The sequence below is a fragment of the Pseudomonas sp. Leaf129 genome (genome assembly GCF_001423465.1).
Classification (GTDB): Bacteria; Pseudomonadota; Gammaproteobacteria; order Pseudomonadales; family Pseudomonadaceae; genus Aquipseudomonas; species Aquipseudomonas coleopterorum.
In genome coordinates, this window is sequence record NZ_LMOC01000010.1 from 113,738 (window position 1) to 229,080 (window position 115,343).

Here is a 115,343-nt window from a genome sequence, read left to right on the forward strand (position 1 = left end):
CCGCAACGCGTTCCATCGCCACGATGATTCGCCGTTGGACCCTACCTGTGATTGCTACACCTGCCGCAACTTCTCGCGCGCTTATCTGCACCACTTGGACAAGTGTGGGGAAATGCTGGGTAGCATGTTGAATACCATCCACAATTTGCGTCATTACCAGCGGCTGATGGCTGGTTTGCGCGAGGCTATTCAACAGGGTACATTGGCCGCCTTTGTCGATGCCTTCTATGCCAAGCGCGGGCTGCCTGTGCCGCCCTTGGACTGACCGTTTTATAAAGACTTTCAAGTCAATAACTTCTAAGTAACTGGAGCGTTGAATGAGCTTTTTGATCCCCGCCGCTTTCGCGGACGCCGCTGCACCGGCTGCTGGCCCTGCCGGCACTGGCTTCGAGTGGATTTTCCTGGTCGGTTTCCTGGTCATCTTCTACATGATGATCTGGCGCCCGCAGGCCAAGCGTGCCAAGGAACAGAAAAACCTGTTGGGCAACCTGCAGAAAGGTGACGAAGTCGTTACCAACGGCGGCATTGCCGGCAAGATCAACAAGGTCACCGACGACTTCGTGGTCATCGAAGTGTCCGACACTGTCGAGCTGAAAATCCAGAAGGGCGCCATCGCCGCGACCCTGCCCAAAGGCACGCTCAAAGCGATCTAAGCTGCAGACTTTTACCCATGTCGGGGCGCGCAAGGCGCCCCGCGTCTTGAACGGGCGGCGTGATGCTGAACAAATACCCTCTGTGGAAATATGTACTGATCCTGGCGGTGCTGGCGATCGGTTTTATTTATTCCGCACCTAATCTCTATCCTGATGACGCGGCCATCCAGGTCAGCGGCGCGAGCACTGCGCTGCAGGTCAATCAGGCCGATCTGGATCGCGTCGGCACGGCGCTCAACGCCGCCGGCATCCAGGTCAAATCCGCAAGCTTGGCCGAAAACGGCAAGGGCGGTCTGCTGCGCCTGACCAAGGCCGAAGACCAACTGCCGGCCAAGGATGTCGTGCGCAAGGCGCTGGGCGACGACTACGTGGTGGCCCTGAACCTGGCCCCGACCACGCCGCCGTGGTTGCGTAGCCTGGGCGCCAGCCCGATGAAGCTGGGCCTCGACCTGTCCGGTGGTGTGCACTTCCTGCTCGAAGTGGACATGGACAAGGCGCTCGACGCCCGCATGAAAGTCTACGAGGGCGAAGTCAAGACGCTGCTGCGCAAGGAACGTGTGCGCTATCGCAGCCTGCCGCAGCAGGATGGTGCCATCCAGCTGGGCTTCAACGACACCGCGACCCGTGACCAGGCCCAGGCCCTGATCCGCAAGAATTTCACCGATTTCGACCTGACCGCCAGCGAGCGCAACGAGTTGTCGGTGCTGCGCCTGTCCATGACTCAGGCCAAGGTTGCGGAAATCCGCGAATACTCGATCAAGCAGAACCTGACCACGGTGCGTAACCGGGTCAACGAACTGGGTGTGGCCGAGCCGCTGGTACAGCGTCAGGGTGCCAACCGCATCGTGGTCGAGCTGCCGGGCGTGCAGGACACCGCCGAAGCCAAGCGTATCCTGGGCAAGACCGCCAACCTGGAATTCCGCCTCGGCGCAGGCCCGGACGATTCCAAGGCCACCACCGAGACCTTCGAATTCCGCGAGGGCAACCGTGCCCCGGCGGCGGTCGAGCGTGGCCTGATCATCACCGGTGACCAGGTCACCGACGCCCAGGCCAGCTTCGACGAACATGGCCAGCCACAGGTGAACATCAAGCTCGATGGCCACGGCGGCGACCTGATGAGCCGCGCCACGCGCAGCAACGTCGGCCGCAGCATGGCGGTGATCTTCATCGAACAGCGCCCGACCACCCGCTACGTCAAGCAGACGGTCAATGGCGTGGAGAAGGACGTCGCGGTACAGACCTTCACCGAAGAGAAGAAGATCATCAGCCTGGCGACCATCCAGTCGCCGCTGGGCAGCCAGTTCCGCATCACCGGCCTCAACGGCCAGGGTGAATCCTCCGAACTGGCCCTGCTGCTGCGCGCCGGTGGTCTGGCCGCACCGATGTACTTCGCCGAAGAACGCACCATCGGCCCGAGCCTGGGCGCCGACAACATCACCAAGGGTATCGATGCGTCGCTGTGGGGCATGCTGTTCGTCTCGCTGTTCATCATCGCCATCTACCGCTTCTTCGGTGTGATCGCCACCGTGGCATTGGCCTTGAACATGGTCATGCTGCTGGCGCTGATGTCGTTGCTGGGCGCGACCCTGACGTTGCCGGGTATCGCCGGTATCGTATTGACGATGGGCATGGCGGTGGACGCCAACGTGCTGATCTTCTCGCGCATACGTGAAGAGATCGCCAATGGCATGAGCATCCAGCGCGCCATTCACGAAGGTTTCGACCGCGCCTACACCGCGATCATCGACGCCAACCTGACGACGCTGCTGGTCGGCGGGATTCTCTTCGCCATGGGCACCGGCCCGGTGAAGGGCTTCGCCGTTACCATGTCCCTCGGGATCTTTACCTCGATGTTCACGGCCATCATGGTGACCCGCGCAATGGTCAACCTGATCTACGGCGGTCGGGACTTCAAGAAGTTGTGGATTTAAGGGGCTGCCATGTTACGTACCATCAACTTCATGGGCGTGCGCAATATTGCGTTCGCCATCACCGTGCTCCTTACCGTGCTGGCGTTGTTCAGCATGTTCCACAAGGGCATGAACTACGGGCTGGACTTCACCGGCGGTACGCTCATCGAGCTGACCTACGAGAAGCCGGCCGACCTGGGCCTGGTCCGTGACGAGCTGGTGAAAGCCGGCTATCACGACGCCGTGGTGCAGAACTTCGGTGCGACCACCGACCTGCTGGTGCGCATGCCGGGTGAAGACCCGCAACTGGGCAACCAGGTCGCGGCGGCGCTGCAGACGGTCGGTGGCGACAACCCGGCCACGGTCAAGCGCGTCGAGTTCGTCGGCCCGCAGGTGGGCGAAGAACTGCGCGACCAGGGCGGCCTCGGCATGCTGCTGGCGCTTGGCGGCGTACTCGTCTACCTGGCGTTCCGCTTCCAGTGGAAATTCGCGGTCGGCGCCATCCTGTCGCTGATTCACGACGTGATCGTCACCGTGGGCCTGTTGTCGTTCTTCCAGATCACTTTCGACCTGACAGTGCTGGCGGCGGTACTGGCCATCATCGGCTACTCGCTCAACGACACCATCGTGGTATTCGACCGGGTTCGCGAGAACTTCCGGGTGATGCGCAAGGCGTCCCTGATCGAGAACATCAACGTTTCCACGACCCAGACGCTGCTGCGTACCGTGGCGACCTCGGTGTCGACCCTGCTGGCCATCGCCGCCCTGATGTTCTTCGGTGGCGATAACTTGTGGGGCTTCTCGCTGGCACTGTTCATCGGCGTCATGGCCGGTACCTACTCGTCGATCTACATCGCCAACGTGGTACTGATCTGGCTGAACCTGAGCAGCGAGGATCTGATTCCTCCCGTGGCCAAGGACCAGGTCGACGACCGTCCATAAGACGTTCCACGTCAACTGCGACAAGGCCTGAAAGGCGCGAGTATTGAACTCGCGCCTTTTTTCATGCTCCAAGGCTGGGAAACGTGGCCTGGCGCCATGACCGTAGTCAGGAGGTTCAAAGTGAATAAGTCGTTGCTGATTGGTGCAGTGCTGGGTGCTGTCGGTGTTACCGCCGGAGGCGCCGTTGCAACCTACAGCCTCGTGAACAAAGGCCCCGAGTACGCCGACGTATTGGCCGCAGAGCCGATCAAACAGCAGATCAAGACGCCGCGCGAAGTGTGCAAGGACGTCACTGTGACTCGGCAGAAGCCGGTGCAGGATCAGCATCAGATCGTGGGCAGTGTATTGGGCGCAGTGGCGGGCGGCTTGCTCGGCAATCAGGTCGGTGGTGGCAACGGCAAGAAGATCGCCACCGTGGCCGGTGCCGTTGGCGGTGGCTACGCCGGCAACAAGGTCCAGGAGGGCATGCAGGGTCGTGACACCTACACCACGACTCAGACCCGCTGCAATACCGTCAACGACATCAGCGACAAGGTCGTGGGCTACAACGTGAAGTACCAGCTCGACGGCAAGGTCGGCCAAGTGCGCATGGACCGCGACCCAGGCTCGCAGATCCCGGTGAACAAGCAGGGTCAATTGATCCTTGGTGAGAATCAGGCCGGGCAATAAGCTCCAGCTTCCTCCTCGCTCACACGCGCCGCCGGTCCCGGCGGCGTCAGCTCCACACTCCGGCAATACTCCATGAACAGCCGAGTCGCTCGACCCGGCTGGTTGTTGCGCAGGTGCGCCATCACCAGCGTTGAGGCCGGCATGTCGTCTTCGATCTCCAGATGCGCCAGCAGCTTGCCGTCATAGGTCATATGGCTGCACGGCCGCGTGACCAACACCGAAAATCCCAATCCTTGCCCTACCATGCAGCGCACCATCTCGATGGAGGGGGAGCTGTAGGCAACGACCGGGGCATAGCCCTTCTCCGTGAAGATATCCATGAAGTAACTGCGGCTGGGAACGGCATCGAGCAGGATCATCGGCTCCTCGCTCAGGGCCTGCAAAGTGACCGAGGTTCGTTGCGCCAGAGGGTGATCGAGCGGTAGCAGGGCATAGGGCTTGTGGGGTGCGTTGAGGGCCTGTTTGTGAATGGTGTTGCCCAGTTCCAGGTCGTAGAGAAAGGCCAGGTCGAAGCGACCACGGTGCAGGCCGTGCATCAGTTCATGCTGTTCGCCGTCATAAAGTTGAATGGCAACTTCCGGATACAGGCTTTTGAATCCGGCCACCAACTTGGGCATGTACAACGGCGCGGCCGATTCGAAACAGCCAATGGCAATGGTGCCCGAAACATTGCCATTCTCGGCGCGCGAATCCTGTTCCAATTCCTGGGACAGCCTCAATAACTCCTTGGCCTTTTCATAGATCCTGCCGCCGCCGGCCGTGAGTGAAACACCTTGGGCATGATGGCGGACGAACAAGGGTTGATTGAAGGCTTCTTCGAGATTCTTGATCGCGACGGAGATGGACGGCTGGGATATGTGCAACTGCCTGGAGGCTTCGGCAATGCTGTCCTGTTCGACGGCCGCCACGAAGTATTTGAGTTGCCGAAGGGTGAAGTGCATCAAGTTCAGCTCCTCGCCAGCGCCGTTCAGCCCTGCGCCGCCTGAATAGGTTTTACCTATGCCTGCGAAGACCATGCCAGTGCCCGGGCCACCCTGAACTACCGGGACTGTCGGAACCCTGATCGCACTTCACGCCCAGCAATAGCGGCGCTCTGCAAACGAGCTTCTGAAGTGCGGCATTCCGGCACACCCAATGAATCAAGGCGCAAAACCCATTTCGCACCAAAAAGTCTCGTCTGCCATAAGACCGGAAACAGGCTGCGCTAAAACCGTGCAGTTGTTCTTGAGCTTTGCATCTAACCAAGTAGACATAGGGAGTGCGAAGTTCGCCTCAGGAACTTCTGCTTAGGTTTTTCCTATGCAAGGGGCCCGAATTTACTAATTTCGGCGGAACCTGGCATCAATCATGATGGGTTCAAGACGGGCAGAACGGGCAACGTTCGAAGTTCATAGTCGACAGGAAGTCACCCATCACCCTTGACCTTGCCAAGCGAGCCGACGATGACGTTTGATTGGAAATACATGTTTGGTCTGCTCGGCGATACCGAGTTCTGGATGGCGGCCTGGACCGTGATTCAACTCAGTGTATTGACCTGGGTCATCAGTATTGTGCTGGGCTTCGTACTGGCGCTGGCGAAGCAATCTTCTCGTCCATTGCTGAACTTGCCGGCGCGCGGTTACATCTGGCTGTTTCGCAGTCTGCCGCTGCTGGTCCTGCTGATATTCGTCTACAACCTGCCACAGGCGATGCCGTCTACGTCGGCTTTGCTGGCCAATCCGTTCTGGGCCGGACTGATCGCGCTGGTGTTGAGTGAAACCGCCTACGTCGCAGAGATCCATCGTGGCGGGCTGCTGTCCATCGCCAAGGGGCAAAGCGAGGCTGCACGAGCACTGGGCCTGCGCTTTGCCGGCACCCAGTGGCGCATCGTCATCCCCCAGGCCTTGCGGGTGGCCCTGCCGTCGCTCACCAACGAATTCATTTCCATCGTCAAGCTCAGCTCGCTGGTGTCGGTGATCTCGTTGACCGAGATCCTCATGGTGGGTCAGCGCCTGTATTCGCAGAACTTTCTGGTCATGGAAACCATGGCAGGGGTGGCGTTCTTCTATGTGCTGATCGTGACCGTGTTCGATTTCCTGCTCAAACGCCTGGAGCGTTATCTGGACGTGACCCAGACCAAGGCCGCGCGTCAGCCGGATGCCGAAGTGCTGCGCCTGGCCACCGAGCACAAGGCCACCGTGACGCGAACCGATAGCGCCGCGACCGGTCCTGCGTTGCAGGCGACCAAGCTGCACAAGGCCTATAACGACGTCGAAGTGCTCGGTGCGGTAAGCCTGCAGATCGAGCCGGGTGAAGTGGTGTCGGTGATCGGTCCTTCGGGTTCGGGCAAGACCACACTGATTCGTTTGCTCAATGGCCTGGAGCAGATCGACAACGGCGACATCAAGATCAACGGCAAGCCGTTCATTCATCTGAACCGGCAGGGTGCGCAACCGCCGCGTTATGTGGAGCACGCCGAGCACCGCATGAACATCGGCATGGTGTTCCAGAGCTTCAATCTGTTCCCGCACATGACCGTGCTGAACAACCTGCTGATGGCGCCGCGTTATCACCGTCTGGCGCCCCTGGCCGAACTCAAGCAACAGGCCTACGCCCTGCTGCACAAGGTCGGCATGCTCGACCACGCCTGGAAATACCCGCATCAGTTGTCCGGCGGCCAGCAGCAGCGCGTGGCGATCGCCCGGGCACTGATGATGCGCCCGCAGATCATGCTGTTCGACGAGCCCACCTCGGCGCTCGATCCGGAGAAGGTCAACGAGGTGCTGCAGGTCATCGAGGCCCTGGCCAGCGAGGGCATCACCATGGTCATCGTGACTCACGAAATGAATTTTGCCTTCAAGGTTTCCGATCGCATCGTCTTCATGGAGAAGGGGCGAGTGGTCTGCGACGACAGCCCGCAGGCGCTGCGTGGCGGTCACAACCCGCGAGTGGAAGCGTTCCTGAAAGATGTCTCGTTGGCCTGAAGCCAACCCTACCGGTGCGAGGAGAGAACATGATCGAGCAATGGCAGATAGACCAGTTTCACCAGGATGGCTTTCTGGTGGTCGAGGATGTGCTGGCGGCGCCTGAAGTGGCGGCGCTGCAGCATGATTTCGATCAATGGGTGCAGGACAGCCGCAGCCAGGCTCAGGCCTGGGGTGAAACCCTGGATGGTCGCGCACGTTTCGATGTGGAAAGCGATCACCGTGCCGACCATCCTTCCCTGCGCCGGGTAGCGTCGCCCACCGAGATTTCGCTAGCGTATCGCCAGACGGCGTTCGAATCGCGTATGGCCGAAATCGCCGGCCAGTTGATCGGCGGGAGCGGCACTCGTTTTCATCACAGCAAGATCAACTCCAAGCTGCCGCACACCGCGACCCAGGTGAAATGGCATCAGGATTTCCTCTTCACTCCGCACAGCAACGACGACCTGGTAACGGCGCTGTTGATGGTCAGCGAAGTGACCGCCCAGAACGGTCCGCTCAAGGTGATACCCGGTAGCCACAAAGGCCCGCTGTGGTCGCACTGGCACGACGAGCGTTTCACCGGCGCGGTGGCCGATGCCGTGGTCGAGGAGCACTGCCAGGCGCCGGTGGCCTGCTTCGGCCCGCCGGGCTCGGTGTGCTTCATGCACACCCGCCTGCTGCATGCTTCGAGCCCCAACCACACCGAAGATCCGCGGACGTTGTTCATCAGCGTGTACGCCGCCGAGGACGCTCTGCCACTGGCCGACAACCCGCTGCCCAGTGAGCACGCCGGACGCTTGGTGGCCGGGTGCGAAAGCGGCTTGATCCGCAGCACCGAGAACCATGTTCGCCTGCCGCAGAAACCCAAGGGTGCATCGTTTTTCGTCCAGCAAGCCGGTACCGACCTGGCAACAGCCTGAATCCATTGACTGCGAGGAATACCCCATGAAGTTGCCAAGCCTGAAAGCCCGCCCCGTCGCCATGGCCGTGTTCGGCGCCATCCTGGCTGCCAGTTCGTTGAGCGCTTCGGCGTTCCAGCAGCCCGGCAAGATCGTCGCCGGGTCCGACATGACGTTCTTCCCTTACGAATACATGGAGAAGAACAAGCCCGCCGGCTTCGATATCGAGTTCCTCGACGGTCTCGCCAAGGTCATGGGCATGACTGCGGAAAACATCGACACCCGCTTTCCCAACCTGATCAGCGGGCTTCAGGCCGGACGGTTCGATATCACCAACTCGTCGATGTACATCACCGCCGACCGCATGAAGGTGATCGACATGGTCCCTTACCTGAAAAGCGGTGAGTCGATCCTCGCGGTCAAGGGCAGCGCCTATCAGCCCAAGACGCCGGAAGAGTTCTGCGGGCACAAGATCGGCTCCATGGGCGCCACCTCCTGGTTGCAGCAGTTGCAGAAGCTGTCCGCCGAGTACTGCGTGAAGAACGGTCTGCAGCCGATCGCCATCAGTGAGTACGGCACCGACCCGCAAACCACCCAGGCTATGCTCGCCCACGCGGTAGAAGCGCAGATCACCGACGCGGCGGTCGCTCGCGGGGTGGTCGACAAGCTGGGCGATCGCGTGGTGATTTCCTCGCAGACCTTGATCTACCCAGTGCTCAACGGCTTCGGTGTGAAGAAAGGCAACGACGAGGTCCGCAACGCGCTGATCCAGGGCCTGGAGAAGTACAGCAAGACCCCTGAATACGCGGCGCTGCTGGACAAGTACAAGTTCCAGGCGCCGACCGCCGATGACATCGCCGCCTTGATGCCCAAGCCCTGATATCGCGCCTCGACATCAGCCGACAGTACCCGTCGATCCTGGCGGGTACGTTTCAATGGAGTGCCCAGAGCATGGCCCTGAGTTTCGAAGAACAGACGCGCATCGACCTGGCCGCAACGTTCCGCATCATCGCCCACCTGGGCATGCACGAGGCGGTCGCCAACCATTTCAGCGCTGCCATCAGCGCCGACGGCAAGCAGTTTCTGCTCAACCCCAAGTGGGTGCATTTCTCGCGGCTGCGGGCCAGTGATCTGTTGCTGCTCGATGCCGACGACACCGACGCCGCGCACCGCCCGGACGTGGACGCCACGGCGTGGTCGATCCACGGCCAGGTTCACCAGCGCCTGCCCGATGCCCGTGTGGTGCTGCACCTGCACCCGGTCTACACCACGGCCGTGGCCTGCCTTGCGCAACCGAAGATTCTGCCGGTCGACCAGAACACGGCGCGTTATTTCAACCGTGTGGCGGTGGACGAACTCTATGGTGGCATGGCTGATACCAGCGCCGAGGGTGCCCGCCTGGCCAACCTGCTGCAGGACAAGCGCCGGCTGCTGATGGGCAACCACGGCGTCATCGTCACCGCCGCCACGGTGGGCGAAGCCTTCGATGACATCTGGACCTTGGAGCGGGCCTGCCAGATTCTGGTGACGGCCTGGTCGACCGGCCAGCCGCTCAAGCTGCTCGCCGATGACGTGGCGGAAAAGACCGCACGGGACTGGGAGAAGATCACCGATTTTTCCCAGCGCCATTTCGAAGAAATGAAGCACCTGATGATCCAGGCGGACCCTTCGCTGGTGGACTGAGCGCAACCGAGCGCCCGACGGATTGAAGCTTTGCACACAGCCTCGCGGGCGCCGCAGGACGCCGTGCGCCCGGCTTTCGAATTTTCATGAAGACAGCGACTGGCCACCGACGGCCTGTCGAAGGATGCCAAGATGAACCAACAGATCACCGAAATAGACACTCTGGTCGTAGGCGCCGGCCAGGCCGGCGTGGCCATGAGCGAGCACCTGAGCCGTCTGGGTATCCCTCATCTAGTGCTGGAGCGGCATCGTATCGCCGAAGCCTGGCGCTCGGGCCGCTGGGACTCGCTGGTGGCCAACGGCCCGGCCTGGCACGATCGGTTCCCGGGTCTGGAATTCGACATGGACCCCGATGGTTTTGCCGGCAAGGAGCAGGTGGCCGACTATTTCGAGGCCTATGCCCGCAAGTTCGACGCGCCGATCAAGACCGGGGTCGAGGTCAGGCGTGTCACGCGCAATGTCGGCCGCGCCGGCTTCACCGTGGAAACCAGCGACGGCACCTATTGCGTCAACCACTTGGTATCGGCCACCGGGCCGTTTCAGAAGCCGGTGATCCCGGCCATCGCGCCCACGGATTCGACCCTCCACCAGATTCACTCGGCGCACTATTTCAATCCTGAACAATTGCCCGAAGGCGCGGTACTGGTGGTTGGGGCCGGTTCCTCCGGGGTGCAGATCGCCGAGGAGTTGCTGCGTGCCGGGCGTAAGGTCTACCTCTCGGTGGGTCCCCACGATCGGCCGCCGCGCGCCTACCGTGGGCGCGACTTCTGCTGGTGGCTGGGCGTGCTCGGGCTGTGGGACAGTGAAACGGTGCAGGCGGGTCGGGAGCACGTCACCATCGCCGTCAGCGGTGCCCGCGGCGGACATACCGTGGACTTTCGGCGACTGGCTCAGGCGGGCATGGTGCTGGTGGGTCTGACAGAGCGCTTTGCCGACGGCAAGGTCAGCTTCGCCCAGGATCTGAACGACAATCTGGACCGAGGCGACGAGAACTACCTGGCGCTGCTCGATGCTGCCGACGCCTACGCCGAGCGCAACGGCCTGGACCTGCCCCTGGAGCCGACCGCCCGCGAACGCGTGGCCGACGCGGCGTGCATTGCCCAACCTCTGCAAGCGCTGGACCTGACCGAGGCGGGGGTGTCCACGATCATCTGGGCCACTGGCTATTCGCAGGACTACAGCTGGCTGCAGGTCGACGCCTTCCACACCAACGGCAAGCCACGCCATCAGCGCGGCGTGAGCAGCGAGCAGGGTGTCTACTTCGTCGGCCTGCCGTGGTTGTCCCGGCGCGGTTCGGCCTTTATCTGGGGCGTCTGGCACGACGCCAAGCATGTCGCCGATCAGATCGCCACGCAGCGCAAGTACCGCGCCTATGACGAGTCCCGGACCGCTGCCCGGACACCCGCGCCGTTGCGCGCCAACGCTTGATCATCACTGTGTCGCGTCACCTCGACGCGCACGCCAAGGAGCTTCGTTCATGGTCACCCATACCCGCATCCGCATGTTCAACACCAAGGACACCTACCCCAATCAGAGCCTGGACAATGATTTGTGCCAGGCGGTGCGCGCCGGCAATACCGTTTACGTGCGCGGTCAGGTGGGCACCGATTTCGACGGCAACCTGGTCGGCCTGGGCGACCCTGCGGCGCAGGCCGAGCAGGCCATGAAAAACGTCAAGCAGTTGCTGGAAGAGGCGGGCAGTGACCTGTCGCACATCGTCAAGACCACCACCTACATCATCGATCCGCGTTATCGCGAGCCGGTCTATCACGTCGTTGGCCGTTGGCTCAAAGGTGTCTTTCCGATCTCCACGGGGCTGGTGGTCTCGGCCCTGGGCCAGCCGCAGTGGCTGATGGAAATCGACGTGATCGCCGTCATTCCGGACTGAGGAGTTCTCTGCCATGACCTTTTCCATCGCAGCGCGCTGCGCCAAAACCGGCCAGTTGGGCATCGCCATCAGTTCGTCGAGCATCGCCGTGGGTGCTCGCTGCCCGTGGCTTGTGGCCGGTGTGGGCGCGGTGTCGTCGCAGAACATCACGCTGCCAGCCCTCGGCCCGCAGACACTGGCGCAACTGGAACGGCAGGTGTCGCCTGACCAGGCGTTGCAAGAGGTGCTGGACCGCGACGGCTTCGGTGCGTATCGCCAGATCATCGCCATCGATGCGCAAGGCCGCAGCGCCCACGCCAGTGGGAGCCAGACCTTGGGTATTCATCACGCGCGCAGCGGTGAGCAGTGCGTGGCCGCCGGCAACATGCTGGCCGACATTGCGGTGGTCGACGCCGTGGTCGAGGCGTTCGAAAACGCCTCCGGGCATCTTGCCGAGCGTCTGCTGCACGCCCTGCTCGCCGGCCTGGCCGCGGGCGGCGAAGCCGGGCCGGTGCACTCGGCGGCGCTGAAGGTCGTGGGCGAGCTACCGTGGCCTATCGTCGATCTGCGCGTTGACTGGGCCGAGCATGACCCCGTGGGCGAGTTGCAGGGATTGTGGCAGGCCTATCGACCGCAGATGCAAGACTACATCGACCGTGCCCTGAATCCGGCGGTAGCACCGGGCTATGGCGTGCCCGGAGACGAGCGATGAGCGCCAGCCGTGAGCTGCTGGCGCACTTGGTGGCCTTCGATACCACCAGCCGCGAATCCAACCTTGCCCTGATCGAGTTCGTTCGCGACTACCTGACCGGGCATGGCGTGAGCAGCGAGCTGATCTACAACGAGGACGGCAGCAAGGCCAATCTGTTCGCCAGCATCGGCCCGGCCGATGTGCCGGGCATCGTCCTGTCGGGTCATACCGACGTGGTGCCGGTGGACGGCCAGGCCTGGACGTATCCTGCGTTTCAGTTGAGCGAAGCGGACGGCAAGCTGTACGGCCGCGGCACGGCAGACATGAAAGGCTACATCGCCTGCGTACTGGCACAGGTGCCCGCCCTGGTGCAGGCGCCCCTGCGTCGGCCGGTGCACATTGCCTTGTCCTACGATGAAGAGGTCGGTTGCCTGGGCGTGCGCTCGCTGCTCGAGGCCCTGCGGGGCAAGCCGGTGCAGCCGATGTTGTGCGTGATCGGCGAGCCGACCGAGTTGGCGCCGGTGCTCGGCCACAAAGGCAAACTGGCGATGCGCTGCGAGGTGCAGGGCCTGGCCTGCCATTCGGCCCACGCGCCGAGCGGGGTCAATGCCATCGAATATGCCGCGCGGCTGATTGCCGAGCTGGGTCGGCTGGGCGATGCGCTGCAGGCACCGGCTGCCCGCAACGAGCGCTTCGATCCGCCGTTTTCCACGGTGCAGGTGGGAGTGATCGCTGGCGGTACCGCGCTCAACATCGTTGCGCAGCACTGCCGTTTCGATTTCGAAGTGCGCTCGCTGCCTGCCGAAGACCCGCGACAGCTGACCCAGGCCCTGCAACGCTACGCCGAGCACACGCTGCTGCCGGCCATGCAGGCGATCAGTGGTCAGAGTGCAATTCGGTTCAGCGAGCTGTCCAGCTACCCGGGCCTGGACGTCAGCCATGCCAGCGAGGCCGCCCGCTTGATCGCGCGGTTCAGCGGTTCCCAGGCGTTTTCCACGGTGGCCTTCGGTACCGAAGGCGGGCTGTTCGATCAGGCAGGCATCGCCACCGTGGTGTGCGGGCCCGGCAGCATGGCGCAGGGGCACAAGCCCGATGAGTTCATCAGTGTCGCGCAGTTGGCCGGATGCGACGAAATGCTGGGGCGGATACTGGCTTTCGCCTGCGAAGGTTGACTGGGCGGGGGCTGAATTGCGCCCATGAAAAAAGCACCCCGTGGGGTGCTTTTCTTGTCGTGCCAGGTCTCAGCGTTTGAGCGAGGCCGGCAGGTGCGGCTGGATGGCAGTCAGGACTGCCTTGAAGCACTTGGTGTTACCGGCAACGATGTGGCCGTTTTCCAGGAAGTTGTGACCTCCGGTGAAATCGCTCACCAGACCGCCCGCTTCCTGAATCAGCAGGACGCCTGCGGCCATGTCCCATTCCGACAGGCCCGACTCCCAGAACGCATCGAAGCGGCCAGCGGCAACGTAGGCCAGATCCAGGCTGGCGGCGCCGGCGCGGCGAATGCCGGCGGTCTGGCCGACCAGGCTGCGGAACATGCCCAGGTAGTTGTCCAGGTTGTCCATCTGGTTGTCGCGGAACGGGAAGCCGGTGCCCAGCAGGGCGCCGTCCAGGCTGGTGCGACCGCTGACGCGCAGGCGGCGGCCATTGAGCTGGGCGCCACGGCCACGGCTGGCGGTAAATTCTTCCTGGCGGACAGGATCAAGCACGACGGCGTGTTCCAGGCGACCACGGTACTTGCACGCGATGCTGACGGCGAAGTGCGGTACGCCGCGCAGGAAGTTGGTGGTGCCGTCCAGTGGGTCGATGATCCAGAGGTAGTCTTCGCCTTCACCGCTGCCGGCATGGAAACCGGTCTCTTCGCCACGGATGCCGTGGGTCGGGTAGGCCTTGCGCAGGGCGTCGATGATTTTCTGTTCGGCAGCGCGATCGACTTCGGACACGTAGTCCTTGGCATCTTTCTCGTCGACCTTGATGGTATCCAGGCGCTCGATGGAGCGGAAGATCAATTCACTGGCGCTGCGGGCGGCGCGCAGCGCGATATTCAGCATGGGCTGCATGGACGTTTCACCTAAGGTCGTTAAAGAAAGCCGCGCATTCTAGCAGAAAAGTCGTGGACAAGAAGAGGGACATAGCCTTAGTTATAGGCCTTCTGTAATATTTGCCGCCCTTTCCCCGACACAGAGCCCTAGCCGTGCTGGATAACATCCGAGTCGTCCTGGTCAACACCAGCCATCCCGGCAACATCGGTGGCGCGGCGCGCGCCATGAAAAACATGGGGTTGTCGCGGCTGGTCCTGGTTGAGCCCCGCGAGTTCCCGTCGCCCGAAGCCGACGCCCGCGCATCGGGCGCCAGCGACGTGCTGGAGAACGCCCAGGTGGTCGCCACCCTGGAAGAGGCGCTGGTGGGCTGCACCGTGGTGCTGGGCACCAGCGCCCGCGACCGCAGCCTGCCGTGGCCGCTGGTGGATCCCCGAGAGTGTGGCGAGAAGGTCATCGAGGAGGCCGGGCAGGGCAAGGAGATCGCGCTGGTGTTCGGTCGCGAGCACGCGGGCTTGACCAACGATGAGCTGCAGCGCTGTCATTTCCATGTGCACATCCCGTCCAATCCGGATTTCAGTTCGTTGAATCTGGCGGCGGCGGTGCAGGTGCTCGGGTATGAAGTGCGCATGGCCTGGCTGGCGGGCAAGCGTCCGGCGCCAACGCTGGACAAGACCGAGGAGCTGGCCACCAGCGACGAGATGGAGCGCTTCTATGGCCATCTGCAGGACACCCTGGTCGACATCGCCTTTCTCGACCCGGAAAAGCCACGGCACCTGATGGCTCGCCTGCGCCGCCTGTTCGGGCGCAGCGCCGTGAACAAGTCGGAAATGAGTATTTTGCGCGGCATTCTCACCGAGACCCAAAAGGTCGCTCGGGGCGAGCCGCATAAGCGCAAGGATCAATAAATGTTCGAACGTCTGCGGGAAGATATCCAGAGTGTTTTTCATCGCGATCCGGCCGCGCGCAATGCGTTCGAGGTGTTGACCTGCTACCCGGGCATGCACGCCATCTGGCTGCATCGGGCCGCCCATGCCTTGTGGAAGCGCGACCTGAAGTGGCTGGCGCGGGTGGTGTCCAACTTCGGTCGCTGGATGACGGGCATCGAGATCCATCCCGGTGCGACGGTGGGGCGACGGTTCTTCATCGACCACGGCATGGGCATCGTGATCGGCGAGACGGCCGAGATCGGTGACGACGTGACGATCTACCAGGGCGTGACCTTGGGTGGTACCAGCTGGAACAAGGGCAAGCGCCATCCGACCCTGGCCGATGGCGTGGTGGTGGGGGCGGGCGCCAAGGTGCTCGGGCCGTTCACGGTGGGTGCCGGGGCCAAGGTCGGCTCCAACGCGGTGGTGACCAAGGAAGTGCCGCCCGGCGCGACCGTGGTCGGGATACCCGGCAAGATCATCGTCAAAAGCGATGACCAGCTGGACGCGCGGCGCAAGGCCATGGCCGAGAAGATCGGTTTCGATGCCTATGGCGTCGGCGGCGAGGACATGCCCGACCCGGTGGCGCGGGCCATTGGCCAACTGCTTGATCATCTGCATGCGGTGGACGGGCGTCTGGAAGGGATGTGTGGCGCGCTGAACCGCCTGGGCAGCGACTACTGCGCCAAGGACCTGCCGCCCTTGCGCGACGAAGACTTCGAATGCGTGCAAGGCGCGGAGCGCAAGGCGCAGTCCTGATCCGCGCCGTCACACAGGCCCCAATCGGCATCATTAGTCTGCTACCATTGCGCCGCCGTTTTTGCGCTCAAGTCCTAGTAAATCAGTAGGACTTATAGTTGACAAATTTACTCGGAAATAGGATGATCGAACCTATTCCGAGAACCCGTGGTACTAGCCATGCGACTGACAACGAAAGGCCGATACGCCGTCACTGCCATGCTCGACCTGGCATTGCACGCGCAGCGTGGCCCGGTCTCATTGGCCGACATCTCCGAGCGCCAGGGCATATCCCTGTCCTACCTGGAGCAACTGTTCGCCAAGCTGCGCCGGGGCAACCTGGTGTCCAGCGTGCGTGGTCCCGGCGGTGGTTATCAGCTGTCCCGTGAAATGGAAGGCATCCAGGTTGCACAGGTCATCGACGCGGTCAACGAATCGGTCGATGCCACCAAGTGCCAGGGCCTGGGTGATTGCCACGCCGGTGACACCTGCCTGACCCACCACCTGTGGTGTGACCTCAGCCAGCAGATTCACGAATTTTTGAGCGGTATCAGTCTGTCCGACCTTGTCACTCGCCGTGAGGTGCAAGAAGTCGCTCAGCGCCAGGATCTGCGTCGTTGCAATAGCAACGGCCGCATGCAGCGCCTGGACAAGATCGAAACGTCTGCCGTCGAATGAGAAAGCCAGGTTAGCCGCCTGATAGGAGATACCAATGAAGTTGCCGATTTACCTCGATTACTCCGCGACCACGCCAGTGGATCCTCGTGTTGCACAGAAGATGATCGAATGCCTGCAGATGGACGGGAACTTCGGTAACCCGGCTTCCCGTTCGCACGTGTTCGGCTGGAAAGCTGAAGAAGCTGTCGAGAACGCCCGTCGCCAAGTGGCCGACCTGGTCGGTGCCGACCCGCGCGAGATCGTCTGGACCAGCGGTGCCACCGAGTCCGACAACCTGGCGATCAAGGGTGTGGCGCACTTCTACCAGACCAAGGGCAAGCACATCATCACCACCAAGATCGAGCACAAGGCGGTCCTGGATACCACCCGCCAGCTCGAGCGTGAAGGTTTCGACGTCACCTATCTGGAGCCCGGCACCGACGGTCTGGTCACTCCGGCCATGATCGAAGCGGCCATGCGTGACGACACCATCCTGGTCTCGGTCATCCATGTGAACAACGAAATCGGCGTGATCAACGACATCGCTGCCATCGGCGAGCTGACTCGCTCGCGCGGCGTGCTGTTCCACGTCGATGCCGCCCAGTCCACCGGCAAGGTCGAGATCGACCTGTCGGCACTAAAGGTCGACCTGATGTCGTTCTCGGCGCACAAGACCTACGGTCCCAAGGGTATCGGCGCGCTGTACGTCAGCCGCAAGCCGCGTGTTCGCCTCGAAGCGGCCATGCACGGCGGCGGTCACGAGCGCGGCATGCGTTCGGGCACCCTGGCCACGCACCAGATCGTCGGCATGGGCGAAGCCTTCCGCATCGCCAAGGAAACCATGGCCAGCGAAAACCTGCGCATCAAGGCGCTGAGCGATCGCTTCTACCAGCAGGTCGAGAACCTCGAAGAGCTGTACGTCAACGGCAGTCTGACGGCCCGTGTACCGCACAACCTGAACCTGTCCTTCAACTATGTCGAAGGCGAGTCGCTGATCATGGCCCTCAAGGACCTTGCAGTGTCTTCCGGTTCGGCGTGCACCTCGGCCTCGCTCGAGCCCTCGTATGTACTGCGCGCCTTGGGCCGCAACGACGAGTTGGCCCACAGCTCCATTCGTTTCACCTTCGGTCGCTTCACCACCGAAGAGGAAGTCGATTACGCCGCGCAGAAAGTCTGCGAGGCCGTCACCAAGCTGCGCGCTCTGTCGCCGCTGTGGGACATGTACAAAGACGGTGTCGATATCTCGAAGATCGAGTGGGCGGCGCACTAAGTAGCTGCCGACAAGAGCGGCTTACCTGATGAGTTTCAGTAAGGATCAATACCATGGCTTACAGTGAAAAGGTCATCGACCACTACGAAAACCCACGTAACGTGGGCAAGATGGACGCCGAAGATGCCGACGTCGGCACCGGCATGGTCGGCGCTCCGGCGTGCGGCGATGTGATGCGTCTGCAGATCCGTGTCAACGAGCAGGGCATCATCGAAGATGCCAAGTTCAAGACCTACGGCTGCGGTTCGGCCATCGCTTCCAGCTCCCTCGCCACCGAGTGGATGAAGGGCAAGACCCTGGACGAAGCCGAAACCATCAAGAATACCCAGCTGGCCGAAGAACTGGCGTTGCCGCCGGTGAAGATTCACTGCTCGGTGCTCGCCGAGGACGCCATCAAGGCGGCCGTGCGCGACTACAAGCAGAAGAAAGGTCTGCTCTGAGTCAGAGCGAAGCTGGACACAGTCGAAGGTTCGATACAGCGCGGTGCGGGTGACCGCTCGCGCGAAACCGTTTGCAGGTAAGGAGTCACGATGGCTATCAGCATGACAGAAGCCGCCGCCAACCATGTTCGTCGTTCCCTCCAGGGGCGTGGCAAGGGTGACGGCATTCGCTTGGGCGTACGCACCACCGGTTGCTCGGGCCTGGCCTACGTGCTGGAGTTCGTCGATGAAGCCGGTAGCGAAGACAAGGTCTTCGAGAACCATGGCGTCAAGGTGATCATCGATCCCAAGAGCCTGGTCTACCTGGACGGCACCGAACTCGATTTTGTCAAGGAAGGGTTGAACGAAGGCTTCAAGTTCAACAACCCCAACGTGCGCGGCGAATGTGGCTGCGGCGAAAGCTTCAATATCTGAGGCACATCCGTGGGTACTCCTTGTCATTTCGCCCTGTTCGACCTCAAGCCCGGCTTTCGCCTGGACCTCGATCAACTGGCCACGCGCTATCGCGAGTTGGCCCGTGAGGTCCATCCCGATCGCTTTGCCGATGCCTCCGAGCGTGAGCAGCGCCAGGCCCTCGAAAAGTCTGCGGGCCTGAACGACGCCTACCAGACCTTGAAGGCCGCGCCCAAGCGTGCGCGCTATTTGCTGTCCATCAGTGGCCAGGAAGTACCGCAGGAAGTCACGGTTCACGATCCGGACTTTCTTCTGCAGCAGATGCAGTGGCGCGAAGAGCTCGAAGACCTGCAGGACAGCGCCGACCTGGCGGGCGTGGCAACGTTCAAGCGGCGGGTCAAGACCGCGCAGGCTGAACTCGAAGACAGCTTCGCTGCCTGTTGGGATGACGCTGCACAACGCGAACAGGCCGAACGCCTGATGCGGCGCATGCAGTTCCTCGACAAGCTTTCCTATGAAGTGCGCCAGCTCGAAGAGCGCCTCGACGATTAACCCAGTGTCGCTACGGCCGCACGCCTGAATTCCTGACCTGATAAGCATGGCCCTACTGCAGATCGCCGAACCTGGCCAGAGTCCTCAACCACACCAGCGTCGTCTGGCCGTGGGGATCGACCTGGGCACTACCAATTCGCTGGTCGCTGCGCTGCGCAGCGGTCTCTCCGAACCCCTGGCGGACGCAGACGGGCAGGTCATCCTGCCGTCCGCCGTGCGCTATCATGCCGACCGCATCGAAGTGGGAGCGGCTGCCAAGGCCGCTGCTGCCAGCGATCCGCTCAACACCGTGCTCTCGGTCAAGCGCCTGATGGGCCGCGGCCTGACCGACGTCAAGCAACTGGGCGAGCAATTGCCCTACCGCTTCGTCGGTGGCGAGTCGCACATGCCGTTCATCGAAACCGCACAAGGTCCGAAGAGTCCGGTGGAAGTGTCCGCCGACATCCTCAAGGCCCTGCGTCAGCGAGCCGAAGACACCCTGGGTGGCGAGCTGGTGGGGGCGGTGATCACCGTGCCTGCCTATTTCGACGATGCCCAGCGCCAGGCCACCAAGGACGCTGCGCGTCTGGCCGGTCTGAACGTCTTGCGCCTGCTCAACGAGCCCACCGCCGCGGCCGTGGCCTATGGCCTGGATCAACACGCCGAAGGATTGGTGGCGATCTACGACCTGGGTGGCGGGACATTCGACATTTCCATCCTGCGCCTCACCGGTGGTGTGTTCGAAGTACTGGCCACCGGCGGCGACAGCGCGCTGGGCGGTGATGACTTCGACCATGCCATCGCCGGCTGGATCGTCGAGCAGGCCGGTGTATCCGCCAACCTCGACCCAGGTGCGCAACGCCAATTGCTCCAGGCGGCCTGCGCTGCCAAGGAAGCATTGAGCCAGGCGCACAGCACCACCATCACGTACGGCAGTTGGACTGCGGAACTCACCCGTGATGCTTTCCAGACCCTGATCGAGCCCATGGTCGCGCGCAGCCTCAAGGCGTGCCGGCGCGCCGTGCGTGACGCGAACATCGAGATCGACGAGATTCTCGCCGTGGTCATGGTCGGCGGTTCCACTCGCGTTCCGCGTGTGCGTGAAGCGGTGGGCGAGCTGTTCGGGCGCCAGCCCCTGACCGACATCGACCCGGATCAGGTAGTGGCTATCGGTGCCGCCATCCAGGCCGATACCCTGGCCGGCAACAAGCGTGACGGCGGGGAACTGCTACTGCTCGACGTCATTCCCTTGTCCCTGGGGCTGGAAACCATGGGCGGGCTGATGGAGAAGGTGATTCCGCGCAACACCACCATTCCCGTCGCCCGTGCCCAGGATTTCACCACTTATAAAGACGGCCAGTCGGCCCTGCTGGTGCATGTGCTGCAGGGTGAGCGCGAGCTGATCAGCGACTGCCGTTCCCTGGCCCGTTTCGAACTGCGCGGCATTCCTGCCATGGTGGCTGGTGCGGCGAAGATCCGCGTCACCTTCCAGGTCGATGCCGATGGCCTGCTCAGCGTGTCCGCCCGCGAGCTGGGTTCGGGCGTCGAGGCGAGCATTCAGGTCAAGCCGTCCTACGGTCTGACCGACGGCGAGATCGCCCGGATGCTCACCGATTCCTTCCAGTACGCCGGCGATGACAAGGTCGCTCGCCAGTTGCGTGAACACCAGGTCGACGGTGAGCGTCTGATCGAGGCCGTACAGGCCGCGCTGGACGCCGACGGCGAGCGTCTGCTCGACGACGAGGAGCGCATGGTGATCGGCCTGCAGATGGACGAGTTGCGCGCGCGGGTCAAAGGCAGTGACGGTCCGGCCATCGAACAGCAGACCAAGCTGCTGTCGCAGGTGACCGATGCGTTCGCCGCGCGTCGCATGAACAATGCCGTGAAAGACGCCCTGTCAGGGCGCAACCTGAATGAAATTGAGGAATAACTGATGCCGAAGGTGACATTTCTGCCCCACGCCGAGCATTGCCCGGACGGTATGGTGGTCGAGGCTGAAACCGGCAGGTCGCTGCTCGACGTCGCCCACGATCATCACATCGAGATCGAGAGTGCCTGCGGCGGCGTTTGCGCCTGCACCACCTGCCACTGCGTGATCCGCGCCGGTTTCAACACGCTGGAAGAAGCCGACGAGCTGGAAGAAGACTTCCTCGATCGCGCCTGGGGGCTGGAGCCGACTTCGCGTCTGAGCTGCCAGGCCAAGGTCGGCACCGAGGACATCACCGTCGAGATTCCCAAGTACTCGCTCAATCACGCTGCCGAAGCGCCGCACTGACCGAGGGGTTGTCATGAGCTATGGTTGGAATGATGTACAGCGCATCGCCGAGGAGCTGGAAGAGCAGCACCCGGATCTGGACCCGTATTCGATCGGCTTCACCCGCCTGCAGCAGATGATCAAGGCGCTGCCGGATTTCGACGACACCTCCGGTCGCGTCGGCGAGAAGGTGCTCGAAGCGGTGCAGACCCTCTGGGCCGCCGAAAAAGACTGATCGATTTGCAGGTTAGGCAATACCCCGGAACCCGCGTATAATTCGCGGGTTTAATTTTTCGCTTCAATCACCGTTTCTGGAGTTTCACATGGCTGTTCAACGTACTTTCTCCATCATCAAGCCCGACGCTGTCGCCAAGAACGTCATCGGCGAGATCACCACCCGTTTCGAAAAAGCCGGTCTGCGCGTCGTTGCCTCGAAACTCAAGCAACTGTCCAAGGCCGAGGCCGAAGGCTTCTACGCCGAGCACAGCGCTCGTGGCTTCTTCGGTGAACTGGTTGCCTTCATGACTTCCGGCCCGGTTGTCGTTCAGGTTCTGGAAGGCGAAAACGCCATCGCCCTGAACCGCGAGCTGATGGGTGCCACCAACCCTAAAGAAGCCGCTGCCGGTACCATCCGCGCCGACTTCGCCGAGTCGATCGACGCCAACGCCGTTCATGGTTCGGACTCCGAAGCCGCTGCTGCTCGCGAAATCGCATACTTCTTCGCTACTACCGAAGTAACCACTCGCTAAGCTACGGCTCACGAGTGAAGGTGAATCCATGACTGATATGACTGGCAAGACGAACCTGTTGGGGCTGACTCAACCGGAAATGGAACAGTTCTTCGACTCGATCGGGGAGAAGCGCTTTCGTGCCGGTCAGGTCATGAAGTGGATTCACCATTTTGGCGTGGACGATTTCGATGCCATGACCAACGTCGGCAAGGCCCTGCGCGAAAAGCTCAAGGCCTGTGCCGAGATCCGCGGCCCCGAAGTGGTCAGCGAGGACATCTCCACCGACGGCACCCGCAAATGGGTGGTGCGCGTGGCGTCCGGCAGCTGCGTCGAGACCGTCTACATCCCCCAGGGCAAGCGCGGCACCTTGTGTGTTTCGTCCCAGGCGGGCTGTGCCCTGGACTGCAGTTTCTGCTCCACCGGCAAACAAGGCTTCAACAGCAACCTCACCGCCGCCGAAGTCATCGGTCAGGTGTGGATTGCCAACAAATCCTTCGGCAGCGTCCCGGCGACCGTCGACCGTGCCATCACCAACGTGGTGATGATGGGCATGGGCGAGCCGCTGCTGAACTTCGACAACGTCATCTCGGCCATGCGCCTGATGATGGATGACCTGGGCTATGGCATCTCCAAACGCCGTGTCACCCTGTCGACCTCGGGTGTCGTGCCGATGATCGACGTGCTCGCCGATCACATCGACGTGTCCCTGGCCCTGTCGCTGCATGCGCCCAACGACGCACTGCGCAACCAGCTGGTACCGATCAACAAGAAGTACCCGCTCAAGATGCTGCTCGAGTCGTGCCAGCGCTACATGTCGCAATTGGGCGAAAAGCGTGTGCTGACCATCGAGTACACCTTGCTCAAGGACGTCAACGATCAGCTCGACCATGCCATCGAAATGGTCGAGCTGCTCAAGAACGTACCGTGCAAGATCAACCTGATTCCGTTCAACCCGTTCCCTCATTCCGGTTACGAGCGGCCGAGCAACAACGCCATCCGTCGTTTCCAGGATCACCTGCACCAGGCCGGCTTCAACGTGACCGTGCGCACTACCCGTGGCGAGGATATCGACGCCGCCTGTGGTCAGTTGGTGGGGCAGGTCATGGACCGCACGCGTCGCAGTGAACGCTACATCGCCGTACGCCAATTAGGCGCTGAGGCCGATATGCCGCAAACTGCCGCAAATCGGAACTGAACGAGAGGAACTCCATGACCCTGCGCGCCGCGCTGCTGATCGTCTTCGCCTTGCTGACCGGCTGCGTCACCACGGGCAAGGTCAATCCGATGGACACCAGCAAGGGTCGGGACGAGGCGCGTCAGGCCTACGTGCAACTGGGTTTGGGGTACCTGCAGGAAGGCAGTACCGAGCGGGCCAAGATTCCCTTGAAGAAGGCCCTGGAGCTCAACGGTTCCGACGCCGACGCCAATGCGGCATTGGCCTTGGTGTTCCAGGCGGAAATGGAACCCGAGCTTGCCGAACAGCACTTTCGCAAGGCTTTGAACGCACGCAGCGATGCCCGTATCCTGAACAACTACGGCAGCTTCCTGTATGAACAGAAACGCTACCAGGAAGCCTACGAACTGTTCGAGAAGGCCGCCGCTGACACGCTCTACCCAGAGCGCTCGCGGGTCTTCGAAAACCTTGGCATGACAGCGGCGGCCCTGGGCCAGCGTGAGGTGGCACGGCAGAACCTGGAGAAAGCGCTGCGGCTCAACCGCCAGCAGCCGCGGGCGCTGCTGGAAATGGCTGAAATGTCGTACCAGGACATGCAGTATGTGCCGGCCAAGGAGTATTTCGACCGGTTCACCCAGTTGAGCGAGCAAACCGCGCGCAGCCTGCTGCTCGGCACGCGTCTGGCGAAAGTCTACGAAGACAAGAACAAGGCCGCCAGTTATGGCCTGCAACTCAAACGGCTTTATCCCGGTACGCCGGAATATCAGCAATACCTGTCGGAGCAAAGATGAAAGCGGCGCATCCCGAAGTAGCAGCAGGCTCTCGTGTAAACCCCGGCGATACCTTGCGTCAGACCCGTGAAGGCAAAGCGTGGTCGTTGCCCGAGGTGGCCGCGCGGCTGAACCTCACCCCGGCCTCTTTGGCCAACCTGGAAGCGGGCGCGTTCGACAAGCTGCCCGGCCACACTTTTTCCCGTGGCTACATTCGCGCCTATGCCAAATTGCTTGGCCTGGATCAGGCCGTGCTGGTGCAGGCGTTCGATCAGTACACCGGCACCAATGCGCAGGGCAGCAACGTTCATGGCCTGGGCCGCATCGAAGAACCTTCGCGCCTGGCCCACAACCTGCTGCGCATCGTCAGCCTGATGCTGGTGCTGGCCCTGGTGGGTGGCGGCTTCCTCTGGTGGCAGGACAAGACCACGGCCCGTGGCACCGATCCAACCAACGTTGCGCTGGAGCACGTCGAAGTCGAAAGCGCCGACGGCACGACCCAGATTCATCCATTGGACGAGCCTGAAGACCAGGCCGTGGTGGCTGCGCGCGAAGGCGAACCCACCGCGTTGAGCCTGGGGCAGGGCCAAACCCCGGTTGACCCGGCCACTACCGGCACACCGGCGACCACGACTACCCAGCCATCTGCGACCGTTGCGCAGACGCCTGCAACTGTTGCCACACCTGTACCTAATGCAGCGACAACACCTGCCGCGCCGGCCCCTGCCGCCGCGTCTGCGCCAGCCGAGGCGCCCGTGGCCGGGCAGGGCCAGGTCGGCATGAATTTCGTCGCCGACTGCTGGACCCAGGTCACCGATGCCACCGGCAAGGTGCTGTACAGCGGTCTCAAGCGCAGTGGCGAAAATCTTCAGGTCAGCGGCAAGCCGCCGCTTTCCATACGCCTGGGCGTGGCCAATGCCGCCCAGGTGACTTACAACGGTCAAGCGGTGGATGTCGCACCCTTTACCAAGGGCAATACTGCTCGCATGAAGCTGGGGCAATAACATGCACGGTGAGTCTCCGATCAAGCGCCGCGAATCGCGCAAAATATGGGTCGGCTCGGTACCGGTGGGGGGCGACGCGCCCATCGCCGTGCAGAGCATGACCAACACCGACACCAATGATGTCGATGCCACCGTCGGGCAGATCCAGCGCCTGGTCGATGCAGGCGCCGACATCGTGCGCGTGTCCGTGCCCGACATGGACGCCGCCGAAGCCTTCGGGCGCATCAAGCAGCGCGTCAGCGTGCCGCTGGTGGCCGACATCCACTTCGACTACAAGATTGCCCTGCGCGTAGCCGAGCTGGGTGTGGACTGCCTGCGCATCAACCCCGGCAACATCGGTCGCGAAGACCGCGTGCGCGCCGTGGTCGATGCCGCGCGCGATCGTGGCATCCCGATCCGTATCGGCGTCAACGCAGGCTCCCTGGAAAAGGACCTGCAGAAGAAGTACGGCGAACCGACCCCGGAAGCGCTGGTCGAGTCCGCGCTGCGTCACGTCGAGCATCTGGTGCGCCTGGATTTCCACGACTTCAAGGTCAGCGTTAAGGCTTCCGACGTGTTCATGGCTGTCGACGCCTATCGTCTGCTGGCCAAGCAGATCATTCAGCCGCTGCACCTGGGGATCACCGAAGCCGGAGGCCTGCGTTCGGGTACGGTCAAGTCGGCGGTCGGCCTGGGCATGCTGCTGGCCGACGGCATCGGCGACACCATTCGCATCTCGCTGGCGGCCGATCCGGTGGAAGAGGTCAAGGTCGGCTACGACATTCTCAAGTCGTTGCGCCTGCGTTCGCGCGGCATCAACTTCATTGCCTGCCCCAGCTGCTCGCGACAGAACTTCGACGTGGTCAAGACCATGAACGAGCTCGAAGGCCGTCTCGAAGACCTGCTGGTGCCGCTGGACGTCGCGGTCATCGGTTGCGTGGTCAACGGTCCGGGCGAAGCCAAGGAAGCCCATGTCGGCCTCACTGGTGGCACGCCGAACCTGATCTACATCGACGGCAAGCCGTCGCAGAAACTGACCAATGACAACCTGGTGGATGAGCTCGAGAAGCTGATCCGGCAGAAGGCTGCGGAAAAGGTCGAAGCCGATGCGGCGTTGATCGTCCGCGGCTAACAGGGATTTCTAAGGATATTTTGTGAGCAAGACTCTGCAAGCCATTCGTGGCATGAACGACATCCTGCCTGAGCAGACGCCGCTGTGGCGTTACTTCGAAGGCACCGTGGCCGGTTTGCTGGACGGTTACGGCTACCGCCAGATCCGCATGCCCATCGTCGAGTTCACCGACCTGTTCAAGCGCTCCATCGGCGAAGTCACCGATATCGTCGAAAAGGAGATGTACACCTTCGAGGATCGCAACGGTGATTCCCTCACGCTGCGTCCTGAAGGCACGGCAGCCTGTGTCCGCGCGGTGCTCGAACATGGCCTGAGCGGTGGTGGCCAGGTGCAGAAGCTCTGGTACATGGGCCCGATGTTTCGCCATGAACGGCCGCAGAAGGGGCGCTATCGCCAGTTCCACCAGATCGGCCTGGAAGTGTTCAACCTCGACGGTCCGGACATCGACGCCGAGCTGATCGTGCTGACCTGGCGCCTGTGGAAACTGCTGGGCATTCGCGACGCGGTCACCTTGGAACTCAACAGCCTGGGCACCAGCGAAGCCCGCGGTCGCTACCGCGAGGCGTTGGTGGAATTTCTCACCGCGCACCTGGACCAGATCGACGAAGACAGCCAGCGCCGCCTGAAGACCAACCCACTGCGCGTGCTCGATACCAAGCACCCGGAAACCCAGGCGGTATTGGTCAACGCGCCGAAGCTGGCCGATTATCTCGACGAAGAGTCGCGCGTGCATTTCGAGGGCTTGAAGGCGCGTCTGGATGCCGCTGGCATTCCCTACGTGATCAACCCCAAGCTGGTGCGGGGCCTGGACTACTACAGCAAGACCGTTTTCGAGTGGGTCACCGACAAGCTGGGCGCTCAGGGCACCGTCTGTGCCGGCGGCCGCTATGACGGCCTGGTCGAGCAGATGGGTGGCAAACCGACGCCGGGCGTGGGGTTTGCCATGGGCATCGAACGTCTGATCCTGTTGCTCGAAACCCTGGAACAGGTGCCCGAATCCATTGCCCGGCAGGTCGACGTCTACCTCTGCGCCTTCGGCGAACAGGCCGAGTTGGCAGGTCTGACCCTCGCCGAGCGGCTGCGCGACCAGGTACCGGGTCTGCGCCTGATGGTCAACGCCGGTGCCGGCAGTTTCAAGAGCCAGTTCAAGAAGGCCGACAAGAGCGGTGCCTTGTACGCCTTGATCCTGGGGGACGACGAACTGGCCCAACAAGTGGTAGGTTTCAAACCCCTGCGCGGCCAGGGCGAACAACAGAACATTGCCTGGTCGGCGTTGGCCGACCATCTGGCGACCTGCGTTGTGCAGGGCTGAATCAAGCAAGCATCAAGCATTTGCGCGAATAGGAGCATTGGGGTGTCGAGTACCGAAGACGAACAAATGGGCGAACTCAAGGACTGGTGGCAGCGTAACGGCAAGCCCCTGGTCACCGGTGGCCTGCTGGCCCTGGTGGTCGTGTTCGGCTGGCAAGCCTGGACCCGCTATCAGAGCAACCAGTCGCAGAGCGCTTCCAACCTGTACCAGCAGTTGCTGGAAGCCAGCCTGACCCCGACCGGCAAGCCCGATACCGCCCAGGTGGCAGACCTGGCCGGCAAGCTCAAGAACGAGTTCGGTGGTACTGCCTATGCGCAGTACGCCAGCCTGTTCCTGGCCAAGGCCGCCGTCGATGCCGGCAAGCTCGATGATGCCGCCGCCGAACTCAAGACGGTGGTCGACAAGCCGGTCGACACCACCCTGGGCGAAGTGGCGCGTCAGCGCCTGGCGCAGGTCCTGGCCGCGCAGAACAAGGCCGAAGACGCCTTGAAGCTGCTCGACGGCGATGCCGACAAGGCGTTCCTGGCAGCCCGCGAAGAACTCAAGGGTGACCTGCTGGTGCAACTGGGCCGCAGCGACGACGCCTATGCCGCCTATCAAAAAGCCAAGGCTGCGCTGTCCGATGAAGCGGCGGTGGGTGGCCTTCAAATCAAGCTCGACGACCTGGCCAAAGGGGATGCGTGACGTGATCCGTTGGAAACATGCAGCATTGCTGGCCCTGGCCTTGATGGCCGTGGGTTGCAGCAGCAACAGCAAGAAGGAACTGCCCCCGGCCGAACTCACCGACTTCAAGGAAGAAGTGTCCTTGCAGAAGGTCTGGAGCCGCGGTATCGGCGACGGCCAGGGCAAGACCTACAACATGCTCGTGCCGGCGATCGAGAACGATCGCATCTACGCCGCCGATGTAACGGGCGAGGTAGTCGCGATGAACCGCATGACGGGCGACGTCCTGTGGAAGAAAGACCTGGACCAGCCGGTTTCCGGTGCCGTGGGCGTAAGCTACGGCCTGGTGACCCTGGGCACCTTGCGCGGCGACGTGATCGCACTTGACGCCGACACCGGTGAGCAACGCTGGAAAAAACGCGTGAACAGCGAAGTGCTGGCGCCACCGGCCAACAACGGCAACGTCGTGGTGGTGCAGACCCAGGACGATCGCCTGATCGGTCTGGATGCCAGCACCGGTGATCAGCGCTGGATCTACGACAGCACTCCAGCGGTGTTGACCCTGCGCGGTACGGGCGCCCCCCTGGTGACCAATCAGCTGGCGATCGCCGGTCTGTCGACTGGCAAGGTCGTTGCGCTCGACATCTCAAACGGCGTGCCGGTCTGGGAAGCTCGGGTCGCCGTGCCTCAGGGCCGTTCCGAACTGGATCGTGTGGTCGACATTGACGGTGGCCTGCTGTTGTCCGGCGGCACGCTGTATGTGACCACCTACCAGGGTCGCATGGCCGGCCTGGACCTGGAAAGCGGGCGTGTACTGTGGCAGCGCGATGCGTCCAGTTACGCAGGTGTCGCGCAGGGCTTCGGCAACGTCTACACCAGCCTGGCCTCGGGCACTGTGGAGGGCGTCGACGAGCGTTCCACCACCGCCCTGTGGAGCAATGATCAACTGGCGCGTCGCCAGCTGTCGGCTCCCGAAGTGTTTTCCAGCTACATCGCGGTGGGCGACCTGGAAGGTTACGTCCACCTGCTGAGTCAGGTCGACGGTCGTTTCGTCAGCCGTACTCGGGTCGACAGTGACGGTGTACGGGCTCGCCCGCTGGTCGTTGGCGACATGCTTTATATTTACGGCAACAGTGGCAAGCTGGAAGCCCTGACCGTCAAGCAGTGATTGACTATGCTTCCAGACACCCACGGGTGCCTGGAAGCCGCTTCGTTTGAAGCGCCTCGAACTCCGGCCGCTGCCTGCAGCGGCCTTTGTATTTTCTGAATCAACGCAGTGGAGAGCCGCATGGTTCCCGTAATCGCCCTGGTGGGCCGACCCAACGTCGGTAAATCCACCATGTTCAACCGCCTGACCAAAAGCCGTGACGCCATCGTCGGCGACCTGTCTGGTCTTACCCGTGATCGCCAATACGGTGAGGCGCGCTGGCAAGGGCGTTCCTACATTCTGGTCGACACCGGTGGTATTTCCGGTGACGAACACGGCATGGACGAGAAGATGGCCGAGCAGTCGCTGCTCGCCATCGAAGAAGCCGATGTCGTGATGTTCCTGGTCGATGCGCGCGCGGGTTTCACCGCCGCCGACCAGATGATTGCCGAGCACCTGCGCAAGCGTAACAAGCGCTCGCTTTTGGTCGCCAACAAGGTCGACAACGTCGACCCCGAGATGGCCAAGGCCGAATTCGCCCCACTGGGCATGGGCGACGCCATCCCCGTGGCCGGTGCGCAGGGCCGCGGTGTCAACGCGCTGCTCGAAGCCGCCTTGAGCGAGTTCCCGCGCGACGAGGAAGAAGTCGACCTCAACGCCGAGGTCGCCGAGGGCGAGGAAGCCGTGCGCATTCCGGGCCCGAGCGAGAAAGATGGCATCAAGATCGCCATCATCGGTCGACCCAACGTCGGCAAGTCGACGCTGGTCAATCGCATGCTCGGCGAAGACCGGGTGATCGTCTATGACCAACCAGGTACGACTCGCGACAGTATCTACATTCCCTTCGAACGCAACGAAGAGAAGTACACGCTGATCGACACGGCCGGTGTGCGCAAGCGCGGCAAGATCCACGAGGAAGTGGAAAAATTCTCGGTGGTCAAGACGCTGCAGGCGATTAAAGACGCCAACGTGGTGATCTTCGTCATGGATGCACGCGAAGGCGTAGTCGACCATGACCTGAACCTGCTGGGCTTCGCCCTGGAAACCGGGCGCGCCATCGTTATCGCGCTGAACAAATGGGACGGCATGCAGCCCAGCGAGCGCGACTATGTGAAGGTTGAGCTGGAGCGGCGGTTGTTCTTCGTCGACTTCGCCGACATCCACTTCATTTCGGCGCTGCATGGCACCGGCGTGGGTAACTTGTATGCTTCGGTGCAGGCGTCGTTCAAGTCGGCGATCACCCGCTGGCCGACCAGCCGCCTGACCCAGATCCTCGAGGACGCGGTGCAGGAGCACCAGCCGCCGATGGTCAACAGCCGCCGGATCAAGCTGCGCTACGCTCACCTGGGTGGTGCCAACCCGCCGTTGATCGTGATCCACGGCAACCAGGTGGAGAAGGTACCGAAGTCGTACGTGCGCTATCTGGAAAACACGTATCGCCGCGTGCTCAAGCTGGTCGGTACGCCGATCCGTATCGAGTTCAAGGGTGGCGAGAACCCGTACGAAGGCAACAAGAACACGCTCACCGACCGCCAGGTCAACAAGAAGCGTCGCCTGATGTCGCACCACAAGAAAGCCGACAAAAAGCGCCGCGACAAGCGCTGATACACCGCGGTGGTGCCGGACGCGGCTCGCGCCGCTGCTACAGGGGAATGTGTAACCCGCATCAGCGGCGCACGCCGCGTCAACGCCCCATGCGTTCCATCAGGCCCCCCGCAATCCCTGTAGCAGCGGCGCAAGCCGCGTCGGCGGTGTATGCGGTCTGCCTGCTACACTGGGGAACGTTTTCCCAGGGAGCGGCCCATGATCAGCAGTAAGCTGCCGAATGTCGGCACCACCATCTTCACCACCATGTCCCAGCTCGCCGCACAAACCGGCGCTTTGAACCTGTCTCAAGGCTTTCCTGATTTCGACGGTCCGCCTGCCTTGCTCGAAGCCGTCGGGCGGCATGTGCTGGCCGGGCATAACCAATACTCGCCCATGACCGGGCTGCCCGCCCTGCGCGAACAGGTTGCGTCCAAGGTCGAGCGGTTGTATCGACGTCGTGTGGATGCCGAAAGCGAAATCACCATCACCCCCGGCGCCACACAGGCGATTTTCTGCGCGATTCAGGCCACCATTCGCCACGGCGATGAAGTGATCGTGTTCGATCCCTGCTACGACAGCTACGAGCCCGCGGTCGAATTGGCGGGCGGCACGTGCGTGCACGTGCAACTGAATGCTGCGGATTTCAGCATCGACTGGCAGCAACTGGGCCAAGCGATCAACGCGCGTACCCGAATGATCGTGATCAACACGCCGCACAACCCCAGCGGTGCCCTGATCACTGCCGCCGAACTCGACCGCCTGGCGACCTTGATCGCCGACCGCGACATCTACATCCTCAGCGACGAGGTCTACGAACACCTGGTGTTCGATGGCGTCGCCCATGCCAGCGTGCTGGCCTGCGAGCGGCTATACGAGCGGGCTTTCGTGGTCAGCTCGTTCGGCAAGACCTATCACGTCACCGGCTGGAAAACCGGCTACGTCATCGCACCGCCCGCGCTGACTCGGGAGCTGCGCAAGGTGCACCAGTACGTCAGTTTCTGTGGCGTCACGCCCTTGCAGCATGCCTTGGCCGAGTACATGGCTGAACACCCCGACCACGTGGATGCGTTGCCTGGGTTTTATCAGGGCAAGCGCGATCTGCTCTGCGATCTGCTGACCGATTCGCGGTTCACGTTTGTGCCCACGCCCGGCACCTATTTTCAACTGGTCGACTATTCGGCGATCCGCCCCGACCTCAACGACGTCGACATGGCGCTGTGGCTGACGCGTGAGCATGGCGTAGCCAGCATTCCGGTTTCGGTGTTCTATCGCACGCCGGTTCCGGACCAGCGCCTGGTTCGCTTGTGTTTCGCCAAACGTGAGGAGACGCTGCGCGAGGCAGCTCACAAACTATGCCGAATCTGACGGAAGCAACCCTGGCCGAGCAGGCCCCTGAGCTAAGAATCGCGCTGATCCAGACCCAATTGGCCTGGCACGACCGCGAGGCCAATCTCGAACACTTCGATACCTTGCTGGAACAAGCCCAGGGCGCCGATCTGGTGGTCTTGCCCGAGATGTTCACCACTGGCTTTTCGATGGAGTCCGAAAGCCTGTGCGAGCCGGAGAACGGGGTGACCCACGACTGGCTGCTGGCGTGGGCCAACAAGCTCGATGCGGTGGTCACCGGAAGCGTGATCGTCCAGGCTGCCGATGGCAGCTACCGCAATCGCCTGCTGTGGGCCTGCCCGGATGGGCGGATGCTGCACTACGACAAGCGTCATCTGTTTCGCATGGCGGGAGAGCACGAACACTACTGCCCCGGCGAGCGCCAAGCGGTGTTCGCCGTGAAGGGCTGGCGCGTGCGTCCGTTGATCTGTTACGACCTCCGTTTTCCGGTGTGGAGCCGAGATGGCGAGGGCACCGACCTGCTGCTGTACACGGCCAACTGGCCGGGCTCGCGGCGCATGCACTGGAACCGCCTGCTGCCGGCCCGTGCGATCGAGAACCTCTGCTACGTGGCGGCGGTGAATCGGGTGGGCACCGACGGCAAGGGCTTTGCCTACACGGGTGACAGCCAGTTATTGGACTTTCAGGGCGAAACCCTGTTGTGCGCGGGTGAGGCCGACGGCGTGTTTCATGCCAGCTTCGATGCCCAGGCCCTGCACGCCTATCGCAGCAAGTTCCCGGCCTACTTGGACGCTGACGAATACGAGTTGCGCTAGGAACGCTCATACCTGACACACCGCGGTGTGGTTTTCGCGGCCGATGACCGCTCCTACGGGGTAGCGCAGGCATAAAAAAACCGGCCCTGAAGGCCGGTTCCTGTGTGGCTGCCCGTATCAGGCAGCTTTCGCTTCCTGCTGGCTCAGCGAGCGATTCAGTGCGCTGAACAGCGCCTTGAAGCTGGCGGTGGTGATGTTTTCATCCACGCCAACACCATGCACCGGACGTCCACCGGCCACACGCAGCTCGATATAGGCCGCGGCCTTGGCGTTGGTGCCAGCGCCAATGGCGTGTTCGTTGTAGTCCATGATCTCGACCGCGACCGGCATGGAGGCCACCAGCGCTTCCAGGGCGCCGTTGCCCTTGCCGCGCCAGTGCTGGGTTTCACCGTCGCTGTGCACCTCCACGTCAACCGCACTGTTGCCGTTCTCTTCCTGCAACCGATGGCTGATCAACGCATAGGGCGTGTTGGCCTGCAGGTACTCCTTGCGCAACAGCGCATAGATCTGCTGAGCGGTCATTTCAAGGCCGAGGCGGTCGGTCTCGCCCTGTACTACCTGACTGAACTCGATCTGCATGCGACGCGGCAGGCTGATGCCGTATTCCTGTTCGAGCAGGTAGGTGATGCCACCCTTGCCCGACTGGCTGTTGACGCGGATGACTGCCTCGTAGCTGCGACCGATGTCGGCCGGGTCGATCGGCAGGTAGGGCACTTCCCACACCGTGCCTTCCTTCTGCTGGGTGAAACCCTTGCGAATGGCGTCCTGGTGCGAGCCGGAAAACGCGGTATGGACCAGATCGCCGACATACGGATGACGCGGATGCACCGGCAACTGGTTGCATTCCTCGACCACCTTGCGAATGCCGTCGATGTCGGAGAAGTCCAGCTCGGGATCGACGCCCTGGGTGTACAGGTTCAAGCCAAGGGTCACCAGATCGACGTTACCGGTCCGCTCGCCGTTGCCGAACAGGCAGCCTTCCACGCGATCTGCACCGGCCATCAGGCCCAGTTCGGTGGCGGCCACGCCGGTGCCACGGTCGTTGTGGGTGTGCAGGCTGAGCAGCACGCTGTCGCGACGATTGATGTGACGGCCGAACCATTCGATCTGATCGGCATAGATGTTCGGGGTGGACACTTCCACGGTCGCTGGCAGGTTGAGGATTACCTTGTTCTGCGGAGTGGGGTTCCACACTTCGATCACCGCATCGCAGACTTCCTTGGCGAACTCGAGCTCGGTGGCGCTGAACGTCTCCGGCGAGTACTGGAAGGTCCACTGGGTTTCCGGCTGCTGCGCTGCGTATTTGACGAACAGCTTGGCGGCATTGACCGCGATGTCCTTGACGCCCTGTTTGTCCTGGTTGAAGACGATCTTGCGGAAGGACGGCGAAGTGGCGTTGTACAGGTGAACGATGGCTTTCTTGGCGCCCTTGAGCGATTCGAAGGTGCGCGCGATGAGGTCTTCGCGGGCCTGGGTCAGGACCTGAATGGTCGTGTCGTCCGGGATGTGGCCATCTTCGATCAAGGTGCGCACGAAATCGAAATCGGTCTGCGAAGCGGAAGGGAAGGAGGCTTCGATTTCCTTCACGCCCACGGCGACCAGGGTTTTCCAGAAGCGCAGCTTCTTGACCGCATCCATGGGTTCGATCAGTGACTGGTTGCCGTCGCGCAGGTCGGAGCTGCACCAGATGGGCGCGGCGGTGATGGACTTCGACGGCCAGGTGCGATCGGGGAGGTCAATAGTCGGGAACGCGCGGTACTTCTGCGACGGGTCTTTGAGCATGGACATGGTGAAAATCCTTGGTGAGCAGCCTGGGGAAAGGGCCTGCCGGTCATTCGAAAAGGTGAGGGGCGAGGCGACGCGTTTCAGCCAGGCAGTCGTGCACTGACCAGGCAGAGGCTGCGGTGCTGGCGGAGCTGGATGAGGGTATGGGCGGTTTTCATGACCTCAACCCTAACCATTGGGGTGAAAAATGGCAAGGGTATTGAGGAAAATGGTAGGAGAGTTGGCTATCTTGGAGCAGGCGAGATTTTATTGCTGAATATTTGGAAAGGGGTGCCAGAGATTGCGTGGCTTCAAGGGGCGGCGCAATGCATTGGGTCGACGGTGCGGCCTTCGCGGGCAGAGCCCGCTCCCACAGGTCAAGCAGTGCTGAGAGGATTTCCGGTGGATCAAGGCTGGAAGGCGTTGATGAAGATTGCCGGATCGACCCGGGCATCGTTCAGGCTGACGTTCCAGTGCATGTGCGGCCCGGTGGCGCGGCCTGTGGAGCCTACGCGTCCGACCACGGCGCCGCGCACCAGGTCCTGGCCGACCTTCACGTCGATCTTTGACATGTGGCAGAACATGCTGATGAACCCCTGCCCATGGTCGACGAACACCGTGTTGCCATTGAAGAAGTAGTCGCCCACCAGGATCACCTTGCCATTGGCAGGCGTCTTGATCGGCGTGCCGGCGGGCACTGCGAAATCCAGGCCGGAGTGCGGATTGCGCTCCTCGCCATTGAAGAAACGGCGTACACCGAACTTGCTCGACAAGGGGCCGCTGACCGGCTTGTCCAGCAGCAGATTACTCGGTATGCCGGGGCTGAAGCTACGGTAGGCGCGCAGCTGTTCGGCGAGTTCGCCGTCGATGCGCTTGATGTCCGCCGGGTTGGGATTGACCTGGCGAGTGTTCTTCAAGGTGATCCGCTGTTCGGGGTACTTCTTGCTGCCAATCTCGAAACCGATTGCGCGACCGGCCACGCTGACCTGCGCCTGGCCAGGCTTGGCGGTCAAAGGGATGCCGACGATCGCGCGCCAGGTACCTTGCTCATTGACCACCAGCACGCGCTTGCCATCGTAGGTCGCCTTGGGCGCCTGGCTGGCGTTGCCCAGATCCACCACTGCCACGCCGCCGGGCACCGGCTTGTTCAACAGCCGGGTGATGTAGCTGTCCGCCTGAGCGAACGAGGACAGGCACAACAGCAGGGCGACAACGAGAAAACGCGGCATGGATCAATCCAGTAAAGAAAGGGTAACGGGCGTGAGGTGATTGTCTTCCACACGCACTTCAAGCTCGCCTTCGCCCAATCTTGCGATCAGGCGCTGACCGCGCTGGGTCTGCTCGGCGCTGCGGATGGCCTGACCCTGCTCGTCGAGCAGTATGCTGTAGCCGCGCCCGAGGGTGGCCAGCGGACTGACCACGTGCAGTGTCTGCACCTGGCTCTGCAACTGCTGGCGCCGGTCCTTGAGCGTGTCACGCATGGCGCGAGGCAAGCGCTCGGCCAGGCCATCCAGGCGCTGCTTGAGCAGGCGCAGCACACGGTCCGGATGCTGCCCGGCCAGGCGTGTCTGCAACTGCGCCAGGCGATGCGCACGCGCAGTCATCTGCCGCTCGAAGGCGCGGCGCATGCGCATGTCCAGATCATCCAGGCGTTGTGCCTGCTGGCGCAGGCGCTCGCCGGGGTGGCGCAGGCGTCGAGTCAGCCCCTCCACGCGCAGGCGTTCGTGGGCCAGGCGATTGTGCATGCGCAACACCAGGCGTCGCTGCAGGCTGTCGAGCCGCCGTTGCAGGTCGCCGGCATCGGGCGCCAGCAACTCGGCGGCCGCAGAAGGCGTCGGCGCACGCACATCGGCCACGAAGTCACTAATGGAAACGTCGGTCTCGTGACCCACGGCGCTGACGATGGGCGTGACGCACGCATCGACGGCGCGCGCCACGGCTTCCTCGTTGAAGCACCAGAGGTCCTCCAGCGAGCCGCCGCCACGGGCCAGGATGATCGCATCGAAGCCGCGCGCATCGGCCAGGCGCAGAGCGCGGACGATCTGTGCGGTGGCCTCGCGGCCCTGCACGGCGGTCGGGATCAGGGTCAGCTGGATCTGCGGGGCACGTCGACGGAACACGCTGATGATGTCGCGGATCACTGCGCCGGTCGGCGAACTGACGATACCGATGCGTTGCGGATGCGCCGGCAGGGCCACCTTGCGTTCGCTGCTGAACAGACCTTCGGCGTCGAGCTTTACCTTGAGCGCGTCGAACGCCATGCGCAGCGCGCCGTCGCCGGCAGGCTCCACGGTATCGAGAATCAGCTGATAGTCGCCACGGCCCTCGAACAGCGAGACCTTGCCGCGCACTTTCACCGCTGCGCCATCCTTGAGCACCTGGCGCACGCGTTGAGCGTTCTGCCTGAACAGGGCACAGCGCACCTGGGCGCCGCTGTCCTTGAGCGTGAAATAGACGTGCCCGGACGCCGGACGCGCCAGGTTGGAGATTTCACCTTCGACCCAGATATTGCTGAAGACATCTTCGAGCAACACACGGGCGCGGCCATTGAGCTGGCTGACGGTGATGACCTCGCGATCGAGGTTCAGGCGGGCAAAGGGGTCTTTGATCATGTTCGGCATCATAGAGACATTCGTCTGCGGATGCACTGGGGAGAAAGGGGAGCTGCAGGCCTCTTCACCGATTGGCGAAGAGGCCTGCAGGCGTTACAGGAACTGCTCGGCGTAGTGACACGCCACCTGCCGCGTATCCACCGGCCGGAACGCCGGTACTTCGGTGCTGCAGCGCTCGGTGGCGTACGGGCAACGCTTGTGGAACGCACAGCCCGACGGCGGATTCAGCGGGTTGGGCAACTCGCCGACGATCTTGATCTTGGGCTTGAGCGGGTCCGGTTTGATGGTCGGCGTGGCCGACAGCAGGGCCTGGGTATAGGGATGCAGAGGACGGGTGTAGATGTCTTCCTTGGGCCCCATTTCCGCCGGCCGGCCCAGGTACATCACCAGCACCTGGTCGGCTACATGACGCACCACGGCCAGGTTGTGGGAGATGAACACATAGGCCGTGTTGAACTCCTGCTGCAGGTCCATGAACAGGTTCAGCACCTGTGCCTGGATCGACACGTCGAGGGCCGAGGTGGGTTCGTCGGCGACCAGCACTTTGGGTTGCAGCATCATGGCGCGGGCCAGGGCGATGCGCTGGCGCTGGCCACCGGAGAACATGTGCGGGTAGCGCTGGTAGTGTTCGGGGCGCAGGCCGACCTGCTGCATCATCGCCTGGACCTTCTCGCGGCGCTCGGCCTTGCTCAGGGAGGTGTTGATCAGCAGCGGCTCGCCGAGTTGGTCGCCGATCTTCTGCCGAGGGTTGAGCGAAGCATAGGGGCTCTGGAACACCATCTGCACGTCCTTGCGCAGTTGCTTGCGCTCGGCCTTGCTGGCGCCTGCCACTTCCTGGCCGGCGATCTGCAGCGAACCGGAGGATGGTTCTTCGATCAGGGTCAGCGCGCGGGCCAGGGTCGACTTGCCGCAGCCCGACTCACCGACCACGGCGAGGGTCTTGCCGGCTTCCAGCTCGAAGGAGACGCCATTGAGGGCACGCACCACGGCATGGGGCTTGAAGAGCCCGCGCGAAACATCGTAATGACGGGTAAGGTCGCGGGCGGTCAGTACGACGCTCATCACGCCACCTCCTGATTGAGTGGGTAGAAACAACGCGCCAGGCTCTGGGCTTTGGGGTCCAGGGCCGGGCGTTCGGTGCGACAGTTGTCCCGCACGTACGGGCAGCGCGGCGACAGCAGGCAGCCCTGCGGACGGTCGTAGCGGCCGGGGACGATGCCGGGCAGAGTGGCCAGGCGCTCGGCGCCTTCGCTGTGCTCCGGGATGGCCATCAGCAACGCTTCGCTGTAGGGGTGCGCAGGAATGTCGAACAGTTGCGGCACATGGCCCACTTCCACTGCCTGACCGGCGTACATCACGCACACGCGCTGGGCGGTTTCAGCCACCACGGCCAGGTCGTGGGTGATCAGGATCAGACCCATGTTCTGCTCTTGTTGCAGGCTGAGCAGCAACTCCATGATCTGCGCCTGGATGGTCACGTCCAGTGCGGTGGTCGGTTCGTCGGCGATCAGCAGCTTGGGCTCACCGGCAATCGCCATGGCGATCGCGACGCGTTGGCTCATGCCCCCGGACAGCTGATGCGGATAGGCATCCAGGCGGCTTTCGGCTGCCGGGATTTCCACCTTCTTGAGCAATTCCAGAGCACGCTGGCGCGCGGCCTTGCCGGACATGCCCAGGTGCTGGCGCAAGACTTCCTCGATCTGGAAACCCACGGTGTAGCTGGGGTTAAGCGCAGTCATCGGGTCCTGGAAAATCATCGCCAGGTCCTTGCCGACCACCTTGCGCCGTTGCCGGGCGTTGAGCTTGAGCATGTCGTGGCCGTCGAAGACCAGCGAGTCGGCGGTGACGATGCCGGGTGCATCGATCAGGCCCATCAGGGCCATCATGGTCACCGATTTGCCCGAGCCCGATTCGCCGACGATGGCCAGCACTTCGCCCTTGTCCACGCTCAGGTCCAGCCCGTCCACGACCGGTACGGCCTTGGCATCGCCGAAACGTACGTTCAGGTTGTTGATATTCAAAAGTGACATGATCGGCTCCTCAGGCGGCGTTCTTGAGTTTGGGGTCCAGCGCATCGCGCAGCCCGTCGCCCATCAGGTTGATTGCCAGCACGCTGAGCAGAATGGTCAGGCCCGGCAGGCTCACCACCCACCAGGCGCGTTCGATGTAGTCACGCGCCGAAGCCAGCATGGTGCCCCATTCCGGCGTTGGCGGTTGTACGCCCAGGCCCAGGAAACCCAGGGCGGCAGCGTCGAGAATCGCCGAGGAAAAGCTCAAGGTGGCCTGCACGATCAGCGGCGCCATGCAGTTGGGCAGCACGGTGATGAACATCAGGCGCGGCAACGTAGCCCCGGCCAGGCGCGCGGCGGTCACGTAGTCGCGGTTCAGTTCGCCCATCACCGCAGCGCGGGTCAGGCGCACGTAGGAAGGCAGCGACACCACGGCAATGGCGATCACGGTGTTGATCAGGCCAGGGCCGAGGATGGCGACGATCGCCACGGCCAGCAGCAGCGATGGCAGCGCCAGCATGACGTCCATCAGGCGCATGATCGACGGCCCGAGAATGCGCGGGAAGAATCCGGCCAGCAGGCCCATCAGAATGCCGGGGATCAGCGACATCACCACCGACGACAGGCCGATCAGCAGCGACAGCCGCGAGCCCTGGATCAGGCGCGAAAGCAAATCACGGCCCAGCTCGTCGGTGCCCAAGATGAATTGCCACTGGCCGCCTTCCAGCCATACCGGCGGGGTGAGGAGGAAGTCACGGTACTGCTCGCTGGGGTTGTGCGGCGCCACCCACGGCGCGAACAGCGCGCAGAAGACGATGATCAGCATGAACACCAGGCCCGCCACGGCGCCCTTGTTCTTGGCGAATGCCTGCCAGAATTCCTTGTACGGGGAGGGGTAGAGCAGGCTCTGATCCACCGCGACCGTTTCGATTTTCGTAGTCATGGATAGGGTCTCAACGCTGATGACGGATGCGTGGGTTGGCCAGGCCGTAGAGGATATCCACCACGAAGTTGACCAGGATCACCAGGCAGGCGATCAACAGGATGCCGTTCTGCACGACAGGGTAGTCACGGGCGCCGATGGCCTCGATCAGCCACTTGCCGATGCCCGGCCACGAGAAGATGGTTTCGGTCAGTACCGCACCGGCCAGCAAGGTGCCGACCTGCAGGCCGAACACGGTCAGCACCGGAATCAGCGCGTTGCGCAGACCGTGCACGAACACCACGCGAGTCGGCGACAGGCCCTTGGCGCGGGCAGTGCGCACGTAGTCCTCGCGCAGCACTTCGAGCATCGAGGAGCGGGTCATGCGGGCGATCACCGCCAGCGGAATGGTGCCCAGCACGATGGCGGGCAGAATCAGGTGCTGCAGGGCGTCCAACCAGGCGCCTTCGTCTTCGCTGAACAACGTGTCGATGAGCATGAAGCCGGTTTTCGGCTGGATGTCATAGAGCAGGTCGATGCGCCCCGACACTGGCGTCCAGCCCAGGGTCACCGAAAAGAACATGATCAGGATCAGGCCCCACCAGAAGATGGGCATGGAATAGCCGGCCAGGGAAATACCCATGACCCCATGGTCGAACAGCGATCCTCGCTTGAGCGCGGCGATCACACCCGCCAGCAGGCCGAGCACGCCGGCGAAGATCAGCGCGGCGATGGACAGCTCCAGCGTGGCCGGAAACAGCGCGGTGAACTCGGTCCACACGCTCTCGCGCGTACGCAGCGACTCACCCAGGTTGCCCTGGGCGAGATTGCCGATGTAATCCAGGTACTGAGCATACAGGGGCTTGTTCAGACCCAGGCGTTCCATCGCCTGTGCGTGCATTTCGGGGTCGACCCGACGCTCGCCCATCATCACTTCGACAGGGTCACCGGGAATCAGGCGTATCAACGCGAAGGTCAATAGCGTGATGCCGAAGAAAGTGGGGATCAGCAATCCCACACGTCGGGCAATAAAACTAAACATCGTGCGTAGTACCTCATCAGCCGGTTAGGCAAGCCGCGCATCCGCCCGGGTGGGCGCCGATACGCGGCGTCTTTTTCTACTTCACCTGGGTGGTGGCGAAGTTGTTATTGGTCATCGGGCTTATGTGGAAGCCTTCGACGTTCTTGCGCATGGCCGAGAACAGACGTGGATACGCCAGGCTCAACCAGGGTTGCTCTTTGAGAAAAATGACCTGCGCCTGTTCGTAGAACGCCGCGCGTGCTGCCGGTTCAGTGGTTTCGCGGGCCTGGCTGACCAGGGCGTCGAATTCCTTGTTGCACCAGCGCGCGGCGTTTTCGCCGTTCTTCGCTGCTTCGCAGGTAAGGTTCGGGCTGAGGAAGTTGTCCGGGTCGCCGTTGTCGCCGGCCCAACCGTAGAAAGCCAGGTCATGTTCGCCCAGTTTCAGGCGCTTGATCAACTCGCCCCATTCCAGCACGCGGATGTCCAGCTTGATGCCAACCTTGGCCAGGTCGGCCTGCAACAATTGCGCTGCGAGGCTGGAGTTGGGGTTGGTCGGGCTGCTGCCGTTGCGCGCGAAGATGGTGAACGAGGTGCCTTCCGGAACGCCGGCTTCCTTGAGCAGCGCGCGGGCCTTGTCCGGATCGTAGGGCAGGTCTTTGAGGCTGTGGTTGTAGCCCAGCAGCGTGGTCGGGTAGGGCCCCACGCCCGGTGTCGCGTTGCCCTCGCCGAACAGGGTACGAACGAAGGTCTGCTTGTCGAAGGCCATCTGGATGGCCTGGCGCACGCGAACGTCGCTCAGGTATTTGTGAGTGGTGTTGATGGCCACATAGCTGGTCATCAAGGCATCCATCTCGGCGATCTTGAGCTGAGGATCGGCCTTGATGCCGGGTACGTCGTCTGGCTTGGGATAGACCGCCACCTGGCACTCGTTGGCCCGCAGCTTCTGCGCCCGCACGTTGTTGTCCACGGTGATGGCGAAAATCAGCGGGTCGGCCGGTGGCTTGCCCTTGTAGTAATCGGGGTTGGCCTTGAAGCGAACCTGGGCGTCCTTGCTGTAGCGCACGAACACGAACGGCCCGGTGCCGATCGGCTTGCTGTTCAAGTCGGCGGTCTTGCCGGCCTTGAGCAACTGGTCGGCGTATTCGGCTGAGTAGATCGAGGTGAAGGGCATCGCCATGTCGCGCAGGAACGGCGCTTCGGGGCGCTTGAGCACGAAACGCACGGTCATGTCGTCGAGCTTGTCGATGCTCTGGATCAGATCACCCATGGCCATCGATTCGAAATAGGGATAGCCCATGGTCGACTTGTCATGCCAGGGGTGCTTGGCGTCGAACTGGCGCATGAAGCTCCACAGCACATCGTCGGCATTCAGGGCGCGGGTCGGCTTGAAGTAGTCGGTGGTGTGGAACTTCACGCCTTCGCGCAGGTGGAACGTATAGGTCTTGCCGTCTTCACTGATGTCCCAACTCTTGGCCAGCCCCGGCTGGATGTCGGTGGTGCCCGGCGTGAAGTCGACCAGGCGGTTGAGCACCGTCTCGGCCGAGGCATCGCTCGTGACCGCGCCGGTGTATTGAACGATATCGAAACCTTCGGGGCTGGCTTCGGTGCAGACCACCAGCGGTTTGGCACTGGCGCCCAAGGTCAGGCCGAGCAGGGCGGCTGCCACGGCAGCCTTCAGAGATAGCGTTTTCATCATTGCCCTCGCAATCGCACGTAAGCGTAGCCGCTGCCCGGGATTCGTCGAACCCCGGGCAGCGGTTGCCGATCAAAGAATCTGGAACGGAATGGTGGTGACGATGCGCAGCTCGTTGAGGCTGCCATCGACCTGATTGGCGCTGGCGCGGTGGGCACTGTAGGTCGCGCGGATGGTGCTGGCCTTCAACGGCCCGCCCTGCACGGCATACGAGGTGCCGAAGCCGTACTCGTAATGCTTCTCGCCGTCCTGGGCCTGGATGCCATCATAGCCGCCGCCCTTGTAGTGTGTGCCATCGATACCCCAGCCGCGCGCGGTGTAGACGCTGAACTTGAGGCCGGGTACGCCATAGCCGGCCATGTCCAGCCCGTAACCGATCTGGAACGATTTTTCGTTCGGGCCGTTGTAGTCGGAAAACAGCGAGTTGGCCAGGAAAATGGCGTTGGTTTCGTGCAGGTAGTCGAAGTATTCGTTGCCGTTCACTTCCTGGAAGGCCAGGGTCAGGCTGTGCGCCTTGTGCGTGGCGGTCAACGACAGGCTGTAGGTGTCGTTGTCGATGGCGCCCATCTTCGAGCTGCCGGCATCCTTGGTCTTGTAGTAGTTGAAACCGGTGGTCAGGCCCAGCACCGAGGCATCGCCCAGTTCATGGGAGGCGCCGAAGTAGTACTGGTTCCACACATCCTTGACGTTGGACGCGTACAGGCTGGTGGTCAGGCTTTTCAGCGGCTGGTAGTTGAGGCCGAAGATGTTGACCTGATCGGTGGTGGTGCCGTCGCCGTATTCGGTCCTGAACTTGCTCAGGCTCTGTTCGGTTCGCGGCGAGACGCGGCTGAAGGTGCCCAGGTCGAAGTCGAGGTTGTCGAACTCGGCGCTGTGCAGGCTGACACCTTCGAAGCTGGAGGGCAGGGCACGGTTGCCGATGAAGGCCAGTACCGGCGTGTTCATCGATTGACGCCCGGCGGTCAGCACGGTGTTGGACACCCGCGCCTTGAGGTTGGCCAGGCCCGCTTTGGTCCACTGGTCGACCACGTCGCCATCGTGATCGGTCAGTGTGCGGTTCCCCCCGCCGGCCACGCGACCTTTGCCCTGCTCCAGCGCCACAGTGTTGTAGGCCGCCACTTCGGTGCTGAACCCCACGGTGCCCTGAGTGAAGCCCGAGGTGTAGTTGACGATGGTGCCCTGAACCCAGGTGTCGCGGCTACCGGTGCGTTCGGTTACGCCATCGCCCTTGTTGATGCCCCAGGTCAGGCCACGCTTGCCTTTCTCCTTGGCGAACCAGTTGCGGGTCGAGCCGGTCAGGCTCGAGTCCTCGATGAAGCCTTTGGCCTCATCCTGTGCGCTGCTGGTCTTGACGGTGAGCGGGATGAACGCCTGGCTGGCTTCATCGGCCAGGACCAGGGGCGCGAACCCGCTCAACGACAAGGTGAAGACTGCTCTCTTGGTAATTTTCAACTGAAGCTCCTTACTTTTTTAGTTTTATGGCCGCGTCTTCTAGTGCGGCTGATGGCCAGTCCATGGCCCGTGATGACAGTTGCAAACGTTTGCTTGCTCTTTTTTGCCAAAAGCTCCCCAAACCCATGGCACGGTCATGGGTGTGGGGAGGGCCTGGTTTATCTAGTCGCGCAGACTCACGCCGCCAAAGTCGTTGCGCCCGAACGGGCTGACCTTGAACCCTTCAACCTTGGCGCTGACCGGCTGGTTGACGGTGGAGTGGGCGATCGGGGTGATCGGCACCTGTTGCTTGAGCAACTGCTGGGCCTGACGATAGAGCACGCTGCGCTCTTCGCGGTCGGTGACCCGTTTGGCCTGCTGGACCAGCTTGTCGTAGTCCTGGTTGCACCACATCGAGTAGTTGTTGCTGCCGATGGCGTCGCAGCTGTACAGCGTGCCCAGCCAGTTGTCCGGGTCGCCGTTGTCGCCCGTCCAGCCAATCAGCGAGACGTCGTGTTCGCCGCGTTTGGTGCGGTCCAGGTACTCGCCCCATTCGTAGCTGACGATCTTGACCTTGAGGCCGATCTTGCCCCAGTCGGCCTGCAGCATTTCAGCCATCAGCTTGGCATTGGGGTTGTAGGGGCGCTGCACGGGCATGGCCCACAGAGTGATCTCGGTGCCTTCCTTGACGCCGGCGGCCTGCAGCATCTGCTTGGCTTTCTCCGGATCGAAAGGCGCGTCCTTGATGCTCTCGTCGTAGGACCACTGGGTCGGTGGCATGGCGTTGACGGCCTTCTGCCCGGCGCCCTGGTAGACGGCCTTGAGAATGGCGTCCTTGTTCACCGCCATGTCCATGGCCTGGCGCACTTCCAGCTGGTCGAACGGCTTGTGACGCACGTTGTAGGTGATGTAGCCCAGGTTGTAGCCGGCCTGCTCCATGACCTTGAGCTTGGGGTCGGCCTTGAGGCCCGCGAGGTCGGCAGGGCGTGGGTAGGCGGTGACCTGGCACTCGTTCTTCTTGAGCTTCTGCATGCGCACCGAAGCGTCGGTGTTTATGGCGAAGATCAACTGGTCGACCTTCACCTGGCTCATGTCCCAGTACTGCGGGTTGGCCTTGTAGCGGATCTGCGAGTCTTTCTGGTAACGCTGGAAGGCGAACGGACCGGTGCCGATCGGCTTCTGGTTGATGTCACGCATGTTGCCGCTCTTGAGCAGCTGCTCGGCGTACTCGGCGGACAGGATGGACGCGAAGTTCATGGCGATGTTCTGCACGAACGCGGCGTCTACGGCGTTGAGGGTGAACACCACGGTGTGGTCGTCGGTTTTCTCGACCTTGGCGATGTTCTTGTCCAGGCTCATGCTGACGAAGTACGGGAACTCGGTCGGGTACGCCTTGCGAAACGGCTGGTTGGGATCGAGCATGCGATTGAAGGTGAACAGCACGTCGTCGGCGTTGAAGTCACGGGTCGGCTTGAACGCTTCGTTGCTGTGGAACTTGACCCCTTCGCGCAGGTGGAAGGTGTAGGTCAGGCCGTCTTCGGAGATGTCCCACTTGGTGGCCAGCGCAGGAATGACACTGGTGCCGCCTTTTTCGAATTCGGTCAGGCGGTTGTAGATCGGTTGCGCAGCATCGTTGTCGGTGCCGCTCGTGTACTGGGCGATGTCGAAGCCGGCGGGGCTGCCTTCGGAGCAGTACACCAGGCTGTTGGCGGCGTGGCTGAGGCCAACCTGGCCGAGCAGGCCCAGAGCAAGCATGGCGGAGCAAAGCTGGGTATGTCGCATGATAGTCCCTGTCTTGTTGTTTTCCGATCGTGGGGCGCCAGTTCCCTGGCAGGAATACGGCGGCCGCCACCAAAGGAAGCTAGTCCCATTGGACGAGGGCGTATGTCGGCGTATTCCGGTAGAGCTGTGGGAAAAATCCTGGCGTTAATGCAAGCGAATGGGCGCTGGACCTGCCGGTCCATCGCCCGCTTCCATTAGGGGAGGTGCCTGGTTCAGTCCTTCACGCCCACGCCATAGAACGAGTTCAAGCCAAAGGGGCTGATCTTGAAGTCGGTGACCTTGGCGCTCATGGGCTGGTAGACCGTGGAGTGCGCGATCGGGGTGATCGGCACCTGTTGCTTGAGGCGCACCTGGGCCTGTTTGTACAGCTCGGTGCGCTTGGCCTGATCGGGCGTGGCCTTGGCGGTCTTGATCAACTGGTCGTAGTCCTTGTCGCACCACTTCGAGAAGTTGTTGCCGTTCACCGCATCGCAACCGTACAGGGTGCCCAGCCAGTTGTCCGGGTCACCGTTGTCGCCACTCCAGCCGATCAGCATGGCATCGGTCTCGCCGGCCTTGGCGCGCTTGAGGTATTCACCCCACTCGTAGCTGACGATCTTGGCCTTGATACCCACCTTGGCCCAGTCCGACTGCAGCATTTCGGCCATCAGCTTGGCGTTGGGGTTGTAGGGACGCTGCACCGGCATGGCCCACAGGGTAATCTCGGTGCCTTCCTTGACGCCGGCTTCCTTGAGCAGCTTCTTGGCCTCTTCCACGTTGTAGCCGGCGTCCTTGATGCTCTCGTCATAGGACCACTGGGTCGGCGGCATGGCATTGACCGCCAGTTGACCGGCGCCCTGGTACACGGCCTCGATGATGCTCTGCTTGTTCACCGCCATGTCCAGCGCCTGGCGAACCTTGAGGTTGCCCAGTGGTTCGTGGGTGACGTTGTAGGCGATGTAGCCCAGGTTGAAGCCAGCCTGGTCGGGCATCTGCAGGTTCTTGTCTTCCTTGAGCGGCTTGAGATCGGCCGGACGTGGATAGACGCTGACCTGGCATTCGTTCTTCTTGAGCTTCTGCATGCGCACGGATGCATCGGTGGTGATGGCGAAGATCAGGTTGTCGATCTTCACGTCAGCCGGGTTCCAGTAGTCCTTGTTGCCCTTGTAGCGAATCTGCGCGTCTTTCTGATAGCGGTTGAACACGAACGGGCCGGTGCCGATCGGCTTCTGGTTGATGTCGGCGGCCTTGCCCTGCTTGAGCAGCTGGGCGGCGTATTCGGCGGACTGGATCGAAGCGAAGCTCATGGCCATGTTCTGGATGAACGCGGCGTCGACCGTCTTCAAGGTGAAGCGGACGGTGTGATCGTCGAGCTTCTCGATGTTGGTGATGTTCTCGTCCATGCCCATGTCGGTGAAGTACGGGAACTCGGTCGGATAGGCTTTGCGGAACGGCATGTTCTTGTCGATCATGCGGTTGAAAGTGAACAGCACGTCGTCGGCGTTGAATTCACGGGACGGCTTGAAGTAGTCGGTGGTGTGGAACTTGACCCCTTCGCGCAGGTGGAAGGTGTAGGTCAGGGCGTCTTCGGAGATGTCCCAGCTGGTAGCCAGACCCGGGATGACTGCGGTGCCGCCACGCTCGAACTGGCTCAGACGGTTGAAGACGGTTTCTGCCGAAGCGTCGAAATCCGTACCACTGGTATACAGCGCCGGGTCAAAACCCGCCGGACTGCCTTCAGAGCAGAATACAAGGTTGCTCGCAGCATGGGCGAAAGGGGCGCTGGCGAGCAGGCCGGCCCCGACGATGAACGGAATGACCGCGGTTTTGAGCATGGTGGCCTCAGTTGTTGTCATTTTAAGAATGAGGGCGACCTTGTGAGTCGACCTGGCCGATACTTATGCAGGCGGCATACCCAAATCAACTGTTTGCGGTGTATCGCACCTGAAACGGTGGGACGGGCGTACACGAATGTCGCATCGATGTAAGTTTTTCGGTAGTTGAACGCATGTTCAACTACATTTGGCCACTCAATGCACACTTATCGACCCCATTGCACCACGATGACGCACTGCAATGGGGCGTTCGGTATCACTGCGAAAGGCTGACGCCATAGAAAGGCGTCAGGCCGAAGGGGCTGATGCGGAAATCCTGGACTTCCTTGCGCATGGGTTGGAAAACCGTGGAGTTGGCGATCGGGGTGATCGGCACTTGTTGCTTGAGTATGGCCTGCGCCTGCTGGTACAGCTTCACGCGTTCATCGCGATCGCTGCTCAGTTTGGCCTGCTGGATCAGCTTGTCGTAGGCCGGATCGCACCATTTGGCGTAGTTGCTGCCCTTGACCGCCGCGCAGCTGTAGAGCACGCCGAGCCAGTTGTCCGGATCGCCATTGTCGCCGGTCCAGCCATAGATCATGGTGTCGTGCTCGCCATTCTTGGCGCGCTTGATGTACTCACCCCATTCGTAACTGACGATGTTGGCCTTGATGCCGATCTTGGCCCAGTCGTTCTGGATCATCTGCGCCGACATGCGTGCATTGGGATTGGATGCGCGCTGCACCGTCATGGCCCACAGGTCGATGGTCGTGCCCTCTTTGATTCCGGCTTCCTTGAGCAGGGCACGGGCCTTGGTAATGTCGTGGGGCGCGTCCTTGATTCGGGTGTCATACGACCATTGCGCAGGGGGCAGGGCGTTCTGCGCCAACTGACCGGCGCTCTGGTAGACCGCCTTGATGATGGCCGGCTTGTCGATCGCCATGTCCAGGGCCTGACGCACCTTGAGCTGGTCGAGCGGCGGATGGGTCACGTTGTAGGCCAGGAAACCCAGGTTGAAGCCCGGCTGGCTGAGCACGCGCAGGTTGGGGTCCTGTTTCATCACCTCGATGTCGGCAGGCCGTGGATAGCCGCTGACCTGGCATTCGCCAGCCTTCAGCTTCTGCAGGCGCACGGCAGCATCGGTACTGATGGAGAAGATCAGGTTGTCGAGCTTGACGTCCTCGGGTTTCCAGTACGCCTTGTTGGCGGTGTAGCGGATCTGCGAATCCTTCTGGTAGCGCTTGAACACGAACGGGCCGGTGCCGATGGGTTTCTGGTTGATGTCGGCGGCCTTGTCCTGCTTGAGCAACTGGTCGGCGTATTCGGCGGACTGCACCGAAGCGAAACTCATCGCCAGGTTCTGCGCGAAGGCGGCGTCGACCGTGTTCAGCGTGAAGACCACGGTATGCGGGTCTTGTTTGCTGACCGACTTGATGTTGGTGTTCAGGCCCATGTCGGTGAAATAGGGCGATTCCGAAGGGTAGGCCTTGCGGAATGGATGCTCGGGGTCGAGCAGGCGCTGGAAGGTGAACAGCACGTCGTCCGCGTTGAAATCGCGGGTGGGCGTGAAGTAGTCGGTGGTGTGGAACTTGACGCCTTCGCGCAGGTGAAAGGTGTAAGTCAAGCCGTCCGGGGAGACGTCCCAGGAAGTGGCCAGCCCCGGTTCGACTTCAGTGCCGCCGCGCTTGAACTGGGTCAGGCGATTGAAGACGGTTTCCGCCGAGGCGTCGAAATCGGTACCACTGGTGTACTGGCTGGGATCGAAACCGGCAGGGCTGGCTTCGGAGCAGTACACCAGCGTGCTCGCGGCCTGGGCCATGGGCATCCCGGCGCACAGGGCGGCGGTAAGGAGCAGGGGCTTGAAGGCGGGGATATCCATATGGGGCCTCGAAAGACGAAGGGAGGGACTCGGGGAGTGATGTTTGCGGACAGAATCCGCTTCGACGAGGCTGGATTCTGCCCTTGATGAACGCGTCAGGGTATCAAGGCATCACGACTTCGATGACGCCGTCGGCATTGATGCTGACCTCGCTGGTGCCCGCTTCTACGTCCGGGGTCACCGGAGCCGCGTCGGCGCGAGCGGCCTTCATCATCATCGGCGCCGAGGCGTAGGGGCGAGGGTAGCCAGCGCTGTTGAGGTTGAGGTTGACCACCTTGTAGCTTTTGCCGCCCAGGGCGTCGGTGGCCAGTTGCGCGCGGGCCTTGAAGGCGGCCACGGCTTCCTTGAGCAGGGCGTCTTCGCTCTGCTTGCGGGTCTTGTCGGCGATGGAAAAGTCCATGGCGCCCATCTTCAGGCTCTGCAGCAATTCGCCGGTGAGCTTGGACAGGGCCGGGAAGTCGGCGCTTTCCAGGCGCACTTCGGCGCGTTCGCGCCAGCCGGTGATGGTCTGGCCCTTGTCATCGTAGATCGGATAGCTGTTGCGGCTGCCCTGGCGCACGATCACGCCTTTGACTTCGCGGGCCTGGGCCAGGGCCTTGTTCAACGTGTCGCTGATACCGGCGGCAAGCTTGGCCGGGTCGGCGTTCTGCTCCTCGCTGTAGAGGGTCACGAGCATCAGGTCGCGAGGCACTTCCTGGCTGACCTCGGCACGCAGGGAAATCTGGTTGTAGCGGGCCTCGTCGGCCAGGGCAGGGAGGCTGGACAACAGGCTTGCGCCAAGGACCAAGGCGGCGCTGCGGGTGATGACGGGCATGGAAAACTCCTTGTTGTAGGTGCTGCGTAAGACTGGCCAGGCCGGATGCGGTTCCTGAGGGGGCTGCATGGACAGGCCACCTTTTACGATAAACCGGAGGTCTGCACTTGCGACGCGGTCATTTGCCGCACTTTTCGCTGTCGACGCGTCGAGTTGGTTATACTTGCACCGATCCGCCTGCAGCGCTCACTGGAGAGCAAATGCTCGCCCACCCTATGCCTCTTTCCGCTTCACGCCAGAACCTCTGGCGCCTGACCTTCATCCGCACGCTGGTACTGGCCGCTCAGGCCGGTTCGGTCGGCTTCGCCTACCTCACGCACCTGTTGCCCTTGCCGTGGCTGGCGTTGAGCACCACCCTGGCGGTGTCGGCCATACTCTGCGCGCTGACCGTACTGCGCCTGCGCTTCTCGTTGCCGGTCACCGAACTTGAATACGCCTTGCAACTGGCCTGCGACCTGCTCATCCACAGCGTCCTGCTGTACTACTCGGGCGGCGGTGCCAACCCGTTCGTTTCCTATTACCTGGTGCCGCTGACCATCGCCGCCGTGACCCTGCCGTGGGTCTATTCCCTGGTGCTGTCCGGGATCGCCCTGGCGTGCTACACCTTCATGCTGGCGCATTTCTACCCCCTCGACGCCTTGCCGATCGGTCGTGAGAACCTGCAGATCTACGGCATGTGGTTGAGCTTTGCCCTGGCCGCTTCGGTGATTACCTTCTTCGCCGCCAAGATGGCCGAAGAGCTGCGGCGCCAGGAACAACTGCGCGCGCAGCGTCGCGAAGAGGGTCTGCGTGACCAGCAACTGTTGGCCGTGGCCACCGAGGCCGCCGGTGCGGCTCATGAGTTGGGTACGCCACTGGCCACCATGAGCGTGCTGCTCAAGGAGATGCGCCAGGACCATCCCCAGCCTGAACTGCAGGAAGACCTGCAGGTGCTGCAGGATCAGGTCAAGCTGTGCAAGGAGACCCTGCAGCAGCTGGTGCGTGCCGCCGAGGCCAATCGGCGCATGGCTGTGGTCGATCAACCCGTGACCGCCTGGCTCGACGAGGCCCTGAATCGCTGGCACCTGATGCGTCCCGAATCCAGCTACCGCTTCCACCGCCAGGGCCAGGGCGAGGTTCCCCACCTGGCGCCGCCGCCGGATCTGACCCAGGCGCTGCTCAACCTGCTCAACAACGCCGCCGATGCCTGCCCCGACAACCTCGAGGTCAGGCTGGACTGGGACAGCGTTGACATTTTCATCTCGATCCGCGACCACGGAGCGGGTGTTCCCCTGGCGATTGCCGAGCAGATCGGCAAGCCGTTCTTCACCACAAAGGGCAAAGGCTTCGGCCTCGGCCTGTTCTTGAGCAAAGCCAGCGTGACTCGCGCCGGCGGCTCGGTAAAACTCTATAGTCATGAAGAGGGCGGCACGCTCACCGAGCTGCGTCTGCCCCGTGGCGTCCGAGGAGATGATCGATGACTGACGAACACCAAGTCGAAGGCGAAGAACTGCCACATTTGTTGTTGGTAGATGATGACGCCACCTTCACCCGCGTCATGGCCCGCGCCATGAGCCGCCGAGGCTTTCGTGTAAGTACCGCGGGCAGCGCCGAGGAAGGCTTGAAGCTGGCCCAGGACGACATCCCGGACTACGCCGCACTGGACCTTAAAATGGAAGGCGATTCGGGCCTGGTGCTGCTGCCCAAGCTGCTGGAGCTGGACCCGGAGATGCGCGTGGTGATCCTCACCGGCTATTCCAGCATCGCGACCGCAGTGGAGGCGATCAAGCGTGGCGCCTGCAACTACCTGTGCAAGCCGGCCGACGCCGACGACGTGCTGGCTGCGCTGTCGGCCGAACACGCCGACCTCGATACCTTGGTGCCGGAAAACCCGATGTCGGTGGATCGCTTGCAATGGGAGCACATCCAGCGGGTGCTCACCGAGCACGAAGGCAACATTTCCGCCACGGCGCGGGCGTTGGGTATGCACCGACGCACCCTGCAACGCAAATTGCAGAAGCGTCCGGTTCGGCGCTGAATCTTCAGCGCATGCTCTGGTTGGCACCTTGCGTGCATCGGCTGGCGGCATTTGCCCGCGTGCTGGGCATTGCGGCCACTCATGCCATGATCGTACAACCTGCTTTAGGCTATGATTGCTCCAATCACCGACCGTTTCGAGAATGACTTTCACTATGGATACTCAGAGCGCCGCCCCACGCGCCCGTCGCAAACCGCGCAGCCTGGCCCAGGAACTGGTGGCCGTGCTGACCCAGCGTATTCTCGATGGCGAACTCAAGCGGGGCGACAAACTGCCTACCGAGTCGGCCATCATGGAAGAACAGGGCGTCAGCCGAACGGTGGTGCGCGAAGCCATTTCCCGGCTGCAGGCGGCGGGGCAGGTCGAGACCCGTCACGGCATCGGTACCTTCGTGCTGGACACGCCGAGCCCGAGTGGCTTTCGCATCGATCCGGCGACCATCGTCACCTTGCGCGACGTGCTCGCGGTGCTCGAGTTGCGCATCAGCCTGGAAGTGGAGTCCGCCGGTCTGGCTGCCAGCCGACGTTCCGACGAACAGCTGGCGGCCATGCGCGCGGCGCTCGATGCGCTGAACGAAAGCGCGGCCCATGCCAGTGATGCGGTGGCGTCGGATTTCCAGTTTCATCTGCAGATCGCCTTGTCCACGGGTAACCGATATTTCACCGACATCATGACGCACCTGGGCACCAGCATCATTCCCCGTACCCGGCTGAATTCGGCGCGCTTGGCGCACGACGACCAGCAGCACTACATGACCCGGCTCAGCCGCGAGCACGAGGAAATCTACGACGCCATTGCCCGTCAGGATTCCGATGCGGCACGCGCCGCCATGCGCCTGCACCTGACCAACAGCCGCGAACGCCTGCGCCAGGCCCACCAGGAAGCCGAAGCCGGCAGGGTCTGATCACCCCAAGGTGATTGCCTGACACTCCGCGGTGCACCTGACGCGGCTCGCGCCGCTGCTACAGAAGCACCGCAATCCCTGTAGCAGCGGCGCAAGCCGCGTCGGCGTTACATGCAGTGCCCAAGGCACATCGCGACAAACCAAAATACTTCTTTCCTCCTATTGAGGAACACGGAAAGTAGTTGTACGATGACGTACGACATCAGCCAGCCATGGCTGCTTGGTTGTTCAATTTTCCATGCGACCCAGGGTGTTCAAACAATGAATCCACAAGAACTAAAGTCCATCCTCAATCACGGCTTGCTGTCTTTCCCGGTGACCGACTTCACTGCCCAAGGCGACTTCCACCGCGAAGGCTATATCAAGCGCCTGGAATGGCTTGCCCCGTATGGCGCCAGCGCGCTGTTCGCTGCCGGTGGTACCGGTGAGTTCTTCTCCCTCGCTGCCAGCGAATACTCGCAGGTGATCAAGACTGCGGTCGACACCTGCGCCACCAGCGTGCCTATCCTTGCTGGCGTTGGCGGTTCCACTCGCCAGGCCATCGAATATGCACAGGAAGCCGAACGCCTGGGCGCCAAGGGTCTGTTGCTGCTGCCGCACTACCTGACTGAAGCCAGCCAGGACGGCGTGGCCGCCCACGTCGAAGCCGTGTGCAAATCGGTCAACATTGGCGTCATCGTCTACAACCGCAACGTCTGCCGTCTGAACGCACCGCTGCTCGAGCGTCTGGCCGAAACCTGCCCGAACCTGATCGGCTACAAGGATGGCCTGGGCGATATCGAGTTGATGGTGTCGATCCGTCGCCGTCTGGGCGACCGTTTCAGCTACCTGGGTGGCCTGCCGACCGCCGAAGTCTATGCTGCTGCCTACAAGGCGCTGGGCGTACCGGTCTATTCGTCCGCCGTGTTCAACTTCATCCCGAAGACCGCGATGGACTTCTACCACGCGATCGCCGCTGACGATCACGTCACCGTAGGCAAGTTGATCGACGACTTCTTCCTGCCTTACCTGGACATCCGCAACCGCAAGTCGGGCTATGCCGTCAGTATCGTCAAGGCTGGCGCCAAGATCGCAGGCTACGACGCAGGTCCGGTGCGCACCCCGCTGACCGACCTGACCGGTGAAGAGTATGAAATGCTCGCTGCGCTGATGGACAAGATGGGTCCGCAGTAAGCTTCGGAACCGCGGTGCGGCTTTCGCGGCCGCTGACCGCTCCTACGGGGATCTTGCAGGTGCTGGGGATTTCTGTGGGAGCGGGGCGGGCCCGCCAAGGGGCCGCTGCATACACACGCTTTACCAGAATTTCCCCGCCTCATTCCCCTATCCTCGCTATCATTGTCGTCTGACTCCAGGCAACAGGTTCCCCCGGCATGCTGGCCCTATTTCTGCAGACCCTGAACGTGACCGCTCCGGTGTTCGCCATGCTGTTTTTGGGCTATGGGCTGAAGCGGATCGAGTGGATCAACGACAACTTCATCAAGACCGCCTCGGCCCTGGTGTTCAACGTCTGCATGCCTTCCTTGCTGTTCCTGGGCATCTACCATGCCGACCTGCGCTCGGCGCTCAAGCCCGGCTTGCTGGTGTATTTCGTGGTGGCCACGGTGGGCAGCTTCGCCATCGCCTGGTGGATCGCCACCAAGCGTTGTCCCGAAGTCGATCGCGGCGTCTTCACCCAAGGCGCATTTCGGGGCAACAACGGCGTCATTGGCCTGGCTCTGGCCGGCAGCATGTATGGTGACTACGGCATCTCTCTGGGCTCGATCCTCGCGGGCCTGGTGATCGTGCTCTACAACTCGTTGTCCGTCGTGGTCCTGGCGATCTACAGCCCCAACATCAAGTCCGACCCCTTGAGCATCTGCAAGAGCATCCTGGTCAACCCGCTGATCATCAGCGTGGTCACGGCCGTGCCCTTCGCCTGGCTGCAGGTGCCCATCCCCAACTGGATCCTGACCTCTGCCGATTACGTCGCGCAGATGAGCCTGCCGCTGGCACTGATCTGCATCGGCGGCACCCTGTCACTGGCCGCCTTGCGCAGCAGCGGTTCGGTGGCCCTGAGCGCCAGCGCGGTGAAAATGATCCTGCTGCCGATCGTCGGTACATTCGGTGCCTGGCTGTTGGGCTTTCGCGGGGCGGAACTGGGCATTCTGTTCCTGTATATTGGCGCTCCTTCGGCCTCGGTCGGTTATGTCATGGTGCGGGCCAGCGGCGGCAACTATTCGCTCGCCGCCGCCATCATCGTGATCACCACCCTGGCGGCGGCCATCACCACCAATATCGGAATTTTCCTGTTGCAGTGGGGCGGCTGGATCTAGACGCTGCTTGCCCACCGGCAAGCATTTACCCGCTAAGGAACCGCAATGGATGATCAATCCACCCCCGAAGGTCTGCATCGGGGTCTGAAAAACAGGCATATCCAGCTCATTGCTCTAGGCGGTGCCATCGGCACCGGCCTGTTTCTGGGCATTGCCCAGACCATCGGCATGGCCGGCCCTTCGGTGATCCTGGGCTACGCCATCGGCGGCCTCATCGCTTTCTTCATCATGCGTCAACTCGGTGAGATGGTCGTCGAGGAACCGGTCACCGGGACCTTCAGCCATTTCGCCAACCGCTACTGGAGTGGCCTGGCCGGCTTCATGTCCGGCTGGAACTACTGGGTGCTGTACGTGCTGGTGGGCATGGCCGAGCTGACCGCCGTGGGCATCTACATCAAGTACTGGTGGCCGGACGTGCCCACCTGGGCCTCGGCCGCGGTGTTCTTCGTGCTGATCAACGCGATCAACATGTTCCAGGTGAAGATCTATGGCGAGATGGAGTTCTGGTTCTCGTTGATCAAGGTGGCGGCCATCGTCAGCATGATCGGCTTCGGCGCCTGGATGCTGGCCACCGGCAATGGCGGGCCCGATGCCAGCGTCGCCAACCTCTGGCAATACGGCGGCTTCTTCCCCAACGGCATTGGGGGCCTGACCTTGGCCATGGCCGTGATCATGTTCTCCTTCGGCGGCTTGGAACTGGTCGGCATCACCGCCGCCGAAGCCGATGATCCCAAGCGCAGCATACCCAAGGCCACCAACCAGGTGATCTACCGCATCCTGCTGTTCTACGTGGGCGCCTTGACCATCCTGCTGTCGCTGTACCCGTGGCAGAAAGTGGTCGAGGGCGGCAGTCCGTTCGTGATGATCTTCCACGCGCTGGACAGCAACGTGGTGGCCACCGTACTCAATGTGGTGGTGCTGACCGCAGCGCTGTCGGTCTACAACAGCTGCGTCTATTGCAACAGCCGCATGCTGTTCGGCCTGGCGGTGCAGGGTGATGCACCCAAGACCTTGCTCAAGGTCAACCGCCGTGGCGTGCCCATGAAAGCACTGGGGATTTCCGCGCTGGCAACCGGCTTGAGCGTGCTCATCAACTACCTGATGCCAGGCGAGGCCTTTGGCTTGCTGATGGCGCTGGCCGTCTCTGCGCTGGTCATCAACTGGGGCATCATCAGTATCACGCACTTGAAGTTCCGCAAGGCCATGCGTGCCAGCGGTCATGCAACGTTCTTTCCGAGCTGGGGTTACCCGATCACCAACTGGGTGTGCCTGGCGTTCCTGGCAGCGATTCTGGTGATCATGTACATGACCCCAGGCATCCGTATTTCGGTGCTGTTGATTCCCGTATGGCTCGGGGTGCTGGCCGTGGCCTGGATGTTCAAGAAGCGTCAGGGGTAGGGCGCGTCGTTCAGTGCTGTCGACGCCAGGCGCGCAGGGTGCCCCAGAGCACCACTGCCGCCAGCACTGGCAGTACATAGAACAGCATCAGCTCTTCCAGTCTCGCCGCCAGTGGCATGCCCGTGGTGAAGGTCACCACATGCAGGCCATAGGCAGCGTAGAGCCCCAGCAGCACCAGCCCCTCGACCCGCGTGACGCGGTACCCGGAGTAGAACAGAGGCAGGCACAGCAGCGTGACGCCAAGCATGACCGGCAGGTCGAAATCCAGCGCATTGGGCGAAACGCTCAAGGGCGCTGGTGCCAGCACGGCGGTCAGGCCAAGCACACCCAGCAGGTTGAACAGATTGCTGCCGATCACGTTACCTACGGCTATCTCACGGTGACCGCGCAACGCGGCCACCAGCGAGGTGGCCAGCTCTGGAAGAGAAGTGCCGACGGCCACGATGGTCAATCCGATCACCCGATCCGACAGGCCGAAATCGGTGGCCAGTTCCAGCGCCGCTTCCAGCAACCAGTGGCTTCCGGCAACCAGCAGCAGCAAACCGCCGAGCATCATGCCCAGGCACTTGAGCCAGGGGGCGGTGCCCTGTGGCGTCGCCACCCGGCCCGGATGCCGCGACTGGCGCCACAGCATGCCCAGGTAGCCGACCAGGCCCAGAAGCAGGATGCCACCTTCCAGGCGCCCCAGTTGTTCGTTCCAGGCCAGTCCGAACACCAGCGCACTGGCGCCGATCAGCAACGGGATATCGAGCCGCAGCAGTTGCCGGGACACCCGCAACGGAATGATCAACGCGGACAACCCCAGAGTCACCAGCAAGCTGAAGATGTTGCTGCCCACCAGGCTGCCCACGGCGATGTCGGGCGTACCGACGAACGTCGCCTGCAGGCTGACCGCCAGCTGCGGCACACTGCTGCCCAGTGCCACGACTCCCAGGCCCACCACCAGCGGCCTGACCTTCAGCGCAGCCGCCAGGCGCACGGCGCCGCGCACCAGCCATTCGGCCCCGGCAATCAGCAGCAACAGCCCTGCGAACAATTGCAGCAAGGTGGGTCCGGGCAAGGTGGCGAGATTGAAAATGACGGCGGCTCCGAGTCAGTCTTGCAGGGTTTGCACGCGCACGCGAGCGGTGCCGCTGCGCAGCATGCCCAGTTTTTCTGCCGCGCCCTTGGACACATCGATCAAGCGCCCGCGTGATTGAGGACCACGGTCGTTGATCCGCACGATGACGTTGCGCTGGTTGGCCAGATTGGTCACCACCACTCGGGTGCCGAATGGTAGCTGGCGGTGGGCCGCAGTCAGGCCGTGCTGATCGAAGCGTTCGCCACTGGCCGTACGAGCGCCATGGTGGCGCGCGCCGTAATAGGAGGCGACCCCGTCACGGTCGTAACCACGCGGGTCAATGATGCCGTTCTGGCTGGCGCAACCGGCCAACAACGCAATCGCACCGGCACACACGACATGACGCCCAAATGAACAAGCCCCCCGTAGCAACGGTGCAAGCCGCGTCGGCGGTATCCCCGGTTCGTCTGATTCACCGCGCCGAGGCCGGACGCGGCTTGCGCCGCTGCTACAGGGGGTGTGCTGTTGCATCAGCCGGCCAGCTTGCTCTTGAGCAGCTCGTTGACCTGCTGCGGGTTGGCCTTGCCCTTGGACGCTTTCATGGCCTGGCCGACGAAGAAGCCGAACATCTTGCCGCGTTTGGCCTCGTCTGCCGCACGGTACTGTTCGACCTGCTCGGCGTTGGCGGCCAACACTTCGTCCAGAACCTTCTCGATGGCACCGCTATCGGTGACCTGCTTCAGGCCGCGCGCCTCGATGATCTGGTCGGCATCGCCTTCACCATTGGCCATGGCTTCGAAAACCATCTTGGCGATCTTGCCGGAGATGGTGTTGTCCCTGATGCGCTGCAGCATACCACCCAGTTGCGCCGCGCTGACCGGTGATTCCTCGATTTCCACGCCCTGCTTGTTCAGCAGGCTGCCCAGCTCGACCATGACCCAGTTGGCGGCCAGCTTGGCATCGCCGCAGCTGCCCACGACCTGCTCGAAGAAGTCAGCCTGCTCGCGGCTCGAAGCCAGCACGCTGGCATCGTACGCGGACAAACCAAATTCGTTCTGGAAGCGCTCGCGCTTGGCCGGCGGCAACTCGGGCAGGGTCGCCCGGGTGGTTTCCAGGAACGAATCCTCGATCACCACCGGCAGCAGGTCCGGATCGGGGAAGTAACGGTAGTCGTTGGCTTCCTCTTTGCTGCGCATGGCCCGTGTCTCGTCCTTGTTCGGATCGTACAGGCGGGTTTGCTGAACGACCTTGCCACCGTCCTCGATCAGCTCGATCTGGCGGGCGATCTCGCTGTTGATGGCGCGCTCGATGAAGCGGAACGAGTTGACGTTCTTGATCTCGCAGCGCGTACCGAACTCGACCTGGCCCTTGGGCCGGATCGAGACGTTGCAGTCGCAACGCAGCGAACCTTCGGCCATGTTGCCGTCACAGATGCCCAGGTAGCGGACCAGCGCATGGATCGCCTTGACGTAGGCCACCGCTTCCTTGGCGCTGCGCATGTCGGGCTCGGACACGATTTCCAGCAGCGGTGTGCCAGCTCGGTTGAGATCGATCCCGGTGCTGCCGCTGAAGTCCTCGTGCAGGCTCTTGCCGGCGTCCTCTTCCAGGTGCGCGCGGGTCACGCCGATGCGCTTGACCGTGCCGTCTTCCAGGGTGATGTCCAGGTGGCCCTTGCCGACGATCGGCAGCTCCATCTGGCTGATCTGGTAGCCCTTGGGCAGATCGGGGTAGAAGTAGTTCTTGCGCGCGAACACGTTGTGCTGGCCGATCTCGGCATCGATGGCCAGACCGAACATCACGGCCATGCGCACGGCTTCCTGGTTGAGCACCGGCAGCACGCCGGGCATGCCCAGGTCGACCAGGCTGGCCTGGGTGTTCGGCTCTGAGCCGAAGGTGGTGGAACTGCCGGAGAAAATCTTCGACTGGGTGGCGAGCTGGGTATGAATCTCCAGCCCGATCACGACTTCCCATTGCATGATGTTTCTCCTTAGAAGCCTTCAGGCGCGCGAGTGTGCCAGTCGGTGACTTGCTGGTACTGGTGCGCCACGTTGAGCAGGCGGCCTTCCTGGAAGTAAGGGGCCAGCAGTTGCACGCCGACCGGCAGACCATCGACGAAACCGGCCGGCATCGACAGGCCGGGCAGGCCGGCCAGGTTGGCGGTGATCGTGTAGATGTCTTCCAGGTAGGCGGCCACCGGATCGGCGTTCTTGGCCCCCAGTTTCCAGGCCGGGTTCGGCGTGGTCGGGCTGAGGATCATGTCGACGTCTTCGAAGGCGGCCATGAAATCGTTCTTGATCAGGCGGCGAATCTTCTGCGCCTGCAGGTAATAGGCGTCGTAGTAGCCGGCCGACAGGGCATAGGCACCGACCATGATGCGACGCTGCACTTCCGCGCCGAAGCCTTCGGCGCGCGAACGCTTGTACAGATCGGTCAGATCCTTGGGGTTCTCGCAGCGGTAGCCGAAGCGCACGCCATCGAAGCGCGACAGGTTCGAGGACGCTTCGGCCGGCGCGATCACGTAGTAGGCGGCGATCGCCTGCTGCATGTTCGGCAGGCTGATGTGCTTGATCACCGCGCCGAGTTTTTCCAGCGCCTGGATGCTGGCCTGTACCCTTTCGGCGATGCGCGGGTCGAGGCCGGCACCGAAGTATTCCTTCGGCACGCCGATGCGCAGACCCTGCAGGGAGTCGCCCAGGGTGGCGCTGTAGTCCGGAACCGGTTCATCGATGCTGGTGGAGTCCTGCGGATCGAAGCCCGCCATGCCTTGCAGGAGCAGGGCGCAGTCTTCGGCATTGCGCGCCAGCACGCCGGCCTGATCGAGGCTGGAGGCGTAGGCGATCATGCCCCAGCGCGACACCCGGCCGTAGGTCGGTTTGATGCCGGTGAGATTGGTGAAGGCGGCGGGTTGGCGAATCGAGCCGCCGGTATCGGTACCTGTGGCCACTGGTAGCAGACGCGCGGCCACGGCCGCAGCCGAACCGCCCGACGAGCCTCCGGGCACGTGCGCCAGGTTCCAGGGGTTTTTCACCGCACCGTAGTGGCTGTTCTCGTTGGCCGAGCCCATGGCGAATTCGTCCATGTTCAACTTGCCCAGTGTGACCGCGCCGGCCGCATTGAGCTTGGCCACCACGGTGGCGTCGTAGGGCGCCTCGAAGTTGTCCAGCATCCTGGACCCGCAGCTGGTGCGGATGCCCTGGGTGCAGAACAGATCCTTGTGGGCCAGCGGCACGCCCAGCAGGGCACCGCTTTCACCCTTGGCGCGGCGCACATCGGCGGCCTGTGCCTGGGCAATGGCGTGCTCGGGGGTGACGGTGATGAAGCTGTTGAGCTGCGGGTCCAGCTGGGCGATGCGCGCCAGCAGGGTGCGGGTCAACTCTTCGGCGGAAAATTTCTTGTCGGCGAGTCCGCGGGCGATCTCGGCCAGTGTCAGTTGATGCATGGCAGGCTCTTTCCCTTTACTCGATGACTTTCGGAACCAGGTACAGGCCGTTCTCGACCGCCGGCGCAATGGCCTGGTAGGCGTCGCGCTGGTTGCGTTCGGTCACCTGGTCGGCGCGCAGCCGCTGGCTCGCTTCCAGTGGGTGGGCCAGGGGCTCGATGCCGCGGGTGTCGACCGCTTGCATCTGGTCGACCAGGCCCAGAATGCTGTTCAGTGCTTCGATGGTGCGTGGCAGATCGGCGTCATTCAGGCCGAGACGGGCCAGGTGAGCGATCTTTTCCACGTCGCAGCGTTCAAGCGCCATGGGGGTCTCCGGTGGAAAATGAAATACGGCAGGGCCGTGGTTTTGGGGAACACAATCGCACTTTTGCGGTCATATGGCCGCGATCGAGTGCAGGCGTGCCCGGAAAAACAGCCAATTTAACATATTGGCGCCTTGCCCAAAATCCCCGCCGTTGTTAGAGTTTGCCGCACTTTTTTACCCACGCGTTGCCTAGGGTCCTTTTCCCATGTTCAAGAAACTGCGTGGCATGTTTTCCAGCGATCTTTCCATCGACCTGGGCACTGCCAACACCCTTATTTACGTGCGTGAGCGCGGTATCGTTCTGAATGAGCCATCGGTTGTGGCCATTCGGACCCACGGTAATCAGAAAAGTGTCGTTGCGGTCGGTACCGAAGCCAAGCGCATGCTCGGTCGTACCCCCGGCAACATCGCCGCCATTCGCCCCATGAAGGACGGCGTCATCGCCGACTTCAGCGTCTGCGAAAAGATGCTGCAATATTTCATCAACAAGGTGCACGAAAACAGCTTCCTGCAGCCCAGCCCGCGCGTGCTGATCTGTGTGCCTTGCAAGTCCACCCAGGTGGAGCGTCGTGCCATCCGTGAATCGGCGCTCGGCGCCGGTGCCCGCGAAGTGTTCCTGATCGAAGAACCCATGGCAGCCGCCATCGGTGCCGGTTTGCCGGTCGAGGAAGCGCGCGGTTCGATGGTCGTCGACATCGGCGGTGGTACCACCGAAATCGCCCTGATCTCGCTCAATGGCGTGGTTTACGCCGAGTCCGTGCGCGTGGGCGGCGACCGCTTCGACGAAGCCATCGTCACCTACGTGCGTCGCAACTACGGCAGCCTGATCGGCGAATCCACCGCCGAGCGCATCAAGCAGGAAATCGGCACCGCCTACCCTGGCGGCGAAGTGCGTGAAGTCGACGTGCGCGGCCGCAACCTGGCCGAGGGCGTGCCGCGCGCCTTCACCCTGAACTCCAACGAAGTGCTGGAGGCTCTGCAGGAGTCCCTGGCCACGATCGTGCAGGCGGTCAAGAGCGCGCTGGAGCAGTCGCCTCCGGAGTTGGCCTCGGACATCGCCGAGCGCGGCCTGGTGCTGACCGGTGGTGGCGCGCTGCTGCGCGACCTCGACAAGCTGCTGGCCCAGGAAACCGGCCTGCCGGTGATCGTCGCCGAAGACCCGCTCACGTGCGTGGCTCGTGGTGGCGGCCGTGCCCTGGAAATGATGGACAAGCACACCATGGATCTGCTCTCCAGCGAGTAACTTCGCGGGAAAGATTCCTGGGGCCGTTTACAGGTAGCGTCTTCGATGCTACCTGTATGCGTCCTGTACTTTCGATCCGGGCCGGTTTGCCGTCACATGAATGACCACATGAACATTTGCCTGGGAGGAGCGGCTTATTAAACCGCTTTTCACCAAGGGCCCCTCACTGGGCGTGCGCCTGTTGGTGCTGGTCGTGCTGTCGGTCGCGCTGATGGTGGTCGACGCGCGCTTCACCCTGCTCAAGCCCGTGCGCAGCGAAATGTCGCTGGTGCTGATGCGTGCCTATTGGGTCACCGATCTGCCACAACGTCTGTATGAAGGCGTTGCGAGCCAGTTTGGCAGCCGCACCGAGTTGTTGGCCGAAAACGAGAAACTCAAGACCGAAGCCCTGTTGTTGCAGGGTCGCCTGCAAAAGCTGGCGGCGCTGACCGAGCAGAACGTGCGCCTGCGCGAGTTGCTCAACTCCTCGGCGCTGGTGAACGAAAAGGTCGAGGTCGCCGAGCTGATCGGCATGGACCCGAATCCGTTCACCCATCGCATCCTGATCAACAAGGGCGAACGCGACGGTGTGGTGCTCGGTCAGCCGGTGCTCGACGCACGTGGCCTGATGGGGCAGGTGGTCGAATTGATGCCCTACACCTCGCGCGTGTTGCTGCTCACCGACACCACCCACAGCATCCCGGTGCAGGTCAACCGCAACGGCCTGCGCGCCATTGCCAGCGGCACGGGGAATCCCGAGCGCCTGGAATTGCGCCATGTAGCCGACACCGCTGACATCAAGGAAGGCGATCTGCTGGTCAGCTCGGGCCTGGGGCAGCGTTTCCCGGCCGGGTATCCGGTGGCCACGGTCAAGGAAGTTATCCACGATTCCGGCCAGCCGTTCGCCATCGTGCGCGCGGTGCCGACCGCCGCCCTGAACCGCAGCCGTTATCTGTTGCTGGTGTTCAGTGACAGCCGTTCGCCGGAGCAGCGCGCCACCGAGGCCGCGCAGGCTCAGGAAGCCGCCGATCGCCAAGGCGCGGCACCCGAAGCCAGCACTCCGACGACGCCAAGCACGGCGCCGGCTGCCGCTGCACCCGCATCCGCGACCCCCGCATCCGCTACCCCTGCTCACAGCACCGCACCGGCCGCCACCCCCGCGCACACGACCCCGGCGACGCCTTCGCGGTCCGCGCCGGCTACAACACGGGAGAGGCAATAATGGTGGGTACTCGCTCGCGCAATGGCTGGGTCATCTGGGTGACCTTCATCGTCGGCCTGTTGCTTTGTGTGTCGCCGATGCCGCAGTTCATGGAAGTATTGCGGCCGCTGTGGCTGGCCCTGCTGCTGGCCTACTGGACGCTCTCGGTACCGCACAAGGTGGGCATGACCACCGCCTGGGTCCTGGGGCTGGCGCAGGACGTGCTGTTCGGCACGCTGCTTGGGCAGAACGCGCTCATCCTCAGCCTCATCACCTTCCTCATCCTGTCCCTGGCCCAGCGCATGCGCATCTTCCCGATGTGGCAGCAGAGCCTGGTCATTCTCGTGGTCTTCGGCCTGGCGCAGTTGGTCCAGCTGTGGCTGAGTGCTTTGACCGGCAACCGTCAACCTACCCTGGCCCTGTTGCTGCCTGCGCTGATGAGCGCTTTGCTCTGGCCGTGGGTCAGCTACCTGCTGCGCGGCTTGCGCAAGCGCCTGGGCATCAACTGACGGGCCCGTGCGCGGCCCGACGCGGAGACGCCTCGCATGTCTACCCTGTACCTGGCTTCCAGCTCGCCGCGACGGCGTGAACTGCTGACGCAGATCGGCGTCCCGTTCACCGTGGTCAAGGCACCCATCGACGAAACGCCGCAGGCCGGTGAAGGCAGCTTTGCCTACGTACAACGCATGGCCGAAGAAAAGGCCCGCGCCGGCTGGCAGTCGCTGCCGCAGCCAGGCAGCGGTCATGTGCTTGGGGCAGACACGGCGGTCATCGCTCAAGGGCACATTCTCGGCAAGCCGCGCGACGAAGCCGATGCCTTGGCGATACTGGCGCTGTTGTCCGGCAGCACTCACGAGGTGATCACCACCGTGGCGCTGTTCGACGGTGCGCGCATGGACACCTGCACCGCGTCGGCGCGGGTCACCTTCCGCCCCATTGACGAGGCCGAGGCCCGTGCCTATTGGGCCAGCGGCGAGCCGGCGGACAAGGCGGGCGGTTATGGCATTCAGGGTCTGGGTGCAATATTCGTAGAAAAGCTCGAAGGCAGTTATTCTGCCGTCGTCGGTCTGGGTTTGTTCGAAACCGCGGCGCTGCTGCAACGCAACGGCATCGCCTGCTGGCAAGCGTCCTGAGAAGGGCCTTGCGGGCGCGTCATCGCCACTACAATAAAGACACCAGGAACGAGACCCAGCCATGAGCGAAGAGATTCTGATCAACATCACGCCGATGGAATCGCGCGTGGCCGTGGTGGAAAACGGTGTCCTGCAAGAGGTGCATGTCGAGCGCACTCAGCGTCGCGGCATCGTCGGCAATATCTACAAGGGCAAGGTCGTGCGCGTGCTGCCCGGCATGCAGGCCGCCTTCATCGACATCGGCCTGGACCGCGCCGCGTTCATCCACGCGTCGGAAATCTCCCTGCGCGAAGGCTCGAGCCTGGAAACCATCAGCGCCCTGGTCCATGAAGGACAAAGCCTGGTAGTGCAGGTCACCAAGGACCCGATCGGTTCCAAGGGCGCACGCCTGACCACCCAGCTGTCGATCCCTTCGCGCTACCTGGTGTACATGCCGCGCACCCGGCACGTCGGCATTTCCCTGAAGATCGAAGACGAGAGTGAGCGCGAACGCCTGAAGAAGGTGGTGGCCGACTGCGTCGAGAAAGAAGGGATCCAGGAAGTCGGCGGGTTCATCCTGCGCACCGCTGCCGACGGCGCCGGTGCCGAGGAAATCCTCATGGACATCCGCTATCTGCGCCGTCTGTGGGACCAGATCAATGCGCAGATCCAGACCGTCGGCGCCCCGACTGAAATCTACGAAGACCTGGGCCTGGGGCTGCGCACCTTGCGCGACCTGGTCAACCCGAAGATCGAGAAGATCCGCATCGACTCTCGGGAAACCTTCCAGAAGACCACCCAGTTCGTTGCCGAGCTGATGCCCGAAATCGCCGACCGCCTGGAGCATTACCCCGGCGAGCGCCCGATCTTCGATCTGTACGGTGTGGAAGACGAGATCCAGCGTGCCCTGGACCGCAAGGTGCCGCTCAAGTCCGGCGGCTATCTGGTGGTGGACCCGGCCGAGGCGATGACCACCATCGACGTCAACACCGGCGCTTTCGTCGGTCACCGCAACCTCGAAGAAACCATCTTCAAGACCAATCTGGAAGCGGCCACCGCCATCGCCCGGCAACTGCGCCTGCGCAACATCGGCGGGATCATCATCATCGACTTCATCGACATGGAAGATGAGGAGCATCAGCGTCAGGTTCTGCGCACCCTCGAGAAGCAGCTGGAGCGCGATCACGCCAAGACCAACATCATCGGCATCACCGAACTGGGTCTGGTGCAGATGACCCGCAAGCGCACCCGGGAAAGCCTCGAGCAAGTGCTGTGCGAACCCTGCATTTGCTGCCAGGGCCGCGGCAAGCTGAAGACCCCCGAGACAGTGTGTTACGAGATTTTTCGCGAGATCCTGCGCGAGGCCCGTGCCTATCAGGCCGAAGGCTATCGTGTGCTGGCCAATCAGAAAGTGGTCGACCGTCTGCTCGACGAAGAATCCGGCAATGTGGCCGAACTGGAAGCGTTTATCGGACGAACCATTCGCTTCCAGGTCGAGTCCATGTATTCCCAGGAACAATATGATGTGGTGCTGCTCTGAAACGGCCAGTGGAACGATTCTCGACCTGTAGGGCTGACACGGTACATCGCCGGAGCGTGCCTGCATGGTCCGTGTGAGTGCTGCGCTCGGGGGCTTGATCCGTTGGGCCCTGGCACTGTGCGCCGTGCTGCTGGTGTTGCTGGCGCTCTATGTCAGCCTGGGTCGGCAGTTGATTCCGTTGGTGGCCGAGTACGATGCTCAGATCGAGGCGCGTGCCAGCGAGGCGCTGGGCATGCAGGTGCGCATCGGCAGCCTGGAAGGCCGCTGGAACCGTCTGGCGCCAGTGCTGCTGATTCATGATGTGCAGGTGGGCGAGGGCAGCAACGCGCTGCGTCTCGATCAGGTCAAGGTGGTGCCTGACTTGTGGGGCAGTCTGTTGGCGCGTGCGGTGCGCATTGCCCATCTCGAGCTGGGCGGCGTGCAGCTCAGCGCCGTCGAGGACGCCACGGGCAAGTGGTCGGTCAAGGGCGTGCCCCAGCAACCGGATCAGGCCTTCGACGTGCAGCGCACGTTGCAGCAGATGCAACAGGTCGAGCAGTTGTCGGTGCTCGACAGCCAACTGACCCTGCAACCCTTCGAGCATGATCCACTGACCCTCACCTATGTCGGCCTGAGTCTGCGCACCGGTGACGAGCGCCAGCGTCTGGACCTGCGCCTGCACCTGCCCGACGGCCAGCCACTGGCGCTGAACGTCGAGGCTCAGGTACGCGCCGAACACTGGCGCGACGGCCGCGCCCAGGCCTACGCGAATCTGCCGCAGAGCGACTGGGCAAAGTGGCTGCCAAGCCGCTATACCCAGGGTTGGCAGCTTGACCAGTTCAAGGCGGGGGGCGAGGTTTGGGTGGACTGGGCAGACGCCAATGTCCAGCGAGCCGTGGTTCAACTCGATGCGCCGGCGTTCAAGGGCGCTTATGGCGACCACAAGCCGTATACCATCGCCGATCTCACGCTGAAGGCGTGGATGCAGCGCAACACCGACGGTTTCGACGTGAACCTGGGAACCCTCGCCATGACGCTGGACGGCAAGCCATGGCAGAGCCATCTGGCGCTGCAGCAGCGCGCGGCAACGCCGTCGAGTCAGGAGCAGTGGCGTGTGCAGGCCGATCGCCTCGACCTTACCCCGATCACGCCACTGCTCGACGCGCTGGCACCTCTGCCCAAACAGGTGGCGGCCATCGTCAACGGCCTGAACTTCACCGGCGTGGTGCGCAACCTTTCCCTCGACGTTCGTCCCAAGGCCACGGGTGCCGAGCGCCTGAGCTACGCCGCCAATCTGGAGAATGTCGGCTTCGATGCCTACTACGGTGCTCCAGCGGCAGACAATGTTAGTGGCAGTTTGATTGGCGACATCGGCCAAGGCGAACTGCGCCTGGACAGCGACAAGTTCATGCTGCACCTGAGTCCCATCTTCGAAAAGCCCTGGCATTACCTCAAGGCCAATGCCCGGCTGAACTTCAAGCTAGATGATCACGCTTTCACCCTGATCGCGCCGGCCATTCGTGTGCTGGGCGAGGAGGGCAAGATCGCGGCCGATTTCCTCATTCGCCTGCCGTTGCACCACGAGGCCGAGCCCTACATGGACCTGCGGGTTGGCCTGGTCGACGGCGATGGCGCCTACACCAGCAAATACCTGCCCAAGGTGCTCAGCCCGTCGGTCGACCAGTGGCTGCGTACGGCGATCAAACGCGGCGCGGTCGACCAGGGTTACTTCCAGTACCAAGGCTCGCTGGCCAGTGCAGCCGAGGCCCATTCGCGCAGCATCACCCTGTTTTTCAAGGTCCATGACGTGACCCTGGCCTTTCAGCCCGGCTGGCCGGAGGCGCGCAAAGTCGCAGGCAATGTCTACATCCAGGACGGCGATGTGCGCATCCTGGCCGACCGTGGGCAGATTCTCGACACCAAAGTCAGCGACGTGGCGGTCAGCGTGCCCCACGTGCCGGTCGGTCAGGACAGCCACTTGTTCGTGAACGGCAATTTCGACGGCGGTCTGGCCGACGGGTTGAAGATCCTGCAGACCGCTCCGATCGGTACCGCCGACATCTTCGCTGGCTGGCAGGGCGAGGGCCCGCTCAAGGGCAAGCTGGAACTCGACATCCCTCTGGTCAAGGGGCACGAGCCCAAGGTGGTGGTCGACTTCAGCACCCGTGCGGCGCGCCTGAAGATCAAGTCGCCCGAGCTTACGCTGAGTCAACTGGGCGGGACATTCCGTTTCGACTTCGACAAGGGCCTGAGTGGCGAGGGCGTCACGGCCCAGGCCTTCGATCAGCCGGTGAAGGCGCAGATCATGGCCGAGGGCAAGCCGGGCGCGCCGTTGACGCGCATCGTCGCCGACAGCCAGATCCCGGTGAAACGCCTGGTCGACTGGTTGCAGGTCAAGCAGGCCGTGCCGGCGTCCGGCGATATCGCCTACCAGTTGCAGCTCAAACTGGGCAGCGACAGCCAGCTTCGCGTCGACTCCGACCTCAAGGGCGTCGACATCGACTTGCCCGCACCCTTTGGCAAAGCGCGTTCCGTGGCCCGTCCCACGGCCTTCGTGATGAACCTGCAAGGCCGGGAGCGTCGTTTCGATGTTACCTACGCCGACATCGCCAGCTTCGCCTACGCCGCGCCGCCCAACGACCTGGCCAGCGGCCGCGGTGAATTGCTGGTCGGCGCCGGCACGCCGCAGCTTCCTGCGACCCAGGGCCTGCGGGTGCGTGGCGCGCTGCCGACCCTGGACCTGGAGCCGTGGCAGCAGCAGGCCGAGAACTACACGGGCGGCAATCCGAGTGGCACCGCCAGCCAGGTCATCAATGCCGTCGACCTGCAGATCGGCACGCTCAAGGGGTTCGGCCAGCAACTCGATCAGGCGCGGGTACAGCTCAACCGCAGCCCCAGCGCCTGGCACCTCGCTGTGGCCAGCCAGCAAATCACCGGCAAGGTCGATGTGCCCGATGGCAAGGCGACCCCGATCAATGTCGACCTCGACACCGTGCGCTTGCCGCCGGTCGATCCGAACGCGGTCAAGGCCGACAACCCGGTCGAGGCGCCCGATCCCCTGGCCAATGTCGATCCGCGCAAGATACCGGCGGTCAATGTCAGGATTCGCCAGCTGTTGCAGGGTTCGGAACTGGTCGGCAGTTGGTCGTTGAAGCTGCGCCCGACCGCCCGTGGTGTCGCCCTCAACGACCTCGACCTGGGGCTCAAGGGCTTGATGCTGCAAGGTGCGGCGACTTGGGAAGGTGCCCCCGGAGCGTCCAGCACCTGGTTCCGCGGGCGGCTGCAGGGCAAGAACCTGGCCGACGTGCTCCAGGCCTGGAAATTCGCGCCCACCGTGACCAGCGAATCGTTCCACCTGGATGCTGACGGCCGCTGGCCCGGTTCACCAGCCTGGGTGGGGCTCAAGCGTTTTTCCGGCAACCTGGACGCGACCCTGCGTGACGGCCAGTTCGTCGAAGTCGAAGGCGGTGCCCAGGCCCTGCGCGTGTTCGGTCTGCTCAACTTCAATGCGATCGGTCGCCGTCTGCGCCTGGATTTCTCCGATGTGCTGGGCAAGGGTTTGAGCTACGATCGAGTCAAGGGCCTGCTGGTGGCCAGCGAAGGGGTGTACGTGACGCGAACCCCGATCACCCTGCGCGGCCCCAGCACCGACATCGATCTGGACGGTACCCTGGACATGGTGCGCGACGGCGTCAACGCCAAGGTGCAGGTCGCCTTGCCGATCACCAACAGCCTGCCGCTGGCTGCGGTTCTGGTGGGCGCGCCGGTGGTCGGCGGCGCCCTGTTCGTGGTGAACAAGCTGCTCGGCGACCGCGTGGCGCGCTTTGCCAGTGTGCAGTACCGCATCGAGGGTTCGTGGAAGGATCCGCAGATGACCCTGGTCAAGCCTTTCGGTGGCTGAAGGGGCGGTTGCCTTGGCTGTGTATCGGACGGCTGGGCCAGGCCGGGTATTGAAAACGTGTCGGGGCGGACGCATGTAGTGTTCATCCGTCACCGACACCCGCATCGCGAGCATCCATTTGCGCAGACCGCCTCGCGGCCTGCGAGCACCTACTGACGCAGTGCCGCCAAGCGAACTGCGAGCACCTATCCCGCAGCGCGCGACGCGCCCTGCGAACAGCGCGGAGTAAATATGAGCCAGATGTTATCCACCGTCAGCGACCACCTGCTGGCCCCCGGCGGCCTCACGCTCGACAGCCTGCAATCGGTGCTGGGCGAGTTGGCCGGCCCGGGCATCGACGCGGCCGACCTGTATTTCCAGGGTCAGATTTCCGAGTCTTGGGCGCTGGAAGACGGCATCGTCAAGGAAGGCAGTTTCAACCTCGATCAAGGCGTGGGCGTACGCGCCCAGTCCGGGGAAAAAACCGGCTTCGCCTACAGCAACGCGATCACCCAGGATGCGCTGGTCCAGGCCGCGCGCGCGGCGCGCTCTATCTCCCGCGCCGGGCAGAATGGCCGCGTGCAGGCCTTCAGCAGTCCGGTGGTCAGCCAGCTGTACGGTCCGGACAACCCACTGGAAGTGCTTACCCGCGCCGAAAAAGTCGACCTGCTCAAGCGTGTCGATGCCGCCACCCGTGCACTGGATCCGCGTATCCAGCAAGTCACCGTGAGCATGGCCGGGGTCTGGGAAAGAATTCTGGTCGCGGCCGCTGATGGCAGTCTGGCGGCGGACGTGCGGCCACTGGTACGTTTCAACGTCAGTGTCATCGTCGAGCACAACGGTCGTCGCGAGCGCGGTGGCCATGGCGGTGGTGGACGTACCGACTACCGTTATTTCCTCGCCGAAGACCGCGCCATGGGCTATGCCCGCGAGGCGCTGCGCCAGGCTCTGGTCAACGTCGAAGCGGTGGCGGCACCGGCGGGCACCATGCCCGTGGTGATGGGCGCCGGCTGGTCTGGCGTGTTGCTGCACGAAGCGGTCGGGCATGGTCTGGAAGGCGACTTCAACCGCAAGGGCAGTTCGGCCTACAGCGGTCGCGTCGGTGAGAAGGTGGCGTCGAGCCTGTGCACCATCGTCGACGATGGCACGCTGGCCGGGCGTCGCGGCTCGCTGAGCGTCGATGACGAAGGTACGCCGACCCAGTGCACCACCTTGATCGAAAATGGCGTGCTCAAGGGCTACATGCAGGACAAGCTCAACGCACGGCTGATGGGCGTCGCCGCCACCGGCAACGGTCGTCGCGAATCCTATGCGCACCTGCCCATGCCGCGCATGACCAACACCTACATGCTGGCGGGCGAGAGCGATCCGGCCGAGATCATCGCTTCGGTGAAGAAAGGCATCTACTGCGCCAACCTTGGCGGTGGACAGGTGGATATCACCAGCGGCAAGTTCGTCTTCTCGACCAGCGAAGCCTACCTGATCGAAGACGGCAAGATCACCACGCCAGTCAAGGGCGCGACGTTGATCGGCAATGGTCCGGAGGCGATGAGCAAGGTGTCGATGGTCGGCAACGACCTGGCACTGGACAGTGGCGTGGGCACCTGTGGCAAGGACGGCCAGTCGGTACCGGTCGGTGTCGGTCAGCCCACCTTGAAGATCGATGCGATCACGGTGGGCGGTACCGGCGCCTGAAGCGGGTGACGGGCAAGCCGGATGGCCTGCCCGCGGGCCTGTCAGCGCAGGCCGCGTTGGGTTTCGTCCAGCTCGCGGATGTACTTGAAGATCTTGCGCGTGGTGGCGGGCGGCTTGTTGTGAGCCGTTTCGTGCTGGGCCTGGCGAACCAGGTTGCGCAGGTGCTGGCGGTCGGTTTCCGGGTACTCGGCGAAGAACGCCTCCAGCACCTGGTCCGGGCCCGCTACCAATCGATCGCGCCAACGCTCCAGGTTGTGGAAACGTTCGTTGTACTGCCGGGTGGAGGCGTCCAGTTGATCGAGCAGCACCAGAATCGCCTCGATGTCCTGGTCGCGCATCAGCTTGCCGATGAACTGGATGTGACGTTTGCGCGCGATGTGCGCCGTGTGCTTGGAGGCGTCGCCCAGTGCCCGCCGCAGAGCGTCGGTCAGGGGCAGGCGATCGAGCATGTCCGGCTTGAGCGTGGTGAGCCGCTCGCCCAGATCGGTCAGCGCATGCAGTTCGCGCTTGACCTGAGTTTTGCTTTTTCCCTCGTCGAGGGAGTCGTCGTAAGAATCAACCATGGGGGCCGTCCGCAAATAAACGCCGCCATGATAACCAGTCGGGGGCCGCTTGTCTGGCCCGGCCGTAGATCGGCCCGCGCCGAAACCCGAATTTGAGTGGAGAACACCATGAACGCACCCCAGAGCGTCGGCCCGCAGGCACTGCCCGTCCTGCAGGAGCAAGTGCAGCAGATCATCGACGAAGCCAAACGCCAGGGCGCCAGTGCCTGTGAAGTGGCGGTTTCGTTGGAACAGGGCCTGTCCACGTCGGTGCGTCAGCGCGAGGTGGAAACTGTCGAGTTCAACCGCGACCAGGGCTTTGGCATCACGCTGTACGTTGGCCAGCGCAAGGGCTCGGCCAGCACTTCGGCCAGCGGTCCACAGGCCATTCGCGAAACCGTCGCCGCGGCGCTGGCGATCGCCAAGCACACCTCCGAAGATGAAAGTTCGGGCCTGGCCGACGCCGCCCTGATGGCGCGCGAGCAGCCGGACTTCGACCTTTACCACGCCTGGGACATCACGCCCGAGCAGGCCATCGAAAAGGCCCTGGCCTGCGAAGCGGCCGCCTTCGATGCCGAACCCCTGATCAAGAACGCCGACGGCACCACGCTCAACACCCACCAGGGCTGCCGCGTGTATGGCAACAGCCATGGTTTTATCGGCGGCTATGCGTCGACCCGGCACAGCCTGAGCTGCGTGATGATCGCCGAGGCCAACGGTCAGATGCAGCGTGACTACTGGTACGACGTCAATCGTCAGGGCGAATTGGTCGCCGATCCCGTTGCCATCGGTCAGCGCGCCGCACAGCGGGCTGCGGCCCGATTGGGCGCACGTCCGGTGCCGACCTGCGAGGTACCGGTGCTGTTTTCAGCCGAGCTGGCTGGGGGCTTGTTCGGCAATTTCCTGGCCGCCGTTTCCGGGGGCAATCTGTATCGCAAGTCCTCGTTCCTGGAAGGGGCGATGGGGCAGCGCCTGTTCCCCGAGTGGCTGACTCTGGACGAGCGTCCGCACCTGATGCGTGCCATGGGCAGCGCAGCGTTCGACGGCGATGGCCTGGCCACCTACGCCAAGCCGTTCGTGGAGAACGGTGAACTGGTCTCCTATGTGCTCAGTACCTATTCGGGGCGCAAGCTGGGCCTGCCCAGCACCGCCAACTCCGGTGGCGTGCACAACCTGTTCGTGACCCATGGCGACGAAGACCAGAAAGCGCTGCTGCGGCGCATGGGGCGTGGCTTGCTGGTCACCGAGCTGATGGGCCACGGCCTGAACATGGTCACTGGCGACTACTCGCGCGGTGCTGCCGGATTCTGGGTCGAAAATGGCGAGATCCAGTTTCCGGTCCAGGAAGTGACCATTGCCGGGAACATGCGCGACATGTTCAAACAGATCGTCGCCGTAGGCAACGATCTGGAGCTGCGCAGCAACATTCGCACAGGCTCGGTCCTGATCGAGCGCATGACAGTCGCCGGCAGCTGATCCTACCGCCGGTCCGTCGCGGCCGGCACGGTTTGCAGCACAGGTGCCTACATGGGCGCTTGTGTTGATTCTCAATATCAATCAATAATAAAACTCATTCCGGCAAAAAGGTGCGCCGATGAGTTCTGCCGTTCACGAATTCGCCCATCTGGAAAACTGGCATTGGCTCGGCCTGCAAATCCGTTGCGCGCTGGCGCCCGACGAGCCGCGACTCATCGAACACTACCTCGCCCAAGGCCGCTACCTGGCGCGCTTTACCCCGACTTCTTCATGGTCCGTGGCTCACGGCACCTTTCGCCTGATGCTCGCAACCGCCCTCGATCAAGCCCTGCCGTGGCACTGGCGCAGCCTGTGTCTGGACCAGGCCTGGCGGCCCTTGCGTGACCTGCGCAATTGCGCGGCACAGCCAGCCCAGGTCCGCCAGTGGCAGGACTGCGCCCATCAGCTGGCGCGCTGCGAGCTGCTGCCTTCGATTCCACTCACTGATCTGCTGCAAGGATATTGCGATGAGTAACACCCGTATCGAGCGTGACAGCATGGGCGAACTGCAGGTACCGGAGGCGGCCCTGTATGGCGCCCAGACCCAGCGGGCCGTCGACAATTTTCCGATCAGCCGGCAGCGCATGCCGACCCAGTTCATCCGCGCGCTGATTCTGGCCAAGGCCGCTGCGGCCAAGGCGAATGTCGAGCTTGCGCAGATCAGCGCCGGCCAGGGCGATGCCATCGTGCGTGCCTGCGAACAACTGCTGGCCGACGACTTCATGCAGCACTTTCCGGTCGACATCTATCAGACCGGCTCTGGCACCAGCTCCAACATGAATGCCAACGAGGTCATCGCGACCCTGGCGGGCCGCCTTGTCGACGAGCCGGTCAATCCCAACGACCACGTCAACTGCGGCCAGAGCAGCAACGACATCATTCCCACCAGCATTCACGTGAGCGCTGCGCTGGCCGTGCATGAACAACTGCTGCCTGCGCTGCGGCACCTGGTGCAGGTCACCCAGACCAAGGCCGAGCAGGTTCACGCCTTCGTCAAGACCGGCCGCACGCACCTGATGGATGCCATGCCGGTGCGCATGAGCCAGGTGCTGCATGGCTGGGCTGCGCAGATCCAGGCCAACATCGACCACCTGCAAGCGCTGCAGCCTGCCTTGCAGGCGTTGGCACAGGGCGGCACGGCGGTGGGCACCGGGATCAACGCGCATCCGGAGTTCGCCCGGCGTTTCTGTCATCACCTTGGCGAGCTGACCGGTGTCGAGTTCACCCAGGGCGACAACCTGTTCGCCCTGATCGGCTCGCAGGACACCGCAGTGGCCGTGTCCGGCCAGCTCAAAGGCACCGCCGTCACCCTGATGAAGATCGCCAACGACTTGCGCTGGATGAACTCGGGGCCACTGGCCGGCCTGGGTGAAATCGAACTCGAGGCCTTGCAACCGGGTTCCTCGATCATGCCGGGCAAGGTCAACCCGGTGATTCCCGAGGCGACCGCCATGGTGGCGGCGCAGGTCATCGGCAATGACGCGGCGATCGCCATCGCCGGTCAGTCCGGCAATTTCGAGCTCAATGTGATGCTGCCGATCATTGCCCACAACCTGTTGTCCAGCATCGAACTGATGGCCAATGCCAGTCGTCTGCTGGGCGACAAGGCGATCGCGACGTTCAAGGTCAACGAGGCCAAGCTCAAGGAAGCGCTCGGGCGCAACCCGATTCTGGTGACGGCACTCAATCCGATCATCGGATATCAGCAGGCTGCCCAGATTGCCAAGCTAGCCTACAAGGAAGGTCGGCCGATCATCGACGTCGCGCTGGAGCACACCGACCTGAGCCGCGAGCAGCTCAGCGACCTGCTCGACCCGGAAAAGCTCACGGCCGGCGGTATCTGACCGCTCGGCGACTGCTGGGAGACCTGCGCCATGCAGCACTGGAAACGTATCACGGAGACGGCCAACGCCTGCTTTGTCCGGGGCGAGCTGATCGATGCGCGCGAACACTACCTGCAAGCTCTCGCTTGGGCTCAGGTGTTGTTCGAACGCTGGGCGGATGTCGACGAAGCGGTGGCCGCGTGCGTCATTTCCCATCACAACTTGGCTGACCTGCATCTGCAACTGCATCAACCCGAAGAAAGCGCCGAATACCTGTGCGCCATCCATGAACGTTTGTTGCGTGCGGCGCAGGACCCCCGGCTGCGGCCAACGCTGCGCGAGGCCGCCCTGCGTCATGCCGGCAAGACCTACGCCGAGCTGCTCGGCTTCACTCGCCAGCATGGCGAATACCCCCGTACCCACCGGTTGCTGTGTGGCGCCGCCGACATCGACGTCGCGCCAGCGGTCACGCAATCTGATCACCTTCCCTACGGAGTTCACTGAAAATGCCCTATACCTTGCCCGCCCTGTCGTATGCCTATGACGCCCTGGAGCCGCACATCGATGCCGCGACCATGGAGATCCACCACACCAAGCATCACCAGACCTACATCACCAACGTCAACGCCGCCATCGAAGGTACCGAGTACGCCGAATGGCCGGTGGAAAAGCTGGTGGCCTCGGTCAAGCAGCTGCCGGAAAACCTGCGTGGCGCCGTCACCAATCACGGTGGCGGGCATGCCAACCACAGCCTGTTCTGGGAAGTCATGTCGCCCAATGGCGGCGGTCAGCCCCAAGGCAGCGTTGCCCAGGCCATCGATGCCGAACTGGGCGGGTTCGACGCCTTCAAGGAAGCGTTCACCAAAGCTGCCCTGAGTCGCTTCGGCAGCGGCTGGGCCTGGCTCAGCGTCACGCCGGAGAAGAAGCTGGTGGTGGAGAGCAGCGGTAACCAGGACAGCCCCTTGATGAATGGCAACACGCCCATCCTGGGGCTCGATGTCTGGGAGCATGCCTACTACCTCAAGTATCAGAACCGTCGGCCGGAATACATCAATGCGTTCTACAACGTGGTCGACTGGGCCAATGTCGAGAAGCGCTACCAAGCCGCGTTGAGCTGAGTCTGGCCATGGGATCACAGACCTTCGCGCTGGCCAGTGTTCGCCGTTTTCGTCTGGCACTGGGCACGGTGTTGCTGCTGGCCGGCGCAGCCCTGCTGGTGGGCGAGCTGCTGGACTGGCTCGACCTCGAACCGCGCATCCTGCGCGCACTCGAGGGCGGTGCCATCTGCGCCTTGGGCACCGCCCTGGGCGCGGTTCCGGTATTGGTCATCCGCAGCATGCCCGTCGCGGTGGCCGATACATTGCTGGGTTTCGGCGCTGGCGTGATGCTCGCCGCCACCGCCTTCTCGCTGATCATCCCCGGCCTGGATGCGGCAGCGGCGATCGGCTTCTCGCGCTGGGGTGCCGGCGCCCTGATGAGCCTGGGCATCATGTCCGGAGCTTTCTGCCTGTACCTGGTGGACAGGAGGGTATCCGGCGTTACTCCGGATTACCTGGTGGGCACGACGCAACAGCCGGTGATCCCGGCACGCATCTGGATCTTCGTGATTGCCATCATCGCTCACAACATCCCGGAAGGCATGGCCATCGGCGTTTCGGCAGGCGGCGGCATGCACGACGCCGACAGCCTGGCGATGGGCATTGCCTTGCAGGATGTGCCTGAAGGGCTGGTGATCGCGCTGGTTCTGGCCGGGGCCGGCATGGCGCGCTACAAGGCTTTCCTGATTGGTGCCGCATCCGGGCTGGTGGAGCCGGTGTTTGCGGTACTGTGTGCCTGGCTGGTACGCATGGGCGAGCTGCTGCTACCTCTGGGCCTTGCCTTTGCAGCCGGCGCCATGCTGCTGGTCGTGACCCACGAAATCATTCCCGAATCACGCAGCAACGGCCATCACAAGCTGGCAAGCCTGGGCCTGTGTGTCGGTTTCTGTCTGATGATGGTCATGGACACAGCGTTGTCTTGACTCTGGTACCTGGGTGGCGGAGGGCTCGATGGCCGCCACCCAGGTCCCGCCTCTCGGCTGCTGGCCTGGCTTACTCGCCTTCGTCGAACTTGTCGTTGATCAACTTGACGATGGCGTCCAGCGCTTCCTGATCCTGCTCGCCTTCGGTGTGCAAGTGAACGGTGGTGCCTTTGCCGGCTGCCAACATCATCACACCCATGATGCTCTTGCCATCGACCAGTGACTCTGGCGTGCGACCCACACGCACCTGACAGGGATAGCGCCCAGCGACGCCGACGAATTTTGCCGCGGCGCGGGCGTGCAGGCCGAGCTTGTTGATGATTTCTACTTGGAGGGCGGGCATTGCGCGGGGGATCCTTTCAGCTGAGGTCGCGATGGCGAACCTGGACGTTCTTGAGCGACTGCTGCAGCAATCGGCCCAGGCGCTCGGTCAAGTATACCGAGCGATGATGCCCGCCTGTACAGCCAATGGCGATCGTGACGTAGGCGCGGCTGCTGGCAGCAAAGCGGGGCAGCCATTTGAGCAGGTAAGAGGAGATGTCCTGATACATCTCTTCGACGTCCGGCTGCGCTGCCAGGTATTCGGCGACCGGCGCATCGAGCCCGGACTGATCGCGCAATTCCGGCTTCCAGTACGGGTTGGGCAGGCAGCGCACGTCGAACACCAGGTCGGCGTCTATCGGCATGCCACGCTTGAATCCGAACGATTCCACCAGAAACGCGGTGCCCGGCTCCGGCTTGTTCAGCAGCCGCACCTTGATGGCGTCGCGCAACTGGTAGAGGTTAAGGCTGGTGGTGTTGATCTTGAGATCGGCCAAGTCGACGATAGGCCCGAGCAAATCGCTTTCCACCCGGATGGCTTCGGCCAGCGAGCGGTTGCTGTTGCTCAGAGGGTGTCGACGTCGGGTCTCGGAGAAGCGCTTGAGCAGCGTTTCTTCGTCGGCGTCCAGGTACAGGACATCGCATTGGATGTGCTTGGCGCGCATTTCAGCCAGTAACTGCGGAAAGCGTGACAGGTGGCTGGGCAGGTTACGCGCATCGATCGATACCGCCACCTGGGGCTGCGCCAGTTCGGTATGGATCAACGCACGCTCGGCCAGTTCGGGCAGCAGCCCAGCCGGCAAGTTATCGATGCAATAGAAACCGTTGTCTTCGAGAACATCCAGGGCAGTGCTCTTGCCTGAGCCTGAGCGGCCACTGACGATGATCAAACGCATGGTTAACGACCGTTCTGTTCGTCCAGTACCACTTGGTACAAGGCTTGATTGCTGGGCGCCGAACGCAGTCTTTCGCGCACTTCCTTGCGATCGAGCATGCTGGCGATCTGGCGGAGCAATTCCAGGTGCGCATCGGTAGCCGCTTCGGGCACCAGAAGCACGAATAGCAGGTCGACGGGGGCGCCATCGATTGCGTCGTAGTCGATCGGCGCGCTCAGGTGAACGAGGGCGCTGACCGGCGTATCGCAGCCCTTGAGCCGGCAATGCGGTATGGCGATGCCGTTACCGAATCCGGTGGAGCCCAGTTTTTCACGGGCAATGAGCGCTTCGAACACGGTTTGGGTGTCGAGCGATGGCACTTCACGACCGATCAGGTTGGCGATCTCTTCGAGTGCTTTCTTCTTGCTGCCGCCCGGCACGTTCACACGTGAACGGCCGGGGGTCAGGATGGTTTCTAATCGGATCATGGGTGGGGAGTGTCAGCGAGCAGTCGCGCCTTGCAACAGACTCTGCTGTTTTTCCTTATGCTTTTTGAGTTGGCGATCCAGCTTGTCGGTAAGCAGATCGATGGCCGCGTACATGTCGTCATGTTCGGCGTTGGCAACCACCTCGCCACCGGGTATGCGCAGGGTGGCTTCGATTTTCTGTTTGAGCTTCTCGACCTCCATGATCACCTGCACGTTGGTGATCTTGTCGAAGTGGCGTTCGAGACGCTCGAGTTTTTCCCCGATGTAGGTTCGCAGGGGTTCGGTCACATCCAGTTGGTGTCCACTGATGTTGACTTGCATACCGCTTCTCCTTATTGCCATTGCATAAAGAAGCAGGCTTGGGTGCCTGCCACTGGAACGCTGTGGCACATCGCAGGGCTACATCAACCGCTTGCGTTCGCTGGACGGCGCAATCCCAAGGGACTCGCGATACTTGGCGACCGTTCGGCGGGCTACCTGGATGCCTTGTGCCTCCAGTAAACCAGCGATCTTGCTGTCACTCAACGGCTTTTTCTGATTTTCGGCGGCGACCAGTTTCTTGATGATCGCGCGGATCGCGGTGGAGGAGCATTCGCCCCCCTCGGAGGTGCTGACATGGCTGGAGAAAAAATATTTCAGCTCGTATATGCCACGCGGCGTGTGCATGTATTTCTGCGTGGTCACCCGAGAAATGGTCGACTCGTGCATGCCCACCGCCTCGGCGATGTCGTGCAGCACCAGGGGCTTCATGGCCTCGTCGCCGTAATCGAGGAAGCCACGCTGATGCTCGACGATCTGGGTGGCAACCTTCATCAGGGTCTCGTTGCGGCTTTGCAGGCTCTTGATAAACCAGCGCGCTTCCTGGAGCTGGTTGCGCATGAAGGTGTTGTCGGCGCTGGTATCGGCGCGACGCACGAAGCCGGCGTACTGCGGATTGACCCTCAGCCGCGGGACCGACTCTTGATTGAGCTCGACCAGCCAGCGGTCGTTGTCCTTGCGCACGATGACGTCGGGCACGACGTATTCGGGTTCGCTGGATTCGATCTGCGAGCCAGGCCGCGGGTTCAGGCTCTGCACCAGTTCGATGACCTGGCGCAGTTCGTCTTCCTTGAGCTTCATGCGGCGCATCAGCTGGCTGTAGTCACGCGAGCCCAGCATGTCGATGAAATCGCTCACCAGACGCTGTGCTTCGGCCAGCCAGCGGGTCTTGGCCGGTAGCTGGCGCAGTTGCAGCGTCAGGCATTCGCTGAGGTCGCGGGCGGCGATGCCGGCCGGTTCGAACTGCTGGATGCGATGCAGCACCGCTTCGATCTCGTCCAGTTCGATGTCCAGCTCAGGGTCGAACGAATCGCAGATTTCCTGCAGCGTCTCGTCCAGATAACCCTGATTGTTGATGCAGTCGATGATGGTCACGGCGATCAGCCGATCGGTATCGGACATGGGCGCCAGGTTCAGCTGCCACAACAGGTGCGTCTGCAGGCTCTCGCCGACCGACGTGCGGGTGGTGAAGTCCCACTCGTCGTCATCGTTGCTCGGCAGGCTGCTGGCACTGGTCTGGTAGATGTCTTCCCAGGCCGTGTCGACGGGCAATTCGTTGGGGATGCGCTCGTTCCAGTCGCCTTCCTCGAGGTTGTCCACCGTCGGCGCAGACTCCTGGAAGCTCGGTTCCTGGATCTCCTGGGCCGGCTTCTGCTCGATGTTGTCGGCCAGCGGGTCGCTGTTGTCGAAGTCGTCGCCTTCTTCCTGGCGTTCGAGCATGGGATTGGATTCCAGCGCTTCCTGGATTTCCTGCTGGAGGTCCAGGGTCGATAGCTGGAGAAGGCGGATGGCCTGTTGCAACTGCGGTGTCATCGTCAGTTGCTGGCCCATACGTAGGACGAGCGATGGTTTCATGGCAGGAACTTAACACCTTGGTCGCCGGCGCGAAGCGCCTTCTACTACGGGTACCGAGGTACCCGGCTTATGTCGTAAGCAAATTATATGCCTGAAACCTGAGTGTTTGCCTAGGGCGCCATGAAAATTAATGCCCGCAGGAGGGCGATGGCGCCCTTGGGCTTTACAAGCGAAACTCGTGGCCCAGGTAGACTTCGCGGACCAGATCGTTGGCCAGGATGGTCTGGGCATCGCCTTCGGCGATCAACTGGCCATCATTGACGATATAGGCCGTTTCACAGATATCCAGGGTCTCGCGGACGTTGTGGTCGGTGATCAATACGCCGATGCCCTTGGTCTTGAGGTGGTGGATGATCTGCTTGATGTCGCCGACCGAAATCGGGTCGACACCGGCAAAAGGTTCGTCCAGCAGGATGAACTTGGGCGCGGTGGCCAGTGCCCGCGCGATCTCCACGCGGCGGCGTTCACCACCCGAGAGGCTCATGCCCAGGTTGTCGCGAATGTGCGTGATGTGGAACTCCTGCAGCAGGCCTTCGAGCTCGGCCAGACGGGCCGCGGCGTCAAGCTCCTTGCGAGTTTCCAGGATGGCCATGATGTTGTCGGCCACCGACAGCTTGCGGAAGATCGAGGCTTCCTGCGGCAGGTAGCCGATACCCGAACGGGCGCGGCCGTGCATCGGCTGGTGGCTGACATCCAGGTCGTCGATGAGGACGCGACCCTGGTCGGCCTGCACCAGGCCGACGATCATGTAGAAGCAGGTGGTCTTGCCGGCACCGTTGGGGCCCAGCAGGCCGACGATCTGTCCGCTTTCGATGGACAGGCTCACGTCGCGTACGACTTGTCGGCTCTTGTAGCTCTTGGCCAGGTGCTGCGCTTTCAGGACTGCCATTACTGGGCCTTCTGCGGTGCGTCGGATTTCTTCTTGGGCTGGATCACCATGTCGATCCGCGGACGAGGCGTGGTGACCTTGCTGCCCGTGGCACGGCCGGCGTTGACCACCTGACGCACCGTGTCATAGACGATCTTCTCGCCTTCGGAGGTGTTGCCGTCGTTGATGACCTTGGCCTTGTCGATCAGCACGATGCGGTTCTGCGCCGCGAAGTACTGGATGGTCACGCCGTAGGCCTGCACGATGGGCTTGTCCACCGCAGGTTTCTGCTCGTAATAGGCCAGGTTGCCGACGGCAGTGAACACGTCCACGTCGCCGGTGGCGTTGCGGGTGATGGTCACGGTGTTGCCGGTGATCTTCATCGACCCCTGGGTAATGATCACATTGCCCTTGTAGGTCGCCACACCCTGTTTGTCGTCGAGCTGGGCATCGTCGGACTGGATATGAATGGGCTGATCGCGGTCAGTGGGCAGTGCCCAGGCGCTCGCGCTTCCCAGTGCTGCGCTCAGGCCGAGCAAAAAGGGGAGGGTTTTAACGAGCCTCATACTGTCCTCTTACGTTGGACAGCAAGTTGATCTTGCTGTCATTCAGATACGCTTTCATGCCCTTGGCCGTCGACACGCCACCGGCGCCGTCGATTCTAACGTCTTGGTCGGTCTGCGCATATTGCTTCTGTGGGAAAACGGTCATGCGCGAGCTGGTGATCAGCGTGGCGCGGCTCTTCTGGTCGGTGCGCGCGATGCGAACCGAATCGATCAGCTCGACCTGGCTGCCATCGGGATTGACCTCGCCACGGTCGCTGGTCACGTGCCATGGATAGACAGTGCCGCGGTACAGCTGCATGTCGGGCTTGGTCAGCAAGGTCACCTGCGAGGTCTTGACGTGCTCGACCTTGTCGGCGGTCATGTCGTACTGCACGCCACCGTCGGGCAGGTACTGGCGAGCCTTCGCGGTGATAGCGTAGTAATCGATCTGGCTTTCGTCGACGGCCGCGGCAGGTTGGTCGAGGAAACGCTCCGGACTGATGTCCCAGTAGCCGATGGCGGCGAACAGCAATCCCAGCACACCCAGGATCACGATATTGCGGATTTTCTTGTTCAGCATGTCGGGCCCTACAGGTAGGCGGCGCGGGCCGCTTCGAGATTGCCTTGGGCAGCCAGGATCAGCTCGCAGAACTCGCGCGCTGCGCCCATGCCACCACTGGCCTGGGTCACACCGTCGGCATGCTCGCGCACGAACGCATTGGCATTGGCCACTGCCATGCCCAGCCCCACCCGGCGAATCACCGGCAAGTCGGGCAGGTCGTCACCCAGATAGGCCACTTGCTCATAGCTCAGACCCAGTTCGGCGAGCAGACCATCGAGTACCACAAGTTTGTCTTCGCGGCCCTGGAACAGATGGGCGATGCCCAGGTTGCGGGCGCGTCGCTCCACCACCGGGCTGCTGCGGCCGGTGATGATCGCAGTGGTCACGCCGCTGTTGATGAGCATCTTGATCCCTTGGCCATCCAGCGTGCTGAAGCTCTTGAACTCGCTGCCGTCGGCCAGGAAATACAGGCGGCCATCGGTCAGTACGCCGTCGACGTCGAATACGGCCAGCTTGATGGCCTTGCCACGTTGCAGAAGCTCGCTGCTGCCAGTATCGGTCATTGCGTCATTTCCGGTCATTACATGACTCCCGCGCGCAGCAGGTCGCCCAGGTTGAAGGCGCCTACCGGACAGTCCTGATCATCGACCACGACCAGTGAGTTGATCTTGTTGTCTTCCATGATCTTCAGCGCCTCGGCGGCCAGCATGTCGGCGCGTGCAGTCTTGCCGTGGGAAGTCATGACGTCTTCGATTCGAGTGTTGTGGACATCGATGGTGCGATCCAATGTGCGCCGCAGGTCGCCATCGGTGAAGATCCCGGCCAGGCGACCGTCGGCCTCCAGGACAGCGGTCATGCCCAGACCCTTGCGGGTCATTTCCATCAGCGCATCGCGCAGCAGCGTACCGCGTGCTACCTGTGGCAGCGCAGTGCCGGTATGCATGACGTGTTCGACCTTGAGCAGCAGGCGACGACCCAGGGCACCACCGGGATGGGAGAAGGCGAAGTCCTCGGCGGTGAAGCCGCGCGCCTCGAGCAGGGCGATGGCCAGGGCATCGCCCAGCACCAGGGTCGCCGTGGTGGAGGAGGTCGGTGCCAGGTTCAACGGGCAGGCTTCCTGGGCGACACGGGCGTCGAGGTTGACCTCGGCGGCCTGGGCCAGGGGCGAGTCGGGGTTGCCGGTCATGCTGATCATGGGAATGCCCATGCGCTTGATCAAAGGCAGCAATGTGACGATTTCTGCGGTCGAACCGGAGTTGGACAGGGCCAGGATGACGTCCTGGCGGGTGATCATGCCCATGTCGCCGTGGCTGGCCTCGGCAGGATGCACGAAAAACGCCGGGGTGCCGGTGCTGGCCAGGGTCGCGGCGATCTTGTTGCCGATGTGTCCGGATTTGCCCATGCCCAGCACGATCACGCGGCCGTCGCTTTCGAGGATCAGTTCGCAGGCGCGCACGAAATCGGCATCGATATGGGCAAGCAGGCCCTCTACCGCTTCGATCTCGAGACGGATGGTGCGGTGCGCGGATTGGATCAGGTCGCTGGTCTGGCTCATGGCGAAAATCGGTAGGCCCGGTGAAAAGGCGGCGATTATAGCGGGAATGGGCGAGCGACTCACCTGCCTATTTTGCGGCCTGTACAAATCAACGACACCGCACGCCAATGGATCGATCTTGGGCGGCACCTGTCTGCAATGCTATAGTTCGCCGCTTGTTCGGCCTGTCCGCGCCAAGTGTCTTCGGTCAGAAGATGAGCGTCCGAGGGTAAGGTTGCACTGCAAGGAGTTTAAATGAGTGCCGATAGCGCCTACGCGGTCGAGCTGAAAGGGGTTTCTTTCAAGCGCGGTGCGCGGAGCATTTTCAACGATGTCGATATCCGCATTCCTCGCGGCAAGGTCACCGGTATCATGGGGCCTTCAGGTAGCGGCAAGACGACGCTCCTGCGTCTGATGGGCGCCCAGCTGCGACCCACTGGCGGCGAGGTCTGGGTCAATGGCCAGAACCTGCCCAAGCTATCGCGCAGCGACCTGTTCGATGCGCGCAAGCACATGGGCGTGCTGTTCCAGAGCGGAGCGCTGTTCACCGACCTGGACGTGTTCGAGAACGTGGCCTTCCCGCTGCGGGTGCATACCGACCTGCCAGAAGACATGATCCGCGACATCGTTCTGATGAAGCTGCAGGCCGTCGGGCTGCGTGGCGCCATCGAACTGATGCCCGACGAATTGTCCGGTGGCATGAAGCGTCGTGTCGCATTGGCCCGTGCCATTGCCATGGATCCGCAGATACTGATGTACGACGAACCGTTCGTCGGCCAGGATCCGATCGCCATGGGTGTGTTGGTCCGGCTGATCCGTCTGCTCAACGATGCCCTGGGCATAACCAGTATCGTGGTCTCCCACGACCTGGCGGAAACCGCGAGCATCGCCGACTACATCTATGTGGTCGGCGATGGTCAGGTGCTGGGTCATGGTACGCCCGAGGCACTGATGGCGTCGGACAATCCGCGCGTTCGTCAATTCATGAAGGGCGATCCCGACGGCCCCGTGCCTTTTCATTTTTCCGCGCCCGATTACCGCGCCGATCTGCTGGGGAAGCGTTGATGCGCAAGAAATCAATCATGGAGCGAGTGCGCCTGTTCGGTCGATCGGCCATCGACATGGTCGGCATCCTGGGGCGTTCCGGGCTTTTCCTGGGTCACGCGCTGGTGGGCCGCGGCGGTATCGGTGGCGGTTTTCAACTGCTGATGAAGCAGCTGTATTCCGTGGGTGTGATGTCGCTGCTGATCATTGTCGTGTCCGGTGTGTTCATCGGCATGGTACTGGCGTTGCAGGGCTTCAGCATCCTGGCCAAGTACGGCTCCGAGCAGGCGGTCGGACAAATGGTCGCGCTCACGCTGTTGCGTGAACTCGGGCCGGTGGTGACCGCTCTATTGTTCGCCGGTCGCGCAGGGTCGGCACTGACCGCCGAGATCGGCAACATGAAGTCGACCGAGCAGTTGTCGAGCCTGGAAATGATCGGCGTCGACCCGCTCAAGTACATCGTTGCGCCAAGGCTGTGGGCCGGTTTCATTTCCCTGCCGCTGCTGGCCATGATCTTCAGCGTCGTCGGTATCTGGGGTGGATCCTGGGTGGCCGTCGATTGGCTGGGGGTCTACGAAGGATCGTTCTGGGCCAACATGCAGAACAGCGTGAGCTTCACCGATGACGTGCTCAACGGTGTGATCAAGAGCCTGGTATTCGCTTTCGTCGTCACCTGGATCGCCGTGTTTCAAGGTTACGACTGTGAACCCACGTCCGAGGGCATCAGCCGCGCCACCACCAAGACCGTGGTCTATGCGTCGCTGGCCGTCCTGGGCCTGGACTTTATTCTGACCGCCCTGATGTTTGGAGATTTCTGATGCAAAACCGATCAATGGAAGTCGGAGTCGGCCTGTTCCTTCTGGCCGGCATCCTGGCTTTGCTGCTGTTGGCCTTGCGTGTCAGTGGTCTGTCCACCAGCGCGAACACCGAGAGCTACAAACTTTATGCCTATTTCGACAATATCGCCGGTTTGACTGTCAGAGCCAAGGTGACCATGGCCGGTGTGACCATCGGCAAGGTCACGGCCATCGATCTGGATCGCGACACCTTCACCGGAAGGGTGACCCTGCAGCTGGACAAGAAAGTGGACAACCTGCCCACCGACTCCACTGCTTCCATCCTGACTGCGGGTCTGCTGGGCGAGAAGTACATTGGTATCAGTGTGGGTGGCGAGGAGGCCTTGCTCGCCGACGGCGGTACCATCCATGACACCCAGTCGTCCCTGGTGCTCGAAGACCTGATCGGCAAGTTCCTGCTCAATACAGTCAGCAAAGATGCCAAATAAGGAGTTATCCATGTTTTCGATCATGCGACGCAGCCTGCTGGTTCTGGTGGCTCTGCTGCCGATGTGGGCCAATGCAGCGCCTGCGGTGTCCGCACATCAGGTGGTGCAGGGCGTCACCGACCGACTGCTGTCGGATCTGGAAAAGAACCGCGACACCTACCGCAGCAATCCGCAGGCGTTCTATGACGCGCTCAACACTATCGTCGGTCCCGTGGTCGACGCCGATGGCATTTCGCGCAGCATCATGACCGTGAAGTACTCGCGCAAGGCTACCCCTGCGCAGATGGCCCGGTTCCAGGAAAACTTCAAGCGCAGCTTGATGCAGTTCTACGGTAACGCCTTGCTCGAGTACAACAACCAGGGCATCACCGTGGGTCCGGCCAAGGACGAAAGCGGTACGCGCACCAGCGTCGACATGCAGGTCAAAGGCACGGGCGGGGCGGTGTATCCGGTGTCCTACACGCTGGAGAACCTGAACAACGAGTGGAAGGTGCGTAACGTCATCATCAACGGCATCAACATCGGCAAGCTGTTCCGCGATCAGTTCGCCGACAGCATGCAGCGTAACGGCAACGACCTGGACAAGACCATCGATGGTTGGGCTGGCGAAGTCGCCAAGGCCAAGGAAGTGACCGACAAAGCTGCACCGACGAGCGCGCAGTAATGGAACAAGGTCGTGTCGAACTGTCGGGCGATCAGCTGAGCTTGGCCGGTGTGCTGGATTACCGCTGCGGTGCGGCCCTGCGCAAGCAGGGGCAGGCATTGATCCAGTCCAGCCATGCCCCTGCGCTGATCATCGACTGCACCGGCGTGGAAAAGTCGAGCAGCGTGGGCCTGTCCCTGCTGCTGGGCTTCATGCGCGATGCGCAGGCCGCTGGCAAGAGCGTGCGGATTCAGGCATTGCCGCACGACATGCGTCAGATCGCTCAGGTCACTGGCATGAGCGACTTCTTTTCACAGAATTGATTGGCCGTCGTAACAGCTCTCTGACCTGATCCCGTGAATCCGGGGTTCGCAGTCGGAGGGCTTTTTTGTATGATGGCCGACCCGCGCGCACAGGGCGCCGATCGAGGTTGAGCATGCAGGCTGTAGAAGTGAAGGGTTTCCTTGAATCCAAACTGCCCGGAGTGCAGGTGGAAGTCGAAGGCGAAGGCTGTAATTTCCAGTTGAACGTGATCAGTGACGAGCTGACTGCGCTCAGTCCGGTCAAGCGCCAGCAACAGATCTATGCTCATTTGAACCCATGGATCGCCGATGGCAGCATCCATGCGATCACCATGAAATTCTTCAGCAGCGCAGCCTGGGCTGAGCGTTCCTGAGCCACCCCGCGTCGAGACTCCAATGGACAAACTGATTATTACTGGCGGCGTTCGCCTTGATGGCGAAATCCGCATTTCCGGGGCGAAGAACTCCGCCTTGCCGATCCTGGCCGCTACCTTGCTGGCCGATGGGCCGGTGACGGTCGCCAATCTGCCGCACCTGCACGACATCACCACCATGATCGAGCTGTTCGGCCGCATGGGCATCGAGCCGGTGATCGACGAGAAGCTGGCGGTGGAGATCGATCCGCGCACCATCAAGACCCTGGTTGCGCCGTACGAACTGGTCAAGACCATGCGCGCCTCGATCCTGGTGCTGGGCCCGATGGTCGCCCGTTTCGGTGAGGCCGAAGTGGCGTTGCCCGGCGGTTGCGCGATCGGCTCGCGTCCGGTCGACCTCCACATCCGTGGTCTGGAAGCCATGGGCGCCGTGATCGACGTGGAAGCCGGCTACATCAAGGCCAAGGCCCCCGAGGGCGGTCTGCGCGGTGCCAACTTCTTCTTCGATACCGTCAGCGTGACCGGTACCGAGAACATCATGATGGCCGCGGCGCTGGCCAACGGCCGCAGCGTGCTGCAGAACGCTGCGCGCGAGCCGGAAGTGGTCGACCTGGCCAACTTCATCAACGCCATGGGCGGCAATGTCCAGGGCGCGGGCACCGACACCATCACCATCGATGGCGTCAAGCGTCTGCACTCGGCGACCTACAAGGTCATGCCCGATCGCATCGAGACCGGCACCTACCTGGTGGCTGCGGCCTGCACCGGCGGCCGGGTCAAGGTCAAGGACACCGATCCGACCATCCTCGAAGCGGTGTTGGAGAAGCTCCGCGAAGCGGGTGCCGAGATCACCACGGGCGCCGACTGGATCGAACTGAACATGCACGGCAAGCGGCCCAAGGCAGTCAACGTCCGTACCGCGCCATACCCTGCGTTCCCCACCGACATGCAGGCGCAGTTCATCTCGCTCAATGCCATTGCCGAAGGCACGGGCGCCGTGATCGAGACCATTTTCGAGAACCGCTTCATGCACGTGTACGAAATGCACCGCATGGGCGCGCAGATCCAGGTGGAAGGCAACACAGCCATCGTCACCGGTGCCGAAAAGCTCAAGGGCGCGCCCGTCATGGCTACCGACCTGCGGGCTTCGGCCAGCCTGGTGATTTCCGCGCTGACGGCTGAAGGCGATACCCTGATCGACCGCATCTACCACATCGACCGTGGCTACGAGTGCATCGAAGAAAAACTGCAGATGCTGGGCGCCAAGATCCGTCGCGTACCGGGCTGATAAGCGAGCCGGGCGCAGGGATGCGCCCGGGCGTTGCCAGAAACTTTCCTGTAAGGACTGACGTTTCCCATGTTGACCATTGCGTTGTCCAAAGGCCGCATTCTTGACGATACATTGCCGCTTCTGGCTGAGGCGGGCATCGTGCCCACCGAAAACCCGGACAAGAGCCGCAAGCTGATCATTCCCACGACCCAGGACGATGTGCGCCTGCTGATCGTGCGCGCCACCGATGTGCCGACCTATGTTGAACACGGTGCTGCCGACCTGGGCGTTGCCGGCAAGGATGTCCTGCTCGAATACAGCGGCCAGGGCCTGTACGAGCCGCTGGATCTGCAGATTGCCCAGTGCAAGCTGATGACGGCGGGGGCCATCGGTGCCGCCGAGCCCACGGGTCGTCTGCGCGTCGCCACCAAGTTCGTCAACGTTGCCAAGCGTTACTATGCCGAGCAGGGTCGTCAGGTCGATATCATCAAGCTGTACGGCTCCATGGAGCTGGCACCGCTGGTTGGCCTGGCCGACAAGATCATCGATGTCGTCGACACCGGCAACACCCTGCGCGCCAATGGCCTGGAACCTCAGGAATTGATCGCCCACATCAGCTCCCGGCTGGTGGTGAACAAAGCCTCCATGAAGATGCAGCACGCCCGCATCCAGGCGTTGATCGACACGCTGCGCAAGGCAGTGGAGTCGCGACACCGCGGCTGACTTTCCCGCGCGGGCTCGCAACCCGCGCCCGTCTATCCGCATCATAGCCAAATAACTCAAGTGCCCATGTGGATCGATTGGTAATCTATCGGCGCTTGAGCAATTGCCATTATTTGAGGCCCGCCATGACCGCTTCCACTGCTATTCGCCGACTCGATGCCACTGATCCGGACTTCGCCCGCCATCTGGACCATCTGTTGAGCTGGGAAAGTGTGTCCGATGATTCGGTCAATCAGCGGGTGCTGGACATCATCAAGGCCGTGCGCGAGCGGGGCGATGCTGCGCTGGTCGAGTTCACCGAGCGCTTCGATGGTCTGCAGGTGGCGTCGATGGCCGACCTGATCCTGCCGCGCGAGCGCCTGGAACTGGCGCTCACGCGCATCACCGAGGCCCAGCGCGAAGCGCTTGAAACCGCCGCCGAGCGGGTGCGCCTGTATCACGAAAAGCAGAAGCAGGACTCCTGGAGCTATACCGAAGCCGATGGCACTGTGCTCGGCCAGAAAGTGACGCCACTGGATCGCGCCGGCCTGTATGTGCCTGGCGGCAAGGCGTCGTACCCCTCGTCAGTGCTGATGAACGCCATTCCGGCGAAGGTGGCGGGCGTGACCGAAGTGGTCATGGTCGTGCCCACGCCGCGAGGCGAGGTCAACGAACTGGTACTGGCAGCGGCCTGCATCGCCGGGGTCGACCGCGTGTTCACCATCGGCGGCGCCCAGGCCGTTGCGGCCCTGGCCTACGGCACTGAAAGCGTGCCGCGGGTGGACAAGGTGGTCGGCCCTGGCAACATCTATGTGGCGACGGCCAAGCGCCATGTGTTCGGCCAGGTCGGGATCGACATGATCGCAGGTCCCTCCGAGATTCTCGTGGTCTGCGACGGCGGCACCGATCCGGACTGGATCGCCATGGATCTGTTCTCCCAGGCCGAACACGACGAAGACGCCCAGGCGATTCTGGTCAGCCCCGATGCGGAGTTCCTCGACAAGGTCGCGGCCAGCATCGACAAGCTGCTGCCGACCATGGAGCGTGCCGAGATCATCAATACCTCGATCAACGGCCGTGGCGCGTTGATCAAGGTCCGCGACATGCAGCAGGCCATCGAAGTGGCCAACCGCATCGCGCCGGAGCACCTGGAGTTGTCGGTCGAAGATCCTCAGGCCTGGCTGCCGCAGATCCGTCACGCCGGTGCCATCTTCATGGGTCGTCACACCAGTGAAGCGCTGGGCGACTACTGCGCAGGTCCCAACCATGTGCTGCCGACGTCCGGCACGGCGCGCTTTTCCTCGCCCTTGGGGGTCTATGACTTCCAGAAACGTTCGTCGATCATCTTCTGCTCCGAGCAGGGCGCTTCCGAACTGGGCAAGACCGCTTCGGTACTGGCTCGGGGTGAATCCCTGAGCGCCCATGCTCGCAGCGCCGAATACCGTATTCAATCCGATCTGGCCAAAGGGGAGTGAGCATGAGCAAATTCTGGAGCCCTTTCGTCAAGGACTTGGTGCCCTACGTGCCCGGCGAGCAACCCAAGGTCGCCAACCTGGTCAAGCTCAATACCAACGAAAACCCCTACGGCCCATCGCCCAAGGCGATCGAGGCCATGCGCGCCGAGTTGAGCGATGCGCTGCGCCTGTACCCGGACCCCAACAGCGATCTGCTCAAGCAGGCCGTGGCGGACTATTACGGTGTGCAGACCAACCAGGTGTTTCTGGGCAACGGCTCGGACGAGGTGCTGGCGCATATCTTCCACGGCTTGTTCCAGCATGACCAACCGCTGCTGTTTCCGGACATCAGCTACAGCTTCTATCCGGTCTATTGCGGTTTGTATGGCATTCCCTTCGAGGCCGTGCCGCTGGATGACCAGTTCCAGATTCGTGCGCAAGACTATGCCAAGCCCAATGCCGGGATCATCTTCCCCAACCCGAACGCTCCCACTGGCTGCCTGTTGCCGCTCGAAGCGGTCGAGCAGATCGTCCAGGCCAGCCCGGACTCGGTGGTGGTGGTGGATGAAGCCTACGTCGATTTCGGCGGTGAAACCGCGATCACCCTGGTCGACCGCTATCCGAACCTGTTGGTCACCCAGACCGTGTCCAAATCCCGTTCGCTGGCCGGCCTGCGGGTAGGGCTCGCGGTAGGCCACCCGGACCTGATCGAAGCGTTGGAGCGTATCAAGAACAGCTTCAACTCCTATCCGATCGACCGAGTGGCGGTCGCCGGCGCTGCTGCGGCGTTTGCCGACAAGGCTTACTTCGAAGAGACCTGCGCCAAAGTGATCGCCAGTCGCGAGAAACTGGTGCAAGGGCTGAATGAAAGGGGATTCGAGGTACTGCCCTCGGCGGCCAACTTCATCTTCGCCCGCCACCCCGACCAGGACGCTGCAGCCATCGCCGCCCGCTTGCGCGAGAAGGGCGTGATCGTGCGGCACTTCAAGCAGGAACGCATCGCGCAATTCCTGCGCATCAGCATCGGCACGCCAGACCAGAACCAGGCGTTGCTCGACGCGCTGTAAGCCACGCAGAGGCTCTGCGTTGTCCCTGGCCCCCTCCGGAAAGGAGGGGCCATAGGACGGTAACGCGACCTCAGCGATCCGTTTTAAACTGACATCTATCTCCAGCCGACCCCGAAACCGGGATCTCTGTTCCTTGTCATTGTCCTTGGCCATGAGGCGTGGGTAGGGTACCTGTACCTTCGCATAAGGAAACAATTCAAAATTCCTCTTTGAGCCTGTGTTGTGCAAGCTGCACAACTTCTTGAGCGCTTTGCGGAGCACATCCAATGGATATACAACAACAAGAATCGCTAAAACTCACGTTCACAGCTGAGCAGCACAGGCTTGCCCGGTGCACGGTAGAGCAGTTTCTGAAAGCGGCTGTGCTCGAATGCATTGCTAAAGAAGATGCTATTGAGATATTAAGGAGGCAAGATTTAGGTTTTGTTATATAAGCCGCCTATGAAGACTTGAAAGCGTTCGCGTCGAAAGATCCAGCCTCTCAACGTAACCTTGAATTTATAGCGAGAACTTACACTTCTTACGCAGCAGTGTTGCACTACCGATTGGCGAATTATATTTATAAGCTGCCGTTAGCTTCAGCTGACTCAGCGAGTGCTGTTGTTTATGCAGGGTTGCTTGGTCGGCGAGGAAAGCTCTTGTCAGGGGCTGAAATTCACTTCAGGTGTGAGATTGGTAATCGTTTTGTTCTTGATCATGGGTATGGCACAGTCATAGGAGAAACAACGAAAATCGGACATGACTGCTATATCTTGGTCGGCGTCGTTTTGGGAGCGCGGAGCATTAGTAATAATCCGCCCTGCTCGCGCCATCCGACGCTGGGCGATCGTGTTCAAGTAGGTGCGTTTGCAAGCGTCTTAGGTCCGGTTTCGGTTGGGGATGATACGGTGATTGGTGCACATTGCCTTATCTCGGAGGATGTCCCGGCTCAACACCGTGTAACGCTCGATGGTACCAAAAATGTAGTGAGGTCGATAAAGCGCAGCACTAGGTCTTGAGCTGGCGACTGTATTATCAGAAAAGCCATAAATAAAATTATAAGAAAAGGAATATGTATGAGTTTTAATAGGCTTCCAGTAAAAACATATCTTTATTTCATAGCCCAGTCTGCCAATCTTACGGCCGCCGTTATGTCAGTGACAATGGCGGCCGTGATAGGCGCTCAACTCGCTCCCTCCCCGGCGTGGTCAACGTTACCCTATGGCATGCAGTTTTTTTCTCTTATGTTAGCGACCTACCCAGCATCGAAATTTATGAGCGTCTACGGCCGCCGTGCTGGTTTTCATTTAGGCAGTTTGGCGCTAGCCGTGTCTGGAATCACTGGCTTTTATGCCCTGCAGACGGGTAGCTTTTATTGGCTCATGGTTGCTCACGCCGCACTAGGAGGGTACATTGCCTTCGCAAACTTCAATCGATTTGCCGCAACCGATGGTCTCAGTGCCGCACTGAAGGCAAAGGCTATTTCCTTGGTCGTTGCCGGAGGAGTTGTGGCAGCCTTTATTGGTCCATGGGTGGCGACTTCGCTTCGTTCCGTGGGCGACTTCAGCGACTTCGCCCTGTGCTACGGTTTTTTTGTGCTGCTGGCGGTCATATCCGCCACTATCAATCAGATGACGCCAATAGCTGAGATGAAACATTCAGCCAATAGCGCGATACCTGCGCCCCTTCGAAACAGTTTTGACTGGGATCTTGCGCCGCCTATCATTGTTGCGGCAATGGGGTATGGGCTCATGAATTTGCTCATGATCCAAGCCTCGTTGCAGATGGCGGCTATGCATACGCATTTTCAGGTCATCGGTGTAGCTGTTCAGTGGCACGTGTTCGCTATGTTTGCGCCTTCCTTCATCACTGGATATCTGATTGCCCGAATGGGTGTCAATCGGATGGTGTTGCTAGGACTAGTGCTATTGGCAACGTCCGCCATGATCAATTTTCTTTACCTATCGCAGGCTTCCATATTGATCGCATTGGTTGTGTTAGGTGTGGGTTGGAACTTTACCTATGTGGCAGGAGGCGCGATGCTTGCCCTTCGACTTGAAGGCAACAGAGAGGCCATCAAGGTCCAAGGTGTCAATGACCTGGTTATCGCCGTTATGGCGACTGCTGGGGCGTTTCTTCCAGGCCTGCTACTCGCCATGGTAGGGTGGAGCGGTACCAACGCTGGTATGGCGATGCTCATGTTGGCACTCATCGCTTATTTTGTTACAGCTATACGTCGAACCGCGGCCAAGAAGCAGGTGGTGAGATGACGCTCAGCCAAAGTTTGATGATGTGTCCGGGGCTTCTCATGAAGTTGGAAATGAATAATCCGGGAGGAAGCCATAAATATAGAGCGGCGCGCCATATAGTCGAGTCTGCCATAGGTTCAGGCCGCATTGTACCTGGCCGGACAACCGTCATTGAAAAAAAACGGGCGGTAATTTCGGGTTCGGCCTCCTGGCAGCATGCCAGCGTTATGGGGTACAGGTAGAGTTGGCAATAGGGCTGGGTTATAGCGCAAGAAAAAAAGAACTGCTCGCTGGTCTCGGGGCAAAACTAATTGGTCATGATATGCTGGTGAATGGGGCAACGCCTTCTGAGGTAGTTGATCACTATCTCAGTCACCGAGACTGCGGCAGTAAACAATATTTTTATACCGATCAGTTTAGCAATGCTTTGGGCTTGGAGGCTCACCAGATAGAAACGGGACGAGAGCTTGCAGATCAGATTCGAGCTATCAGCAATGCTCAAAACATACTGTTCATCGGATGCGCTGGTACAGGGGCCAGCTTCACCGGCGTTTGTCGTGCGTTGTCTGGGAGCGGATTCACAATCCAGGCTCATTTGGTAGAGCCACAAGAGTGTGATACCCGTTTAGGTGAGTTTAGGGATCATCGGCTAGAAGGTATGTCGGTAGGTGTTGCTCCGCCCTTCCTGGACTGGAGGCTGGTGTATTCCGTTCAAAAAGTGACCATAGAAGAGATGATCGACACCCAGCGGTGGGCATATGCCCAGCGAGGGATTTACATCGGTAACAGCTCCGCAGGATGCCTGGCAGTGGCTCGGCGCTTGCATCGTAAAGTTGACCACAGAGACACGCTCGTTGCGTGCATCGCTTATGACGGGGGTTATTGGTATTCAGATATAACAGCCACATTTAGTAATCTGGCGTCGTAGAAACCTATAGGCTCTCGTTGGAGCGCTTAGTGCTTTTCCAGAAGTGCCTGTTTTTCTATTGGAAATAGGGAAGCCGGTGCTGGTTCTATCCTATTTCTAGGTAGGCGAAGATCCGTGCTGACCGGGGCGCTTTATCCAGGCCCCTCTTTCTGAAGAAGGTTAGAAAGAGGAGCAGGTAAACACAGATTCTTGCTTCACCCCACAATCGTTAGTTCTCTTCCTTTTTCACCGCCGCCGGTGCCGGTGGCGGGCGCAGGCCCACTTCGGCGTTCAAGGTGATTTCCTTGCCCTTGCGCATCACCTGGATGGCGATCCGGTCGCCGGGCTTGGTGCGGGCCACCTGATTCATCGACCGACGTCCATCGCCGGCCGCCTCGCCATTGATGCTGAGGATGACGTCGCCCAGTTGCAAACCGGCTTTCTGTGCCGGGCCGCCCTGGAAGACGCCTGCCACCACGATGCCTGGTCGGTCCTTGATACCGAACGACTCGGCCAGCTCCTCGGTCATCGGCTGCACTTCAATGCCCAGCCAGCCACGAATCACCTGGCCATGTTCGATGATCGACTTCATCACCTCCAGCGCCAGCTTGGTCGGGATGGCGAAGCCGATGCCCTGCGAACCCCCGGACTTTGAGAAGATCGCCGTGTTGATGCCGGTCAGGTTGCCGTTGGCATCCACCAGGGCGCCGCCGGAGTTGCCGGGGTTGATCGCCGCATCGGTCTGGATGAAATCTTCGTAGGTGTTGAGGCCCAGCTGGTTGCGGCCGGTGGCGCTGATGATGCCCATGGTTACCGTCTGGCCGACCCCGAACGGGTTACCGATGGCCAGGGCGACATCGCCGATGCGGATGCCGTCGGAGCGCCCGATGGTGATGGCCGCAACGTTCTTCAGGTCGATCTTGAGCACTGCCAGGTCCGTCTCCGGATCGCTGCCGATCACCCGGGCGAGGGTTTCACGTCCGTCCTTGAGGGCCACCACGATCTGGTCGGCACCTGCGGTCACGTGGTTGTTGGTGAGCAGGTAGCCTTCCGGGCTCATGATCACCGCCGAGCCCAGGCTCGATTCCCAGCGCCGCTGCTTGGGCAGGTTGTCGCCGAAGAAGCGGCGGAACTGCGGATCTTCGAACAGCGGGTGAGCGCCCTTGTTGACCGCTTTGGTGGTGTAGAGATTCGCCACGGCGGGGGCGGCAATGGCCACGGCGTCGGCGTAGGACACCGGACCCTGGATGACGCTGGCGCTTTGCGGCGCCTGCTGCAGGTTGACGTCCTGGCTGGGCAGGCCCACCCATTGCGGAAAGCGCAGGATAACCAGCAGGGCAATCAATATGCCGGTCAACAGCGGCCAACCAAAGAAGCGCAAGGCCTTGAACATGGGGACAATCCTGGAAGGGAGCGAGGGGCTATTTCTTCGACGCGCAGCGGCGCCATAATGGCCGGCATTATACGGGCGCTTGCGCCGCGCTGAACTGCCTTTGTGGAGACTTTTATGGCTGTGGCACTGAACACGTTGGTCGAAGAAGCCGACCGTTATCTGGGCAGCGCGAAGATCCAGGATTACTGTCCCAATGGTTTGCAGGTGGAAGGGCGCCCGCAGGTCATGCGTATCGTCAGCGGGGTCACGGCAAGCCAGGCGTTGCTCGATGCCGCGGTGGAAGCCAAGGCCGATCTGGTGCTGGTGCATCATGGCTATTTCTGGAAGGGCGAGAACCCCTGCGTGGTGGGCATGAAACAGCGACGTCTGAAGACGTTGCTCAGGCACGACATCAGCCTGTTGGCCTATCACCTGCCGCTGGATGTGCACGCCGAAGTGGGCAACAACGTGCAGCTGGCGCGGCAGCTGGAGCTCACGGTGGAAGGTCCGCTGGACCCGGCCGACAGCCGCGTGGTGGGGCTGATCGGCTCATTGCCTGAACCGATGCACCCGCGCGACTTCGCTCGCCGCGTGCAGGAAGTGCTGGGCCGTGAGCCGTTGCTGATCGAAGGCAGCGAAAAGATCCGGCGCGTGGGCTGGTGCACCGGTGGCGGGCAGGGCTACATCGACCGTGCGATTGCGGCCGGTGTCGACCTGTACATCAGTAGCGAGGCGTCCGAGCAGACTTTTCACAGCGCGCGCGAGAACGACATCAGCTTCATCGCCGCCGGGCATCATGCTACCGAACGCTATGGGGTCCAGGCGCTGGGCGATTACCTGGCACGGCGCTTTGCGCTCGAGCATGTGTTCATCGACTGTTCCAATCCCATCTGATAGCTGGATCGTAGTGCCCGATTCGCGGGCAGAGACCCGCTCCTACATTGTGACCGCGAAGGGGGGGGAGCCATGCCGGAACCTCCAAACCACAAGGCATATTCATATACCCCTTCGATCTAACCACCTCCCACGACCCACCCATACGCCGTGTTAAAGTGCCCGGCTCGAACACGGCCCGCAGGCCGTCCATAAAGACTGTATTCCGTGAGTAGCCATGGTCGACAAACTGACGCATCTGAAACAGCTGGAGGCGGAAAGCATCCACATCATTCGTGAGGTGGCCGCTGAGTTCGATAACCCGGTGATGTTGTATTCCATCGGCAAAGACTCGGCCGTGATGCTGCATCTGGCGCGCAAGGCCTTCTTCCCCGGCAAGCTGCCGTTCCCGGTGATGCACGTCGACACCCAGTGGAAGTTCCAGGAGATGTACAAATTCCGCGACCGCATGGTCGAGGAGCTGGGCCTGGACCTGCTGGTACACGTCAATCCCGAAGGCGTGGCGCAGGGCATCAACCCCTTCACCCACGGCAGCTCCAAGCACACCGACATCATGAAGACCCAGGGCCTCAAGCAGGCGCTGGACAAGCACGGCTTCGACGCCGCCTTTGGGGGCGCGCGCCGCGACGAAGAAAAGTCGCGGGCCAAGGAGCGGGTCTACTCGTTCCGTGACAGCAAGCATCGCTGGGACCCGAAGAACCAGCGCCCAGAGCTGTGGAACGTCTACAACGGCAAGGTCAACAAGGGCGAATCGATCCGTGTGTTCCCTCTGTCGAACTGGACCGAGCTCGACATCTGGCAGTACATCTACCTGGAAGGCATCCCGATCGTGCCGCTGTACTTCGCCGCCGAACGCGAAGTGATCGAGAAGAACGGCACGCTGATCATGATCGACGATGACCGCATCCTCGAGCACCTCAGCGAGGAAGAGAAGGCCAGCATCGTCAAGAAGAAAGTGCGTTTCCGTACCCTTGGCTGCTACCCGTTGACGGGCGCGGTGGAGTCCGAGGCCGAAAGCCTCACCGACATCATTCAGGAAATGCTCCTGACGCGAACGTCCGAGCGCCAGGGTCGGGTCATCGATCACGATGGCGCCGGTTCCATGGAAGACAAGAAACGTCAGGGCTACTTCTAAAGCAGGGTCAGAACATGTCGCACCAATCCGAATTGATCAGCGAGGACATCCTCGCCTACCTGGCCCAGCACGAACGCAAGGAACTGCTGCGCTTCCTTACCTGCGGCAACGTCGACGACGGCAAGAGCACCCTGATCGGGCGCCTGTTGCACGATTCCAAGATGATCTACGAAGATCACCTGGAAGCGATCACCCGCGACTCGAAGAAATCCGGCACCACGGGTGAAGAAGTCGACCTGGCGCTGCTGGTCGACGGCCTGCAGGCCGAGCGCGAGCAGGGCATCACCATCGATGTCGCCTACCGCTATTTCTCCACGGCCAAGCGCAAGTTCATCATCGCCGACACCCCGGGCCATGAGCAGTACACGCGCAACATGGCCACCGGCGCGTCCACCTGCGACCTGGCGATCATCCTCGTCGATGCCCGCTACGGCGTGCAGACCCAGACCCGCCGGCACAGCTACATCGCGTCCCTGCTGGGCATCAAGCACATCGTTGTGGCCATCAACAAGATGGACCTCAAGGGCTTCGATGAGGGCGTGTTCGAGCAGATCAAGGCCGACTACCTCAAGTTCGCCGAAGCCATCGGCCTGCAGCCGACCACATTGGCCTTCGTGCCGATGTCGGCGCTCAAGGGCGACAACGTGGTCAACCGCAGCGAGCAATCGCCGTGGTACACCGGCCAGACCCTGATGGAAATTCTGGAAACCGTGGAAGTGGCGGCCGATCGCAACTTCGACGACCTGCGTTTCCCGGTTCAGTACGTCAACCGACCGAACCTGAACTTCCGCGGCTTCGCCGGCACCCTGGCCAGCGGTATCGTGCACAAGGGCGACGAAGTAGTGGTGTTGCCTTCGGGCAAGAGCAGCCGGGTCAAGTCCATCGTCACCTTCGAGGGTGAGCTGGAGCACGCCGGTCCCGGCCAGGCCGTGACCCTGACCATGGAAGACGAGATCGACATCTCCCGTGGCGACTTGCTGGTGCATGCCGCCAACGTGCCGACCGTCTCCGACAGCTTCGAAGCGATGCTGGTGTGGATGGCCGAAGAGCCGATGCTGCCGGGCAAGAAGTACGACATCAAGCGTGCCACCAGCTACGTGCCGGGCTCGATCGCCAGCATCGTGCACAAGGTCGATGTCAACACCCTGGCCGAAGGCCCGGCAAGTGCGCTGCAGCTCAACGAGATCGGCAAGGTCAAGGTGTCGCTTGACAGCGCCATCGCTCTGGACGGTTACGACAGCAACCGCACCACCGGCGCCTTCATCATCATCGACCGCCTCACCAACGGCACCGTCGGCGCTGGCATGATCATCGCACCGGCAGCCGCCACCCAGGGCGGCAAGTCCCACGGTCGTTCCGCCCACGTGACCACCGAGGAGCGTGCCCAGCGCTTCGGTCAGCAACCGGCTACCGTGCTGTTCAGCGGTCTGTCGGGCGCGGGCAAGAGCACACTGGCCTACGCCGTCGAGCGCAAGCTGTTCGACATGGGCCGCGCAGTGTTCGTGCTCGATGGCCAGAACCTGCGGCATGACCTGAACAAAGGTCTGCCACAGGACCGCGCTGGACGTACCGAAAACTGGCGTCGTGCCGCTCACGTGGCGCGCCAGTTCAACGAAGCAGGACTGGTGACCCTGGCCGCCTTCGTGGCGCCTGATGCGGCCGGCCGTGAGCAGGCGCGTGACCTGATCGGTGCCGATCGGCTGCTGACGGTCTACGTCCAGGCCTCACCCCTGGTGTGCCGCGAACGCGACCCTCAGGGCCTGTACGCTGCGGACCAAGACAACATCCCGGGCGAGTCCTTCCCGTACGATGTGCCGTTGAATGCCGATCTGGTGATCGACACCCAGGCCTCGTCGGTGGATGAAGGGGTCAAGCAGGTGCTGGAGTTGCTGCGGTCGCGTGGGGCTATCTAGGGTCTGTGCGAAAAATATCGTCGCAAATCTCTCATGGCACTGGCCAATGAGACCATCGCCGCAAAACTTGTTGCGAGCTTGTAGAAGCGAGCAACGACGCGGCGATTTTCTTTCAACTACCTGAAAATGCGCTCGGTAATATTGCGCTGTCGGGATCTGGGGCGATCAAACAGTCTGGCCAAGCTTGTCTTGGGTTTGCGTTGCATGTTCCACCATGCGGTACCAGAGCAAAGCATCCAAAGGTCGCCGTTGAGCCTAAGGCGATCACCGACTCGCGGGCGCCCGCTGCGGTGGGTTTCAGTGAAAAAATCGGCATCCAGATCTCAGGTTGCTTTTTTTGGGGGGGGGCGGGCTTGCCGGTTGCCGGCAGATTGATGCCCCCGACAAAGTCCAGAGTGCTGATCACCGGACTTTCGGCTCGGCACAGATAGCAGACGTGGCACGAAGTGTACGCATCCCCAACAGCACGATTACTACCATGGACAGGCCCGCGGCAATCGCGACACCGAACCCTGCCTGCCCGCCATAGACGTCGATGACCAGGCCCGCTAATACGCCCCCAAGCGCTACGCCGATGCTGATTCCTGTCGTCATCCACGTAAGTCCTTCGGTGATTCTAGACGGTGGAACAATGATCGTGCCGAGATTCATGACGACGACCATCGTTGGCGCAAATGACATACCTGCCACAAACAGCATCCCGGAAAGGGTGTAGACATCCGGTGACAAAATGGGCAGCACGGCAGTGACTGCCGTTATCAGGACCCCGATGAAGAACTGTTTTTCAATCGGCAGGGAAATCCTTAAAGCGCCGAACGTCAAGCCTGCGATCATCGAGCCGAGCGCGTAGGCTGCCAGGATGAAACTGGCAGACGCCGGCCAGTCTTGCGCGTTCGCGAAGGCAACAACCGCCACGTCGATTGATCCGCCAATCACACCCATCGCCAAGAGCGCCAGCACGATGGTACGAACGCCGGGGATAACAAGGGTCGAGCTTGCGCTCCTTTCCATGCCTACGACTACTTTCGGTTCTGTCTGCCGCTGCATAAGAAAAGCCGTCACGCCGACAACCAGCAACAAGACGGCTACAAGTGGTCCGGCTTCAGCGAAAAAGCTGACGCTCAAACCAATGGCAAGTGGTGGCCCGATGATAAAGGCGAGTTCAGTTAGAACCGTATCTAGAGAGAAGGCAGTGTGTAACTGTGGCTTACCACGGAAAAGCTGCGTCCAGCGTGCTCTTATCATGGCGGGCATGCTCGGCATCATGCCCGCCAATGCCGCAAGAATAAACAGCAGTGTAGCGGGAGCTTTCATGTAGACGGCAATGATCAGCGCGAGCAACATGCCAACGCTGAAGGTCGTCACAAAGGGCAAAACCCGACGTTGGCCCCGCCGATCAACCAGCTTCGATACTTGCGGACCGATAAGCGCATTCGCCAAGGTAAAAGTACCGGCGACTGAGCCCGCCAGCCAATAAAGGCCCGTCTGCTGCACCAGCATAGTAATGATGCCGATGCCGATCATTGCCTGTGGCAGACGGGCAATGGACCCGGTAATCACTAATCCCATGACGCCTGGGGTGGTGAAAAGTTTGCGGTAAGGATTTGCCATGATTCCCCCGTTTTATAATTTGACGGTGATGGATAGCCCGCAGAATGCGGTGCAGACAAATAGCGCGCGAAATCTGCGCCTAATTGGTTATTTGAATAAGTATACAAGTGGGCAGGTACAAGCCCACTTGTTTGCAGGCGTGAGAAAAGCCTAATTATAACCTCTTATAAAGCGCTCGATTAAATGCTTCAGCCAAGTGCCTACGGTTACTGGCGTCCTCCATTATGGAGGTATGCCCGCCTGGAATAGCAACCGATCTCATAGCCAAATCAGGCAAAAGTTCTCTCCACCCGCTTACCATATCAACCCGCGGCAGAGAAGTGCGCTCACGATCAGCCGCGTAGAAGTGATGAAGGTCGACCGTCAACGGGGAAGGCTTATAGGAGCCGGCAATCTGCGAGAAATGATAAATAGCTTGCCATTTTGCTGTTTCCAGCGATATGTCTGCGTTTAACTCATAGTCTCCCAGGTTCTGTGCTTTTTTAATCAGCTCAGCAAGATCGTCATCCGAATTTAATACATTAAATTTATGTCTTTCTGACTCGGAAGCTGTTGCCTTAACATGCTCAATAAAGTAGTGATTGATATTCTGTTTTTTATAAAGTAACTTATGCGGCGCAGGAATATCAATAAGTCCTAAAAATTCAACGTTGGCCTCTGTGCATATAAGCGCATGGGCGATGGCATAAGCGAGAATCCCTCCAGAGGAATACCCCGCAATGCGATAAGGCCCTTCAGGCTGGATCGCCTGGATGAGCGGTATCATTCTTTCGGCCATATTCTCTATCGAATGAGGCGGAGGGTTACCGATGGCTGACCACGGCAATACATGGATCGGGCAGCTAGCGCGAATTTGTTGGGCCAGCGAAATAACATACGAGTAATCGGCCAATCCCGAGGGCACGAAAAAGACCGTGGGCTCAGTCCCACCAGCGCGCACGGTGATTGCGCCGATCTGCGGGTTAAACACAGGGGACTGTGCGATCTGATTGGCAAGGTTAGCCAATCGCGGGTGTTCAAAAATGTCGCTCAACAAACACTCCAAACCATAACTCCTGACGTCCTGCATCAGTTGGACAGCCATGAGCGAATGGCCGCCGATGGCGAAGAAGTTGTCATGGCGACCCACCTGCTCAAGCCCGAGCAATTCTGACCAAATCGCTGCCAGTATCGTCTCGGTCTCACCTTGCGGCGCCTCATACGCCGCATGGGCAAAGGCTTCGCCTTCAGGAGCAGGCAATGCCCGCCGATCAAGCTTGCCATTTGGGGTTAGTGGCAAACTTTCAATCAGCACAAAGGCAGACGGCACCATGAAGTCGGGTAGACGTTCACTCAGGTAATCACGCAGTCGTCCTGCAAGCGGTATACCTACCTCCCGGTCGGCCGTAGGTATAACGGCATCCTTTCCCGCGTCACCTGGCTTAGCCACTACGTAGGCGACCAGTCTATTGTCGGGCTTTACGCCCTGCACCTCTACAACCGCCTCGCAGATAGAGGGATGCTCGGTCAGTCTGGTCAAGATTTCACCCAACTCAATTCGCAAGCCACGGATCTTGATCTGGTCGTCATTGCGGCCCAGAAACACTAGGTTTCCGTTCGGGAGGTAACGGGCCAGGTCCCCCGTCTTATACATACGTGCGTCAAGCTTGCCGGCAAATGGATCGAGCAAGAAGCGCTTATTCGTCAGTTCGGCAAGGTTCAGATACCCACGCGCAACACCCATGCCCCCGATGTACATCTCACCCACCGCACCCAGCGGAACAGGCTCGCCACGTGCGTCCAGAAGGTAAATTCGTGTGTTTGAAATCGGACGGCCTATCGGAACCGGATCAACATCATCAGAGGAACAGCGATGGACCGCCGCCCAGACTGTCGCCTCCGTCGGACCATACTCATTGAATAACTCAACCGCAGTAAATGCTGAGGCCAGTTCCTGGATCAGCTTGGCAGGACACACTTCACCTGCCATGATCACCTGACGCAGTTTTCCATATCCAAGTTGGGCGACTTTCGGCAAAACCACTTTTGCGAGAGATGGCACCAGCAGCACTGAGGTTACGTTGTTTTCAATCAATAGGCGGCTGATGACGTGTGGATCTACGACGGCTTCGCTGCCTGGTAAACACAAGGTACCACCGGTTGTTAACGTTCCAAAAATGCCTGCTACGGAACTGTCAAACGCCATGGATGACAGCAGCAGAAATACAACGTCGATACTTGGCTTATAGGCCGTGGTTCTTGCTAATGTCGATGCGATTAATCCACGGTGTTCAATCATTATCCCCTTAGGTTGGCCGGTTGAACCCGAGGTATAGATCACATAAGCGAGGTTGCGGGGTGTCAGGCCGGGGAGCTGGAAATTAGCATCAGCGCTCGTCAAGATTTCATTGGGATCAAGCACGGTATAGAGCTGCAACGCCTCACCCAGCACCCGCCGCCCGGCCGCATCGGCCAGTACTAGGGCCGGCGCCGCATCGGCAAGAATGTAAGCCAGTCGATCTCCGGGATAAGCTGGGTCAAGCGGCACATAGGCGCCGCCCGATTTCAGGATCGCCATAACACTAATAACCATCGCAGTAGAGCGTTCGACACAGATCGCCACCCGTTGGTCTGGCCTAACGCCCCATTCAACCAGCCGATGTGCCAGTCGATTGGCCCTGGCATTGAGCTCACCGTAAGTGAGCGCCTCGCCCTCAAAGATCAGCGCCGTTGCCTCGGGAGTGCGCGCCACTTGCGCCTCAAACAAATGATGAATGCATAGATGATCCGGGCTGGATGCGTCCGTCGCATTCCACGTCTCGAGCAACAATGTGCGTTCACACGCAGGCAAGACGTTCACCTGTCGAACCGGGCGGTGCGGCGAGTTCTCCAAGGTCTGCGCTAGACTGTGCAGCGCCTCTTCCATATAGCTACACACACGATCAGAATCGAACGGCGTGACCACTTGGGTCGTCAACCCGAGGGAGTGACCGAAATCCTCAACGGACAATGTAAGCGGATAATTGGTCCGCTCTTGTTCACTCAAGAATTCAACACCCGGCATTTGCCCAATGGTCTGGACAATGTTGTTCGCACCCGCAAGATCATTGTGCCGATAGTTGAGCAATGCGCTGAACAGCGGTGTGCCTGTAGCGACCCCACTGCACCTTTGTGCCAGGGCAAGCGAGGCATGCTCGTGGGCGAGCAACTCAGCCAGACGGGAATGAGCCTGCTGGACACTCTCAGCGGTATCAACGCCGCCAGAGTCAAGTCGGATCGGCAGCGTGTTGATGAACATGCCCATGGCCCGATCTGAACCGTGGCCCGCTTGCATGCGGCCAAACAGCACTGTACCAAACACGATCTTTTCTTGGCCGCTAGTGCGCGCCAGCACTTGCGCAAAAGCAACGTGACACACACTGGCGAGACTCACCTTCAATCGCCTCGCCTGCACTCGCAGCCGATCATTGAGTTCGGCGGAGATCATGCGGTGAGTCTGGCCCACCTGCGCGCCGTCCAGATGCACTTCCGCCAATCCAAAGGGCAGTGTGGGCTCTTCTATGTCAGCCAGCATAGACCTGAAAAAACGTTCATGTTCCGACGCGCTTCTACCCAACCGCACCTGCCCGATCAGGTTTCGGAACGGTTGAGGCGGCAGCAGCTTCTCCCCGCGATTGGCGAGGAAAGCCTGCACTTCGTTATAAAAAAACTGCAATGAAGAAGCATCGTCAATCAAATGATGCTGCAGTTGCGTCACAATGAAGCGGCTTGCGACAGGGTCATGGGCAACGATAAAGCGCAGCACCGGCGCTTGGGTCAGGTCAATCCGGTGCCGACATGAATCAAAGCGCCGGGAAAGCTGCTCAGTGGTGGGGCCGTCCGCCAGATCAAGAACTACATCAGTGACTGAGAGTGGAGCCTGTCGCCAGACAACCTGTGCGGCGCGAGACAATCCACCCCAAACAAAGGCGGTACGCAAAATGTCGTGACGGTCTACGACCTGTTGAACGGCGCAGAGGTAGCGTTCTAGTGTTTCACGATCAGCAAAGGCCATCTGTGCGACCAGCAAATAGGGGTCACCCTCCTTTGCCAACATGTGGTGGAACAGGATGCCGTCCTGCATGGGTGAGAGCGCATAGATATCCTGGATGTTGGCTGCTCCCCCAGGTACCTGTGAAACGATCACATCAATGTCCGATTGGCCGAGATCGATCAGCGGCAACAGGTCGGGCGTGATTTTGCACGTCTCGGGCTTGATCAGATTGGGCGGCACCATCACCTCGCTTTGTTGGCCAACAGTGCTGGCTAGCACCGACAACACCGGCGTCTGAAACAGATTACGCACCGCAAGGCTCAAGCCTTGGCGGCGCAGCCGCTCGATCAGCCGTACCGCCAGAAGCGAGTGGCCGCCCAGGGCAAAGAAGTTGTCATGGCGACCAACGTGTTCAACGCCAAGGAGCTCTGACCATATCCAGGCAAGGGTTACCTCAATCTCGCCCAACGGCGCCTCGTAGAGCGCATGGTCAAAAGCATCACCCTCTGGAATTGGCAACGCCCGCCTATCAAGCTTGCCATTGCCCGTCAGCGGTAAGCTTTCCATCCGCACAAAGGCGGACGGCACCATGTAGTCGGGTAAACGGCTGCTCAGATAATCACGCAGCGCCCCAGCTAGCGCCAAGCCAGCCTCGGAGTCCTGCGGCGTGTCCTGAACTTCGGACTGCGCCACCACGTAAGCAACCAGGCGCTTGTCGGCCTCCTCGCCTTGTGCCACCACCACCGCCTCACGTATGGAGCGATGCTCGGCCAATCGGGCCGCAATTTCACCCAATTCAACCCGGAAGCCGCGGATCTTGATTTGGTCGTCATTGCGACCCAGATACGCCAGATTGCCGTTCGGAAGATAACGGGCCAGATCCCCCGTTTTATACATTCGCGCGTCAGGTTTACCAGCGAAGGGATCGTGCAGGAAACGCTCTGCTGTCAGTTCGGGGCGGTTCAGATATCCACGCGCCACACCGGCACCGCTGACGTACATTTCACCTGCAGCTCCCATCGGAACGGGCTGGCCGAACGTATCGAGAAGGTAGAGACTCAAATCCGGCAGACGCTGACCGATCACGCTATGGTCTTGTCCCGCATCGGATGAAGTCAGCGGGTAATAGGTGACGTGAACCGTGGTTTCCGTGATCCCGTACATGTTCACCAGTTGCGGGGCAGATTCGCCACGCACGTCATACCAGTGGCGCAGGGTGGACGGTTGCAGCGCTTCGCCACCAAAAATGACATAGCGCAGCCGGTCNACCAGTTGCGGGGCAGATTCGCCACGCACGTCATACCAGTGGCGCAGGGTGGACGGTTGCAGCGCTTCGCCACCAAAAATGACATAGCGCAGCCGGTCTGTTGACGGTCGTACGTATTTCATCAAGGCTGTGAAGGCGCTCGGGGTCTGGTTCAGTACGGTGACGCCTTGCTCACAAATCAGCTGGTAGAACGCGTTCGGTGAACGGGTAATGGCATGCGGAACCAGCACCAACGTGCCGCCATAACGAAGGGCGCCCCACAGTTCCCAGACCGAGAAGTCGAAAGCGAAAGAGTGGAACAGGCACCAGACGTCACTGGCCCCAAAACCAAAGTCGGCGCGTGTAGTGTCGAACAGGCGCACCACCTGAGCATGCTCGATCATTACCCCTTTGGGCTGTCCGGTAGAACCCGAGGTGTAGATGATATATGCGAGATTTTTAGGGGTAAGACCTGGAACTTCAGGGTTAGCGTCGGCCCCGATCAACGCTTCAGCGTGGGCCTCATTGGGATCAAGTGAGGTTTGTGCCTGCAAAGCGTTCCCGAGCGCACGGCGCCCGGCCGCATCAGCCAGCACCAGAGCCGGATCCGTATCGCCAAGAATGAACGTCAGTCGCTCGCCCGGATACTCCGGATCGAGCGGCACATAGGCGCCACCCGCCTTGAGGATCGCCATCATGCCAACAACCATTGCAGCAGAGCGCTCGACACAGATCGCCACTCGCTGGTCAGGCTTGACGCCAAAGGCAATCAGCCGATGCGCCAACCGATTAGCCCTGGCGTTGAGCTCGCCATAGCTGAGCAACTCGCCCTCAAAGACCAGTGCCGTTGCCTCAGGATTGTGTGCAGCCCGCTCCTCGAATAGCTGATGGATACACAGATGAGCCGTGCAGAATTCATCCATCGAGTTCCATGTCTTGAGCAACAAAGTGCGCTCAGACACATCAAGCAGGTCTATTTTAGCGACAGTCTGGCGGGCATCCCGGGTCATCTCGGCAAGTGCAGTCTTCAAATAACCCACATGGCGTTCTATCGTGGCAGCATCAAACAACGCCGTCGCATAGCTGACAGCCCCCACGATTTGATCGCCCGCCTCGGTCAGGTTCAGCTCCAGGTCGAACCGGCTTACTTCATAGCCAGAACCCACCGGGCTGGCTTCAAGACCGGGCAAGGCCCATTGGCCTGCATCGTAGTTTTGCCAGGCAAATACGACCTGAAACAGTGGTGTATGGCTCAAACGTCTAGGCGGCTGGATTATCTCTACCACCTGCTCGAACGGCAGATCCTGATTATCCTGGGCCTTGAGTGCCCGCTCGCGCACCCGCGCAATAAGGTCGGCAACGCTGGGGTTGTCGCCAAGGTCAATCCGCAGTGCCAATGTGTTGACGAAGAAGCCTATCAGCGGCTCGATGTCGCAATGGCCCCGGTTGGCACTTGGTACACCGATTACAATATCGTCCTGCCCTGACAGGCGTGACAGTACTGCCGCCCAGGCAGACAACACGGTCACGAATAGCGTGACACCCTGCTGCTGACTGAAGCGCTTGAGGGCCGTAGTCAGTTCTACGCTAAATTTGATCGGCACAAAGGCACCCATAAGGGATTGTCGCTCAGGTCGACGTCGGTCTGTTGGCAGGTCGAGCAGCGTTGGCGTATCGGCCAGTGCCTGTTTCCAGTACGCCGCCTGCTCGTTCAAGCGCTCTCCCGACAGCCATTGGCGCTGCCAGGCGGCATAGTCCGGATACTGGATTGCCAGTGGCGGCAATGGACTGGCCTGATGGTTGCTGAACGCCGAGTACAGCGCACTCAGCTCACGCAAAAGTATGCCGAGCGACCAGCCATCCGCGACGATGTGGTGTTGTGTGAGTAGCAATACTTGCTCCTCAGCGGATGTGGCGTCAGGCACCTGGATCAGGCTAGCCCGAATCAGCGGGCCTGCTGCGAGATCAAAGGGCGCCCGAGCCTCTTCGGTGCAGAGCCTTGCAAGCTCGGTTTCTGCGTCCCCCCCAAGATCAATCTCGCGCAGTGGCAAGCCTTGGTCGCTGGGCAGCAGACGCACTTCGACCTCGTCCTCTTGGGTGACAAAGACCGAGCGCAATACCTCATGGCGCGACCAAAGTGCATCAAGGGCCTGCTGCAAGACCGTCATGTTCATCTGACCACGCAATCTCAACGCCAAGGGGATGTGATAGGCGTCGCTGATCCCACTGTCGAGTTGCGCCAAGAACCATAGTCGCTGCTGAGCGAAGGACAGCGGCAAGGGCTCATCGCGAGAGAGGGGCCGGATTGATGAGCGCGCCACAGCGCCAGCGTCAAGCCGGGCTTCAATTGCCAGAGCCACATCCATGAGGGTTGGAGAGGCGAACAAGATTGCAAGCGGCAATTCAGCCCCAAAAGCTGCTATGCGACTGACCAGCCGCACGGCCGTGAGCGAATGTCCCCCAAGGGCGAAGAAGTTGTCATGGCGACCGACCTGTTCAACGCCAAGCAGTTCAGACCAGATCCCGGCAAGGAGGACCTCTATCTCGCCCAGCGGCGCCTCATAGGCCTCACGGGCAAAAGCGTCCTTCTGCGGATCAGGCAAAGCGTTGCGATCAAGCTTGCCGTTGGCCGTCAGGGGGAAGCTTTCCATCTGCACAAAGGCAGACGGCACCATGTAGTCGGGTAAACGGTTGCGAAGGTAATCAAGCAGTGTTCCCGCCAGCACCAAGCCAGCTTCAGAGGCTATCGATGCGTCCTGGACCCCGGACTGAGTCAAAATATAAGCAAGCAGGCGCTTGTCGATCTCCTCGCCTTGCGCCACTACCACCGCCTCGCGGATGGAGGGATGCTCGGCCAATTTAGCCGCAATCTCTCCCAGCTCAATCCGGAAACCGCGGATCTTCACCTGGTCGTCATTGCGGCCTAGAAACGCCAGACTGCCGTTCGGAAGATAACGGGCCAGGTCCCCTGTTTTGTACATCCGCGCTTCAGGTTTACCAGCGAAGGGATCGTGCAGGAAACGCTCTGCCGTCAGCTCGGGGCGGTTCAGATAGCCGCGCGCCACACCGGCGCCTCCGACATACATTTCACCCACTTCCCCCATCGGAACAGGCTGACCATGCGCGTCCAGAAGATAGAGATTCAGGTCCGGCAGACATTGACCTATCACGCTGTCGGCTTGTTGCGCATCGGATAAAGTCAGCAGGTAATAGGTGACGTGAACCGTGGTTTCCGTGATCCCGTACATGTTCACCAGTTGCGGGGCAGATTCGCCACGCACGTCATACCAGTGGCGCAGGGTGGACGGTTGCAGCGCTTCGCCACCAAAAATGACATAGCGCAGCCGGTCTNAGGTAATAGGTGACGTGAACCGTGGTTTCCGTGATCCCGTACATGTTCACCAGTTGCGGGGCAGATTCGCCACGCACGTCATACCAGTGGCGCAGGGTGGACGGTTGCAGCGCTTCGCCACCAAAAATGACATAGCGCAGCCGGTCCGATGACGGTCGTACGTATTCCATCAAGGCTGTGAAAGCGCTCGGGGTCTGGTTCAGGACGGTGACGCCTTGCTCACAAATCAGCTGGTAGAACGCTTTCGGTGAACGGGTAATGGCACGCGGAACCAGCACCAACGTGCCGCCATAACGAAGAGCGCCCCACAGTTCCCATACCGAGAAGTCGAAGGCGAAAGAGTGGAACAGGCACCAAATGTCACTGGCCTTGAAACCGAACGATGGATGTGTGGTGTCGAAAAGGCGCGCCACCTGCGCATGCTCGACCATGACTCCTTTGGGTTGACCGGTTGAACCTGAGGTGTAGATGATGTAGGCAAGGTGGCTGGGGGCAAGGCCGATGACTCCAGGATTGGCGTCCGCTTTAGCGTGGACATCTCGGGGGTCGAGGACGGTATAAGCCTGCAAAGCAGCCCCGAGCGCATGGCGCCCGGCCGCATCAGCCAGCACCAACACCGGGGCCGTATCGCCAAGAATGAACGCTAGCCGCTCCCCCGAGTTCGCCGGGTCAAGCGGCACATAGGCGCCGCCCGCCTTGAGGATCGCCATCAGACCAACTATCATCGCCGGGGAACACTCGACACAAATGGCTACTCGCTGGTCAGGCCTGACGCCCAAAGCAATTAGTTGATGCGCCAACCGATTAGACCTAGCGTTGAGTTCGCGATAGCTGAGCATCTCGCCCTCAAAGACCAGTGCTGTTGCCTCAGGGCTGCGCGCAACCTGCGCCTCGAATAGCTGATGAATACACACATTAACAGAATGCTCAGACGTAACTTGGTCGTGCATCTTTGGCTCCATGCGTGAAGAAGGTCACTTCTGTCGATTGGTTGCACTTACATGAGATGAGTGCAAATTTGGGAGTGTTTTCCATGACTCCCATCTGCCATAAGCCTCAACTAATGAGCAGCAGAGTGGCGAATGTTTCAACTAATCACTAGCTATCATATGAGTCGAGCGTATTTGCCGACTCATATAGCTAGTGCCGTCACACATTGCCAAATCCACGCCTTTAGTAAGCATCAGGCAGGTTGCAGCTAAAAGCTGAATTACTTTCGCTTGTCCACAAGAATATCCGTGGTCAGATAAGCTATGACATTTCTTTTCTGCGTTAGAGGTCCACAAAAATCTTTAAGATTCCTCAGGAAAAAATTTTGATCGGATTACAGCTACGAAACCCATCGGAACCAAGAGTCCGCCACTGGCACATGAAAGTCAATGCCGGTCAAAAACTCACGTACTACGTGCAAGCCACGTTTCCCGCGATTGGAACGGCGGCTTTAGAGATGATCTGAGCACCCTGCGAAGTTAAGCTTCCGCAGATTGTTTTGCTAAAAAATGAAATATAATGTGTCAAGCATATCCTCTCATCTGTACTGTGTTTCTATGTATCTCGAGTGTCGTTACTTACTGTGCCTGCAATTGCCGAGTGCGCAAACCCCCGGGGTAGAGCCATCTCTGTACGGCAAGCGGTTTTTCACGGAAATATGCTGTTACTTCAAAGATAATCTGTATGGTTCTGATGGCACTTTGCAGCGATCCCTTCCGCTCGCGCCTGCCTCCCCTGCGCTTGAAAGTCCAGTTGCGCGCAGCATAAGGTGAGCGTTTCATGAATGACAGGAAGGACTCGCGCCATAGCACACGGCGCTTATATGGAAGTCGATGGAATTGCAGGTGAGGCTGAAGACGACAATTTTGAAGAGCGGCTAGAAACAACTTGGAACAACCCTGCTCGTAATCAGTCGACGTCAGTACGTCCTGGAGCTGCTGCGCAGCCGCGGCGCGATCTAAGCGTCGCGAAGCGTCAAAAGACCCCGCCCCGGCGGGGTCTTTTGTTTACGGTGACTAACTGTCTACCACCGGGCAGGGCGCTCAACGGTGCCTGATGCGCTTTCATACATTCTTGAAGGCGCCAGCTCCCATGACCCCTCTTCTTTCCCTGAGCGGTGAAGTCGCTCGATCCGCACCATTGGCCAGCAGTGTCAGCAAGCATTTCGCCAGCCGCCCCTCGTTGCGCGACGTGGCATTGCAGGTGCTGACGACTCAGTTCGCCATCCAATACCCCACGCTGGATGTGGACTTTTCCCATGTTCATCTGTTCGAGCCCATCGGTACGACGAGCGCAACATCGTTCGCTGGGTATCGCAAGCTGTTGCTGGCCGATGCCCTGATCGACCGCTATCTGCACGATGAAAATATCACCCTCGTTCAGGGCTACCACTTTCTCACTGCACAGGCAGGTGCCGAAAACCCGAGCGCGCTGGCCGTGGACATGACTCAGGTGCAGGGTATCGTCAACGAGTGGGGCCCGCAGATACTGCAAGCCTACAGCGAAGCGTTGTGTACTTACTGGGACGCGACCGAGTCGACGGGAGGCAATCGCTGGCAATGGCTGGGCAGCGCGCTGCAGTTCAGGCTCCAGCACAGCATCGAA

At 61.5% G+C, this 115,343-nt stretch carries 105 protein-coding genes and 3 pseudogenes (2 of these 108 running past the window's edge); 71 read left to right on the plus strand and 37 right to left on the minus strand.

The features are described from left to right. The 5 genes from tgt to ASF66_RS19220 form a co-directional block, all read left to right on the plus strand. Nucleotides 1-265: the 3' portion of a tRNA guanosine(34) transglycosylase Tgt gene (gene tgt, locus ASF66_RS19200; RefSeq protein WP_161804304.1), read on the plus strand. 851 nt of this gene lie to the left of the window's left edge; 265 of the gene's 1,116 nt are visible here — the last part of the coding sequence; its start codon lies off the left edge, out of view; it ends in the stop codon at nt 263-265. Between the two features lie 52 nt (nt 266-317). Beyond that, a complete protein-coding gene (gene yajC, locus ASF66_RS19205) occupies nt 318-653 on the plus strand; it encodes a preprotein translocase subunit YajC (protein ID WP_043186500.1) in 336 nt (111 codons plus the stop codon). Between the two features lie 62 nt (nt 654-715). Beyond that, entirely contained in the window at nt 716-2,584 is a 1,869-nt protein-coding gene (gene secD, locus ASF66_RS19210; protein WP_049861880.1) for a protein translocase subunit SecD, read from the plus strand. A 9-nt stretch (nt 2,585-2,593) separates the two neighbouring features. Continuing rightward, complete coding sequence (gene secF / locus ASF66_RS19215; protein ID WP_043186504.1) at nt 2,594-3,505, plus strand: protein translocase subunit SecF; 912 nt, start codon at nt 2,594-2,596, stop codon at nt 3,503-3,505. Nucleotides 3,506-3,625: 120 nt separating this feature from the next. Next, nucleotides 3,626-4,174: a glycine zipper 2TM domain-containing protein gene (locus tag ASF66_RS19220; RefSeq protein ID WP_049861881.1), complete on the plus strand. Its 549-nt coding sequence runs from the start codon at nt 3,626-3,628 to the stop codon at nt 4,172-4,174. Here the strand turns inward: ASF66_RS19220 and ASF66_RS19225 are convergent. Then, nucleotides 4,159-5,118: a LysR family transcriptional regulator gene (locus ASF66_RS19225; protein ID WP_156463230.1), complete on the minus strand. Its 960-nt coding sequence runs from the start codon at nt 5,116-5,118 to the stop codon at nt 4,159-4,161. The genes ASF66_RS19220 and ASF66_RS19225 overlap by 16 nt on opposite strands. Before the next feature lie 498 nt (nt 5,119-5,616). Here ASF66_RS19225 and ASF66_RS19230 point away from each other — a divergent pair, with 498 nt between their 5' ends. The 8 genes from ASF66_RS19230 (at nt 5,617) to argE (ending at nt 13,431) form a co-directional block, all read left to right on the plus strand. Beyond that, complete coding sequence (locus ASF66_RS19230) at nt 5,617-7,137, plus strand: amino acid ABC transporter permease/ATP-binding protein (protein WP_056844980.1); 1,521 nt, start codon at nt 5,617-5,619, stop codon at nt 7,135-7,137. A 29-nt stretch (nt 7,138-7,166) separates the two neighbouring features. Further along, complete coding sequence (locus ASF66_RS19235; protein WP_056844981.1) at nt 7,167-8,039, plus strand: phytanoyl-CoA dioxygenase family protein; 873 nt, start codon at nt 7,167-7,169, stop codon at nt 8,037-8,039. Between the two features lie 25 nt (nt 8,040-8,064). After that, nucleotides 8,065-8,898: a transporter substrate-binding domain-containing protein gene (locus ASF66_RS19240; protein ID WP_049861884.1), complete on the plus strand. Its 834-nt coding sequence runs from the start codon at nt 8,065-8,067 to the stop codon at nt 8,896-8,898. Nucleotides 8,899-8,969: 71 nt separating this feature from the next. After that, on the plus strand, nt 8,970-9,701 hold the full coding sequence (locus tag ASF66_RS19245; protein WP_056844982.1) for a class II aldolase and adducin N-terminal domain-containing protein: 732 nt from the start codon (nt 8,970-8,972) through the stop codon (nt 9,699-9,701). A 132-nt stretch (nt 9,702-9,833) separates the two neighbouring features. Continuing rightward, a complete protein-coding gene (locus tag ASF66_RS19250) occupies nt 9,834-11,129 on the plus strand; it encodes a flavin-containing monooxygenase (protein ID WP_056844983.1) in 1,296 nt (431 codons plus the stop codon). 49 nt (nt 11,130-11,178) lie between these two features. Next, a complete protein-coding gene (locus ASF66_RS19255; RefSeq protein WP_049861888.1) occupies nt 11,179-11,589 on the plus strand; it encodes a RidA family protein in 411 nt (136 codons plus the stop codon). Nucleotides 11,590-11,602: 13 nt separating this feature from the next. Next, complete coding sequence (locus ASF66_RS19260; protein WP_056844984.1) at nt 11,603-12,280, plus strand: DUF1028 domain-containing protein; 678 nt, start codon at nt 11,603-11,605, stop codon at nt 12,278-12,280. Further along, nucleotides 12,277-13,431, plus strand: coding sequence for an acetylornithine deacetylase (gene argE / locus ASF66_RS19265; RefSeq protein ID WP_056844985.1), 1,155 nt, complete (start codon nt 12,277-12,279; stop codon nt 13,429-13,431). The genes ASF66_RS19260 and argE overlap by 4 nt, the downstream gene beginning before the upstream one ends. Before the next feature lie 69 nt (nt 13,432-13,500). On the opposite strand, the gene suhB is transcribed toward argE, so the two are convergent. After that, the gene (gene suhB, locus ASF66_RS19270; protein ID WP_049861891.1) at nt 13,501-14,316 is read right to left on the minus strand and encodes a type III secretion system regulator SuhB; all 816 of its coding nucleotides are present in this window, start codon (nt 14,314-14,316) and stop codon (nt 13,501-13,503) included. A gap of 134 nt (nt 14,317-14,450) precedes the next feature. Here suhB and trmJ point away from each other — a divergent pair, with 134 nt between their 5' ends. The 21 genes from trmJ (at nt 14,451) to ASF66_RS19375 (ending at nt 33,168) form a co-directional block, all read left to right on the plus strand. Next, on the plus strand, nt 14,451-15,203 hold the full coding sequence (gene trmJ, locus ASF66_RS19275; protein WP_056844986.1) for a tRNA (cytosine(32)/uridine(32)-2'-O)-methyltransferase TrmJ: 753 nt from the start codon (nt 14,451-14,453) through the stop codon (nt 15,201-15,203). Beyond that, nucleotides 15,204-15,983: a serine O-acetyltransferase gene (gene cysE, locus ASF66_RS19280; RefSeq protein ID WP_056844987.1), complete on the plus strand. Its 780-nt coding sequence runs from the start codon at nt 15,204-15,206 to the stop codon at nt 15,981-15,983. A gap of 159 nt (nt 15,984-16,142) precedes the next feature. Next, nucleotides 16,143-16,640, plus strand: a complete 498-nt coding sequence (gene iscR / locus ASF66_RS19285) for a Fe-S cluster assembly transcriptional regulator IscR (protein ID WP_056844988.1) — start codon at nt 16,143-16,145, stop codon at nt 16,638-16,640. Between the two features lie 34 nt (nt 16,641-16,674). Beyond that, the gene (locus ASF66_RS19290) at nt 16,675-17,889 is read left to right on the plus strand and encodes an IscS subfamily cysteine desulfurase (RefSeq protein ID WP_049861895.1); all 1,215 of its coding nucleotides are present in this window, start codon (nt 16,675-16,677) and stop codon (nt 17,887-17,889) included. 53 nt (nt 17,890-17,942) lie between these two features. Next, the gene (gene iscU, locus ASF66_RS19295) at nt 17,943-18,329 is read left to right on the plus strand and encodes a Fe-S cluster assembly scaffold IscU (RefSeq protein WP_043186545.1); all 387 of its coding nucleotides are present in this window, start codon (nt 17,943-17,945) and stop codon (nt 18,327-18,329) included. A 90-nt stretch (nt 18,330-18,419) separates the two neighbouring features. Beyond that, a complete protein-coding gene (gene iscA, locus ASF66_RS19300) occupies nt 18,420-18,743 on the plus strand; it encodes an iron-sulfur cluster assembly protein IscA (protein ID WP_049861896.1) in 324 nt (107 codons plus the stop codon). Nucleotides 18,744-18,752: 9 nt separating this feature from the next. Then, a complete protein-coding gene (gene hscB / locus ASF66_RS19305) occupies nt 18,753-19,274 on the plus strand; it encodes a co-chaperone HscB (RefSeq protein WP_056844989.1) in 522 nt (173 codons plus the stop codon). A gap of 46 nt (nt 19,275-19,320) precedes the next feature. Further along, on the plus strand, nt 19,321-21,183 hold the full coding sequence (gene hscA, locus ASF66_RS19310) for a Fe-S protein assembly chaperone HscA (protein ID WP_056844990.1): 1,863 nt from the start codon (nt 19,321-19,323) through the stop codon (nt 21,181-21,183). 3 nt (nt 21,184-21,186) lie between these two features. Further along, nucleotides 21,187-21,528 carry an ISC system 2Fe-2S type ferredoxin gene (gene fdx, locus ASF66_RS19315; RefSeq protein WP_043186555.1) on the plus strand — a complete coding sequence of 114 codons (342 nt, stop codon included), beginning with the start codon at nt 21,187-21,189 and terminating at the stop codon, nt 21,526-21,528. Nucleotides 21,529-21,541: 13 nt separating this feature from the next. Then, complete coding sequence (gene iscX, locus ASF66_RS19320; protein WP_049861900.1) at nt 21,542-21,742, plus strand: Fe-S cluster assembly protein IscX; 201 nt, start codon at nt 21,542-21,544, stop codon at nt 21,740-21,742. An 88-nt stretch (nt 21,743-21,830) separates the two neighbouring features. Then, nucleotides 21,831-22,256, plus strand: coding sequence for a nucleoside-diphosphate kinase (gene ndk, locus ASF66_RS19325; protein WP_043186559.1), 426 nt, complete (start codon nt 21,831-21,833; stop codon nt 22,254-22,256). A gap of 28 nt (nt 22,257-22,284) precedes the next feature. Then, the gene (gene rlmN, locus ASF66_RS19330) at nt 22,285-23,433 is read left to right on the plus strand and encodes a 23S rRNA (adenine(2503)-C(2))-methyltransferase RlmN (RefSeq protein WP_056844991.1); all 1,149 of its coding nucleotides are present in this window, start codon (nt 22,285-22,287) and stop codon (nt 23,431-23,433) included. A 14-nt stretch (nt 23,434-23,447) separates the two neighbouring features. Then, nucleotides 23,448-24,203, plus strand: coding sequence for a type IV pilus biogenesis/stability protein PilW (gene pilW / locus ASF66_RS19335; RefSeq protein ID WP_056844992.1), 756 nt, complete (start codon nt 23,448-23,450; stop codon nt 24,201-24,203). Further along, on the plus strand, nt 24,200-25,186 hold the full coding sequence (locus tag ASF66_RS19340; RefSeq protein WP_056844993.1) for a RodZ domain-containing protein: 987 nt from the start codon (nt 24,200-24,202) through the stop codon (nt 25,184-25,186). Before pilW ends, ASF66_RS19340 begins: the two co-directional genes overlap by 4 nt. Before the next feature lies 1 nt (nt 25,187). Then, complete coding sequence (gene ispG, locus ASF66_RS19345; RefSeq protein WP_056844994.1) at nt 25,188-26,297, plus strand: flavodoxin-dependent (E)-4-hydroxy-3-methylbut-2-enyl-diphosphate synthase; 1,110 nt, start codon at nt 25,188-25,190, stop codon at nt 26,295-26,297. A 22-nt stretch (nt 26,298-26,319) separates the two neighbouring features. After that, nucleotides 26,320-27,609 (plus strand): histidine--tRNA ligase, encoded by a 1,290-nt coding sequence (gene hisS, locus ASF66_RS19350; protein WP_049861905.1) that lies wholly within the window; start codon nt 26,320-26,322, stop codon nt 27,607-27,609. Between the two features lie 42 nt (nt 27,610-27,651). Next, nucleotides 27,652-28,293: a YfgM family protein gene (locus tag ASF66_RS19355; RefSeq protein ID WP_049861906.1), complete on the plus strand. Its 642-nt coding sequence runs from the start codon at nt 27,652-27,654 to the stop codon at nt 28,291-28,293. Beyond that, entirely contained in the window at nt 28,286-29,440 is a 1,155-nt protein-coding gene (gene bamB, locus ASF66_RS19360) for an outer membrane protein assembly factor BamB (RefSeq protein ID WP_049861907.1), read from the plus strand. The genes ASF66_RS19355 and bamB overlap by 8 nt, the downstream gene beginning before the upstream one ends. Before the next feature lie 120 nt (nt 29,441-29,560). After that, nucleotides 29,561-31,024 (plus strand): ribosome biogenesis GTPase Der, encoded by a 1,464-nt coding sequence (gene der / locus ASF66_RS19365; RefSeq protein WP_049861908.1) that lies wholly within the window; start codon nt 29,561-29,563, stop codon nt 31,022-31,024. A gap of 198 nt (nt 31,025-31,222) precedes the next feature. Continuing rightward, a complete protein-coding gene (locus ASF66_RS19370; RefSeq protein WP_056844995.1) occupies nt 31,223-32,371 on the plus strand; it encodes a pyridoxal phosphate-dependent aminotransferase in 1,149 nt (382 codons plus the stop codon). After that, entirely contained in the window at nt 32,359-33,168 is an 810-nt protein-coding gene (locus ASF66_RS19375) for an amidohydrolase (protein ID WP_056844996.1), read from the plus strand. Before ASF66_RS19370 ends, ASF66_RS19375 begins: the two co-directional genes overlap by 13 nt. Nucleotides 33,169-33,285: 117 nt before the next feature. On the opposite strand, the gene leuA is transcribed toward ASF66_RS19375, so the two are convergent. From leuA to ASF66_RS19440, 13 genes are all read right to left on the minus strand, one after another. Beyond that, nucleotides 33,286-34,956 (minus strand): 2-isopropylmalate synthase, encoded by a 1,671-nt coding sequence (leuA, locus tag ASF66_RS19380; RefSeq protein ID WP_056844997.1) that lies wholly within the window; start codon nt 34,954-34,956, stop codon nt 33,286-33,288. Nucleotides 34,957-35,339: 383 nt separating this feature from the next. Then, entirely contained in the window at nt 35,340-36,161 is an 822-nt protein-coding gene (locus ASF66_RS19385) for a M23 family metallopeptidase (RefSeq protein WP_056844998.1), read from the minus strand. 3 nt (nt 36,162-36,164) lie between these two features. Further along, complete coding sequence (xseA, locus tag ASF66_RS19390) at nt 36,165-37,544, minus strand: exodeoxyribonuclease VII large subunit (RefSeq protein ID WP_056845163.1); 1,380 nt, start codon at nt 37,542-37,544, stop codon at nt 36,165-36,167. Nucleotides 37,545-37,637: 93 nt separating this feature from the next. After that, entirely contained in the window at nt 37,638-38,606 is a 969-nt protein-coding gene (locus ASF66_RS19395; protein WP_049861913.1) for a peptide ABC transporter ATP-binding protein, read from the minus strand. Beyond that, nucleotides 38,606-39,574, minus strand: coding sequence for an ABC transporter ATP-binding protein (locus ASF66_RS19400; RefSeq protein ID WP_056844999.1), 969 nt, complete (start codon nt 39,572-39,574; stop codon nt 38,606-38,608). The genes ASF66_RS19395 and ASF66_RS19400 overlap by 1 nt, the downstream gene beginning before the upstream one ends. 10 nt (nt 39,575-39,584) lie before the next feature. Further along, nucleotides 39,585-40,496 (minus strand): ABC transporter permease subunit, encoded by a 912-nt coding sequence (locus ASF66_RS19405; RefSeq protein ID WP_049861914.1) that lies wholly within the window; start codon nt 40,494-40,496, stop codon nt 39,585-39,587. Between the two features lie 10 nt (nt 40,497-40,506). Next, entirely contained in the window at nt 40,507-41,517 is a 1,011-nt protein-coding gene (locus ASF66_RS19410; protein WP_049861915.1) for an ABC transporter permease subunit, read from the minus strand. Nucleotides 41,518-41,593: 76 nt separating this feature from the next. Continuing rightward, entirely contained in the window at nt 41,594-43,189 is a 1,596-nt protein-coding gene (locus ASF66_RS19415; protein ID WP_056845164.1) for an ABC transporter substrate-binding protein, read from the minus strand. Nucleotides 43,190-43,261: 72 nt separating this feature from the next. After that, on the minus strand, nt 43,262-44,641 hold the full coding sequence (locus ASF66_RS19420; RefSeq protein ID WP_056845000.1) for an OprD family porin: 1,380 nt from the start codon (nt 44,639-44,641) through the stop codon (nt 43,262-43,264). Nucleotides 44,642-44,803: 162 nt separating this feature from the next. After that, nucleotides 44,804-46,402: an ABC transporter substrate-binding protein gene (locus ASF66_RS19425; RefSeq protein WP_056845001.1), complete on the minus strand. Its 1,599-nt coding sequence runs from the start codon at nt 46,400-46,402 to the stop codon at nt 44,804-44,806. A gap of 212 nt (nt 46,403-46,614) precedes the next feature. Further along, on the minus strand, nt 46,615-48,216 hold the full coding sequence (locus ASF66_RS19430; protein ID WP_056845002.1) for an ABC transporter substrate-binding protein: 1,602 nt from the start codon (nt 48,214-48,216) through the stop codon (nt 46,615-46,617). A 256-nt stretch (nt 48,217-48,472) separates the two neighbouring features. Continuing rightward, complete coding sequence (locus ASF66_RS19435; protein WP_056845003.1) at nt 48,473-50,074, minus strand: ABC transporter substrate-binding protein; 1,602 nt, start codon at nt 50,072-50,074, stop codon at nt 48,473-48,475. A gap of 103 nt (nt 50,075-50,177) precedes the next feature. After that, nucleotides 50,178-50,888 carry an SIMPL domain-containing protein gene (locus tag ASF66_RS19440; RefSeq protein WP_049861920.1) on the minus strand — a complete coding sequence of 237 codons (711 nt, stop codon included), beginning with the start codon at nt 50,886-50,888 and terminating at the stop codon, nt 50,178-50,180. A gap of 200 nt (nt 50,889-51,088) precedes the next feature. Here ASF66_RS19440 and ASF66_RS19445 point away from each other — a divergent pair, with 200 nt between their 5' ends. The 6 genes from ASF66_RS19445 to ASF66_RS19470 all read left to right on the plus strand — a co-directional run bounded on the left by ASF66_RS19445 (nt 51,089) and on the right by ASF66_RS19470 (nt 57,519). Beyond that, nucleotides 51,089-52,348, plus strand: coding sequence for an ATP-binding protein (locus tag ASF66_RS19445; protein ID WP_049861921.1), 1,260 nt, complete (start codon nt 51,089-51,091; stop codon nt 52,346-52,348). After that, nucleotides 52,345-52,905, plus strand: a complete 561-nt coding sequence (locus ASF66_RS19450; protein ID WP_049861922.1) for a response regulator transcription factor — start codon at nt 52,345-52,347, stop codon at nt 52,903-52,905. Before ASF66_RS19445 ends, ASF66_RS19450 begins: the two co-directional genes overlap by 4 nt. Nucleotides 52,906-53,059: 154 nt before the next feature. Beyond that, nucleotides 53,060-53,809: a FadR/GntR family transcriptional regulator gene (locus tag ASF66_RS19455; protein WP_056845004.1), complete on the plus strand. Its 750-nt coding sequence runs from the start codon at nt 53,060-53,062 to the stop codon at nt 53,807-53,809. A gap of 261 nt (nt 53,810-54,070) precedes the next feature. Continuing rightward, complete coding sequence (gene kdgD, locus ASF66_RS19460; RefSeq protein ID WP_056845005.1) at nt 54,071-54,982, plus strand: 5-dehydro-4-deoxyglucarate dehydratase; 912 nt, start codon at nt 54,071-54,073, stop codon at nt 54,980-54,982. A gap of 197 nt (nt 54,983-55,179) precedes the next feature. Then, nucleotides 55,180-56,121, plus strand: a complete 942-nt coding sequence (locus ASF66_RS19465) for an AEC family transporter (protein ID WP_049860558.1) — start codon at nt 55,180-55,182, stop codon at nt 56,119-56,121. A 45-nt stretch (nt 56,122-56,166) separates the two neighbouring features. Then, nucleotides 56,167-57,519 carry an amino acid permease gene (locus tag ASF66_RS19470; RefSeq protein ID WP_056845006.1) on the plus strand — a complete coding sequence of 451 codons (1,353 nt, stop codon included), beginning with the start codon at nt 56,167-56,169 and terminating at the stop codon, nt 57,517-57,519. Nucleotides 57,520-57,529: 10 nt separating this feature from the next. Here the strand turns inward: ASF66_RS19470 and ASF66_RS19475 are convergent, their stop codons facing one another. The 5 genes from ASF66_RS19475 to gatC all read right to left on the minus strand — a co-directional run bounded on the left by ASF66_RS19475 (nt 57,530) and on the right by gatC (nt 62,322). Beyond that, nucleotides 57,530-58,564: a calcium/sodium antiporter gene (locus tag ASF66_RS19475; protein WP_056845007.1), complete on the minus strand. Its 1,035-nt coding sequence runs from the start codon at nt 58,562-58,564 to the stop codon at nt 57,530-57,532. Between the two features lie 48 nt (nt 58,565-58,612). After that, entirely contained in the window at nt 58,613-58,975 is a 363-nt protein-coding gene (locus tag ASF66_RS19480; protein ID WP_056845008.1) for a septal ring lytic transglycosylase RlpA family protein, read from the minus strand. Nucleotides 58,976-59,109: 134 nt separating this feature from the next. Then, nucleotides 59,110-60,555, minus strand: a complete 1,446-nt coding sequence (gene gatB / locus ASF66_RS19485) for an Asp-tRNA(Asn)/Glu-tRNA(Gln) amidotransferase subunit GatB (protein WP_056845009.1) — start codon at nt 60,553-60,555, stop codon at nt 59,110-59,112. Between the two features lie 11 nt (nt 60,556-60,566). Beyond that, nucleotides 60,567-62,018: an Asp-tRNA(Asn)/Glu-tRNA(Gln) amidotransferase subunit GatA gene (gene gatA, locus ASF66_RS19490; RefSeq protein WP_056845010.1), complete on the minus strand. Its 1,452-nt coding sequence runs from the start codon at nt 62,016-62,018 to the stop codon at nt 60,567-60,569. Between the two features lie 16 nt (nt 62,019-62,034). Beyond that, nucleotides 62,035-62,322, minus strand: a complete 288-nt coding sequence (gatC, locus tag ASF66_RS19495) for an Asp-tRNA(Asn)/Glu-tRNA(Gln) amidotransferase subunit GatC (protein WP_043186652.1) — start codon at nt 62,320-62,322, stop codon at nt 62,035-62,037. A 205-nt stretch (nt 62,323-62,527) separates the two neighbouring features. Here gatC and mreB point away from each other — a divergent pair, with 205 nt between their 5' ends. The 7 genes from mreB to tldD all read left to right on the plus strand — a co-directional run bounded on the left by mreB (nt 62,528) and on the right by tldD (nt 72,951). Then, the gene (gene mreB / locus ASF66_RS19500) at nt 62,528-63,565 is read left to right on the plus strand and encodes a rod shape-determining protein MreB (protein WP_008371426.1); all 1,038 of its coding nucleotides are present in this window, start codon (nt 62,528-62,530) and stop codon (nt 63,563-63,565) included. A gap of 136 nt (nt 63,566-63,701) precedes the next feature. Continuing rightward, on the plus strand, nt 63,702-64,766 hold the full coding sequence (mreC, locus tag ASF66_RS19505; RefSeq protein WP_082484718.1) for a rod shape-determining protein MreC: 1,065 nt from the start codon (nt 63,702-63,704) through the stop codon (nt 64,764-64,766). Then, nucleotides 64,766-65,254, plus strand: coding sequence for a rod shape-determining protein MreD (gene mreD, locus ASF66_RS19510; RefSeq protein ID WP_056845012.1), 489 nt, complete (start codon nt 64,766-64,768; stop codon nt 65,252-65,254). The genes mreC and mreD overlap by 1 nt, the downstream gene beginning before the upstream one ends. A 36-nt stretch (nt 65,255-65,290) precedes the next feature. Further along, nucleotides 65,291-65,878 (plus strand): Maf family protein, encoded by a 588-nt coding sequence (locus ASF66_RS19515; protein WP_056845013.1) that lies wholly within the window; start codon nt 65,291-65,293, stop codon nt 65,876-65,878. A gap of 61 nt (nt 65,879-65,939) precedes the next feature. Continuing rightward, entirely contained in the window at nt 65,940-67,397 is a 1,458-nt protein-coding gene (gene rng, locus ASF66_RS19520; RefSeq protein WP_056845014.1) for a ribonuclease G, read from the plus strand. 64 nt (nt 67,398-67,461) lie between these two features. Next, on the plus strand, nt 67,462-71,277 hold the full coding sequence (locus tag ASF66_RS19525) for a YhdP family protein (RefSeq protein WP_056845015.1): 3,816 nt from the start codon (nt 67,462-67,464) through the stop codon (nt 71,275-71,277). A gap of 231 nt (nt 71,278-71,508) precedes the next feature. Continuing rightward, on the plus strand, nt 71,509-72,951 hold the full coding sequence (gene tldD / locus ASF66_RS19530; protein WP_049860568.1) for a metalloprotease TldD: 1,443 nt from the start codon (nt 71,509-71,511) through the stop codon (nt 72,949-72,951). Nucleotides 72,952-72,992: 41 nt separating this feature from the next. On the opposite strand, the gene yjgA is transcribed toward tldD, so the two are convergent. Further along, nucleotides 72,993-73,514 carry a ribosome biogenesis factor YjgA gene (gene yjgA / locus ASF66_RS19535; protein WP_049860569.1) on the minus strand — a complete coding sequence of 174 codons (522 nt, stop codon included), beginning with the start codon at nt 73,512-73,514 and terminating at the stop codon, nt 72,993-72,995. A gap of 108 nt (nt 73,515-73,622) precedes the next feature. On the opposite strand from yjgA, the gene pmbA reads away from it, so the two are divergent. The 6 genes from pmbA to ASF66_RS19565 all read left to right on the plus strand — a co-directional run bounded on the left by pmbA (nt 73,623) and on the right by ASF66_RS19565 (nt 78,851). Then, nucleotides 73,623-74,969 (plus strand): metalloprotease PmbA, encoded by a 1,347-nt coding sequence (pmbA, locus tag ASF66_RS19540; RefSeq protein WP_056845016.1) that lies wholly within the window; start codon nt 73,623-73,625, stop codon nt 74,967-74,969. 118 nt (nt 74,970-75,087) lie between these two features. Beyond that, nucleotides 75,088-75,483: a hypothetical protein gene (locus ASF66_RS19545; protein ID WP_043186681.1), complete on the plus strand. Its 396-nt coding sequence runs from the start codon at nt 75,088-75,090 to the stop codon at nt 75,481-75,483. Continuing rightward, nucleotides 75,476-76,852, plus strand: a complete 1,377-nt coding sequence (locus ASF66_RS19550; RefSeq protein WP_056845017.1) for a class II fumarate hydratase — start codon at nt 75,476-75,478, stop codon at nt 76,850-76,852. The genes ASF66_RS19545 and ASF66_RS19550 overlap by 8 nt, the downstream gene beginning before the upstream one ends. 30 nt (nt 76,853-76,882) lie before the next feature. Continuing rightward, nucleotides 76,883-77,335, plus strand: coding sequence for a hypothetical protein (locus ASF66_RS19555; RefSeq protein ID WP_056845018.1), 453 nt, complete (start codon nt 76,883-76,885; stop codon nt 77,333-77,335). A 2-nt stretch (nt 77,336-77,337) separates the two neighbouring features. After that, entirely contained in the window at nt 77,338-77,949 is a 612-nt protein-coding gene (locus ASF66_RS19560) for a superoxide dismutase (protein WP_049860574.1), read from the plus strand. 8 nt (nt 77,950-77,957) lie between these two features. Then, a complete protein-coding gene (locus tag ASF66_RS19565) occupies nt 77,958-78,851 on the plus strand; it encodes a ZIP family metal transporter (RefSeq protein WP_049860575.1) in 894 nt (297 codons plus the stop codon). A gap of 70 nt (nt 78,852-78,921) precedes the next feature. Here the strand turns inward: ASF66_RS19565 and ASF66_RS19570 are convergent, their stop codons facing one another. The 10 genes from ASF66_RS19570 to ASF66_RS19615 form a co-directional block, all read right to left on the minus strand. After that, nucleotides 78,922-79,194 (minus strand): HPr family phosphocarrier protein, encoded by a 273-nt coding sequence (locus ASF66_RS19570; RefSeq protein WP_056845019.1) that lies wholly within the window; start codon nt 79,192-79,194, stop codon nt 78,922-78,924. A 16-nt stretch (nt 79,195-79,210) separates the two neighbouring features. After that, nucleotides 79,211-80,068, minus strand: coding sequence for an RNase adapter RapZ (rapZ, locus tag ASF66_RS19575; protein ID WP_056845020.1), 858 nt, complete (start codon nt 80,066-80,068; stop codon nt 79,211-79,213). Nucleotides 80,069-80,070: 2 nt separating this feature from the next. Then, nucleotides 80,071-80,535, minus strand: coding sequence for a PTS IIA-like nitrogen regulatory protein PtsN (ptsN, locus tag ASF66_RS19580; RefSeq protein ID WP_049860578.1), 465 nt, complete (start codon nt 80,533-80,535; stop codon nt 80,071-80,073). A 12-nt stretch (nt 80,536-80,547) separates the two neighbouring features. Continuing rightward, on the minus strand, nt 80,548-80,856 hold the full coding sequence (gene hpf / locus ASF66_RS19585) for a ribosome hibernation-promoting factor, HPF/YfiA family (protein WP_049860579.1): 309 nt from the start codon (nt 80,854-80,856) through the stop codon (nt 80,548-80,550). Between the two features lie 78 nt (nt 80,857-80,934). After that, the gene (locus ASF66_RS19590; protein ID WP_056845021.1) at nt 80,935-82,428 is read right to left on the minus strand and encodes an RNA polymerase factor sigma-54; all 1,494 of its coding nucleotides are present in this window, start codon (nt 82,426-82,428) and stop codon (nt 80,935-80,937) included. Nucleotides 82,429-82,591: 163 nt separating this feature from the next. Beyond that, entirely contained in the window at nt 82,592-83,317 is a 726-nt protein-coding gene (lptB, locus tag ASF66_RS19595; RefSeq protein ID WP_049860581.1) for an LPS export ABC transporter ATP-binding protein, read from the minus strand. After that, complete coding sequence (gene lptA, locus ASF66_RS19600) at nt 83,317-83,862, minus strand: lipopolysaccharide transport periplasmic protein LptA (protein ID WP_056845022.1); 546 nt, start codon at nt 83,860-83,862, stop codon at nt 83,317-83,319. Before lptA ends, lptB begins: the two co-directional genes overlap by 1 nt. Next, on the minus strand, nt 83,849-84,421 hold the full coding sequence (gene lptC / locus ASF66_RS19605; RefSeq protein WP_056845023.1) for an LPS export ABC transporter periplasmic protein LptC: 573 nt from the start codon (nt 84,419-84,421) through the stop codon (nt 83,849-83,851). The genes lptA and lptC overlap by 14 nt, the downstream gene beginning before the upstream one ends. A gap of 8 nt (nt 84,422-84,429) precedes the next feature. Continuing rightward, on the minus strand, nt 84,430-84,966 hold the full coding sequence (locus ASF66_RS19610; RefSeq protein ID WP_049860584.1) for a KdsC family phosphatase: 537 nt from the start codon (nt 84,964-84,966) through the stop codon (nt 84,430-84,432). A 17-nt stretch (nt 84,967-84,983) separates the two neighbouring features. Then, nucleotides 84,984-85,958, minus strand: a complete 975-nt coding sequence (locus ASF66_RS19615; RefSeq protein WP_056845024.1) for a KpsF/GutQ family sugar-phosphate isomerase — start codon at nt 85,956-85,958, stop codon at nt 84,984-84,986. A 234-nt stretch (nt 85,959-86,192) separates the two neighbouring features. Here ASF66_RS19615 and ASF66_RS19620 point away from each other — a divergent pair, with 234 nt between their 5' ends. From ASF66_RS19620 to ASF66_RS22225, 14 genes are all read left to right on the plus strand, one after another. Beyond that, nucleotides 86,193-87,002 (plus strand): ATP-binding cassette domain-containing protein, encoded by an 810-nt coding sequence (locus ASF66_RS19620; RefSeq protein ID WP_049860586.1) that lies wholly within the window; start codon nt 86,193-86,195, stop codon nt 87,000-87,002. Further along, nucleotides 87,002-87,799 carry a lipid asymmetry maintenance ABC transporter permease subunit MlaE gene (gene mlaE / locus ASF66_RS19625; protein ID WP_056845025.1) on the plus strand — a complete coding sequence of 266 codons (798 nt, stop codon included), beginning with the start codon at nt 87,002-87,004 and terminating at the stop codon, nt 87,797-87,799. The genes ASF66_RS19620 and mlaE overlap by 1 nt, the downstream gene beginning before the upstream one ends. Continuing rightward, the gene (gene mlaD, locus ASF66_RS19630) at nt 87,799-88,266 is read left to right on the plus strand and encodes an outer membrane lipid asymmetry maintenance protein MlaD (protein WP_049860588.1); all 468 of its coding nucleotides are present in this window, start codon (nt 87,799-87,801) and stop codon (nt 88,264-88,266) included. The genes mlaE and mlaD overlap by 1 nt, the downstream gene beginning before the upstream one ends. Before the next feature lie 10 nt (nt 88,267-88,276). Continuing rightward, the gene (locus ASF66_RS19635; protein ID WP_049860589.1) at nt 88,277-88,930 is read left to right on the plus strand and encodes an MlaC/ttg2D family ABC transporter substrate-binding protein; all 654 of its coding nucleotides are present in this window, start codon (nt 88,277-88,279) and stop codon (nt 88,928-88,930) included. Beyond that, on the plus strand, nt 88,930-89,232 hold the full coding sequence (locus ASF66_RS19640; RefSeq protein ID WP_056845026.1) for an STAS domain-containing protein: 303 nt from the start codon (nt 88,930-88,932) through the stop codon (nt 89,230-89,232). The genes ASF66_RS19635 and ASF66_RS19640 overlap by 1 nt, the downstream gene beginning before the upstream one ends. 113 nt (nt 89,233-89,345) lie before the next feature. Next, nucleotides 89,346-89,585, plus strand: a complete 240-nt coding sequence (locus ASF66_RS19645; RefSeq protein ID WP_043186744.1) for a BolA family protein — start codon at nt 89,346-89,348, stop codon at nt 89,583-89,585. A 22-nt stretch (nt 89,586-89,607) separates the two neighbouring features. Beyond that, entirely contained in the window at nt 89,608-90,873 is a 1,266-nt protein-coding gene (murA, locus tag ASF66_RS19650) for a UDP-N-acetylglucosamine 1-carboxyvinyltransferase (protein WP_043186747.1), read from the plus strand. A 69-nt stretch (nt 90,874-90,942) separates the two neighbouring features. Continuing rightward, nucleotides 90,943-91,578 (plus strand): ATP phosphoribosyltransferase, encoded by a 636-nt coding sequence (hisG, locus tag ASF66_RS19655; protein WP_043186752.1) that lies wholly within the window; start codon nt 90,943-90,945, stop codon nt 91,576-91,578. A gap of 125 nt (nt 91,579-91,703) precedes the next feature. Continuing rightward, entirely contained in the window at nt 91,704-93,032 is a 1,329-nt protein-coding gene (gene hisD / locus ASF66_RS19660) for a histidinol dehydrogenase (RefSeq protein ID WP_056845027.1), read from the plus strand. Nucleotides 93,033-93,034: 2 nt separating this feature from the next. Continuing rightward, nucleotides 93,035-94,078, plus strand: a complete 1,044-nt coding sequence (gene hisC / locus ASF66_RS19665; RefSeq protein WP_056845028.1) for a histidinol-phosphate transaminase — start codon at nt 93,035-93,037, stop codon at nt 94,076-94,078. Nucleotides 94,079-94,344: 266 nt separating this feature from the next. Further along, a complete protein-coding gene (locus ASF66_RS22565; protein WP_156463231.1) occupies nt 94,345-94,512 on the plus strand; it encodes a hypothetical protein in 168 nt (55 codons plus the stop codon). Nucleotides 94,513-94,608: 96 nt separating this feature from the next. After that, nucleotides 94,609-95,076 carry a serine O-acetyltransferase gene (locus ASF66_RS22220; RefSeq protein WP_236707134.1) on the plus strand — a complete coding sequence of 156 codons (468 nt, stop codon included), beginning with the start codon at nt 94,609-94,611 and terminating at the stop codon, nt 95,074-95,076. Nucleotides 95,077-95,133: 57 nt separating this feature from the next. Then, entirely contained in the window at nt 95,134-96,327 is a 1,194-nt protein-coding gene (locus ASF66_RS19670) for an MFS transporter (protein WP_056845029.1), read from the plus strand. A 187-nt stretch (nt 96,328-96,514) separates the two neighbouring features. Further along, nucleotides 96,515-97,234 (plus strand): pyridoxal-phosphate dependent enzyme, encoded by a 720-nt coding sequence (locus ASF66_RS22225; protein WP_236707135.1) that lies wholly within the window; start codon nt 96,515-96,517, stop codon nt 97,232-97,234. 208 nt (nt 97,235-97,442) lie between these two features. Here the strand turns inward: ASF66_RS22225 and algW are convergent, their stop codons facing one another. Further along, nucleotides 97,443-98,606 (minus strand): Do family serine endopeptidase AlgW, encoded by a 1,164-nt coding sequence (algW, locus tag ASF66_RS19680; protein ID WP_056845031.1) that lies wholly within the window; start codon nt 98,604-98,606, stop codon nt 97,443-97,445. Between the two features lie 114 nt (nt 98,607-98,720). On the opposite strand from algW, the gene ASF66_RS19685 reads away from it, so the two are divergent. The 3 genes from ASF66_RS19685 to cysN all read left to right on the plus strand — a co-directional run bounded on the left by ASF66_RS19685 (nt 98,721) and on the right by cysN (nt 102,527). Further along, on the plus strand, nt 98,721-99,479 hold the full coding sequence (locus ASF66_RS19685; RefSeq protein ID WP_056845032.1) for a Nif3-like dinuclear metal center hexameric protein: 759 nt from the start codon (nt 98,721-98,723) through the stop codon (nt 99,477-99,479). A gap of 217 nt (nt 99,480-99,696) precedes the next feature. Next, nucleotides 99,697-100,614 carry a sulfate adenylyltransferase subunit CysD gene (gene cysD, locus ASF66_RS19690; protein ID WP_056845033.1) on the plus strand — a complete coding sequence of 306 codons (918 nt, stop codon included), beginning with the start codon at nt 99,697-99,699 and terminating at the stop codon, nt 100,612-100,614. Nucleotides 100,615-100,628: 14 nt separating this feature from the next. Beyond that, on the plus strand, nt 100,629-102,527 hold the full coding sequence (gene cysN / locus ASF66_RS19695; RefSeq protein ID WP_056845034.1) for a sulfate adenylyltransferase subunit CysN: 1,899 nt from the start codon (nt 100,629-100,631) through the stop codon (nt 102,525-102,527). Here the strand turns inward: cysN and ASF66_RS22975 are convergent. The 5 genes and pseudogenes from ASF66_RS22975 to ASF66_RS19710 form a co-directional block, all read right to left on the minus strand. After that, nucleotides 102,524-102,733, minus strand: a pseudogene (locus ASF66_RS22975) (IS5/IS1182 family transposase); the annotation flags it as partial. The gene cysN and the pseudogene ASF66_RS22975 sit on opposite strands and share 4 nt — an antisense overlap. Nucleotides 102,734-102,929: 196 nt before the next feature. Beyond that, on the minus strand, nt 102,930-104,138 hold the full coding sequence (locus tag ASF66_RS19700; RefSeq protein ID WP_056845035.1) for an MFS transporter: 1,209 nt from the start codon (nt 104,136-104,138) through the stop codon (nt 102,930-102,932). Between the two features lie 154 nt (nt 104,139-104,292). Further along, on the minus strand, nt 104,293-109,416 hold a 5,124-nt coding region (locus ASF66_RS22980), incomplete at its 5' end, for a non-ribosomal peptide synthetase (RefSeq protein ID WP_236707129.1). 1 nt (nt 109,417) lies between these two features. Then, a pseudogene (locus ASF66_RS22985) lies at nt 109,418-112,747 on the minus strand (condensation domain-containing protein); the annotation flags it as partial. Nucleotide 112,748: 1 nt separating this feature from the next. Next, a pseudogene (locus tag ASF66_RS19710) lies at nt 112,749-113,710 on the minus strand (AMP-binding protein); the annotation flags it as partial. 1,120 nt (nt 113,711-114,830) lie between these two features. On the opposite strand from ASF66_RS19710, the gene ASF66_RS19715 reads away from it, so the two are divergent. Beyond that, on the plus strand, nt 114,831-115,343 hold the start of the coding sequence (locus tag ASF66_RS19715) for a hypothetical protein (RefSeq protein ID WP_156463232.1). Its footprint extends 4,092 nt past the window's final position; only the first 513 of its 4,605 coding nucleotides appear in the window; its start codon is at nt 114,831-114,833; its stop codon lies beyond the right edge, outside the window.

Excerpts from the sequence above, each read along its gene's own strand:
- yajC (WP_043186500.1), top strand. The coding sequence starts at position 318 with ATGAGCTTTTTGATCCCCGCCGCTTTCGCGGACGCCGCTGCACCGGCT.
- secD (WP_049861880.1), top strand. The coding sequence starts at position 716 with ATGCTGAACAAATACCCTCTGTGGAAATATGTACTGATCCTGGCGGTG.
- secF (WP_043186504.1), top strand. The coding sequence starts at position 2,594 with ATGTTACGTACCATCAACTTCATGGGCGTGCGCAATATTGCGTTCGCC.
- ASF66_RS19230 (WP_056844980.1), top strand. The coding sequence starts at position 5,617 with ATGACGTTTGATTGGAAATACATGTTTGGTCTGCTCGGCGATACCGAG.
- ASF66_RS19235 (WP_056844981.1), top strand. The coding sequence starts at position 7,167 with ATGATCGAGCAATGGCAGATAGACCAGTTTCACCAGGATGGCTTTCTG.
- ASF66_RS19240 (WP_049861884.1), top strand. The coding sequence starts at position 8,065 with ATGAAGTTGCCAAGCCTGAAAGCCCGCCCCGTCGCCATGGCCGTGTTC.
- ASF66_RS19245 (WP_056844982.1), top strand. The coding sequence starts at position 8,970 with ATGGCCCTGAGTTTCGAAGAACAGACGCGCATCGACCTGGCCGCAACG.
- ASF66_RS19250 (WP_056844983.1), top strand. The coding sequence starts at position 9,834 with ATGAACCAACAGATCACCGAAATAGACACTCTGGTCGTAGGCGCCGGC.
- ASF66_RS19255 (WP_049861888.1), top strand. The coding sequence starts at position 11,179 with ATGGTCACCCATACCCGCATCCGCATGTTCAACACCAAGGACACCTAC.
- ASF66_RS19260 (WP_056844984.1), top strand. The coding sequence starts at position 11,603 with ATGACCTTTTCCATCGCAGCGCGCTGCGCCAAAACCGGCCAGTTGGGC.
- argE (WP_056844985.1), top strand. The coding sequence starts at position 12,277 with ATGAGCGCCAGCCGTGAGCTGCTGGCGCACTTGGTGGCCTTCGATACC.
- suhB (WP_049861891.1), bottom strand. The coding sequence starts at position 14,316 with ATGCAGCCCATGCTGAATATCGCGCTGCGCGCCGCCCGCAGCGCCAGT.
- cysE (WP_056844987.1), top strand. The coding sequence starts at position 15,204 with ATGTTCGAACGTCTGCGGGAAGATATCCAGAGTGTTTTTCATCGCGAT.
- iscR (WP_056844988.1), top strand. The coding sequence starts at position 16,143 with ATGCGACTGACAACGAAAGGCCGATACGCCGTCACTGCCATGCTCGAC.
- ASF66_RS19290 (WP_049861895.1), top strand. The coding sequence starts at position 16,675 with ATGAAGTTGCCGATTTACCTCGATTACTCCGCGACCACGCCAGTGGAT.
- iscU (WP_043186545.1), top strand. The coding sequence starts at position 17,943 with ATGGCTTACAGTGAAAAGGTCATCGACCACTACGAAAACCCACGTAAC.
- iscA (WP_049861896.1), top strand. The coding sequence starts at position 18,420 with ATGGCTATCAGCATGACAGAAGCCGCCGCCAACCATGTTCGTCGTTCC.
- hscA (WP_056844990.1), top strand. The coding sequence starts at position 19,321 with ATGGCCCTACTGCAGATCGCCGAACCTGGCCAGAGTCCTCAACCACAC.
- fdx (WP_043186555.1), top strand. The coding sequence starts at position 21,187 with ATGCCGAAGGTGACATTTCTGCCCCACGCCGAGCATTGCCCGGACGGT.
- iscX (WP_049861900.1), top strand. The coding sequence starts at position 21,542 with ATGAGCTATGGTTGGAATGATGTACAGCGCATCGCCGAGGAGCTGGAA.
- ndk (WP_043186559.1), top strand. The coding sequence starts at position 21,831 with ATGGCTGTTCAACGTACTTTCTCCATCATCAAGCCCGACGCTGTCGCC.
- rlmN (WP_056844991.1), top strand. The coding sequence starts at position 22,285 with ATGACTGATATGACTGGCAAGACGAACCTGTTGGGGCTGACTCAACCG.
- pilW (WP_056844992.1), top strand. The coding sequence starts at position 23,448 with ATGACCCTGCGCGCCGCGCTGCTGATCGTCTTCGCCTTGCTGACCGGC.
- ASF66_RS19340 (WP_056844993.1), top strand. The coding sequence starts at position 24,200 with ATGAAAGCGGCGCATCCCGAAGTAGCAGCAGGCTCTCGTGTAAACCCC.
- ispG (WP_056844994.1), top strand. The coding sequence starts at position 25,188 with ATGCACGGTGAGTCTCCGATCAAGCGCCGCGAATCGCGCAAAATATGG.
- bamB (WP_049861907.1), top strand. The coding sequence starts at position 28,286 with ATGCGTGACGTGATCCGTTGGAAACATGCAGCATTGCTGGCCCTGGCC.
- der (WP_049861908.1), top strand. The coding sequence starts at position 29,561 with ATGGTTCCCGTAATCGCCCTGGTGGGCCGACCCAACGTCGGTAAATCC.
- ASF66_RS19370 (WP_056844995.1), top strand. The coding sequence starts at position 31,223 with ATGATCAGCAGTAAGCTGCCGAATGTCGGCACCACCATCTTCACCACC.
- ASF66_RS19375 (WP_056844996.1), top strand. The coding sequence starts at position 32,359 with ATGCCGAATCTGACGGAAGCAACCCTGGCCGAGCAGGCCCCTGAGCTA.
- leuA (WP_056844997.1), bottom strand. The coding sequence starts at position 34,956 with ATGTCCATGCTCAAAGACCCGTCGCAGAAGTACCGCGCGTTCCCGACT.
- ASF66_RS19385 (WP_056844998.1), bottom strand. The coding sequence starts at position 36,161 with ATGCCGCGTTTTCTCGTTGTCGCCCTGCTGTTGTGCCTGTCCTCGTTC.
- xseA (WP_056845163.1), bottom strand. The coding sequence starts at position 37,544 with ATGATCAAAGACCCCTTTGCCCGCCTGAACCTCGATCGCGAGGTCATC.
- ASF66_RS19395 (WP_049861913.1), bottom strand. The coding sequence starts at position 38,606 with ATGAGCGTCGTACTGACCGCCCGCGACCTTACCCGTCATTACGATGTT.
- ASF66_RS19400 (WP_056844999.1), bottom strand. The coding sequence starts at position 39,574 with ATGTCACTTTTGAATATCAACAACCTGAACGTACGTTTCGGCGATGCC.
- ASF66_RS19405 (WP_049861914.1), bottom strand. The coding sequence starts at position 40,496 with ATGACTACGAAAATCGAAACGGTCGCGGTGGATCAGAGCCTGCTCTAC.
- ASF66_RS19410 (WP_049861915.1), bottom strand. The coding sequence starts at position 41,517 with ATGTTTAGTTTTATTGCCCGACGTGTGGGATTGCTGATCCCCACTTTC.
- ASF66_RS19415 (WP_056845164.1), bottom strand. The coding sequence starts at position 43,189 with ATGAAAACGCTATCTCTGAAGGCTGCCGTGGCAGCCGCCCTGCTCGGC.
- ASF66_RS19425 (WP_056845001.1), bottom strand. The coding sequence starts at position 46,402 with ATGCGACATACCCAGCTTTGCTCCGCCATGCTTGCTCTGGGCCTGCTC.
- ASF66_RS19430 (WP_056845002.1), bottom strand. The coding sequence starts at position 48,216 with ATGCTCAAAACCGCGGTCATTCCGTTCATCGTCGGGGCCGGCCTGCTC.
- ASF66_RS19435 (WP_056845003.1), bottom strand. The coding sequence starts at position 50,074 with ATGGATATCCCCGCCTTCAAGCCCCTGCTCCTTACCGCCGCCCTGTGC.
- ASF66_RS19440 (WP_049861920.1), bottom strand. The coding sequence starts at position 50,888 with ATGCCCGTCATCACCCGCAGCGCCGCCTTGGTCCTTGGCGCAAGCCTG.
- ASF66_RS19445 (WP_049861921.1), top strand. The coding sequence starts at position 51,089 with ATGCTCGCCCACCCTATGCCTCTTTCCGCTTCACGCCAGAACCTCTGG.
- ASF66_RS19450 (WP_049861922.1), top strand. The coding sequence starts at position 52,345 with ATGACTGACGAACACCAAGTCGAAGGCGAAGAACTGCCACATTTGTTG.
- ASF66_RS19455 (WP_056845004.1), top strand. The coding sequence starts at position 53,060 with ATGGATACTCAGAGCGCCGCCCCACGCGCCCGTCGCAAACCGCGCAGC.
- kdgD (WP_056845005.1), top strand. The coding sequence starts at position 54,071 with ATGAATCCACAAGAACTAAAGTCCATCCTCAATCACGGCTTGCTGTCT.
- ASF66_RS19465 (WP_049860558.1), top strand. The coding sequence starts at position 55,180 with ATGCTGGCCCTATTTCTGCAGACCCTGAACGTGACCGCTCCGGTGTTC.
- ASF66_RS19470 (WP_056845006.1), top strand. The coding sequence starts at position 56,167 with ATGGATGATCAATCCACCCCCGAAGGTCTGCATCGGGGTCTGAAAAAC.
- gatB (WP_056845009.1), bottom strand. The coding sequence starts at position 60,555 with ATGCAATGGGAAGTCGTGATCGGGCTGGAGATTCATACCCAGCTCGCC.
- gatA (WP_056845010.1), bottom strand. The coding sequence starts at position 62,018 with ATGCATCAACTGACACTGGCCGAGATCGCCCGCGGACTCGCCGACAAG.
- gatC (WP_043186652.1), bottom strand. The coding sequence starts at position 62,322 with ATGGCGCTTGAACGCTGCGACGTGGAAAAGATCGCTCACCTGGCCCGT.
- mreB (WP_008371426.1), top strand. The coding sequence starts at position 62,528 with ATGTTCAAGAAACTGCGTGGCATGTTTTCCAGCGATCTTTCCATCGAC.
- mreD (WP_056845012.1), top strand. The coding sequence starts at position 64,766 with ATGGTGGGTACTCGCTCGCGCAATGGCTGGGTCATCTGGGTGACCTTC.
- ASF66_RS19515 (WP_056845013.1), top strand. The coding sequence starts at position 65,291 with ATGTCTACCCTGTACCTGGCTTCCAGCTCGCCGCGACGGCGTGAACTG.
- rng (WP_056845014.1), top strand. The coding sequence starts at position 65,940 with ATGAGCGAAGAGATTCTGATCAACATCACGCCGATGGAATCGCGCGTG.
- ASF66_RS19525 (WP_056845015.1), top strand. The coding sequence starts at position 67,462 with ATGGTCCGTGTGAGTGCTGCGCTCGGGGGCTTGATCCGTTGGGCCCTG.
- tldD (WP_049860568.1), top strand. The coding sequence starts at position 71,509 with ATGAGCCAGATGTTATCCACCGTCAGCGACCACCTGCTGGCCCCCGGC.
- yjgA (WP_049860569.1), bottom strand. The coding sequence starts at position 73,514 with ATGGTTGATTCTTACGACGACTCCCTCGACGAGGGAAAAAGCAAAACT.
- pmbA (WP_056845016.1), top strand. The coding sequence starts at position 73,623 with ATGAACGCACCCCAGAGCGTCGGCCCGCAGGCACTGCCCGTCCTGCAG.
- ASF66_RS19545 (WP_043186681.1), top strand. The coding sequence starts at position 75,088 with ATGAGTTCTGCCGTTCACGAATTCGCCCATCTGGAAAACTGGCATTGG.
- ASF66_RS19550 (WP_056845017.1), top strand. The coding sequence starts at position 75,476 with ATGAGTAACACCCGTATCGAGCGTGACAGCATGGGCGAACTGCAGGTA.
- ASF66_RS19555 (WP_056845018.1), top strand. The coding sequence starts at position 76,883 with ATGCAGCACTGGAAACGTATCACGGAGACGGCCAACGCCTGCTTTGTC.
- ASF66_RS19560 (WP_049860574.1), top strand. The coding sequence starts at position 77,338 with ATGCCCTATACCTTGCCCGCCCTGTCGTATGCCTATGACGCCCTGGAG.
- ASF66_RS19565 (WP_049860575.1), top strand. The coding sequence starts at position 77,958 with ATGGGATCACAGACCTTCGCGCTGGCCAGTGTTCGCCGTTTTCGTCTG.
- ASF66_RS19570 (WP_056845019.1), bottom strand. The coding sequence starts at position 79,194 with ATGCCCGCCCTCCAAGTAGAAATCATCAACAAGCTCGGCCTGCACGCC.
- rapZ (WP_056845020.1), bottom strand. The coding sequence starts at position 80,068 with ATGCGTTTGATCATCGTCAGTGGCCGCTCAGGCTCAGGCAAGAGCACT.
- ptsN (WP_049860578.1), bottom strand. The coding sequence starts at position 80,535 with ATGATCCGATTAGAAACCATCCTGACCCCCGGCCGTTCACGTGTGAAC.
- hpf (WP_049860579.1), bottom strand. The coding sequence starts at position 80,856 with ATGCAAGTCAACATCAGTGGACACCAACTGGATGTGACCGAACCCCTG.
- ASF66_RS19590 (WP_056845021.1), bottom strand. The coding sequence starts at position 82,428 with ATGAAACCATCGCTCGTCCTACGTATGGGCCAGCAACTGACGATGACA.
- lptB (WP_049860581.1), bottom strand. The coding sequence starts at position 83,317 with ATGGCAGTCCTGAAAGCGCAGCACCTGGCCAAGAGCTACAAGAGCCGA.
- lptA (WP_056845022.1), bottom strand. The coding sequence starts at position 83,862 with ATGAGGCTCGTTAAAACCCTCCCCTTTTTGCTCGGCCTGAGCGCAGCA.
- lptC (WP_056845023.1), bottom strand. The coding sequence starts at position 84,421 with ATGCTGAACAAGAAAATCCGCAATATCGTGATCCTGGGTGTGCTGGGA.
- ASF66_RS19610 (WP_049860584.1), bottom strand. The coding sequence starts at position 84,966 with ATGACCGATACTGGCAGCAGCGAGCTTCTGCAACGTGGCAAGGCCATC.
- ASF66_RS19615 (WP_056845024.1), bottom strand. The coding sequence starts at position 85,958 with ATGAGCCAGACCAGCGACCTGATCCAATCCGCGCACCGCACCATCCGT.
- ASF66_RS19620 (WP_049860586.1), top strand. The coding sequence starts at position 86,193 with ATGAGTGCCGATAGCGCCTACGCGGTCGAGCTGAAAGGGGTTTCTTTC.
- mlaE (WP_056845025.1), top strand. The coding sequence starts at position 87,002 with ATGCGCAAGAAATCAATCATGGAGCGAGTGCGCCTGTTCGGTCGATCG.
- mlaD (WP_049860588.1), top strand. The coding sequence starts at position 87,799 with ATGCAAAACCGATCAATGGAAGTCGGAGTCGGCCTGTTCCTTCTGGCC.
- ASF66_RS19635 (WP_049860589.1), top strand. The coding sequence starts at position 88,277 with ATGTTTTCGATCATGCGACGCAGCCTGCTGGTTCTGGTGGCTCTGCTG.
- ASF66_RS19640 (WP_056845026.1), top strand. The coding sequence starts at position 88,930 with ATGGAACAAGGTCGTGTCGAACTGTCGGGCGATCAGCTGAGCTTGGCC.
- ASF66_RS19645 (WP_043186744.1), top strand. The coding sequence starts at position 89,346 with ATGCAGGCTGTAGAAGTGAAGGGTTTCCTTGAATCCAAACTGCCCGGA.
- murA (WP_043186747.1), top strand. The coding sequence starts at position 89,608 with ATGGACAAACTGATTATTACTGGCGGCGTTCGCCTTGATGGCGAAATC.
- hisG (WP_043186752.1), top strand. The coding sequence starts at position 90,943 with ATGTTGACCATTGCGTTGTCCAAAGGCCGCATTCTTGACGATACATTG.
- hisD (WP_056845027.1), top strand. The coding sequence starts at position 91,704 with ATGACCGCTTCCACTGCTATTCGCCGACTCGATGCCACTGATCCGGAC.
- hisC (WP_056845028.1), top strand. The coding sequence starts at position 93,035 with ATGAGCAAATTCTGGAGCCCTTTCGTCAAGGACTTGGTGCCCTACGTG.
- ASF66_RS22565 (WP_156463231.1), top strand. The coding sequence starts at position 94,345 with ATGGATATACAACAACAAGAATCGCTAAAACTCACGTTCACAGCTGAG.
- ASF66_RS19670 (WP_056845029.1), top strand. The coding sequence starts at position 95,134 with ATGAGTTTTAATAGGCTTCCAGTAAAAACATATCTTTATTTCATAGCC.
- algW (WP_056845031.1), bottom strand. The coding sequence starts at position 98,606 with ATGTTCAAGGCCTTGCGCTTCTTTGGTTGGCCGCTGTTGACCGGCATA.
- ASF66_RS19685 (WP_056845032.1), top strand. The coding sequence starts at position 98,721 with ATGGCTGTGGCACTGAACACGTTGGTCGAAGAAGCCGACCGTTATCTG.
- cysD (WP_056845033.1), top strand. The coding sequence starts at position 99,697 with ATGGTCGACAAACTGACGCATCTGAAACAGCTGGAGGCGGAAAGCATC.
- cysN (WP_056845034.1), top strand. The coding sequence starts at position 100,629 with ATGTCGCACCAATCCGAATTGATCAGCGAGGACATCCTCGCCTACCTG.
- ASF66_RS19700 (WP_056845035.1), bottom strand. The coding sequence starts at position 104,138 with ATGGCAAATCCTTACCGCAAACTTTTCACCACCCCAGGCGTCATGGGA.